The sequence below is a fragment of the Pantoea sp. Lu_F5_004 genome (assembly GCF_051136245.1).
In the GTDB taxonomy this organism is placed as follows: Bacteria; Pseudomonadota; Gammaproteobacteria; order Enterobacterales; family Enterobacteriaceae; genus Pantoea; species Pantoea agglomerans.
In genome coordinates this window covers 400,829-511,039 of record NZ_CP194946.1, presented here as the reverse complement: position 1 = coordinate 511,039, position 110,211 = coordinate 400,829, and the positions used below count along the sequence as shown (strand labels likewise).

The following is a 110,211-nucleotide window of genomic DNA, read 5'->3' as shown; positions in this document are numbered from 1 at the left end:
TCGAACTGGGGACCTCACCCTTACCAAGGGTGCGCTCTACCAACTGAGCCATATCAGCACACTAAATTTGATGCCTGGCAGTTCCCTACTCTCGCATGGGGAGACCCCACACTACCATCGGCGCTACGGCGTTTCACTTCTGAGTTCGGCATGGGGTCAGGTGGGACCACCGCGCTAAAGCCGCCAGGCAAATTCTGTCTCCGCGCCGCCCGTAAGGCCGCGCAGATATATCCGGTACAGGCTGAAAATCGTGTCTCTCAAAAACGCCTCTGGCGTTGTAAGGTTAAGCCTCACGGGTCATTAGTACCGGTTAGCTCAACGCATCGCTGCGCTTACACACCCGGCCTATCAACGTCGTAGTCTTCAACGTCCCTTCAGGACTCTCAAGGAGTCAGGGAGAACTCATCTCGGGGCAAGTTTCGTGCTTAGATGCTTTCAGCACTTATCTTTTCCGCACTTAGCTACCGGGCAATGCCATTGGCATGACAACCCGAACACCAGTGGTGCGTTCACTCCGGTCCTCTCGTACTAGGAGCAACCCCCCTCAATTCTCCAGCGCCCACGGCAGATAGGGACCGAACTGTCTCACGACGTTCTAAACCCAGCTCGCGTACCACTTTAAACGGCGAACAGCCGTACCCTTGGGACCTACTTCAGCCCCAGGATGTGATGAGCCGACATCGAGGTGCCAAACACCGCCGTCGATATGAACTCTTGGGCGGTATCAGCCTGTTATCCCCGGAGTACCTTTTATCCGTTGAGCGATGGCCCTTCCATTCAGAACCACCGGATCACTATGACCTGCTTTCGCACCTGCTCGAGCCGTCACTCTCGCAGTCAAGCCAGCTTATGCCATTGCACTAACCTCACGATGTCCGACCGTGATTAGCTGACCTTCGTGCTCCTCCGTTACTCTTTAGGAGGAGACCGCCCCAGTCAAACTACCCACCAGACACTGTCCGCAGCCCGGGTAACGGGCCTACGTTAGAACATCAAACATTAAAGGGTGGTATTTCAAGGTTGGCTCCACGCGAACTGGCGTCCGCGCTTCAAAGCCTCCCACCTATCCTACACATCAAGGCTCAATGTTCAGTGTCAAGCTGTAGTAAAGGTTCACGGGGTCTTTCCGTCTTGCCGCGGGTACACTGCATCTTCACAGCGAGTTCAATTTCACTGAGTCTCGGGTGGAGACAGCCTGGCCATCATTACGCCATTCGTGCAGGTCGGAACTTACCCGACAAGGAATTTCGCTACCTTAGGACCGTTATAGTTACGGCCGCCGTTTACCGGGGCTTCGATCAAGAGCTTCTCCTTGCGGATAACCCCATCAATTAACCTTCCGGCACCGGGCAGGCGTCACACCGTATACGTCCACTTTCGTGTTTGCACAGTGCTGTGTTTTTAATAAACAGTTGCAGCCAGCTGGTATCTTCGACTGGCTTCGGCTCGGGGAGCAAGTCCCTCCACCTACGCGCCAGCGTGCCTTCTCCCGAAGTTACGGCACCATTTTGCCTAGTTCCTTCACCCGAGTTCTCTCAAGCGCCTTGGTATTCTCTACCTGACCACCTGTGTCGGTTTGGGGTACGATTCTGTGTTACCTGATGCTTAGAGGCTTTTCCTGGAAGCTGGGCATTTATCACTTCAGCACCGTAGTGCCTCGTCGTCACGCCTCAGCGTTAACAAGCGTCCGGATTTACCTGGACGCTCCGCCTACACGCTTAAACCGGGACAACCGTCGCCCGGCTGATATAGCCTTCTCCGTCCCCCCTTCGCAGTAACACCGAGTACAGGAATATTAACCTGTTTCCCATCGACTACGCCTTTCGGCCTCGCCTTAGGGGTCGACTCACCCTGCTCCGATTAACGTTGAACAGGAACCCTTGGTCTTCCGGCGAGCGGGCTTTTCACCCGCTTTATCGTTACTTATGTCAGCATTCGCACTTCTGATACCTCCAGCATGCCTCACAGCACACCTTCGACGGCTTACAGAACGCTCCCCTACCCAACAACACATAGTGTCGCTGCCGCAGCTTCGGTGCATGGTTTAGCCCCGTTACATCTTCCGCGCAGGCCGACTCGACCAGTGAGCTATTACGCTTTCTTTAAATGGTGGCTGCTTCTAAGCCAACATCCTGGCTGTCTGTGCCTTCCCACATCGTTTCCCACTTAACCATGACTTTGGGACCTTAGCTGGCGGTCTGGGTTGTTTCCCTCTTCACGACGGACGTTAGCACCCGCCGTGTGTCTCCCGTGATAACATTCTTCGGTATTCGCAGTTTGCATCGGGTTGGTAAGCCGGGATGGCCCCCTAGCCGAAACAGTGCTCTACCCCCGAAGATGAGTTCACGAGGCGCTACCTAAATAGCTTTCGGGGAGAACCAGCTATCTCCCGGTTTGATTGGCCTTTCACCCCCAGCCACAGGTCATCCGCTAATTTTTCAACATTAGTCGGTTCGGTCCTCCAGTTAGTGTTACCCAACCTTCAACCTGCCCATGGCTAGATCACCGGGTTTCGGGTCTATACCCTGCAACTTAACGCCCAGTTAAGACTCGGTTTCCCTGCGGCTCCCCTATACGGTTAACCTTGCTACAGAATATAAGTCGCTGACCCATTATACAAAAGGTACGCAGTCACCCCCATAAAGAGGGCTCCCACTGCTTGTACGTACACGGTTTCAGGTTCTGTTTCACTCCCCTCGCCGGGGTTCTTTTCGCCTTTCCCTCACGGTACTGGTTCACTATCGGTCAGTCAGGAGTATTTAGCCTTGGAGGATGGTCCCCCCATATTCAGACAGGATACCACGTGTCCCGCCTTACTCATCGAGCTCACAGCATGTGTGTTTTTGTGTACGGGAGTATCACCCTGTACCCTGCGACTTTCCAGACGCTTCCACTAACACACAAGCTGATTCAGGCTCTGGGCTGCTCCCCGTTCGCTCGCCGCTACTGGGGGAATCTCGGTTGATTTCTTTTCCTCGGGGTACTTAGATGTTTCAGTTCCCCCGGTTCGCCTTGCAGCACTATGTATTCATGCTGCAATGATGCACAGAGTGCACCGGGTTTCCCCATTCGGACATCGACGGCTGTAGCGGTTCATATCACCTTACCGTCGCTTTACGCAGATTAGCACGTCCTTCATCGCCTCTGACTGCCTGGGCATCCACCGTGTACGCTTAGTCGCTTAACCTCACAACCCACAGGCGTTTTACAACGCTGCGAATTGCAAGCATTTGAGAGACTCGAACGCATCGCTGAGTCATTCCTTATTACGGAGGAATGACGCGCTGCGTCGTTTCAATTTTCAGCTTGTTCCGGATTGTTAAAGAGCAAATATCTCAAACGCGGCCCGGCTGCTTACGCAACCAAATCGGTTTTGAGATACTGTATGGAGACACCTTTCACCTGTCACCAAGCAGGTGGCGTCCCCTAGGGGATTCGAACCCCTGTTGCCGCCGTGAAAGGGCGGAGTCCTAACCGCTAGACGAAGGGGACACAAATGTGTCACGACTTCGCAGCCGTCCTGCTCATTACTTTTTTATCAGACAATCTGTGTGGACACTGCGCGGGAAGGTATCTTCAGGTAAGGAGGTGATCCAACCGCAGGTTCCCCTACGGTTACCTTGTTACGACTTCACCCCAGTCATGAATCACAAAGTGGTAAGCGCCCTCCCGAAGGTTAAGCTACCTACTTCTTTTGCAACCCACTCCCATGGTGTGACGGGCGGTGTGTACAAGGCCCGGGAACGTATTCACCGTGGCATTCTGATCCACGATTACTAGCGATTCCGACTTCACGGAGTCGAGTTGCAGACTCCGATCCGGACTACGACGCACTTTGTGAGGTCCGCTTGCTCTCGCGAGGTCGCTTCTCTTTGTATGCGCCATTGTAGCACGTGTGTAGCCCTACTCGTAAGGGCCATGATGACTTGACGTCATCCCCACCTTCCTCCGGTTTATCACCGGCAGTCTCCTTTGAGTTCCCGACCGAATCGCTGGCAACAAAGGATAAGGGTTGCGCTCGTTGCGGGACTTAACCCAACATTTCACAACACGAGCTGACGACAGCCATGCAGCACCTGTCTCACGGTTCCCGAAGGCACTAAGGCATCTCTGCCAAATTCCGTGGATGTCAAGAGTAGGTAAGGTTCTTCGCGTTGCATCGAATTAAACCACATGCTCCACCGCTTGTGCGGGCCCCCGTCAATTCATTTGAGTTTTAACCTTGCGGCCGTACTCCCCAGGCGGTCGACTTAACGCGTTAGCTCCGGAAGCCACTCCTCAAGGGAACAACCTCCAAGTCGACATCGTTTACGGCGTGGACTACCAGGGTATCTAATCCTGTTTGCTCCCCACGCTTTCGCACCTGAGCGTCAGTCTTTGTCCAGGGGGCCGCCTTCGCCACCGGTATTCCTCCAGATCTCTACGCATTTCACCGCTACACCTGGAATTCTACCCCCCTCTACAAGACTCAAGCCTGCCAGTTTCAAATGCAGTTCCCAGGTTAAGCCCGGGGATTTCACATCTGACTTAACAGACCGCCTGCGTGCGCTTTACGCCCAGTAATTCCGATTAACGCTTGCACCCTCCGTATTACCGCGGCTGCTGGCACGGAGTTAGCCGGTGCTTCTTCTGCGGGTAACGTCAATCGACAGGGTTATTAACCCCGTCGCCTTCCTCCCCGCTGAAAGTACTTTACAACCCGAAGGCCTTCTTCATACACGCGGCATGGCTGCATCAGGCTTGCGCCCATTGTGCAATATTCCCCACTGCTGCCTCCCGTAGGAGTCTGGACCGTGTCTCAGTTCCAGTGTGGCTGGTCATCCTCTCAGACCAGCTAGGGATCGTCGCCTAGGTGGGCCATTACCCCGCCTACTAGCTAATCCCATCTGGGTTCATCCGATAGTGAGAGGCCCGAAGGTCCCCCTCTTTGGTCTTGCGACGTTATGCGGTATTAGCCACCGTTTCCAGTGGTTATCCCCCTCTATCGGGCAGATCCCCAGACATTACTCACCCGTCCGCCACTCGTCACCCAAGGAGCAAGCTCCTCTGTGCTACCGTCCGACTTGCATGTGTTAGGCCTGCCGCCAGCGTTCAATCTGAGCCATGATCAAACTCTTCAATTTAAGTTTGATTTGCTTAAACAAGTTAAGCGGTGCTCATCTGTAAAACGTCATAATGAATTTCATTATGTGTTCACTCGTGAGGCTTGATATTTTTTACGTCCGGAGACGCTGATATCAATCCTGCGAGTGCCCACACAGATTGTCTGATAAATTGTTAAAGAGCAGTGCGAACAGTGCGTTAGCGTCCTGTCGCGAGGTGGCGTATATTACGCTTTCCTCCTGCAGAGTCAACTTCTTTCTCAGAAGTTTTTCTCCGGCGGCGCAGTCTCCTGTGCCTCTCAACCCGTTTCCCGTTGCCGGTGTTCCGTGTCGATGGAGGCGCATTATAGGGATCCCGTTTCAGAGCACAACCCTTTTTTTGGATCTTTTATCTGAACGGTTATAAATGATCCAGATTGATGAGATCGCCAGCGATCCAGGCCAGAATTGGCTTGTCAGCTGCCTGAAATCGCATCAGGCTGCATTGAAAACAGAACAAAGGAGAACATGATGACTTCTGCCCTACGTCCATATAAAGACCTTTTCCCGCAAACTGGCCAGCGCGTTATGGTCGATCCAAGCAGTGTTGTGGTCGGTAATGTCATAATGGAGGATGACGTGAGCATCTGGCCGCTGGTTGCGATCAGGGGTGATGTGAATCAGGTTCGCATTGGTGCCCGTACTAATGTACAGGACGGCAGTGTTCTGCACGTTACGCATAAATCAGCGTCTAACCCGCAAGGCTTCCCTCTTATTATTGGCGAGGATGTCACGGTCGGGCATAAAGCGATGTTGCACGGCTGTACCATTGGCGATCGCGTGCTGGTCGGAATGGGATCGATTCTGCTTGATGGCGTAATAGTAGAAGAAGAGGTGATGATTGGTGCCGGAAGTCTGGTGCCGCCAGGTAAAAGACTGGAGAGCGGCTATCTCTATCTGGGTAGTCCGGTCAGGCAGATCAGGCCGCTGAATGACAATGAGAAGGAAGGTTTACGCTATTCCGCTAATAATTATGTCGCCTGGAAAGATGATTACCTGGCGGGAGATAACCAGATCCAGCCCTGAGTATCAATATTATCCTGACGGATAGCCGCTTCGGCCTCATCTTCCAGATCCCAGCGATGGTGCTGAAACAGCGCCATCGCCTCTCCTTCACCAAAACGTGAAGCCAGCGACTTCCCGCTGATTGCACAGGTCAGCCGCATGCCGTTGACCAGCACCGGGAAAAGACCGCGTTCAGTTCAGCATCATAGGTTTCATCATCAGGAAACTGTATCGCCTGATTCATGGCTGCATGGCCTGTTTAAGCTGAGTAATCACCGGCGCGATTTCCGGCATCACACCGTGCCACAGATAAAAGGCATGAGCAGCCTGCCCCACCAGCATGCCCAAACCATCTGCCAGATGAACCGTGCCCTGCGCCTGACACCAGCGCAGGAAAGGCGTCAGCCCGCTTTGATAAAACATGTCATAACAGCGCACATCAGCATGGATGACTGCTTCAGGTAAAGGAGGAATTTCGCCATTCACACCGCTTGAGGTCGCATTAATGATCAGATCAAAGTGCTGATCTGCCAGTTGCTCAAAACCACATGCGCGGATAGTGCCGCTCTCTGCAAACAGGCTAGCCAGCTCTTCCGCCCGCGCGGCGGTACGGTTAACAACAGTGAGTGTCACGTCTGCTGAGAGAAGCGGCAGAATGACCCCACGTGCGGCACCGCCCGCCCCCACCAGCAATACCTTGTCGCCAGCGTTGATCATCTTCAGCCGTTCAAGATCGCTTAACAGCCCGATACCATCCGTGTTGTCACCCAGGATCTGCCCATCTCTGAGCTTTTTCACCGTGTTTACCGCGCCGGACAGCGCTGCACGTTCGCTGAGCTGATCGGCAAATTCCCATGCCTGCTGTTTAAAAGGTAACGTCACATTGGCGCCACGGCCTCCCTGTTCGAAAAAGGCAGAGAGCGCATGAGGAAAACCATCAATCGGGGCACAAATCCGACCATAGCGATGTTCAACGCCCGTCTGTTCAGCGAAAGCCTGATGGATCAGCGGAGATTTACTGTGGTTGATCGGATTACCGAAAACGGCGAATTGATCCATGATTTAGCCCTGACGTATAAGTTCGCCGCTGATGACATCGCGGATTTCAGAGGGATTGAGCCGCCCACCTGTTTTTCCCGACAGAACCGGGAACTGCTCACCAAACTGCTGCTTCACTTCTTCAGCCGTGCGGCAGGGAGGCAGGCCTGACAGATTTGCGCTGGTTGAGACCAGCGGTTTACCAAATGCGCGGCAAAGAGCCTGCACATCAGGATGGTCACTGACGCGAATGGCCAGTGAATCAAACTGTCCGGTAAGCCAGCGAGGCGTTTGTGGCGGAACGGGTACGACAAAGGTCACCGGGCCGGGCCAGCATGCAAACATCCGCTCACGCTGGATCACAGACAGTTCCCGAGCGGAGATGTAAGGTTCCAGCTGGGTGTAATCAGCCGCAATCAGGATAAGCCCCTTTTCTAGCGGACGCTGTTTCAGCGCCAGTAAAGCCATGACGGCAGATTCACTGTCAGGGTCACAGCCCAGACCAAATACGGCTTCAGTGGGATAGGCGATGACCGCCTGTCGATTCAGCTGCTCTAAGCAGGTTTCAAGTGAATCGGCGAGGTGTTGATTTTCCATGGTCTATGCATTCTCTTCAGCAATGGCTTTGCCACAACTTTTACTGGCGCAAAAGCGTTTGATCCCTTGTGCCGTCTTTTTTTCAACTAACAGCGGAAACTGGCAATAAGGACAGATTCCGGCAACGGGTGTCAGATTCACGACAAACTGGCAGGCTGGATAGCGATCGCAGGAGTGAAACGTTTTGCCGTAACGTGAGCGCCGCTGAACTAACCGGCCTTCATGGCACTGTGGACAGGCCAGCGAGGTTTCATCCGGTTTGTCGATGGTTTCGGTGTATCCGCATTCCGGATAGAGACTACAGCCAATGAACATGCCAAATCGTCCCTGCCGCAACACTTTATCCGCGCCACATTCGGGACAGGCGTGGCCTTCCAGCACTTTAACCACATGGCCATCGGCCTGACCTTTTAGGGGTCGAATGTAGTCGCATGCCGGGTAGTTCGCGCAGCCCAGAAAAGGACCGTGTTTACCGGAGCGGATAACCAGTTCTGCCCCGCAAGCGGGGCAGGGATCCTGTTTACGCACGGTGAAGAGTGCAGCTTTACTCATAGCGATCAATGCATGAAAGGAAATTTAATGCAGCATACCTTCATTGGCGTCGAATAGCAGTTCTTCCATCTGCTGATAGGCATTTTCACATCCGGGAATGTTGAACAACACCATCAGTACCACCCATTTGAGATCCTCCAGGTCAAACTCAGAGGTATCCAGCGCCATAATGCGTTCGATGACCATTTCACGCGTTTCCAGGTTCAGCACCTGAATCTGCTCCAGGAATAGCAGGAAACCACGGCTGTCAGCATCTAAACGTTTGCTCTCTTCGTCGGTATAAATACGCATGGAGAGCGGATCATTTGTCAGTAAAATTGGCGCAACCAGTCCTTCCTGATAGTCAGCCAATCTTTCTAACCAGTTCAGCGCACTGTAAATATCTTCACGATGGAACCCGGCATCCGTCAGGTCGTCTGTCAATCTGTCCTGATCAACACCCATTTCTGCTTCGTTGTGGATATATGTCTCAAACAAATACATCAGTACGTCGAACATGGCATGCCCTCCTCAATCGGACATAGCCGCCGGGTACAGCTGCGATCCATCCTGCTAACTCCAGTTCCAGCAACTGAGCTGAGATAACTGGCACAGATTGGCCGGCACGTTCAGCGACAACGTCAACAGGTGTAACATCATCACCTACGTTAGCCAACACATCAGCAAATGGCAATGGAGCATCGTCACTCACCTCAGAATAAATTTCATCGGCCTGTGTCTCTGGCAGCCAGTTAAGTGCACTTGCCAGATCTTCCACGATGTTATTGGGATGGGCCACCAGCAGCGCCCCCTGCTGAATCAGCCAGTTTACACCTTCGCTTAACGGGTTACCGAGCGCGCCAGGTAAAGCATAGACATTACGATTTTGCTCCAGCCCATACCGCGCCGTTACCAGGGAACCACTCTTCAGCGAGGCTTCTACCACCAGCACCCCATGACTCAGGCCGCTGATAATACGATTACGGCGCGGAAAATTAAGCGGATGCGGCAGGGTCGTCAGCGGAAACTCAGAAACCACCGCCCCACCCTGTTCAACGATCTCTGCGGCAAGATGGGCATGATTGCTGGGATAGAGCCGCTGCAAACCACTACCTAACACGGCCACCGTTTTACCGCCCACGTTGAGTGCTGCCTGATGCGCAACACCATCAATACCCCTTGCCAGTCCGCTGGTAATGGTCAGACCGCTGAGGCTTAAGTGCTGGGTAAACCAGTCGCACCAGTAACGGCCATAGTGTGAACAGTTCCGGCTGCCCACCACCGCTAACTGTGGTGTGCTGATAAGCGCAGGATCGCCATCAATATAGAGCAGCGGTGGAAAGCGGTTTGTTTCTTTAAGACGGGCAGGATAGGCCGCGTCCAGAGCAGTCACCAGATGATGAGCCGGACTCTGAGCCAGCCAGGAATAGACTTCTGTAAGGTTTTTTTCATTAAAATCATAATATTGCTGGCACTGGCTCTCATCTAAGCCAAGCCGGATAAGCTGCTCCCTGTCTGCCTGTCCGGCACCTATTTGCTGCGCCACATCAACCCAGCGTTTTCCTGTCATGCCAGTGACGGCGGCCAGCCGTACAGACTGCGCTATTTTGTCCATCTTCAGCTCCCTGATCGCCCTTGCTTCCTGCCGCAGAATGCTGTCAATCAGGCCTCGAAAAGTCTACAATATAAGGTAGTAATCTTTTCTTAACCGAATACAGATCTGGATATTTATGTCAGTTTTGCAGGTATTACATTTCCCTGACGAGCGTCTTCGCAAAGTCGCCGCGCCCGTTAAAGAAGTTAACGCAGACATTCAGCGTATCGTTGATGATATGTTCGAGACGATGTATGCCGAAGAAGGTATCGGTCTTGCGGCTACGCAGGTCGATATTCATCAGCGCATTATCGTGATTGACGTCTCTGAAAGTCGTGAAGAGCGTTTAGTGCTGATTAACCCTGAGCTGCTGGAAAAAAGTGGTGAAACCGGCATTGAAGAGGGCTGCCTCTCTATTCCGGACCAGCGCGCATTTGTTCCGCGTGCCGAGCGGGTAAAGGTCCGTGCACTCGATCGTGAGGGTAAAAGTTTCGAGCTGGAAGCCAGCGAGTTACTGGCCATCTGTATCCAGCATGAGATCGATCATCTGGAAGGCAAACTGTTTATCGATTATCTGTCGCCTTTAAAACGGCAACGGATCAAAAATAAATTAGAGAAACTGGCGCGTCAGAACGCGCAGGCTTCCTGAGATCTTACTAAGGGATAAACGTGTCTGCCCCGCTAAAAATCATCTTTGCCGGCACACCTGACTTTGCAGCGCGTCATCTTGACGCGCTGCTTGCTTCTGAACATCAGGTTATCGGCGTATTCACCCAACCCGACCGTCCTGCTGGTCGCGGTAACAAATTAACGCCAGGCCCGGTCAAAACGCTGGCGATGGCACATGACATTCCGGTTTATCAGCCTAAGTCACTGCGACCTGAAGAAAATCAGCAACTGATTGCTGACCTCAAGGCCGATGTGATGGTGGTTGTGGCCTACGGATTAATTCTGCCCAAGGCGGTGCTTGATATGCCACGTCTGGGATGCATCAATGTCCATGGCTCACTGCTGCCACGCTGGCGCGGAGCCGCGCCTATTCAACGTGCACTCTGGGCTGGCGACAGCGAAACCGGCGTGACCATCATGCAGATGGACGTGGGACTGGATACCGGCGATATGCTGCATAAGCTGGCTTGTCCGATTACGGCCCAGGATACCAGTGCCACGCTGTATGACAAGCTGGCACAGCTTGGGCCACAGGGGCTGCTGGATACGCTGACCTTACTGACTACTCAGCAGGCTTCACCTGAAAAACAGGATGAAACGCTGGCCAACTATGCTGAGAAACTCAGTAAAGAGGAAGCACGTCTTGACTGGACACTCTCTGCAGAACAGCTTGAGCGTTGTATTCGCGCCTTTAACCCGTGGCCGATGAGCTTTTTCACCATTGAAGATCAGCCGGTTAAAGTCTGGCAGGCAAGTGTTCTGCCCCACAGCGATCGTGCGCCTGGTGAAATTATCCATGCTGACAAGCATGGCATCCAGGTGGCGACGGCTCAGGGTGTACTGAACCTGCTGCAGTTGCAGCCCGCCGGTAAAAAACCGATGTCGGCTCAGGATCTTCTCAACTCGCGCCGGGAATGGTTTGAACCTGGAACCCTTCTGGACTGACTCTCAGGCCCGGTCCCTCACCGGGCCTTTTGTTTGATGACAAAACCCTATGACTAAATCTATCAACCTGCGTAGCCTCTCGGCTCAACTTATTGAGCGTGTGGTCGACAAGGGCGAATCCCTGAATACGGCACTGCCAGCCGCACAGAAAAAGCTCTCTGACAAAGATAGCGCGTTAGTGCAGGAGATCTGTTTTGGCGTATTACGCACATTACCGCAACTGGAAGCGCTCATTGGCAAACTGATGGAGCGTCCACTTACCGGCAAACAGCGGGTTCTGCACTATCTGATCATGGTCGGGCTTTATCAGCTGGAATATACCCGAGTGCCTGCCCATGCCGCACTGGCAGAAACCGTCGCGGGCGCCGAAGTACTGAAGCGCACCAGTATGAAAGGCTTAATAAATGGCGTATTACGCCAGTTTCAGCGTCAGCGGGAAGAGCTGCTCGCCACTGTTCAGGATGGCCCGCAACGCTATCTGCACCCGGGATGGCTGCTAAAGCGGTTGCAGCATGCCTGGCCGGAACAATGGCAACAGATTGTCGAAGCAAATAATCTGCGTCCGCCGATGTGGCTGCGGGTTAATCGCCAGCACCACGATCGGGATACGTGGCTGGCAATGCTGACCGAAAGCGGCAGGAATGCACAGCCTGCTGTCGATGTGCCAGATGCACTGCGGCTTGACGCTCCTGCCCCGGTCAGCCAGCTACCAGGCTTTGATCAGGGTTGGGTCACCGTGCAGGATTTATCTGCCCAGCGCTGTGCCTTGCTGCTTGAGCCCCAAAACGGCGAACAGATTCTGGATTTATGCGCTGCGCCCGGCGGTAAAACGACCCATATCCTTGAAATCGCGCCTCAGGCCGAAGTCATGGCCGTCGACGTGGATGCGCAGCGTCTTAAACGCGTAAATGAGAATCTGCAACGACTGGATATGAAAGCAGACGTGAAACAGGGTGATGGACGAACGCCGCAACAGTGGTGCGGCGATCGTCAGTTTGACCGTATTCTGCTGGATGCGCCCTGCTCTGCTACCGGTGTTATCCGCCGCCATCCCGATATTAAGTGGCTGCGTCGCGATCGGGATATCGCCGAGCTGACAAAGCTTCAGGGGGAAATTCTTGATGCTATCTGGCCGCACCTGAAACCTGGCGGTACACTGATTTATGCCACCTGTTCCATCCTGCCTGAAGAGAATCATCAGCAGATAGATGCTTTCCTGCAGCGTCAGCACGATGCGCAGGCAGAGCCCCTCAGAGATGCGCCCACGAACGGCTTACAGGTATTCCCGGAAGCCGAAGGCGGAGATGGTTTCTTCTACGCTAAGCTGATAAAAAAATCGGGTACAAACTGAGATGAGTATTGATAATCGATGAAAATAATCATTCTGGGCGCAGGACAGGTTGGCGGAACCCTGGCAGAAAATCTGGTGGGTGAAAACAACGATATTACGGTGGTTGATACCGACTCTTCACGCCTGCGTCACCTGCAGGATAAGTTCGATCTTCGCGTCGTGCAGGGTCATGGTTCTCATCCACGCATTTTACGTGAGGCGGGTGCGGAAGATGCCGACATGCTGGTTGCCGTAACCAACTCCGATGAAACCAACATGATTGCCTGTCAGATTGCTTATTCGCTTTTCAATACGCCGAATCGTATCGCCCGTATTCGCGCGGCCGACTATCTGCGTGATGCGGACAAATTATTTATTCCTGAAGCGGTGCCTATCGATCACCTGATCTCGCCTGAACAGCTGGTGATCGACAATATCTATCGTTTAATCCAGTACCCTGGCGCATTGCAGGTCGTCAACTTTGCTGAAGGCAAAGTCAGCCTCGCCGTGGTGAAAGCTTATTATGGCGGGCCACTGGTAGGAAATCCGCTGTCGATCATGCGTGAGCATATGCCACACATTGATACCCGCGTAGCCGCTATATTTCGTCAGGATCGCCCCATTCGCCCGCAGGGTTCAACCATCGTAGAAGCGGGTGATGAAGTCTTTTTCATTGCAGCCAGTCAGAACATCCGTGCGGTAATGAGTGAAATGCAGCGGCTGGAGAAACCTTATAAACGGATTATGCTGGTAGGCGGCGGTAACATTGGTTTCGGTCTGGCACAAAAACTTGAAAAAAATTACAGCGTGAAGCTGATTGAACGTAACCCCCAGCGCGCAGCAGAACTGGCAGAGCACCTTCACGACACCGTGGTCTTTTATGGCGATGCGTCAGATCAGGAGCTTCTCGCTGAAGAACATGTTGAGCAGGTTGATCTCTTTATCGCCGTCACCAACGATGATGAAGCCAATATTATGTCAGCCATGCTGGCAAAAAAGATGGGGGCGAAGAAGGTTATGGTGCTGATTCAGCGCCGCGCCTACGTCGATCTGGTACAAGGCAGCGTTATCGATATCGCTATTTCACCTCAGCAGGCCACGATTTCTGCCCTGCTGGGTCATGTGCGCAAAGCGGATATCGTGGGCGTTTCATCGCTACGACGCGGTATTGCAGAAGCGATCGAAGCGATAGCGCACGGAGACGAATCAACTTCACGCGTGGTCGGCCGCTCCATTGATGATATCAAACTACCGCCAGGCACCATTATTGGCGCAGTGGTTCGTGGAGACGATGTGATGATTGCCAATGATAACCTGCGAATTGAACAAGGTGATCATGTCATCATGTTCCTGACCGACAAGAAGTTTGTATCAGATGTGGAACGTCTCTTCCAGCCGAGTCCATTTTTCCTGTAAATGCCGCGTTTATAGGCGAACAGAACACAAGGAACGCAAAACTGCCGCTTAATTCGCTGTGTTGATGGCAAAACCAGTAGGGTTTGTTAGACTTTATGGCATTGGCTTGGGCAAGGAGATAAGTATGAGTTTAATCAAAGAGTTTCGCGATTTCGCAATGCGCGGCAATGTGATGGATTTAGCCGTCGGCGTCATCATCGGTGCTGCATTCGGTAAAATTGTTTCATCGTTAGTCGCCAACATCATTATGCCGCCTTTAGGCTTACTGATTGGTGGTGTCGATTTTAAATCATTCGCCTGGGTACTTAAGCCTGCAGTTGGTGATGCTCCAGCCGTTGTAATGCAGTACGGTATCTTCCTTCAGACCATCTTCGATTTCGTCATCATCGCTTTCGCAATCTTTATGGCGATCAAGTTAATGAATCGTCTGTACAAGAAAAAAGAAGTAGAGAAGCCAGTGGCTAAACCGTCAAACGAAGAAGTTCTGTTGACTGAAATCCGCGATCTGCTGAAACAGCAGAATACCCGGGTCTAGTTAATAAGCCGCCGCACAGGCGGTTTTTTTAACCGTAAAAGCAGAAAGGCAGTGATAAGACGCTTTCTTATCACTGCCCTCCCATCCAATCCCCTTGCCATGTTTCTCTTTCCGCTTAAAACTACCTTTACCCTTTTGCTTCTGCTCGATGCGTTGCCGAAATAGCGGGTCGTGTAACAGAGCCTGAATCGCGTTATCGCGGATTTGCCCTTTGGTGTGCTGATATTTACTCATGACGCCTCCTGTTAAGATGGTCTGATACTCTATTCCTTTGCAGCAAAATAACAATATGCTTATTTGCTCGAAGCTTCTCCCCGCTCCAGCGCCTCAAGAATTGAGCACGAAATGCTACTGTGACTGTCACCACAACAGGCATCGGAAAGGTGTCGCAGGGAACGCTGCATCGTTTCTAACTCTGCGATCATCTGAGCAACTTCACTCAGCCGTTTTTCAACGATCGCTTTTGATTCCTGACAGGTGTGATGCGCAGGATCAACCCGGATCGAAAGTAGCTCTCTGATCGCTTCCAGACTGAAACCCAGTTTACGACCATAACGAATAAATTTCAGACGCTGAAGATCGCCCTCGCTGTAAAGGCGAAAACCGCCTTCCGTACGACCATCATGATCCATCATCTGCTGCTTTTCATAAAAACGGATAGTGTCTGGCGTCACCTCCGCAAGCTTAGCTAACTGACCGATGCGAAACATTTACTCCTCCTCGCGGAAACGATGCTGAATAGCAGTGGAATAACTGCCATGGAGAAAATCGGTACTGATACCCGCCTGGCGTAATCTTAGCTCCAGCACCTGAAGCCGATGGCAATGATCCTGATAATTTTGATCCGCAGGATCGAGGTTGCGAATAAGATCGTTAACTTCCATGGCTTCCCGTCTTAGTTCAAGCTCTGGCGGCAGAAAGCCCGAATTTTTCAGTAACCGGTACCCCGCTCTTAACTCAGGCGGAACATGACTGTCATCATCCAGCTGTAGCGGCTTACCGGAGCCGGGAAGATTACTCAGCTCGCCTTTTTCCAGCGCCGCCTTGATATGCTGTTCAGCAAGTTCATCAACCAGCCACATAGTTGGCTCCTTTGAACATGAAAGGTAATAAGTTCTAAGGTAGTAAATTTCAGGCAATAAAAAACCCGCCGAAGCGGGTTTTTTACGTTGCTACAGATTACTCTGCGGCTGCTTCTGCTTGAGCTTCTGGACGATCAACCAGCTCGATGTAAGCCATCGGAGCGTTGTCACCAGCACGGAAGCCACACTTCAGAATACGAGTGTAACCACCGGCACGGCTCGCGAAACGCGGGCCCAGCTCATTAAACAGTTTTGCCACGATCTCGTTATCACGAGTACGGGCGAATGCCAGACGACGATTAGCTACGCTGTCGGTCTTGGCAAGAGTAATCAGCGGCTCAACTACGCGACGCAGTTCTTTGGCTTTCGGCAGAGTCGTTTTGATGATCTCATGACGAACCAGAGAACCGGCCATGTTGCGGAACATAGCCTGACGATGGCTGCTGTTGCGGTTCAGTTGACGACCACTCTTACGATGGCGCATGACCTTATCCTTCTCAGTGAAACCTTAACCTGTGATCTGATTATTCATCAGCAATGCTTGCTGGCGGCCAGTTCTCGAGGCGCATGCCCAGAGAAAGACCACGCGAAGCCAGCACATCTTTAATCTCGGTAAGAGATTTTTTACCAAGGTTAGGCGTTTTAAGCAGCTCAACCTCGGTACGCTGTACCAGATCACCGATGTAGTGGATAGCTTCTGCCTTAAGGCAGTTAGCAGAGCGGACAGTCAATTCCAGATCGTCAACAGGGCGCAGCAGGATCGGATCGAATTCTGGTTTCTCTTCTTTAACTTCCGGCTGACGTACATCACGTAAGTCAACGAAAGCTTCAAGTTGTTCTGCCAGAATGGTTGCCGCACGACGAATCGCCTCTTCAGGATCGATTGTGCCGTTGGTTTCCATTTCGATGACCAGCTTGTCCAGGTCGGTGCGCTGCTCTACACGCGCTGCTTCAACATTGTAGGCGATACGGTCTACAGGGCTGTAGCAAGCGTCAACTAACAGGCGGCCGATTGGGCGCTCATCTTCTTCCGAATGAATTCGGGCAGAAGCCGGCACATAGCCACGACCACGCTGAACTTTGATACGCATGCTGATAGCAGCGTTCTCATCGGTCAGATGGCAAATGACATGCTGAGGCTTGACGATTTCGACATCACCATCATGGGTAATGTCGGCTGCAGTCACAGGGCCAATGCCAGATTTATTCAAGGTCAGAATAACTTCATCTTTCCCCTGAACTCTTACCGCCAGCCCTTTCAGGTTGAGCAGGATTTCCAGGATATCTTCCTGTACTCCCTCTTTGGTGCTGTACTCATGAAGTACACCATCAATTTCAACCTCGGTCACCGCGCAACCCGGCATGGATGAAAGCAGAATACGGCGCAGTGCGTTACCAAGAGTATGGCCAAAGCCACGCTCTAAAGGCTCAAGGGTCACCTTGGCGTGCGTCGAACTCACTTGCTCGATATCTACCAGGCGCGGTTTTAGAAACTCTGTCACAGAACCCTGCATTGTGTCCTCTCTTTGGTACTAAGCCTTACTTGGAGTAAAGCTCGACGATCAGGTGTTCGTTAATGTCCGCAGACAGATCAGTACGTTCAGGAATACGCTTGAACACACCTTCCATCTTAGTCGCATCAACTTCCAGCCAGGTTGGCTTTTCACGCTGCTCAGCCAGCTCCAGAGCGGCCTTCACGCGAGATTGCTTTTTGGCTTTCTCACGGATGCTAACGACATCATTCGGAGATACCTGATAAGAAGCGATGTTAACAACGCGGCCATTTACCAGAACAGACTTATGGCTAACCAGCTGACGTGCTTCTGCACGAGTGGCACCAAAGCCCATACGATAAACTACGTTGTCCAGACGACCTTCCAGCAGAGCCAACAGGTTTTCACCGGTGTTGCCTTTCAGACGAGCTGCTTCTTTATAATAGTTACGGAACTGACGCTCCAGCACGCCGTAGATACGACGAACTTTTTGCTTTTCACGTAACTGACCGCCGTAATCAGACAGACGCGGTTTACGCGCACCATGCTGACCAGGGGCTTGTTCAATCTTACACTTGGAATCAATCGCGCGAACGCCAGACTTAAGGAATAAGTCAGTGCCCTCACGACGGCTCAGCTTGAGCTTAGGACCCAAATATCTTGCCATTTTCTTTCTCCAACTATCCTAAAAAAACGGGCGTTATACGCGACGTTTTTTCGGCGGACGACAACCGTTATGAGGGATCGGAGTCACATCAGTAATATTAGTGATGCGGAAACCAGCGGCGTTCAAAGCACGAATCGTAGATTCGCGACCTGGACCCGGACCCTTTACCATAACTTCCAGGTTCTTAATTCCGTAATCTTTTACCGCTTCTGCACAGCGCTCTGCAGCGACCTGAGCAGCAAACGGAGTGGATTTACGTGAACCGCGGAAACCGGAACCACCGGCGGTTGCCCAACCCAGTGCGTTACCCTGACGATCAGTAATGGTAACGATGGTGTTGTTAAAAGAAGCATGGACATGAGCCACGCCATCTGAGACTTGTTTTCTTACACGCTTACGTGCACGAACTGGTGCCTTTGCCATTATTTACTCACCCCGATTATTTCTTGATCGGTTTACGCGGACCCTTACGGGTACGTGCGTTGGTCTTAGTACGCTGACCGCGAACCGGAAGACCACGACGATGGCGCAAACCACGGTAGCAACCAAGGTCCATAAGACGCTTGATGCTCAGGGTGATTTCACGGCGCAGATCACCTTCTACAACGAATTTCGCAACTGCATCACGCAGCTGATCAATTTGTTCTTCAGACAGCTCACTGATCTTAACATTTTCAGCAATACCCGTTGAAGCGCAGATGGCTTTAGAACGAGTTTTACCGATACCGAAGATCGAAGTTAATGCGATAACGGTATGTTTTTGATCAGGAATGTTAATGCCTGCTATACGGGCCACTATGCACTCCTATAATTAAACAAGCACGTCCCATGCTGAAAAGCCCGTTTTCAGGATACTCAAATGGAAACGCACTGACATACAAAAGATTGGCTGGCTAATCTAGCCAGCTCAACCCGACTTTGCAAGAAAAATATGTGACAAAATCAGCCTTGGCGCTGTTTATGCTTTGGCTCGGCGCTGCAGATCACACGGACGACACCGTCGCGACGAATGATTTTGCAGTTACGACATAATCTCTTGACGGAAGCACGAACTTTCATTTTTACTCTCCGTAACTTCTCAACCAACTGAATTAACGGCCGTAGCCTTTCAGGTTAGCTTTCTTCAGTGCCGACTCGTACTGACTTGACATCATCAGAGTTTGCACTTGAGCCATAAAGTCCATGATGACGACAACTACGATAAGCAGTGAAGTACCGCCAAAGTAGAAGGGAACCTTCATCGCATCACGCATGAACTCCGGGATAAGGCAGATAAACGTAATGTAGAGAGCGCCGATTAAGGTCAATCGCGTCATTACTTTATCAATATACTTCGCCGTTTGCTCTCCCGGACGAATTCCCGGTACGAATGCACCAGACTTCTTCAGGTTATCTGCTGTTTCACGTGGGTTGAAAACCAACGCCGTATAGAAGAAACAGAAGAAGATGATTGCAGTCGCATAGAGTAGCACATAAAGCGGCTGTCCTGGCTGCAAATACAGCGAAATTGTTGTCAGCCAGTTCCAACCGGTACCGCCCCCAAACCACGATGCAATCGTTGCCGGGAACAGAATAATGCTGGAAGCAAAGATGGCTGGAATGACGCCTGCCATGTTCACTTTCAACGGTAAATGTGTGCTCTGTGCAGCGTAAACGCGACGACCTTGCTGACGTTTTGCGTAGTTCACCACAATGCGGCGTTGACCACGTTCAACAAAGATAACAAAGAAGGTCACTGCGAATACGAGTACTGCAACCAACAGCAACAGAAGGAAGTGCAGGTCGCCTTGCCGCGCTTGCTCGATGGTATGGCCAATGGCCGGCGGGAGACCCGCAACGATACCTGCGAAGATAATGATCGAAATACCGTTACCGATACCACGTTCAGTAATCTGTTCGCCCAGCCACATCAGGAACATCGTTCCTGAGACCAGACTCACAACAGCGGTAAAGTAGAAAGCAAAGCCTGGATTCATTACCAGGCCTTGCATCCCTGGCATATTCGGCAGACCGGTAGCAATACCGATCGACTGAAATATGGCCAATACCAACGTACCGTATCGGGTGTACTGGCTAATCTTACGACGGCCAGCCTCCCCTTCTTTCTTAATTTCCGCTAACGCTGGATGAACCACCGTTAATAACTGGATGATAATCGATGCCGAAATATACGGCATGATGCCCAGTGCGAAAATAGAAGCACGGCTCAGAGCACCACCAGAGAACATGTTAAACATTTCAATGATGGTGCCACGCTGTTGCTCAAGCAGTTTGGCAAGTACAGTGGCATCAATACCAGGGATTGGAATAAAAGAGCCAATACGGAAGACAATGAGTGCGCCGATTACAAACAGCAGTCTGCGTTTCAGCTCACCAAAGCCACCCTTGGCACTTTGAAAATCTAATCCCGGTTGTTTAGCCATCTGCTACTTATTCCTCGATTTTACCGCCAGCAGCTTCGATTGCAGCACGTGCACCTTTGGTGACACGCAGACCGCGAACCGTTACCGGTGTAGAAACTTCACCAGACAGAATTACTTTAACGAATTCAATCTGAACACCGACAATGTTGGCTGCTTTCAGCGCGTTCAGGTCGACGATACCGCCTTCAACTTTCGCCAGATCAGACAGACGAATCTCTGTGGTGATCATTGCTTTGCGAGAGGTGAAACCGAACTTCGGCAGACGACGGTACAGAGGCATCTGACCACCTTCGAAACCGCGACGTACGCCACCGCCAGAACGTGAGTTCTGACCTTTGTGACCACGACCGCCGGTTTTTCCGAGGCCAGAACCGATACCACGACCCAGACGCTTGGTAGCGTGCTTAGACCCTTCGGCCGGAGACAGAGTATTTAAACGCATCTCTTACTCCTCCACTTTAACCATATAGGAAACCGCGTTAACCATACCGCGTACTGCAGGCGTGTCTTCACGCTCAACGGTGTGGCCAATACGACGCAGACCCAGGCCAACCAGAGTGGCTTTATGCTTAGGCAAGCGGCCGATTGAACTACGGGTTTGAGTGATTTTAATAGTCTTAGCCATCGTGATTACCCCAGAATTTCTTCAACGGATTTACCACGCTTAGCAGCGACCATTTCCGGAGATTTCATATTGCCCAGGCCGTCGATAGTTGCACGAACCACGTTAATCGGGTTAGTAGAACCATAGGCTTTTGCCAGTACGTTATGAACTCCAGCGACTTCCAGAACGGCGCGCATTGCACCACCGGCAATAATACCGGTACCTTCTGAAGCCGGCTGCATGAACACGCGGGAACCCGTGTGTGCACCTTTAACTGGGTGCTGCAGGGTGCCGTTGGTCAGCGCGACGTTAACCATGTTGCGACGGGCTTTCTCCATCGCTTTCTGGATCGCTGCTGGAACTTCACGCGCTTTACCGTAACCAAAACCTACGCGACCATTACCATCGCCTACCACAGTCAGTGCTGTGAAGGAGAAGATACGACCACCTTTAACAGTTTTAGAAACACGGTTTACCGCGATCAGTTTTTCCTGCAGTTCGCCAGCTTGTTTCTCGATGTGTGCCATCTTAGACCTCTACCTTAGAACTGAAGGCCAGCTTCACGGGCAGCATCTGCCAGTGCCTGGACGCGACCATGATATTGGAAACCGGAACGGTCGAAAGAAACACCAGTGATGCCTTTTTCGATTGCGCGTTCTGCGATAGCTTTACCTACTGCAGCTGCGGCTTCTTTATTACCGGTATACTTCAGTTGTTCAGTGATAGCTTTTTCTACAGTAGAAGCAGCGACCAGAACTTCGGAACCGTTCGGGGCGATTACCTGTGCGTAAATATGACGCGGGGTACGATGTACCACCAGGCGAGTAGCACCCAGCTCTTTGAGCTTGCGACGTGCACGGGTCGCACGACGGATACGAGCAGATTTCTTATCCATAGTGTTACCTTACTTCTTCTTAGCCTCTTTGGTACGCACGACTTCGTCGGCGTAACGGACACCCTTGCCTTTATAAGGCTCAGGACGACGGTAGGCGCGCAAGTCCGCTGCAACCTGACCAATCAGCTGTTTATCAGCGCCTTTCAGCACGATCTCAGTCTGAGTTGGACATTCTGCAGTGATACCCGCGGGCAGCTGGTGATCGACTGGATGAGAAAAGCCCAGAGACAGGTTAACCACGTCGCCTTTAACGGCTGCACGATAACCTACACCAACCAGCTGCAGCTTCTTAGTGAAGCCTTCGGTAACACCGATTACCATTGCGTTCAGCAGCGCGCGAGAAGTACCCGCCTGCGCCCAGCCGTCAACGAAACCTTCGCGCGGTGCGAAAGTCAGAGCGTTGTCAGCATGCTTAACTTCAACAGCATCATTGATAGTACGAGTCAGCTCGCCGTTTTTACCTTTAATCGAAATTACCTGACCGTTGAGTTTTACCTCTACGCCGGCAGGAACAACGACAGGTGCTTTAGCAACACGAGACATATGTATCCTCCGATTACGCTACGTAGCAGATAATTTCGCCACCAAGACCTGCCTGGCGCGCTGCACGATCAGTCATGACACCTTTAGATGTAGAAACTACAGCGATGCCCATACCAGCCATTACCTTTGGCAGCTCATCTTTTTTCTTATAGATGCGCAGACCAGGACGGCTTACTCGCTGAATGCTTTCTACAACAGCTTTGCCCTGGAAATACTTGAGAGTAAGTTCCAGTTCCAGCTTGATGTCGCCTTCGATTTTGAAATCTTCAATATATCCTTCTTCCTTCAGAACGTTGGCAATTGCCAATTTCAGCTTGGAGGAAGGCATGGTGACCGCAACTTTGTTTGCGGCCTGACCGTTACGGATACGGGTCAGCATATCCGCGATCGGATCTTGCATGCTCATCTGTGTTACTCCCGTGATTCAATTGGTGACAATTACCAGCTAGCCTTTTTCAGGCCCGGGATTTCACCGCGCATGGCGGCTTCGCGGACCTTGATACGGCTCAACCCAAACTTCCGCAGGAAACCGTGCGGACGACCTGTTTGACGGCAGCGGTTACGCTGACGCGAAGGGCTGGAATCACGCGGCAGACTCTGCAGCTTCAGAACAGCATCCCAACGATCTTCGTCGGAAGCGTTCACATCAGAGATGATCGCTTTCAGTTCAGCGCGTTTAGCGAAGAATTTGTCTGCTAATTTTGCACGCTTAACTTCGCGTGCTTTCATAGATTGCTTAGCCATTAAGTAACCCTACCTTACTTACGGAACGGGAAGTCAAAGGCAGCCAGCAGAGCACGGCCTTCATCATCAGATTTCGCAGTAGTGGTAATGGTGATATCCAAACCACGAACGCGATCGACTTTGTCGTAGTCGATTTCTGGGAAGATGATCTGCTCACGTACACCCATGCTGTAGTTGCCACGACCATCGAATGACTTAGCGGACAAGCCACGGAAGTCACGGATACGTGGAACAGCAATGGTGACCAGACGCTCAAAGAACTCCCACATGCGCTCGCCACGCAGAGTTACTTTACAGCCGATCGGATAGCCCTGACGGATTTTGAAGCCTGCAACTGATTTGCGTGCTTTGGTGACCAGCGGTTTTTGACCGGAGATTGCTGCCAGGTCAGCTGCTGCGTTATCCAGCAGTTTCTTGTCAGCGATCGCTTCACCAACACCCATGTTCAGGGTGATCTTCTCGACCCGAGGGACTTGCATGACAGAATTGTAGCCAAACTCTGTCATGAGTTTCTGGACTACTTCGTCTTTGTAGTAATCATGCAGTTTCGCCATCGTACTACTCCAAATTACTTGATAGTTTCGCTGTTAGACTTGAAGAAACGGACTTTTTTGCCGTCTTCGAATCTAAAGCCTACACGGTCAGCCTTACCAGTTGCCGCGTTGAACAGTGCAACGTTAGAAACCTGAATAGCAGCTTCTTTTTCAACGATGCCACCTGGTTGGTTCAGAGCCGGAACCGGCTTCTGATGTTTCTTCACCAGGTTGATACCTTCAACGATGACCTTACCAGAAGACAGGACATTCTTAACTTTACCGCGCTTACCTTTATCTTTACCGGTTAACACGATAACTTCGTCGTTACGACGGATTTTAGCTGCCATTGTTCGCTCCTTAGAGTACTTCTGGTGCCAGAGAGATAATTTTCATGAACTTTTCAGTACGAAGTTCACGAGTTACCGGCCCAAAAATACGCGTACCGATAGGCTGCTCACTGTTATTGTTCAGAATAACGCATGCATTACCATCGAAGCGAATGACAGAACCGTCCGGGCGACGAACACCCTTCCTGGTGCGCACCACTACCGCCTTCAGGACATCACCTTTTTTGACTTTACCACGAGGAATTGCTTCCTTGATGGTAACTTTGATGATGTCACCGACGCCTGCGTAGCGACGGTGCGAGCCACCCAGAACCTTGATACACATTACGCGACGTGCACCGGAGTTGTCGGCGACGTTCAGCATAGTCTGTTCTTGGATCATTTTAGTGCTCCGCTAATGTCAACTACTACTTCGGGACCTAAACCTCAGGTCGTTAGAAAGCCCCATAATTGAGGGCGCGGCATTGTAACACCGGTTCTCACAGATGGGTAGAAAAAATAAACGGCTCTCAATCGAGCCGCTGATTTCCCCTGATGACAGGGAGGGCGTATTCTAGGGAATAGTGCGAACAGTAGCAAATGTAATCTGCCTTATTTTTCGTCGCCTCCCAAATAAAGTGCCCTTCTGACTCAACCAGCCAGTTTCCTGGCCAGTTGGTTATGCTGACGCAGCACGGCTGGCAGTTCAATTCCGGCCACTTGTCCGTCCCGTACCCGGACTTTTCCGTTAATGATGCTATAGGCAACCTGTCCCGGATTACAGAACACCAGGGCGGCGACAGGATCGTGCCCTGCCCCGGCAAGTCCAATTCGGTTCAGGTCAAAAATGGCCAGATCGGCCATCATGCCCGGCGCAATGGTGCCCACATCATCGCGGTTAAGCACCTTTGCTCCACCCAGCGTCGCCAGTTCCAGTGCCTGACGTGCCGTCATCGCATCCGGGCCGAAGCCTACGCGTTGCAGCAGCATCGCCTGACGAACCTCGGCCATCATGTCTGAGCTGTCATTGGAGGCTGAGCCATCCACACCCATACCCACGTGTACGCCGGCATCACACATATGGCGTATCGGCGCAATACCGGAACCGAGGCGCATGTTCGAGCAGGGACAGTGCGCGACGCCGGTACCGGTACGTGCAAAGAGTTCTATACCATGCTGATCCAGTTTGACGCAGTGTGCATGCCAGACATCCGGTCCTACCCAGCCGAGGTCTTCAACATACTGGGCTGGCGTCATATTGAATTTTTCACGGCTATAACGAATATCGCTGTCGTTCTCTGCCAGATGGGTGTGCATTGATACATTGAAGCTGCGTGCCATCGCTGCGGATTGCTTCATCAGCTCACGGCTGACTGAAAACGGCGAACATGGCGCAACCACGATGCGTAACATCGAACCGTGGCTGCCATCATGGTAGCGCTCAATCACACGCTGCGTATCTTTAAGAATGGCGGCTTCATCCTCTACCAGTGCATCGGGTGGTAAGCCCCCCAGGGACTTACCGACGCTCATGCTGCCCCGGCTCGCATGGAAACGCATGCCCATCAGGGCTGCAGCCTCAATACTGTCGTCAAGCTTACAGCCATTGGGATAGACGTAGAGATGGTCACTGGTGGTGGTGCAGCCGGAGAGCATTAACTCGGCCATGGAGATCTGTGTTGAGATATGAATCATCTCAGGCGTCAGATTCTGCCACAGTGGATAGAGGTGGGTTAGCCAGTTAAAAAGCTCGCCGTTTTGCACTGCAGGAATAGCGCGGGTCAGGCTCTGATACATGTGGTGATGCGTATTGATCAGGCCAGGGATGACAATGTGTCCTCGCAGATCGATGATCTCATCCGCGCTATCGGGTAACGAGCGTGCTTCCCCGACTGCAACGATTTTATTTCCTTTTATCAGAACAGAAGCATTACGTATTTCCCGACGGTCGGCATCCATGCAGACCACACATTCAGCATTCTTCAGTAACAGAGTTCGTTCCATGCTATTGCCTGTGGGTAGTGGTTGTGTGTTACCCGATAATAGCGGCAAGCTTTTGGCAGAGCTAATCGCAGGTAACGCAGCTAACAGTGGCAATTTTAACAGTGACCGGCGTAAGCGGTCATGACTCTCCATTTTCACGGCACATTTCCTTGTACAGTTATGATAACCCCGGCTTTTATAGCCTGGCGCTTTCAGGCCGCGTCGCCTGAAGAGAGGCAGCTTAATCCCTGCAAACACCTGAATTTGTGAGCGCCATCAAATCCGCATTGCCACAGGCACAAATGGATCAAGCCCGAATTGCAGGCAAAAAAAACCCCCTGCCGAAGCAGAGGGTTTCCTCAGAAAAAACGATTCTTATTACAGAACAGCTTTCTCGATTACGCGAACCAGGGTCCAGGATTTAGTCTTGGACAGTGGACGGCATTCGCGGATTTCTACCACGTCACCAATTCCACATTCATTGTTCTCGTCATGGATGTGCAGCTTGGTCGTACGTTTAATGAATTTGCCGTAGATCGGGTGTTTCACGAAACGTTCGATAGCAACAACTGCAGATTTCTGCATTTTGTCACTTACTACACGACCCTGCAGAGTACGGATTTTATCGGTCATTACGAACCCGCCTTCTCAGTCAGTAAAGTCTTAACGCGTGCAACATCACGGCGAACCTGTTTCAGCAGATGAGTCTGCTGCAGTTGGCCAGATGCTGCCTGCATGCGCAGGTTAAATTGCTCACGCAGCAGATTAAGCAGCTCAGTGTTCAGCTCTTCAACGCTTTTTTCACGCAGCTCAGTTGCTTTCATTACATCACCGTCTTAGTTACAAAGGTGGTTTTGATAGGCAGTTTTGCTGCTGCCAGCTTGAATGCTTCACGGGCCAGCTCTTCTGGTACGCCGTCCATTTCATACAGGACTTTACCAGGCTGGATCAGGGCAACCCAATACTCTACGTTACCCTTACCTTTACCCATACGCACTTCCAGCGGCTTCTCGGTGATCGGTTTGTCCGGGAATACTCGGATCCAGATCTTACCTTGACGCTTAACTGCACGGGTCATAGCACGACGTGCTGCTTCGATCTGACGAGCAGTCAGACGACCACGGCCAACAGCTTTCAGACCGAAAGTACCGAAGCTGACATCCGTACCCGCAGCCAGACCGCGGTTACGGCCTTTGTGCACTTTACGGAATTTCGTACGCTTTGGTTGTAACATCAGCGACTCTCCTTACTTACGGCCTTTACGCTGCTGCTTTTTAGGTTGAGCAGCCGGTTCCGGTTGTTCAACAGCAGCCATACCACCCAGGATCTCACCTTTGAAGATCCATACCTTAACGCCGATTACACCATAAGTGGTGTGCGCTTCAGAGGTGTTGTAGTCAATGTCAGCACGCAGTGTGTGCAATGGCACGCGACCTTCACGATACCATTCGGTACGTGCGATCTCGGCGCCACCCAGACGGCCGCTAACTTCGACTTTAATACCCTTCGCGCCAAGACGCATGGCGTTCTGAACTGCACGCTTCATAGCACGACGGAACATCACACGACGCTCCAGCTGTGAAGTGATGCTGTCAGCTACCAGTTTCGCGTCCAGTTCCGGCTTGCGGACTTCGGCGATATTAATCTGTGCAGGAACGCCAGCGATATTCGCGACGACCGTGCGCAGTTTTTCTACATCTTCGCCTTTCTTACCGATAACGATGCCCGGACGAGCGGTGTGAATAGTCACACGGATGCTCTTCGCTGGACGCTCGATAACGATACGAGAGACAGATGCTTTAGCCAGTTCTTTAGTCAAAAACTGACGTACTTTAAAATCGCTGTCCAGGTTGTCAGCGAATTCTTTGGTGTTCGCAAACCAGGTAGAGTTCCATGGTTTTACAATACCCAGGCGAATACCATTAGGATGTACTTTCTGACCCATTGCTAGTCTCCAGAGTCTCAGCGATCGGACACAACCACAGTAATGTGGCTGGTGCGCTTCAGGATGCGATCTGCACGACCTTTGGCACGCGGCATAATGCGTTTCATGGTCGGACCTTCATCAACGAAAATTTTCGTGATTTTCAGATCGTCGATATCAGCGCCATCGTTGTGTTCGGCGTTAGCAATGGCAGATTCCAGAACTTTTTTGACCAGTACAGCCGCTTTCTTATTGGTGTAGGTCAAAATGTCCAGTGCCTGCGACACTTTCTTACCGCGAATCAGGTCAGCAACAAGGCGAACCTTCTGAGCAGAAGAACGAGCGTGGCGATGTTGAGCTAAAGTTTCCATCTCTTCCTCCTACTTATTTCTTCTTGGCTTTTTTATCAGCCGCGTGACCGCGATAAGTACGTGTCGGCGCGAATTCACCCAGTTTGTGACCAACCATTTCGTCGGAAACAAAGACAGGAACGTGCTGACGACCATTATGGACAGCGATGGTCAAACCGATCATGTTAGGAAAGATCGTTGAACGACGGGACCAAGTGCGCAAAGGCTTCTTGTCACCGCTTTCCACCGCTTTCTCTACCTTCTTCAGCAAGTGCAGGTCAATAAAAGGACCTTTCTTGAGAGAACGTGGCATGGCTTATCCTCTAATATTATTTGCTACGGCGACGTACGATAAACTTATCGGTACGCTTGTTGCTACGGGTCTTCTTACCTTTGGTCTGAACGCCCCACGGAGTTACCGGGTGCTTACCAAAGTTACGACCTTCACCACCACCGTGCGGGTGATCAACTGGGTTCATCGCGGTACCACGAACGGTAGGACGAACACCACGCCAACGGGCTGCACCAGCTTTACCCAGAACGCGCAGCATATGCTCAGCGTTGCCGACTTCGCCCAGTGTTGCGCGGCAGTCAGACTCGACTTTACGCATTTCACCTGAACGCAGACGCAGGGTAACGTAAGAACCTTCACGCGCAACGATCTGCACGTAAGCACCGGCTGAGCGAGCAATCTGACCGCCTTTGCCTGGTTTCATTTCTACGTTATGCACGGTTGAACCCACCGGGATGTTACGCATCGGCAGAGTGTTACCTGCTTTAATCGCAGCATCAACGCCAGATTGGATCTGGTCGCCGGCTTTCAGGCCTTTAGGGGCCAGGATGTAACGGCGCTCGCCGTCTTTGTACAGAACCAGTGCGATGTTCGCAGAGCGGTTCGGATCGTACTCAAGACGTTCAACAACTGCCGGGATACCGTCTTTGTTGCGTTTGAAGTCAACAATACGATAAGCCTGCTTGTGACCACCACCGATATGACGGGTAGTGATACGACCATTGTTGTTACGGCCACCGGATTTGCTGTTTTTTTCTACCAGCGGGGCAAATGGTTTGCCCTTGTGCAGCTCCGCGTTTACCACTTTAACTACATGGCGACGACCCGGAGATGTCGGTTTACATTTAACAACTGCCATTGTCTTTCTCCTCCGACTTACTCAGCGCCGCCAGCGAAGTCCAGATTCTGGCCTTCTTTCAGGGTGACGTAAGCTTTTTTCCAGTCGCTACGACGACCGATACGCTGTCCTTGACGCTTAACTTTGCCCTTAACTACCAGGGTGTTTACGTCTTTAACTTCTACTTCGAACAGTTTCTCAACAGCAGCAACGATCTCTGCTTTGGTCGCGTCATTAGCAACTTTGAGAACGATGGTATTGGTTTTTTCCATCGCGCTAGATGCTTTTTCAGATACGTGCGGCGCGCGCAGTACTTTCAGCAGACGTTCTTCACGGATCATGCCAGCATCTCCTCAACTTGCTTAACTGCATCAGCAGTCATAACGACTTTGTCGAAGGCGATCAGGCTAACTGGGTCGATACCGGATGCATCACGTACGTCAACCTTGTACAGGTTGCGCGCAGCCAGGAACAGATTCTCATCCAGTTCACCGGTGATGATCAGCACGTCTTCCAGAGCCATGTCTTTCAGTTTCTGTACCAGCAGCTTGGTTTTCGGTGCTTCTACAGCAAATGATTCGACAACGATCAGACGATCTTGACGTACCAGTTCGGACAGGATGCTTTTCAGCGCGCCGCGGTACATCTTTTTGTTAACTTTTTGACTGTGGTCCTGCGGCTTCGCAGCAAAGGTCACACCACCTGAACGCCAGATTGGGCTCTTTACAGAACCTGCACGCGCACGGCCGGTGCCTTTTTGACGCCATGGCTTTTTGCCTGAACCGGTTACTTCGGCGCGAGTTTTCTGCGCACGAGTACCCTGGCGGGCGCCAGATGCGTAAGCAACAACAACCTGGTGAACCAGCGCTTCGTTGAAATCACGACCGAAGGTAGTTTCGGAAACAGTCAGCGCGCTCTGCGCGTCTTTCAATACTAATTCCATTGCTATCCCCTTACGCCTTCACAGCTGGTTTAACGATCAGGTCGCTACCGGTAGCACCGGGAACTGCACCTTTAACCAGCAGCAGGTTGCGCTCAGCGTCAACACGTACTACGTCCAGACTCTGAACGGTTACGCGCTCATTACCCAGCTGACCTGCCATTTTCTTGCCTTTGAACACTTTGCCCGGAGTCTGGTTCTGACCGATAGAACCCGGAACGCGGTGAGACAAGGAGTTACCGTGAGTAGCGTCCTGGGTACGGAAGTTCCAGCGCTTAACGGTACCGGCGAAACCTTTACCTTTAGAGGTACCGGTTACGTCAACTTTCTTAACTTCAGCGAAAATCTCAACGCTGATGCTCTGACCTACAGAGTATTCTTCACCTTCAGCGGTGCGGAATTCCCACAGGCCACGGCCAGCTTCAACGCCAGCTTTAGCAAAATGACCAGCTTCAGGTTTGGTCACACGGTTTGCTTTTTTAGCACCGGTGGTAACCTGAATTGCCTGGTAACCATCGTTTTCCAGGCCTTTGACCTGAGTAACGCGGTTCGCTTCAACTTCGATTACGGTGACGGGGATAGAAACGCCATCTTCAGTGAAGATGCGGGTCATGCCCACTTTTTTACCGACTAAACCAATCATTGTTTCAACCTCTCAATCGCTCGATGACCTGATTAACCCAGGCTGATCTGCACGTCAACACCGGCAGCCAGATCCAGACGCATCAGAGCATCAACGGTTTTTTCAGTTGGCTCAACGATGTCTACCAGACGCTTGTGAGTGCGGATTTCGTACTGATCACGCGCATCTTTGTTAACGTGCGGAGAGATCAGAACAGTAAAACGCTCTTTGCGGGTTGGCAGCGGGATTGGACCACGAACCTGCGCACCAGTGCGCTTGGCGGTCTCAACGATTTCCGCGGTTGATTGATCGATCAGACGATGATCAAACGCTTTAAGACGGATACGGATTCTTTGGTTCTGCATGAGACCAGAGCTCCAAACTTTTTATAGACGAAAAAAATCACTACTCGAGCCCATTACGATTGATGGGAGAGTGTAATCGTTCAGCATATAACTCCACAATTGGGAGTATTGTCAGGCGGCCTAAATTTCAGCCGTCTGCGATTCTGCTCGAATCGCGCCTGCAATATCTGCAGGCCCGCGCATTATACGTAAATCTGTTCAGGAAGCAACCCGTGTTGAGGTTTTACCCATTAAATTGTGGCCGGTTCATGAGGCGTGCGTCGCATTGCACTGCCGTATCGCTGATAAATCAGTTATGCAGTTGTGAGTCTGTTTCCGCTGTTCTTAATCCACAGATGACACAGAACCCATTGCCGACGAGAGTGCATCTAACCTTTCGTCCGGAGCATAAACATGTTGCCCACTCTGATAACTCACATTGCTACACTCGCAGGCGGCGGTGCATTGGGAAGCTTTCTTTCGCTGACCTGCCAGCGCTTCACCCCCGCCCTCTCACCCGCTCAATGGTTTGCCCTACTCTGCTTTCCGGGTTCGCACTGTAATCATTGCCAGCAACGCCTGCTGTGGCGCGATGCGCTGCCGTTAATAAGCTGGCCAGGTTTAAAAGGGCGGTGTCGCTTCTGTCATCACGCGTTCGGCGCAGAAAGTTTTGTCATTGAATGGCTGTTCGCCCTTCTGTGCCTGCTGGTGTTGCAGAGCTTTGACCACTCTGCGGAGGCTATTTTTATTATTACTGCCTCCGGCCTCTTGCTGCTCGTGGCAGCCATCGATCGCCGCCACTTCTGTATACCTGACCCGCTCAATTATCTGCTGCTCTGGTCCGGATTACTCCATGCCACGCTGTCCGGAACCGAAACAACGGCGATATGGGGTGCTCTGGCGGGCTACTGTGCGTTGTGGCTGCTCGCCTGGAGCCATCGGCAGATGCGGGGGTACGAAGGGTTAGGCTATGGCGATATCAAGCTCTTCGCAGCGTTAGGTGCCTGCTGTGGCTGGCAGACATTACCCTGGATTGCGCTGGGTGCCACCGTTATGGCGCTGACGTCGATCGTGATGCTGCAACTGCGGGGTTTTATTCAGGGGGACAGCCCGCTGCCGTTTGGCCCTTTCCTGGCCATTGCGGGCTGGGTAACGATAATGCTGCAGACCCGATTCACTCTTGTTTGATTTGAGCCTGCAGATAGTTCTGGATGCCCATCTTCTGGATTAACTCAAGTTCCGTCTCGATCCAGTCAATGTGATGTTCCTCATCAGCCAGGATTTCAATCATCATGTCACGGCTGACATAGTCATGCACTTTGTCAGCATAGGAGATGGCTTCACGAAGGTCTTTCGCACCCTCCAGCTCCAGATTCAGGTCTGAACTCAGCATCTCCTCAACATCTTCACCGATACGGAGCCGTCCCAGATCCTGAAGGTTTGGGATCCCTTCCAGGAAAAGAATACGCTCAATATACTTATCGGCATGTTTCATCTCATCGATTGATTCATGGTATTCCACATCATTGAGGCGCGTCAGACCCCAGTTTTTGAACATGCGCGCATGCAGAAAGTACTGATTGATAGCAACCAGTTCATTTCCAAGCAGTTTATTGAGATGACTGATAACTTTGATATCGCCCTTCATTGTTAACCCTCCGCGTCTGGTTTATTAGAGCGTAGATGCGGTTAAAAAGAAGTCAAAAAAACGCGACAGATATTGTGGGTATTCACGCACCGCTCGTCGGTCAGGCTATCTCTTTGTAGAGTGGTGCATGCTGCATCTCTTCATCCATAATTTCACGCGCAGCACGAATGCATTTGCCGCATTGCTTGCCGACCGGCACAAGCTGGCGCAGTTGCTGAATAGATTTGGGCTGATAGCGACGCACGACTTCACGAAGGGTTTTATCACTGATGGCATTACACAGGCAGACGTACATTGATTCATCACTCGGGTACATTTTCTGTACACAGTGTAAATGCGAATCGTTTTTATTTCAAACCCACCCTTTGCAGGGTTATGCCGTTTTCAGAGCAAAAAAAAGAGCACCGAAGTGCTCTTTTTACTGTGTTGCAGTGGCCATTTACACGGCCACAGCAGATATCACAATTAAGCGATAACTTTAGCAACAACACCCGCGCCAACGGTACGGCCACCTTCGCGGATTGCAAAGCGCAGACCTTCGTCCATTGCGATTGGGTGGATCAGGGTAACAACCATTTTGATGTTGTCGCCTGGCATTACCATTTCAACGCCTTCTGGCAGCTCTACTGAGCCGGTTACGTCAGTTGTACGGAAGTAGAACTGTGGACGATAGCCTTTGAAGAACGGAGTATGGCGACCACCTTCGTCTTTAGACAGAACGTAAACTTCTGACTCGAACTGGGTGTGCGGCTTGATTGAGCCTGGCTTAGCCAGAACCTGGCCACGCTGGATGTCTTCACGCTTGATACCGCGCAGCAGAACACCACAGTTTTCGCCTGCCTGACCCTGGTCCAGCAGCTTACGGAACATCTCAACACCGGTACAGGTTGATTTCACAGTATCTTTGATACCCACGATTTCAACTTCGTCGCCGACTTTAACGATGCCGCGCTCAACACGACCGGTAACAACGGTACCACGGCCAGAGATTGAGAATACGTCTTCGATTGGCAGCAGGAACGGCATGTCGATCGCACGCTGTGGCTCTGGGATGTAGTTGTCCAGATGCTCAGCCAGTTCGATGATTTTCGCTTCCCACTCTGGGTTGCCTTCCAGCGCTTTCAGAGCAGAACCACGAACGATTGGAGTGTCGTCGCCTGGGAAGTCATATGCTGACAGCAGGTCACGAACTTCCATCTCTACCAGTTCCAGCAGCTCTTCATCATCAACCATGTCACACTTGTTCAGGAACACGATGATGTAAGGAACGCCAACCTGACGACCCAGCAGGATGTGCTCACGGGTCTGTGGCATTGGGCCATCAGTCGCAGCAACAACCAGGATCGCGCCGTCCATCTGCGCAGCACCGGTGATCATGTTTTTCACATAGTCGGCGTGGCCTGGGCAGTCAACGTGCGCATAGTGGCGAGTCGGGGTTTCATACTCAACGTGTGAAGTGTTGATGGTGATACCACGTGCTTTCTCTTCTGGTGCGTTATCGATCTGATCGAATGCACGAGCCTGGCCGCCGTAAGTTTTAGACAGTACGGTGGTGATAGCTGCAGTCAGGGTGGTTTTACCGTGGTCGACGTGACCGATGGTGCCCACGTTTACGTGCAGTTTGTTACGCTGAAATTGCTCTTTCGCCATGGCGATAATTCCTTACGTTGTGCCTTCACCATCTGGGTGAAGGCATCAGTTCAAATTTAAACCGTAGCTTATTTGCTACGAGCTTCAATAACGGCCTGCGCTACGTTGTTTGGCGCATCGTCATACTTCAGGAACTCCATGGAGTAAGAAGCACGACCTTTGGTCAGAGAACGCAGCTGAGTTGCGTATCCGAACATCTCAGACAACGGAACTTCAGCGTGAATCTGAACGCCAGTAGCGTTAGATTCCTGCCCTTTGAGCATACCACGACGACGGCTAAGGTCACCGATGACATCACCCGTGTTCTCTTCTGGCGTTTCAACTTCAACCTTCATGATAGGTTCAAGCAGAACAGGTGTCGCTTGTTTAAAGCCTTGTTTGAAGGCAAGAGACGCGGCCAGTTTAAACGCCAGCTCTGAGGAGTCGACATCGTGGTAAGAACCGAAGTGCAGACGCACGCCCAGATCCACAACCGGGTAACCAGCCAGAGGGCCTGATTTCAGCTGCTCCTGGATACCTTTGTCAACCGCAGGGATGTATTCACCAGGAATCACACCACCTTTGATGTCGTTGACAAATTCGTAGCCTTTCGGGTTCGAACCTGGCTCCAGTGGGTACATGTCGATAACAACATGACCATACTGACCACGACCACCAGACTGCTTGGCGTGTTTACCTTCAACATCGGTAACTTTGTTGCGAATCGCTTCACGGTAAGCAACCTGTGGTTTACCCACGTTTGCTTCAACGTTGAACTCACGCTTCATACGGTCAACGATGATGTCGAGGTGCAATTCACCCATACCGGCGATGATGGTCTGGTTAGATTCTTCATCAGTCCATACGCGGAATGATGGGTCTTCTTTTGCCAGACGGCCCAGAGCCAGACCCATTTTTTCCTGGTCAGCTTTGGTTTTTGGCTCAACGGCGATAGAGATTACCGGCTCCGGGAACTCCATGCGCTCAAGGATGATGACGTTATCTGGGTCACACAGGGTGTCACCAGTGGTCACATCTTTCAGGCCGATCGCAGCTGCGATATCACCCGCACGAACTTCTTTAATCTCTTCACGCTTGTTAGCGTGCATCTGAACGATACGGCCCAGACGCTCACGGTTTGACTTAACCGGGTTGAACACGGTGTCACCCGTGTTAACAACACCAGAGTAAACGCGGAAGAAGGTTAAGTTACCCACGAACGGGTCGGTAGCGATTTTGAACGCCAGTGCAGCAAACGGCTCGTTGTCATCAGAGTGACGAACAGCCGGCGTGTCTTTACCGTCGTCCAGCATACCGTTGATCGCGGTAACGTCAGTCGGTGCTGGCAGATATTCAACAACTGCATCCAGCATCGCCTGAACACCTTTGTTCTTAAATGCAGAACCACAGGTTACCAGGATAATTTCGTTGTTCAGAACACGCTTACGCAGAGATGTTTTGATCTCTTCTTCAGTCAGTTCTTCACCACCGAAGAATTTCTCCATCAGCTCATCAGAGCCTTCAGCAGCGGCTTCAACCAGCTTCGCATGCCATTCTTCAGCCAGTTCCTGCATATCAGCTGGAATATCTTCGTAGTCGAAGGTTACACCCTGGTCTGCGTCGTTCCAGTTGATTGCTTTCATTTTCACCAGGTCAACAACACCGGTGAATTTCTCTTCTGCGCCGATAGCCAGCTGCAGAGGAACTGGAGTTGCGCCCAGACGAACTTCCATCTGCTTAACAACTTTCAGGAAGTTAGCACCCATGCGGTCCATTTTGTTAACGAACGCAATGCGTGGAACTTTATATTTGTTAGCCTGACGCCATACGGTCTCAGACTGTGGCTGAACGCCACCAACTGCACAGTAAACCATTACCGCGCCATCAAGCACACGCATAGAACGTTCAACTTCGATGGTGAAGTCAACGTGTCCTGGGGTGTCGATGATGTTGATGTGGTGTGGTTCAAACTGCTTGGCCATACCAGACCAGTAACAGGTGGTCGCAGCGGAAGTGATGGTAATACCACGTTCCTGTTCCTGCTCCATCCAGTCCATGGTTGCTGCGCCGTCATGTACTTCACCGATTTTGTGGTTTACACCGGTGTAGAACAGAACGCGTTCGGTAGTGGTAGTCTTACCGGCGTCGATGTGCGCACTGATACCGATATTACGGTAGCGAGCAATGGGTGTTTTACGAGCCATTTGATTCCTCTGATTCTCGGACGTTCAAGGTAAGTCGACCCCAGCGGGTTGGCTGATTGAGCGCCCGCTGGTTTAACAACTACGTGGTGATTACCAACGGTAGTGTGCGAACGCCTTGTTGGCTTCTGCCATGCGGTGAACGTCTTCACGTTTCTTAACTGCTGTACCTTTGTTCTCTGCAGCATCAGAAAGTTCGTTCGCCAGGCGAAGAGCCATTGATTTATCACCGCGTTTACGAGCAGCATCTACGATCCAGCGCATTGCCAGAGCATTACGACGAACCGGACGGACTTCTACTGGTACCTGATAAGTAGAACCACCAACGCGACGTGACTTAACTTCGACAGTCGGACGCACGTTTTCCAGGGCTACTTCAAAAGATTCCAGCGCGTTTTTACCTGAACGCTGAGCCAGGGTCTCAAGCGCGGTATAAACGATTGATTCTGCAGTAGATTTTTTACCATCTACCATCAGGATATTTACAAATTTGGCCAGCAGCTCTGATCCGAACTTAGGATCTGGCAGAATTTTACGCTGACCAATGACGCGACGACGTGGCATGGAAATACTCCGTTGTTAATTCAGGATTGTCCAAAACTCTATGAGTTTATTTTGACATTTAATTTAAAACGTTTGGCCTTACTTAACGGAGAACCATTAAGCCTTTGGCTTCTTCACGCCGTACTTGGAGCGAGCCTGCTTACGGTCTTTAACACCTGAGCAGTCAAGCGCGCCACGAACGGTGTGGTAACGCACACCTGGCAGGTCTTTTACACGACCGCCACGGATCAGGATCACGGAGTGTTCCTGCAGGTTATGACCTTCACCACCGATGTAGGAGGTAACTTCAAAACCGTTGGTCAAACGCACACGGCAGACTTTACGCAGTGCGGAGTTTGGTTTCTTAGGAGTGGTGGTGTACACACGAGTACAAACGCCACGTTTTTGCGGGCAAGCTTCCAGCGCCGGCACGTTGCTCTTTGCAACTTTGCGGACGCGTGGTTTGCGAACCAGCTGGTTAACTGTTGCCATTAAATAGCTCCTGAATTTGCTTTTGCTTCGTAAACACGTAATAAATCGCCTCGTAGAATTACGAGGAGGCAGAATTTTAGGGCTGAGTCAAAGGGGTGTCAAGAAATAACCAGGTTTTAGCCGATTACCAGACCATTTGTTGCTGATGCCTGATCGTTAGCGTGACAAACCCAGTATAGTCTACTGACTGCACACGGGTCGAAATTTGTCCAGCGAGACCGCGAGCCTGAACATCTTCGTCCAGCACCCAGAGCGTCGCTTCGCTCTCTGACAGTCGCATCAATGCGTGGCTGCCAGCTAAAGCGGCCAGCACGCCATCCTGCAGCAGCAGCAGGTCATCACCCGCCCCCGCCATTAAAAGCAGGCTCTCAAGGTCACAGTGTGCCGGTGAGTGCAGTAACGTATGCAGCATTAACGTCTCTTAAAAAGTAAGAATGCGATCGTAGCTGGCCAGCGTCTGTCGCAGCGCCGGCGCGTCCAGTAGCGTAACATCCAGCAACCGGTCAGCGTCAACCTCTAATCCACGCGCTATCAGCGATGTCCGGCAGAGATAGCACTGTTCAATCTCATACAGCGCCAGCACGCCAAAGGTCGCGGCATAGTGACGGCTTTTAATCGCCTCAGGTTGCTGGTGCAGATTAAGCTGCAGCACGCCATCACCAATAAAAAACAGGCCGATATCCTCACTGAGCGCGCCCGTGGCCAGCGCGGCATCCAGCCCCTCACGTCCTGCGCTGCTGCCGTGCGGCGCCCGGGTAAAGACAAACGCGACCCGATTCATCAGAACTGCACCATGCGTTCACAGCTTAGTGCCGCTTCCGCCAGCGCGCCCAGCCCGCTCAGGGTAAAGCCCGGCTGCAGGTTACTGCCCGCCAGCTGGAGTCGTGACGCTTCCTGCTGGTCGCTGACGCCACGACGCAGCGCGGCCGCCACACAAATATTCAGTGCCACACCCTGCTCCTGATGCAATGTCTGCCACGCGCGCACCAGATCAAATTCATCACTGGCGGGCGACGTCAGTTGGTTAGCGTTCAGCACCCCTTCGCGATAGAAGAAAACGCTGTCAAGCTGATGGCCTGCCGTCAGCAGTGCGCGGGCAAACAGCCAGGCACTGGTCGCCTGTTGCGTACCGTAAGCCGGACCGGTGACCAGCAGGGTGTAACGCATTACCGCTCCTGCCCCTGGAAGTCGCCGTTTTTAAACTGGCGGATGTAGAGATAGACGGTGTGTTTGGAAATATTCAGCCGATCGGCCACCTGGTTGATGGCATCCTTGATGTCGAAGATCCCCTTCTCATACAGGTTCAGCACAATCTGACGATTCTTGGCGTTGTTCGATACATTACGGTCAGCACTCACCTCTTCAATGGTGAACTCCAGCGTCTGCATCACCAGATCGTCTACCGAACTGGCGAAGTTGACGTTGGAGTCAACCTGCTGCATCTCGGGCGGCATAAAGGTCGACATGATCTGTGAGAACGGCACATCAAGGTTCATGTTGATGCAGAGCAAGCCAATGACCCGTTGCTGACGGTTACGAATCGCAATCGTGACCGATTTCATCAGCACGCCGCTTTTGGCACGTGTGAAGTAGGCACGGGAGACATTACTGTCCGCGCCATGCATATCATGCAGCATACGCAGGGCTAAATCGGTAATAGGCGAACCGACTTTACGTCCGGTGTGTTCACCATTAGCGATACGCACTGCCGAACACTTAAGATCTTCAAGCGAATGCAGGACAATTTCACAATGCGAACCGATCAACATCGCCAGGCCATCCACGACAGCCTCGTACGATTTCAGAATATCGTAATCACTTTGTTCGAACGGGCGCTGCTCCAGAAGATCGAAGTCGCTCAGTTCACCCGGATTGAATGGATTAGACATTGAAGAGTATCACCCTGAATGGCTGGAGCCTGTCACAGCGGCTTATGGGCAGACTCAATATTGGGATAATTAGGCAGGCATTAGTCTGGCAAATGTCGTCGGCTTATGCCAGAGGTTTGTCGTGAAGCAGAAATGAAACCGCCGCCCGGAGGCGGCGGTCAGCAGATTACTGCGCTTTTTCTGCAGCAGCAGGCGCAGGAGCCTGTGCTTTTTCATCTGCCTTTGGCGCTGGTTTGATATCAAGCAGCTCGACATCAAACACCAGGGTGGAGTTAGCCGGGATGCCCGGAACGCCATTTTTGCCGTAAGCCAGATTTGGTGGGATCACCAGCTTGATCTTGCCGCCTTTCTTCACGTGCTTCAGACCTTCAGTCCAGCCCGGGATGACACCATCCAGACGGAATGAGAGTGGCTCGCCACGGGTATAAGAGTTGTCGAATTCAGTACCGTCAATCAGCGTACCTTTGTAGTTTACCACTACAGTATCGCTGTCTTTAGGTGCGTTGCCGGTACCCTCTTTCTCAACTTTATACAACAGGCCGCTTTCGGTTTTCTTCACGCCGCTCTCTTTAGCAAATTTGGTTGCGTAAGCTTCGCCCTTTTCAGAGTTCTCTTTCGCATCTTTTTCCATTTTCGCTGAGGCTGCGCCTTTCACGCGGCCTTCAAAGGATTGCAGCGTCTGCTCAATCTCTTCATCAGAGAGTTTGCTCTTGCCACCAAATGCATCCTGAACACCAGCAATCAGCTGCTGCTTATCCAGTTTGATGCCCAGTTTTTCCTGCTCCTTCAGGGAGTTGTCCATGTAGCGACCCAGCGAAGCACCCAGCGCGTAGGCAGACTGCTGGTCTTCATCTTTGAAGGCAGCATTTTTCGGTGCCTGAGGCGCAGACTGTGGCGCGGCGGCTGGTGCAGCCTGTGGCGCCGCAGCGGTATCTGCCGCCATTGCCAGCGGAGCATTCAGCGCAACAGCCATGGTGGTAGCTAACAATGTGACTTTAAACAGTGATTTCATCCATTCTCCAAAACCGAAGCGTCTAACCTCGGGAAACATTGCGGACTTCAGGGTCCACACTATAACTTTACGTGGCAGTGTCGAACACTCCCACAATGTAATTACCCGGTTTACCTCCGACCTTTATAACATCGGGAAGTTTCATCAGAGATGATGCCGCGCTGCCTTTTTTCAAGCGCAACGCCTCCGGGCGTGAAAAAAACAGGTGATTCCTGGCATTCAGATCGTAGAATCACGCCCCGAGTCGCACCTTAACAGAGGAACAGGTCATGCAACAATCTGAGTGGGAACAGCGTCTGGAGACGCTGGAGAGCAAACTGGCCTTTCAGGAGATGACTATCGATCAGCTGAACAGCGCGGTCGTTCAGCACGAGCTGGAGATGAATAAGATGCGTGAGCAGATGCGCATTTTAACCGACAAGCTCAAAGCGAATGCGCCATCGATCGTCGCCTCACAATCTGAAGAGACGCCACCACCGCACTACTGATCGCGGGCTATCTGGCCCCGGTTCATCCGGGCAGAACCCGAGTGCGCGCCAAAAGAAAGGCCACCCGAGGGTGGCCTTGAAAGGTCTGTTGAGACTTAGTGGCTGCAGCCGCAACCGCCAGTGCCACAACCGCCTTTACCCTGATCATGGTCGTGGTCGTGATCATGGCCGTGATCGTGGTCATGATGATGGCCATCTGCACCGTGAACATGGCCATGAGCCAGTTCTTCCGGCGTGGCTTCACGGATAGCAACCACTTCAACGTTGAAGTTCAGATTCTGACCCGCCAGCATGTGGTTACCATCAACCACGACGTGATCATCTTCCACTTCGGTGATTTCTACCGGAACCGGACCCTGATCGGTTTCTGCCAGGAAGCGCATGCCAACCTGCAGTTCGTCAACGCCCATGAAGACGTCTTTAGGAACGCGCTGCACCAGGTTATCGTCATACTGACCGTAGGCATCGTTTGCCGGGATATGCACGTCAAACTTGTCGCCGGCAATGTGGTTTTCCAGCGCATTTTCCAGACCAGAAATCAGGGAACCATGACCGTGCAGGTAGTCTAACGGTGCACTCACCGGTGACTCGTCAACTAACACGCCGTCTTCTGTACGTACCTGATAGGCCAGGCTTACCACCAGGTCTTTTGCTACTTTCATGATATCTCCTAACCGTTGAGAGCTGAGATCCCGTCTCATTGGTCTATTCTTTCGTGCAATAACACCAACCAGAAAGGTTCGGGGCTGAGTACAAGAGCGTTTTCACTTTCTCTTGCGACTACAGCGTTAATGGCGACAATTGTAACGGAATTCAATCCCGCTGTAAGTCCAGGCGTAAAAAAAGCTGCGCCATTCCGCTACTCAGGATGAAAAATACCGATAACCTGCTCATTAGTGCGAACCTGATCGCGCGCCTGCTTATCGGCCTCACGCATCTGGTGACCACACTTCACGCACTCCACCACATCGACATTATTTTCACGCCACATTGCCAGCGTGTCCTTCTCCTGACAGTGCGGGCATGTTGCACCAGCAATAAAACGTTTACGCATTAGCTTCTGCCTGTTTAAAGAGGTTATTCATCATCGTCCCAGCCGTCGATCTGCCGCTTTTCGCGCTGCATTTCACGCTGGAAGATATCTTCCAGTTCACGACGCGCTTCACGGACGCGCGAAGCCTGCGCGCTTTCAGAGAGATTGGGCATCAGCTCGCGCAGCATCCGCATATCAAGATGGCGGAAATACTGCTGGGCGCGGTGCGCCTGATGCGGATGCATCCCCAGCGTCATCAGCGTCTTACGCCCCAGTTCCAGCGCACTGGAGAAGGTCTCACGCGAGAACTGCGTGACGCCCGCCTGAAGCAGTTCATGCGCTTCTACACGGCCCCGGGCGCGCGCCTGAATCTGCAACTGCGGAAAATGCTGCTGGCACAGATGTACAATCGTCATCACATCTTCGGGCTCGTTACAGGTGATGACAATCGCCTGAGCGCTGGCCGCACCGGCTGCCCGCAGCAACTCCAGTTCGGTGGCGTCGCCGTAATAGACCTTATAGCCATATTTCCGCATCAGACTGACTGCACTGATGTCGCGCTCAAGCACGGTGATGCGTTTGTTATTCGCCATCAGCAAACGCCCCACCACCTGCCCGAAGCGACCAAAGCCCACCACAATCACCTGCGGCTGATCGTCTTCGACAAAGTGTTTCTCTGCCTCATCATCCGGCTCATTGAAGCGGCGTGCCAGCAGACGATCAATTCCCTTCATCAGCAGGGGCGTGGTCATCATCGACAGGGTCACCGTCACCAGCAGCATCGGCAGTTGATCGCCAGAGAACAGCTTTGCCGAGGAGGCCGCTGAAAAGAGCACAAAGGCGAACTCGCCCCCCTGACTCAGCACGCCAGCGAACTGCTGCCGCTCGGAGCTGCGTAAGCCATAAATGCGCGCCAGCAGATAGAGCACCAGCGTTTTCACCGCCACCAGCGTCACGACGCCCAGCAGGATGGTCACAATATGGGTATAGAGCACACCGAGGTTGAGCGCCATGCCAACCGAAATAAAGAACAGGCCCAGCAGTAAACCTTTAAACGGGTCGATGGCGACTTCCAGCTCATGCCGGTACTCGCTCTCCGCCAGCAGGATCCCGGCAATAAAGGTACCCAGCGCCATCGACAGACCCAGCGCATCCATAAACAGCGCCGAGCCCAGCACCAGCAGCAGCGAAGCGGCGGTAAAGACTTCGCGCACGCCCGACGCAGCGATGTAACGGAAGATAGGCCGCAGCAGATAGCGTCCGCCCACCAGCATGCCGGCAAACGCCAGTACTTTCATGCCGACCTTCATCCAGTCGATATGACCGCTGTCGGTTCCGGCCAGCAGCGGGATCAGCGCCAGGGCTGGGATCACCGCGATATCCTGAAACAGCAACACCGAAAAGCCCAGTTGCCCCGCTTCGCTGCGGTTCATGCCTTTATCCATCATCAGCTGCAGGGCCATGGCGGTCGAGGACATCGCCAGACCAATCCCGCCAATGATCGCCGCCTGCCAGCTAAAGTTGGTCAGCCACAATAAGCCGCCCAGAATCGCCGCTGAGAAGATCACCTGCGCCGCGCCGACGCCAAAAATGGAGCGGCGCAGCGCCCAAAGCTTTGCCGGGTTCAGCTCCAGCCCGATGATAAACATCAGGAACACCACGCCGAGCTCAGAGAAGTGCAGAATCTCGTCGACGTCGCTGATAAAACCTAATCCCCACGGGCCGATAGCGATACCCGCCACCAGATAGCCCAGAACTGCACCAATACCGAGGCGAGCCGCCACCGGTACAATCAATACCGCCGCGACCAGATAAATCACCCCGGCGGTCAGCAGCGTTTGCCCTTCCATCTATACCCCTCCATTCGGCAGCGGTGCCGCCAGCCAGTCGCCATAGGCACGAGCGTAATTTTTCATTAATTCAGGACTCTGACGACGCGCCCAGTAGACGATCATCGGCGGCATCCAGTGCATACGGCACATCTGCGCGGTCAGCTCAAAAGGACGCATAATGTCATTGAGCGAATAGCGGTTCAGACCCTGATGTCTGAAGGCACTTTCCGGTTCTCCGGTGGTGACGACGCTGCGCCAGTACTTTCCTTCCAGCGCATTGCCATCCACGCCATTGGCGAAACCGCGCGACAGAACCCTGTCCAGCCACTCTTTCAGCAGCGCCGGACAGCTATAGGTATAGAGCGGATGCTGAAAAATGATGACATCATGTTCACGCAGCAGCTGTTGTTCATGGTGAATATCGATAAAAAAATCCGGATAGGTTGCGTACAGATCGTGCACGGTAACGTGTTCCAGTGCCTGAGCCGGCTGCAGCAGAATCCGATTGGCGATCGAATCCTGTGATTCCGGATGGGCATAAAGCAGCAAAACCCTGGGTGGCTGCGACATCCTTTCCCTCCAAAGCGTCGTCATTGGTGCGGTTTTCCGCTACCATGCACGACGCAGCAAAATCTCATTATGTTGCCAGTAAATTAACATATTCTGACGATACGGCGCTTACATGATTGTCTTCTCAGCCTTACAAATTCGCCGCGGCATCCGCGTCCTGCTCGACAACGCCACCGCCACCATCAATCCCGGCCAGAAGGTCGGGCTGGTGGGTAAAAACGGCTGTGGAAAATCCACACTGCTGTCGCTGTTAAAAGGTGAAATCACCAGCGATGCCGGTACCGTCACTTTCCCCACTCACTGGGCGCTGGCCTGGGTGAATCAGGAAACCCCTGCGCTGGATAAAGCCGCGCTGGAGTACGTGATTGATGGCGATCGCCAGTTTCGCCAGCTTGAAGCAGAACTGGCGGACGCCAATCTGCGTGACGATGGCAATGCCATCGCGCTGCTGCATGGCAAGCTGGACGCGGTGCAGGCGTGGAGTATCCATGCGCGCGCCTCAAGCCTGCTGCATGGTCTGGGCTTCAGTCAGGAACAGCTGCAACGCCCGGTCAGCGACTTCTCGGGTGGCTGGCGCATGCGCCTTAATCTGGCACAGGCGCTGATTTGCCGTTCCGATCTGCTGCTGCTGGATGAACCGACCAACCACCTCGATCTCGATGCGGTGATCTGGCTGGAGCGCTGGCTGAAGAGTTATGAAGGCACGCTGATCCTGATCTCGCACGATCGTGACTTCCTCGATCCCGTCATCGACAAAATTATTCATATCGAACAGGAGTCGATGTTCGAATATACCGGCAACTACAGCTCCTTTGAGCGGCAGCGCGTCGCCAAACTGGCTCAGCAGCAGGCGCTGTATGAGAGCCAGCAGGAGAAAGTGGCGCACCTGCACAGCTACATTGATCGCTTCCGCGCTCAGGCCACCAAGGCGAAGCAGGCACAGAGCCGCATCAAGATGCTGGAGCGCATGGAGATGATTGCGCCCGCCCATGTCGATAACCCGTTCAGCTTCACTTTCCGCAAGCCGGAGAACCTGCCTAATCCGCTGATGAAGATGGAGAAGGTCACCGCGGGTTATGGCGATCGTATTATTCTCGACGCCATCAAGCTCAACCTGGTCCCCGGCTCGCGCATCGGCCTGCTGGGACGTAACGGTGCCGGTAAATCGACTCTGATTAAGCTGCTGGCGGGTGAGCTGGAGGCGATGGACGGCAAGATGGGTCTGGCGAAAGGGATCAAGCTCGGTTATTTCGCCCAGCATCAGCTGGAGTACCTGCGAGCCGATGAGTCACCGCTGCAGCATCTGTCGCGTATTGCGCCTGACGTGCTGGAACAGCAGCTGCGCGACTATCTGGGTGGCTTCGATTTCCGCGGCGATAAAGTCACTGAAATCACTAAGCGCTTCTCCGGCGGAGAGAAAGCGCGACTGGTGCTGGCGCTGATTGTCTGGCAGCGCCCTAACCTGCTGCTGCTGGATGAACCCACCAACCACCTCGATCTCGATATGCGCCAGGCGCTGACCGAAGCGTTGATCGATTTCGAAGGTGCGCTGGTCGTTGTATCGCACGACCGTCATCTGCTGCGCGCGACCACCGACGATCTCTATCTGGTGCATGATGGCAAAGTGGATGTGTTTGAAGGCGATCTCGAAGATTATCAGCAGTGGCTGAGCGATCTGCAGAAGCAGCAGGCGCAACAGGATGCCGCGCCGAAGCAGGATAACGGCAACAGTGCCCAGGCGCGTAAAGACCAGAAGCGTCGTGATGCCGAACTGCGCACCCAGACGCAGCCGCTGCGCAAAGAGATAGAGAAGCTGGAAAAGCAGATGAGCAAATGGCAGAGCCAGCTGGCCGAAGCCGAAGCTCAGCTCTCAGACAGCGCTATCTATGAACAGAGCCGTAAAGCGGACCTGACCACCGCGCTGCAGCGTCAGGCGGAGAGCAAATCTGCGCTGGAAGAGGTAGAGATGGCGTGGCTGGAAGCGCAGGAACAGCTCGAACAGATTATGGCCTCATAAAAAAATCTCCCCGCTCGCGGGGAGATTCTCTTTTAACGGGGTTTATCGCCCAGCACCGTTGCCCGCTGCATGATGCGCCGGGCAGGATAGTAGTCGGCGTTGGCATAATGCTGCGTGACCCGATTATCCCAGATAGCCACATCGTCTGGCTGCCAGCGCCAGCGCACCTGAAACTCTGGTTTGGTGGCGTGCGCAAACAGAAAGCCCAGCACCGCATCACTCTCTTTCTCGCTTAAATCGACGATCCGCGTGGTAAAGCCCTCATTCACAAACAGCGCTTTTTTGCCGCTGACCGGATGGGTGCGGATGACCGGATGCTGCACCGGCGGATGTTTTGCTACCGCCTGCTGCCAGCGCTGATGCTCTTCCTCGGTTTTGCGGTACTTATACTCCTGGAATGACTTTTTGAAATCATGCTCGGCACGGAGACCTGCCAGCAGCTGCTTAAAGGGTTCAGAGAGCGCTTCGTAAGCCGCAATGCCGCTGGTCCAGAGTGTGTCCCCCCCGACTCCGGTAACACCTTCGAGGCCAGCAAGGCGATCGCTGGCGGCGTATCAATAAAGGTGACATCGGTATGCCAGTTGTCATTATCCGGCGGATTATCCTGATGGGTATCCAGCACGATAATCTCCTCGACGCCTTCCGCATGCGGATAGACCGGATGGATATGCAGATCGCCAAAGCGGATTGCCAGCGCGCGGTGCTGTTCCGGCGTTATTTTCTGGTCACGCAGAAACAGCACCTGATGACGCAGCAGGCCATGATAAAGCTGCTCAAACTGAGCATCACTCAATGGGCGAGACACATCCAGGTTTGAGACCTGCGCGCCAATGTACGGGCCAAGCGGGGTAAAACTGAGACGTTCGTTCATGATTGTTCTCCACTCCAGGGCGTAAGACGGCGCTGCAACGCGCGGAGCCCGAGTTCTAAGCTAAAAGCGATAAAGGCGATTACCGCGATACCCGCCAGCACCACATCGGTGGCGAGGAATTCTCCTGCTGACTGCACCATAAAACCCAGACCCCGCGTGGCGGCAATCAGCTCAGCGGCCACCAGCGTTGACCAGCCAACCCCCAGACCGATGCGCAGACCGGTGAGGATCTCCGGCAACGCGCCTGGCAGAATCACCCAGCGCAGCAGTTGCCAGCGGTTAGCCCCCAGCGAGCGAGCCGCACGCAGTCGGACCTGCTGCGTGTTACGCACACCGGCCAGGGTGGAGAGCGTCACCGGCGCGAAAATCGCCAGATAGATCAGCAGGATTTTCGAGGTCTCTCCAATGCCGAACCAGATCACCATTAATGGCAGATAGGCGAGTGGCGGTATCGGTCGATAGAGTTCAATCAGGGGATCGAGCAACCCGCGAGCAACCGGGCTGAGGCCCATCAGGATCCCTACCGGAATACCGATGGCGGCAGCGGCAGTCAGCGCAATCAGCATCCGTGTCAGGCTGGCGGCCAGATGCTGCCACAGCGTGGCATCCATAAAGCCCTGCGCGCTGGCAATCAGCAGCAGCTTGCTTAACACCTGCTGTGGCGACGGCAGGAACAGCGGTGCTATCAGGCCCAGCGCGGTCACACCCCACCAGAGCAGCAACAGCAGAGAGAAACTCAGCATGCTCAGCGTAAAGGCGGTTGAAAACGGCCAGCGCAAACGACGGCGCACCGGCAGAGACTTGTCATTGATGAGTGCACTCATGCAAACGCCTCCCGCTGATCAAATACCCGGCTCAGCACATACTCGCGCTGGGCGATAAACTGCGGATCGGATTTGATACTGCGGCACGACTCCCCTGCGGCAAAGCGCTGACCAAACCCAGGACGCAGCCGCTCAACGATGCGGCCCGGTCCTGGCGACAGCAGAATCAGTTCACTGGCCAGGAAAATCGCCTCTTCTATGTCGTGCGTAATCAGCAGAATCTGTTTACCGCTGTCGCGCCACAGCGTCAGCAGCAGGGTTTGCATCTGCTCGCGGGTAAAGGCATCCAGTGCGCCGAAAGGCTCATCCAGCAACAGCAGTTGTGGATCGGTGGCCAGCGCGCGCGCAATGCCCACCCGCTGACGCTGACCGCCTGACAACTGCCAGATGGCGCGTTTCTCCGCACCTTCCAGCCCCACCTGCCTGATTAACCGGCGGGCAATCGTGTCGCGATCCGTGCGCGACATCCCCGCCAGCTGCAGGCCAAAGGCGACGTTATCCAGCACGTTGCGCCACGGCAGTAATCCTTCATGCTGAAACACCACGCCGCGCTCCGCACCAGGCCCGGTCACCGGCTGGTTATCCAGCGTGATGCTGCCCGACTCCACCGGCAGGAAACCGGCAACCAGATTGAGCAGTGTAGTTTTGCCGCAGCCGGAGGGGCCGAGCACCACCAGCAGCTCATGGCTATCAAGTTGCAGATTGATATCCTGCAACACCGGCTGTCCGGCATAACGGGCATTAAGGTGAGCGATGCGCAGCATAGTGCCTCCTTAAGGTTTAACTAATGGCTCGACGAAACGGGAGGTCACATAGCTGCTGTAGTCATTATCCGCCTGCGGCACCCGGCCCTGCGCTTTCAGAAACTGCGCGGTATCGACGATCGCTTTATTGACCGGTTTGCCCAGTTGCTCAACCTGCTGCTGCGCCGTGAGGTAGGTATTGCCCTTCACCAGACCGGGCACCTGTGCTTCCGGCACACCGCTGAGGCGAGAGAGTTTGCTGAGGTTATCGGACTGTTTCAGCCAGCTGTCGGGGCTGTTCAGGTAGGCCTGCTGCGCGTCAAGCGCGCTGCGGGCAAAAGCAGTCACGATCTCCGGATGCTGCTGAGCAAAATCTTTGCGTACCACCCAGACATCCAGCGTCGGCGATCCCCAGCTTCCCACTTCCGCAGAGTCGGTTAACACCTTGCCCTCTTTTTCCAGCTCATTAACCGCCGGTGCCCAGACGTAAGCGCCATCAATGTCGCCACGCTGCCAGGCCGCGATAATCGCTGGCGGCTGCAGATTGACCAGCTGTACCTGTGACGGTTTGATGCCCCAGTGTTTCAGCGCCGCCAGCAGGCTGTAGTGGGTGGTAGAGATGAACGGCACCGCGATGCGCTTGCCAATTAAATCTTTGGGCGTGGTGATGCTCTTCTTCACCACCAGCGCTTCAGAGTTGCCCAGCTGAGAGGCGAGTAAAAAGGCTTCAATCGGCAGCTTCTGCGCCGCCGCGACCGCTAACGGGCTGGAACCGATATTGCCAATCTGGACGTCACCGGACGCCATCGCACGTAATACCCCGGCGCCGCTGTCAAACTTGCGCCAGTCAACGCTGGCCCCGCTCTCTTTCGCAAAGCTGTTGTCAGCCTGCGCCACTTTCGCCGGTTCAGCCGAGGTCTGGTAAGCCACGGTGACATTGACCGCATCAGCCCGAAACGCCAGCAGCGCCAGCGCTGCGGCTAAAAAAGTTAAACGTGTTGCTGCCATGATCACTACCCCACCGTTTTTATAGTGGAGGCAGTGTCTCTGCGCGCTATAGTTTCATAAAGGAATTAAAAATTATCCCTAATAGAAATAAGTTCTTAGATCACTATCTGCAAAACTAAGTCAAAAATCGCAAATGCTGAAAATAGCTAAAGTAAGCAAAAATGTCAGGCGCTCACATTGTCCCTGTGCTATTCATATGCGTTCCCAATTATTGCCTGTTAAGGTTTCTGAATCCGATGTCGATCGAGAAAGTCGCTCAGCTGGCTGGCGTCTCCAAAGCCACGGTATCGCGGGTTCTCAACGCGCATCCCGGCGTGAAGCCCGATACGCGTGAGAAAGTTCTGGCGGCAATCTCTGCCTGCGACTATCAGCCCAACTTACTGGCGCGTCAGCTGCGTACGTCGCAAAGCAACATGCTGCTGGTGCTGATCTCGGATATCACCAATCCCTTCTGTTCACGCGTGGTTCAGGGCATCGAGGCCGAAGCCGAACTGCACGGCTATCACATCCTGCTCTGTAACTCCGCCTCGCAGCTCCAGCGTGAAGCCGCCTATCTCTCCCTGCTGACCGGAAAAGTGGTGGATGGCGTAATTACTATGGATGCGGCCTCCGGTTTACAGGATTTGCAGGCGCTCATCGCCGGGGCGCCCTGGGTGCAGTGCTGCGAATTTGATCCGGATATTCCCGCCTCCTCGGTCAGCATTGATCACCTTGAAGCCGCGCGCGACACCGTCCACTACCTTGCCGGTAAAGGGCGTAAACGCATCGGGCTGATCAATGGCGACATGCGTTACCTTTACTCGCATCATCGTGAAAAGGGCTACCGGCAGGCGATTGAGGAGCTGGGGTATGCGTGGTCCGGCGTCTCCTACACTTACGAAATCTCCTGTGAGGCGGGCAGTCAGGGGCTAAGAGAGTTGATGGCGCTGCCGGAACCGCCGGATGCGGTGTTTGCGGTTTCAGATGTGCTGGCGGTAGGCGTGGTACATGCGGCGCTGGAAGCGGGTTTGCGCGTGCCGGAAGATCTGGCGGTGGTCGGGTTTGATGGCGTGTCGTTTACCCGCAGCCTGAATCCGCCGCTGACGACCATCGAGCAGCCGATGAACCAGCTGGGCGCGCGTAGCGTGCAATTGCTGCTACAGAAGATCCGCAACGCTAATGCGCCAGTGATCCGCGAGGTGCTGCCCTGGACGCGCGTTGAACGCGCATCCAGCTAACTTAGTGCCAGATTAACAGCACGCAGGCAGCGGTCAGCAGCCCCATGGCGAGGTTAAAGATTTTCCAGGCGCGACGGCTGCGCAGAATGCGGCCGATCACCGCACCAAATCCCATCCAGATAACACCCGATACCAGATTAACCAGAAACATGCCGATGCTTATCGCCATCACTGAATGGCGATACGCGTCACCGGCCAGGCTGAAGCTGGCGACCGCGCCCAGCGCCATCAGCCAGGCTTTGGGATTGATCAACTGCAACAAGCCGCCCTGCCAGAAGGGCATCGGCGCATCCGGCGCCTGATCGGTTTCCAGCTTTTCATAACTGGACGTCGCTATCTTCCACGCCAGCCAGAGCAGATAGAGGCTACCGGCGATTTTCAGCACCAGGTGAAGCGAAGGATAGAGCAGGATCAGCCCGCCGACGCCAAAGGCCACCATCAGCAGCATCACCTGCATCCCGATCATGATGCCAATCATCAGCGGAATGGTGCGCATAAAGCCAAAATTAGCGCCCGAGGCGGTGAGTAACATATTATTAGGCCCGGGCGTAATGGCCGCGACCCAAAGAAATCCCAACATTGATAAGAAAAGACTCAGTTCCATGGCAATCGGGTACTCCTTACCCTGCAAGAAAAAACTTATCGAAGCTAACAGTGTGATATGGAACAGACAAGCTTTTACCACATGAAATTTACCGGACCAGAAAACGAGCACTTCACGCCACCTGAGAGTCTGCGTAACGCGCACCTGCAGACCCTGCTGCCGCGCCTGCTACGTCGTCGTATCGCGGGCGATCCCCACTGGCAGCGTCTCGACCTGCCGGATGGCGACTTCGTCGATCTCGCCTGGAGTGAAGACCCGCAGTTCGCGCAGCATAAACCGCGCGTGGTGCTGTTTCATGGGCTGGAGGGCAGTTTTCACAGCCCCTATATTCATGGCCTGATGGCGATCTGCCGTGCGCGCGGCTGGCTGGCGGTGGTGATGCATTTTCGCGGCTGCAGCGGCGAACCGAATCGGCTCAACCGTATCTATCACTCCGGCGAAACCGAAGATGCCCGCTTTTTTCTGCACTGGCTGCGCACCCGCTGGGGCCGCGTGCCCACCGCCGCGGTCGGTTTCTCGCTGGGCGGTAACATGCTGGGCTGCCTGCTGGGCCAGCAGGGCGCAGCCGCTGAGGTAGACGCGGGGGTCATTGTCTCCGCTCCGCTGCTGCTGGAGCCCTGTAGCCTAAAACTGGAACGCGGCTTCTCACGCGTCTATCAATACTATTTGCTGGCGCAGCTCAAGAAAAATGCCCGCCGCAAACTGCACGCCTGGCCGGATACGCTGCCGGTCAATCTGGCACAGCTTAAAGCGCTACGGCGACTACGCGATTTTGATGATGCCATTACCGCCCGCGCCCACGGTTTTCTGGATGCGGCCGATTACTATCATCGTGCCAGCGCCATGCCCTGGCTGAAGCACGCAGAGAAACCGCTGCTGATCATCCACGCCAAAGATGATCCTTTTATGAGTGATGAGGTGATCCCGCACAGCAGCCAATTATCTGCCACTATTACTTATCAACTGACACCACACGGCGGCCATGTAGGTTTTGTTGGTGGGACATTACGCCAGCCTGAAATGTGGCTGGAACAGCGTATCCCCCAGTGGATCGCCCCTTTTCTGGATAACTGATCTCGTGATTATTCCCTGGCAACAGGTCTCACCTGAGACCCTTGAAAATCTGATTGAAACCTTTGTGCTGCGCGAAGGCACGGACTACGGAGAGCAGGAACGCAGCTTGATTGACAAAGTGGCTGATGTGCGACGTCAGCTGGAAACGGGTGAAGTGGTACTGGTGTGGTCGGAACTGCACGAATCGGTCAATATCATGCCGCGCAAAGAATTTCGTGGCTGATGCACCCAACGGCATTTCGTGTTAACAATGCCTATTGCCCGACCTCACAGGGAGCTTTTCTATGTCTGCACGTCATCCCATTATCGCGGTGACTGGTTCCAGCGGCGCAGGGACCACCACCACCAGCGTGGCGTTTCGCAAAATCTTTCAGCAGCTCGATCTTCATGCGGCGGAGCTGGAAGGTGACAGTTTTCACCGTTTTACCCGCCCTGAAATGGATATGGCGATTCGTAAGGCGCGCGATTTAGGACGTCATGTCAGCTACTTCGGCCCGGAAGCCAATGACTTTGGCCTGCTGGAGCAGAGCTTTAAAGAGTATGGTCAGAGCGGACAGGGGCAGTCGCGTAAATATCTGCACACCTACGATGAAGCGGTGCCGTGGAATCAGGTGCCCGGCACCTTTACGCCGTGGCAACCGCTGCCGCAGAACACCGATATTCTCTTCTACGAAGGGCTGCACGGCGGCGTGGTAACGGCGCAGCACAACGTAGCAGAACAGGTTGATCTGCTGGTTGGCGTGGTGCCGATTGTGAACCTGGAGTGGATTCAGAAGCTGGTGCGCGACACCGGCGAGCGCGGCCATTCACGTGAAGCGGTCATGGATTCGGTAGTGCGCTCGATGGAAGATTACATCAACTTCATCACACCACAGTTCTCACGCACCCATATCAACTTCCAGCGCGTCCCGACGGTCGATACCTCAAACCCGTTCGCTGCCCGCGCTATTCCGTCACTGGATGAGAGCTTTGTGGTGATCCACTTCCAGGCGCTGGAAGATATCGACCTCCCCTACCTGCTGGCGATGCTGCAGGGCTCGTTTATCTCGCACATCAATACGCTGGTGGTGCCTGGCGGCAAAATGGGTCTGGCGATGGAGTTGATTATGGGCCCGCTGGTGAAGCGGCTGATGGAAGGTAAGCGAATAGAGTAAGAGGTCAGCAAAAACCGCTCTGAGAGCAGATGTCTTTCACAAAGATGGTAAAACTGGTTTTCCTGCGGCTAAAGACTTACCGCTGAGCAGGCTTCAGGGAGCATACACCTTTCGCAAAGACGCAAAACCGCCATCCCTGGCCCGCGATGCTTTGCTACAGGTATATGCTCCCTTCGCTTCACGTCCGGCAACCGCATCCGGTTTCAGGAAGGTCGCTACAGACAACGCCTGGGCAGAAAGAATCTGGCAGCAATAGATAAGTTCAACACGCCGGGAACCGGGTCAGAAGAGGAAAGCGTCCCGCCGCCCGGATAAAAACGCCGGGAGCGTTTTTGAACAACGCAACGCGTTGGCCCGGCTACGGGCGCGCCTCAGGGATGAGGTGCGTAATCGCGCGGGCCGAGCGGCCAGAGATTGGCTTAAGCGACTTTCCGATCTGACCCGGTTCCCAGCGCAGGCACAGTATCAAAGCGGATTCCCGATGCAGGCACAGTCTTAAAGCAACCTGAATCAGATACTGGAAGTGAAGTTAGCAGGTCTGCAATGACCCCTGCGGCTACTACAGCTCAATCACTTCATAGCTATGCGTAATGTTGACGCCTTTACCCAGCATGATGGCCACAGAGCAATATTTTTCAGCAGAAAGATCCACGGCGCGTGATACCGCTTTATCCTGGAGCGCTTTACCACTCACGATAAAATGCAGGTTGATGTGCGTAAAGATTCGCGGCGCCTCTTCACGACGTTCTGAGGTCAGTTTTACTTCACAATCAGCCACATCGTTTCGGCCTTTTTGCAGAATTGATACCACGTCAATCGCACTGCATCCGCCCGCCGCCATCAGCACCATCTCCATTGGGCTGGGCGCTTTATCACCCGAATTTCCATCCATCAGTATCTGATGGCCGGATGAGGATTCTCCGAGGAATGTCAGCCCTTCTACCCATTTCACTCTTGCCTGCATGATTTTTGCTCCGGAATACGCTGTTTTGTCGCCAGAGTACGCTTTCGCCTGGTAAACAGCAATCCAGAGAAATCCGCCCGTAGCTGAAGCGAGACAACAGAAGACAGTCGGCAAAAGCTGTGCTACAAACAGTGCTGAAAATATTTTTCGTCACCCGATGACGAAGGCGGGAAGGATGATGCGCACTGCGCCTGATGCGGCCCGAATAATTTCCTGAAATGGAAACGCTTGAAGCTTTCACCGCCTGACAGGGAAAACTGCCCCCTGTATTTTGGGCACGATTACAACAGAGGATAATAGCGAATGGTTCTCGGCAAACCGCAAACAGACCCTACACTCGAATGGTTCCTGTCCCATTGCCATATTCACAAGTATCCATCCAAAAGTACGCTGATTCACCAAGGTGAAAAAGCAGAAACGCTTTACTACATCGTGAAAGGTTCCGTCGCGGTTCTGATTAAAGATGAAGAAGGCAAAGAGATGATTCTTTCCTACCTGAATCAGGGCGATTTTATTGGTGAACTTGGCCTGTTCGAAGAAGGCCAGGAACGCAGCGCCTGGGTACGTGCGAAAAGCGCGTGCGAAGTGGCGGAGATTTCTTACAAGAAATTCCGTCAGCTGATTCAGGTTAACCCTGACATCCTGATGCGACTCTCATCGCAGATGGCGCGTCGCCTGCAGGTGACGTCTGAAAAAGTGGGTAACCTCGCTTTCCTCGACGTAACCGGACGCATTGCACAGACCCTGCTCAACCTGGCGAAGCAGCCAGATGCCATGACGCATCCCGACGGCATGCAAATTAAAATCACTCGTCAGGAAATTGGCCAGATTGTTGGTTGTTCACGTGAAACCGTGGGCCGTATTTTGAAGATGCTGGAAGATCAGAACCTGATCTCCGCACACGGCAAAACCATCGTCGTTTACGGCACCCGCTAATTCCTGTCACCCACGGCGTGATGGCAACATCACGCCGTTATTGTTTGTGTTGGGCCGATGTGGCGTCGAATTATTTACCATCCTGAAGTTAACTACGCCTTGCGGCAAACGCTGGTGCTCTGTCTGCCAGTGGCGCTGGGCTGGCTGGCTGGCGACCTGCAAAAAGGTCTGCTGTTCTCATTAGTGCCCGCCTGCTGCAACATTGCCGGTCTGGATACCCCGCATAAACGCTTCTTCAAACGCCTGATTGTTGGCGGCAGCCTGTTTGCCCTCGGCAGCTTTCTGATGCAGTGGCTCACCCTGCATGCTATTCCGCTGCCGCTCATCCTGTTTGCCATGCCCTTATTGCTCGGCGTTACCGGGGAGATCAGCCCGCTGCATGGTCGTCTGCTGCCCGGCACCCTGATTGCCGCCATCTTTACCCTGAGCCTGATTGGCCGCATGCCAATCTATGTCCCCCCGCTGCTCTATATCGGTGGCACGCTGTGGTACGGGCTGTTTAACTGGTTCTGGTTCTGGCTGTGGAAAGAGCAGCCGATGCGCGAAAGCCTGAGCCTGATCTACCGCGAGCTGGCTAACTACTGCGACGCAAAATATACCCTGCTGACGCAGCTGACCGATCCGGAAAAGGCGCTGCCGCCGCTACTGGCCCGTCAGCAGAAAGTGGTCGATCTGATTAACACCTGTTATCAGCAGATGCATATGCTGTCGGCAAGCCGCGATCACAGCCATAAACGGCTGACGCGCGCCTTTCAGGTGGCGCTGGATCTGCAGGAACATATCTCGGTCAGCCTGCATCGGCCGGAAGAGGTACAGAAACTGGTCGAACAGAGCCACGCCGAAGCGGTGATCCGCTGGAATGCCAAAACCATCTCGGCCCGGTTGCGGGTGCTGGCGGATAACATTCTCTATCACCAGCTACCCGATCGCTTTGCGATGGATAAACAGCTCGGCGCGCTGGAGAAAATCGCCCATCAGCATCCCGACAATCCGGTGGGTAACTTCTGCCTTTACCACTTCAACCGCATCGCGCGGGTTCTGCGCACCCAGAAACCCCTTTATCAGCGTGATCTGATGGCTGATCGCCAGCGCCGTCTGCCGCTGTTACCGGCGCTGCGCAGTTATCTCTCGTTCCGCTCATCGGCCCTGCGCACTGCCGGCCGGTTTGCGGTGATGCTGATGCTGGGCAGCGCGCTGGCGCTGTTCTTCAACATCCCCAAACCCTACTGGATCCTGATGACCATCATGTTCGTCAGCCAGAACGGCTACAGCGCTACCCGTGTCCGCATTCAGCACCGGGCGCTGGGCACTTTTGCCGGTCTGGTGATCGCGGCTGCCACGCTGCGCATGGCGGTGCCAGAGTCGCTGGTACTGCTGATCATGCTGGCGATTACCTTTATCAGCTATCGCTTTACCCGCCAGTTCTATGGCTGGTCGATGATTGGTTTTACGGTCACGGCGGTTTACTCGCTGCAATTGCTGTCGCTGAATGGCGCGCAGTTTCTGCTGCCGCGACTCATGGATACGCTGATGGGTTGTCTGATCGCTTTTGGCGGGATGCTCTGGCTGTGGCCGCAGTGGCAGAGCGGCCTGCTGCGGCAGAACGCCCATGACGCACTGGAAACCTATCAGGATGCGCTACGGCTGTTGCTGGGTGACGAACAGTCACCAGAGAAACTGGCTTATCAGCGCGTGAAGGTCAATCAGGCACACAATGCGCTGTTTAACTCACTGAATCAGGCGATGCAGGAACCCGCGTTCAACTCCCGCTATCTGAGTGATATGCGGCTCTGGGTCACGCACAGTCAGTTTATCGTCGAACATATCAACGCTATGACGATTCTGGCGCGGGAGCACACCATGCTCACTGCCTCGCTGGCTGAGCGTTACCTGCAATCCTGTGAAATCGCGCTGCAGCGGTGTCAGCAGCGGCTGGAATATGATGGTGAAAGCTCACAGGTTAACCTGCTGGATGACCTGGAAAATATCAGTGAGGGACCGATCACGGTGGTGGAGCAGCATGTACGGCGCATTCTCGATCATCTGAGCGTGATGTACACCATTTCATCGCTGGCGTGGAACCAGCGGCCGCAACATGGCCGCTGGCTGATCAGACGCTTACGTAAAAACTAAGCTAGCCGTTGAGCACGTTGCCGACGGCCGTGGCGAAGCGGCTCATGCCCTCTTCGATGTCGGCAGGCTCAATGATCAGTGACGGGGCAAAACGCATCACGTCGGTTCCGGCAACCAGCACCATCACGCCTTCTGCGGCCGCGGCATTCAGGATGTCGCGTGCTTTACCGGCATGCTGCGGTTTCAGCGCCGCGCCAATCAGCAGACCCTTGCCGCGAATATCGCTGAAGAGATCATACTTCGCATCGATGGCCTGCAGCGCCGTGACAAAGTGCTGACGACGTGTCTCAACGCCTGCCAGCACGTCCGGCGTATTGATAATATCAAGCGCGGTTTCGGCGATGGCGCAGGCGAGTGGATTGCCGCCATAGGTGGTGCCATGCACGCCCGGCGCCATGGTCGAGGCGATATCGTTAGTGGTCAGCATGGCGCTGACCGGGAAACCGCCGCCCAGCGCTTTGGCTGAGGTCAGAATATCGGGCTGGACGCCATAATGCTCATAGGCGAACAGCTTGCCGCTGCGCCCCATGCCGCTCTGCACTTCATCCAGCACCAGCAGCGCCTGATGCTGATCGCAAAGCTCACGCAGTCCCTGCATAAATTCCTGCGTTGCGGGCACGACGCCGCCCTCACCCTGAATCGGTTCAACCACAATGGCGCAGGTGTGATCGTCAATCACCGCTTTCACTGCGTTCAGGTCATTGAATGGCACATGGACGATATCCGCCGGTTTAGGCCCGAACCCGTCAGAATATTTTGGCTGTCCGCCGACCGTGACGGTAAACAGCGTCCGGCCATGAAAGGCGTTATGAAAGGCGATGATCTTACTTTTGAACGGGCTGTGACGTTTGCATGCGTAGTAGCGCGCCAGCTTAAAAGCGGCTTCGTTGGCTTCGGCCCCGGAGTTAGCGAAGAAGACCCGCTCAGCGAAGGTCGCCTGAATTAACTTACTGGCAAGACGCAGCGCCGGTTCGTTGGTGAAGACGTTGCTGGTATGCCACAGCGTCTCGCCCTGACTTTTCAGCGTCTCCACCAGCGCAGGATGGCAGTGTCCTAGTGCGGTGACGGCGATACCACCTGAGAAATCGATATACTCTTTGCCCTGCTGATCCCATACACGACTGCCCTTGCCTTTTACCGGCACGAACTGCGCAGGTGCATAAACAGGCAAAATAACGTTATCGAACGTCTCCCGCGTGACCGCAATTTTTTCCGCTGCCATTGATGACCCCATTTAGATGATTGATGTGCAACTTTGAAATAATAATCACAAAATATGCATAAAAAATCACTCAAAGGCAACTTATTGCTCAAGGAAATTACGCAGCAGCTGATGTCCCTGCTCGCTGAGAATGCTTTCGGGATGGAACTGCACGCCTTCCAGCGCCAGGGTTTTATGGCGGAATCCCATAATTTCGTCAGGCTCGCCGTCACGCACCGTCCAGGCAGTCACCTCGAATGCATCAGACAGGGAGTCGCGCTGTACAATCAGCGAATGGTAGCGGGTTACAGTAAGCGGATTATTCAGATTGCGGAACACGCCCTGGCCGGTGTGCTGAATCGCAGAGGTTTTGCCGTGCATCACCTGACGCGCACGCACGACCTGCGCGCCATACGCCTGCGCAATTGCCTGATGGCCCAGGCAGACGCCCAGCACCGGCAGCTGACCGGCGAAATGCCGGATCGCCGCCAGTGAAATACCTGACTCCGACGGCGTGCAGGGACCAGGCGAGATCACCAGATGAGTCAGCGGTAATGCCGCCATCTGCTCCAGCGTGATGGCATCATTGCGCACCACCTGAACCTGCGCGCCCAGCTCGCAGAAATATTGATAAAGATTCCAGGTAAAGGAGTCGTAATTGTCGATAAGCAGCAGCATGGCCAGTCCAGAATAGTTACCCGCGCCGCTATTCTACGCGGTTAAGCCGCCTCGCTCACCACTTTCGCAAATACCTGCTCCAGCAGAGTCAGGTCTCCGGCCACACCGGCCTGATTCGCCGCTTTCCAGCTCTCAGCGTCCGTCTCTTCCCAGGAGAGCAGATAACCGGCATGCAGCGCCAGCTGTTCAAAGAAAATCCGCTGCGCCCGACCATTGCCGTGGCGGAAAGGATGCAACATATTGATTTCGCAATAGTAGTGGGCAACACGCTCAATAAACGCGTCACGCGGCAGGTCAGCGAGTCCCTTCTCCTCCTCCAGCGCGGCCATCAGGGCGTTACCTTCCTTTTCGATATATTCGAAATGACAGAACGGCGTCTCATCGCGCCAGATATCGATGGTGCGCAGTTCACCAGCCCAGCTGTAGACGTCCTGAAACAGCGTACGGTGGATCTGGCGCAGGTAAGGCAGTCCAGGATTACGGGGGCCAAGCTCCAGCGTGGCGGCACGCGCCGCACTGAAGCTCAGCTCCGCCTTACGCAGCTGCGCGGCATCGTGAATATCGGGCAGGTTTTTTAGCACATTGTCATGCTGCCACAGATAGGGATCCTGGCTGACGGCGGTATTAGAGTCCATATTGCCTCCTCAGTGACGCCAGACGTGCGGCCGCATCATCGCTGTTTACGCTGGTTTCATTTGGCGTAAAGCCTTCCAGCCGACAGCTGGCCTGATAGCTGGCGCTACGCCGCTGTCGCCACAGGGTGACCTTCTGTTTTTCGGTGAGTTTGTTCGCCATGCCGCCTCCTGCTCAGGTTTTTGCCCTAAGTATAAGAGCAAATTCTGGCTTTGCCGGATGCGGCAGGCGGTCGCCATCCGCAGATGGCGACGAACGGACTTAAGGCAGGACTTTGGCGGAGAGGATAACTACCGGTTTGGACGGAACATTCTGGTAAGGACCCACATCTTTGGTCGGTACCTGAGAAATTTTTTCAACCACATCCTGACCTTTCACAATCTTACCAAATACGGCATAGCCAAAATCGCGCTGTCCGTGGTCGAGGAATGCATTATCCGCGACGTTGAGGAAGAACTGGCTGGTCGCACTGTCTTTATCGGCGGTACGTGCCATGGAGATCGTGCCGCGCAGGTTACGCAGGCCGTTATCCGCTTCATTCTTGATCGGCGCGTTGGTCTGCTTCTGCTGCATGTCCGTAGTGAAGCCCCCACCCTGCACCATAAAGCCCGGGATCACGCGGTGAAAAATGGTGTTGTTGTAAAAACCGTTGTTGACGTAATCAACGAAGTTTTTCACAGAAACCGGCGCTTTCTGGTTATTCAGTTCGAGTTCGATATTGCCGGCGGAGGTGGTGAGCAGAACGTGGGTGTCACCTTTTGCAGCCAGCGCCTGGGCGGAAACGGAAGAGAGCGCTAACAGGGTGATGGCCGCTGTTAAAGTACGTTTAAACATGAAAGATTCCTTACCTGGGAGAGCGGGCACAAAAACGTGATTGATTGTAAAGAGACTCTATTCCAGGAGCCAGCGTTTTACCTATATTTACGCTGTGACAGCAAATGGGGGGAGCAAACGTTAAACCCCGGCAATTACGTGATTAAAATCACACAACACATGAAATATGGATCTCTGGTTTCACTGGTTGTTTATTAAGATCACGGTTCCGTTTACACTTTCTGACACTTTTTGGCACCCGGTTCTCAACAGGTTCAGAACATGACAAACCGTAATCGTATTGGCCTCACCTGGATAAGCTTCTTCTCCTACGCGCTTACCGGCGCGCTGGTGATCGTTACCGGCATGGTAATGGGCGATATCGCAAAAGATTTCCAGATCCCCATCTCCAGCATGAGTAATACCTTCACCTTCCTCAACAGCGGCATCCTGGCTGCGGTTTTCCTGAACGCCTGGCTGATGGTGATTGTGCCACTGAAGCGTCAGCTGATTTTCGGCTTCGTCCTAATGGTACTGGCGATAATCGGGTTGATGACCAGCCGCGATCTGACCGTCTTCTCGCTCTGTATGTTTGTGCTGGGCGTGGTCAGCGGCATTACCATGTCGATCGGCACCTTCCTGATCACCCATATGTATGAAGGCCGTCAGCGTGGTTCACGCCTGCTGTTTACCGACTCCTTCTTCAGCATGGCGGGCACGCTGTTTCCGGTGCTGGCAGGGATTCTGCTGGCGCGTCAGCTGCCGTGGTACTGGGTCTACGTCTGCATCGGCTTTATCTACGTCGCGATCTTCATCATGACGCTGTTTGTTGAATTCCCGGTGCTGCGTAAGCCTGAAAACAGCCCGACAGTTGAGAAAGAAAAATGGGGTGTGGGCGTGCTGCTGCTGGCAGTGGCGGCGCTCTGCTACATTCTGGGCCAGCTTGGCTTTATCTCCTGGGTGCCGGAATATGCCACCAAAGTCATGGGCATGAATATTAATGATGCCGGACAACTGGTGGGCAGCTTCTGGACCGCTTATATGGTGGGTATGTGGGCCTTCAGCTTCCTGCTGCGCTTCTTCGATCTGCAACGCATTCTGATGGTGCTGGCGGGACTGGCTACCGTGCTGATGTACTGGTTCGTCAGCAGCCAGGATGCCAGCATGCTGAAGTGGATCATTATGGTGTTGGGCTTCAGCTCCAGCGCGATTTACACCACCATCATCACGCTCGGCTCGCTGCAGACCAAAGTGGCGTCACCGAAGCTAGTGAACTTCATTCTGACCTGCGGTACCGTCGGCACCATGCTGACCTTCGTGGTGACCGCGCCGATTGTCGAGAAGAGCGGCGTGCACACGGCACTGGCCACCGCCAATGGCCTCTACGCGGTGGTGTTTGTGATGTGTGTCCTGCTGGGGCTGGTCACTAAACATCGCTCGCACGGTCACGTTACGCATTAATCATTCAGGGCGGCGATTGATCGCCGCCCTGCTGTTTAACGCCGGAAGTCTATACGCTCCCGCTCCCGCCAGTAAATCTCGCTTTCTGCAGGCTTCGTCTCTGCCACCACGATGCCGCGACGCAGTGAATAGCGCACCGGAACCTGCCTTCTTACCGCATCAAAACCACTCTCTGCCGGCAGAATAATCAGACTGGCATCGTTACCGGTCTGAATGCCATAGCCTGACAGCTGCAGCGACTTCGCGCTGTTATGCGTAATCAGATCCAGACCCGCATCAATCTGCTCATAGCCCATCAACTGACAGACGTGTAAGCCCATATGCAGCACCTGCAGCATGCTGGCGGTGCCCAGCGGATACCAGGGATCGAACACATCGTCGTGGCCGAAACAGACGTTAATCTCCGCCTCCAGCATCTCTTTCACCCGCGTAATGCCGCGCCGCTTAGGGTAGGTATCAAAGCGGCCCTGCAGGTGAATATTGACCAGCGGATTCGCGACAAAATTAATGCCCGACAGCTTAAGCAGTCGAAACAGTCGTGAGGTATACGCGCCATTGTAAGAGTGCATCGCGGTGGTATGACTGGCCGTCACGCGCGCGCCGTTGCCATCGCGATGCGCCAGCGCCGCCACGGTTTCCACAAAGCGCGACTGTTCATCATCGATCTCATCGCAGTGAACATCGATCAACCGATCATAGCGGTTAGCCAGCGCAAAGGTTTTATGCAGCGACTCAACGCCATATTCACGGGTGAATTCGTAATGCGGAATCGCGCCGACCACATCCGCGCCCAGCCGCAATGCCTCCTCCAGCAACGCTTCACCGTTGGGATAAGAGAGAATGCCCTCCTGGGGAAAAGCAACAATCTGGATAGTGATCCACGGCGCCATCTCTGCCTTTAGCTCCAGCATCGCTTTAAGCGCCGTCAGTGACGGGTCAGAAACGTCAACATGGGTACGGACAAACTGAATGCCGTTGGCAATCTGCCACTTCAGCGTCTGCATCGCCCGCCGCTTAACATCTTCATGACTGAGCATGGCTTTGCGTTCAGCCCAGCGCTCAATGCCTTCAAACAGCGTCCCGGACTGGTTCCACGCGGGTTCGCCAGCGGTCTGGGTCGTATCCAGATGAATATGCGGCTCAATAAAAGGCGCGCAGGCTAAGCCACCCTCGCCGTCCAGCGATTCATCCGCCGGTGAAGCGTGCTGCGGCTGGGCTGAGAGCCGGGCAATTTTGCCATCGGCGATGGCGATCTGCCATAACCCATCCCGCCAGGGTAAACGCACGTTATTGATCCACTTAGGTGACATCATTGCCGACTCCTTTTCCGGTTTTGTGTTTTAAAACTAACACGATTCAGGTGACCCGCCGCAAGCCCGAATAATCAGCGGGTTATCCGAACCAGAAAAAATTATTTCAAATCAACCATATACCTCTTAATAGGTATATGGCGTCGTGGTTGATGTATATCAATAAGTGCCGGAAACGGCGCGCTATTGTAGCCGCAGATATCGCAAATTTGAGGCAAAAATGAGCAAGCACAATGTCGTCGTTATCGGTAACGGCATGGTCGGCCACCGCTTCATAGAAGAATTACTAGAGAAAGCGGAACCTGACCAGTTTTCGCTGACCGTCTTTTGTGAAGAACCCCGTGTCGCCTATGATCGTGTCCACCTGTCCGCCTACTTTTCCCATCACACCGCTGAAGAATTGTCGCTGGTTCGTGAAGGCTATTACGACAAACATCAGGTCAATCTGCTGCTGGGTGAACGCGCCATCACGATCAACCGTGATGAGAAGCTCATTCACTCCAGTACCGGTCGCGCGGTGCATTACGATACGCTGATTTTTGCCACCGGCTCTTATCCGTGGATCCCGCCAATCAACGGTGCTGAAGGCAGCGACTGCTTTGTCTATCGCACCATCGAGGATCTCAACGCCATCGAAGCCTGTTCGCGCCGCAGCAAACGCGGTGCGGTGATTGGCGGCGGCCTGCTGGGGCTGGAAGCGGCGGGCGCACTGAAAAATCTGGGCATTGAAACCCACGTTATTGAATTTGCGCCGGTGCTGATGGCGGAGCAGTTAGATCAGCAAGGCGGTGAGCAGTTACGCCGCAAGATTGAGCAGATGGGTGTGCGGGTCCATACCGGTAAAAATACCCGACAGATTGTGCATCACGAGCACGGCGGCAAAACGCTGCAGTTTGCTGATGGCAGCGCGCTGGAGGTCGATTTTATTGTCTTCTCGACCGGTATCCGGCCGCAGGACAAGCTGGCGAAGCAGTGTGGATTAGCACTGGGTCCGCGCGGCGGCATTGCCATTGATGACCAGTGCCGGACCAGCGATCCCACCATTTACGCCATCGGTGAGTGCGCTGCCTGGCAGAATCGTGTCTATGGCCTGGTGGCGCCGGGATACAAAATGGCCCAGGTCGCCAGCGACCATCTGCTGGGCCGCGACAATGCGTTTACCGGCGCGGACATGAGCGCCAAACTGAAGCTGCTGGGTGTCGATGTCGGCGGCATTGGCGATGCGCGCGGCACTACGCCAGGCGCTCGCAGCGTGGTCTGGCTGGATGAGAGCAAATCGATCTACAAACGCCTGATTATCAGTGAAGATCAGAAAACCCTGCTGGGTGCCGTACTGGTGGGCGACACCAGCGACTATGGCAACCTGCTGCAGCTGGTGCTGAATGGTATTCCGCTGCCTGCTAATCCGGAAGCGCTGATTCTGCCAGCCGGCAGCGGTGATAAACCGGCCATCGGCGTCGATTCTCTGCCTGATACCGCACAAATCTGCTCCTGTTTTGACGTCAGTAAAGGCGACATCATTAAGGCGGTTCAGGGTGGCTGTCATACCGTGGCAGCACTGAAAAGCAGCACCCGTGCCGGCACCGGTTGCGGTGGCTGTATCCCACTGATCACCCAGGTTCTCAACAGTGAACTCAGCCGTCAGGGCATTGAGGTCAATAATCATCTTTGCGCCCACTTCGCCTGGTCACGCCAGGAGCTTTATCACCTGATTCAGGTAGAGGAGATTAAAACCTTTGACGAACTGCTGGCCCGCTATGGTCAGGGTTACGGCTGTGAAGTGTGCAAGCCGGTGGTTGGCTCACTGCTCGCCTCCTGCTGGAATGAGTATGTGCTCAAGCCCCAGCACGCGCCGTTACAGGACAGCAACGACCTCTATCTTGGCAACATCCAGAAAGATGGCACCTACTCGGTGATCCCGCGCTCGCCCGGCGGTGAAATCACGCCTCAGGGACTGAAAGTGATTGGCGAGATCGCCGAGCGCTATCAGCTCTACACCAAAATTACCGGCTCTCAGCGCATCGGTCTGTTTGGCGCGCAGAAAGACGATCTGCCCGCCATCTGGTCACAGCTGATCGACGCCGGATTTGAAACCGGCCAGGCCTACGCCAAGGCGTTACGGATGGCGAAAACCTGTGTTGGCAGCGCCTGGTGCCGTTATGGCGTGGGTGACAGCCTCGGCTTCGGCGTGATGCTGGAGAACCGCTACAAAGGCATCCGTACGCCGCATAAGATGAAGTTTGGCGTCTCTGGCTGCACCCGCGAATGTGCGGAAGCACAGGGCAAGGATGTCGGCATTATCGCGACGGAAAAAGGGTGGAACCTCTACGTCTGCGGCAACGGCGGCATGAAACCGCGCCATGGCGATCTGCTGGCGGCCGATCTCGATCAGCAGACGCTGGTCACCTATCTCGACCGTTTCATGATGTTCTATATCCGCACCGCCGACAAACTGCAGCGCACCTCGCTGTGGCTGGAGAGTCTGGAAGGCGGCATCGACTATCTGCGTAAGGTGATCGTGGATGACAAACTTGGCCTCAACAGCCAGATGGAGCAGCAGCTGGCCGCCCTGCGTACCAGCGTCAGCTGCGAATGGAAAGCGACGCTGGAAGATAAGGATCACCTGACGCGCTTTGCCCACTTTATCAACTCGCCGCAGCGCGATCCTGGCGTGCAGCGGGTGGCGGAGCGCGACCAGCACCGCCCGGCACGCGCCGATGAACGCATTGCCGTGACCCTGATTGAGGAGACCGAATCATGAGCCAGTGGAATCCGGTGTGTCCGCTGACGCAGATCCTGCCCGCTACGGGCGTCTGCGCGCTGGTCAGAGGCCAGCAGGTTGCTATCTTCCGTCCCCGCAACGATGAGCAGCTCTATGCCATCAGCAATATCGATCCTTTTGCCGGTGCCAGCGTGCTGTCACGCGGCATTATTGCTGAACATCAGGATGCGCTCTGGGTTGCCAGCCCGCTGAAAAAGCAGCGTTTCCGTCTTAGCGATGGCTACTGCATGGAGGATGAAACGCGCTCCGTGGCGGCCTGGCCGGTGCGGGTCAATGCCGGACAGGTCGAAGTCTGCCTGTAACTCCCGTCAACAGCCCGCCTCCGCGGGCTTTTTTAAGGACGTCTGATGGACTACTTCCCCTTGTTCTGCCGCCTGCAGGGCCGACGCTGCCTGCTGGTCGGCGCAGGTGACGTGGCTGAGCGGAAAGCCCGCCTGCTGCTGGAGGCCGGCGCCGAACTGCTGGTCGGTGCCCTTGATTTCTCCCCCGCCTTCCGGCAATGGGCGCAGCAGGAAACCGTCACGCTGCTGCCAGGGGCGTTTGATCCGCACTGGCTCACCGGCTGCTGGCTGGTGGTCGCCGCGACCAGCGACGATGCGGTTAATCAGCAGGTAGCTGAAGCCGCCGAAAAACAGCAGATCTTCTGCAACCTGGTGGATGCGCCGCAGCAGGCCAGCGCCATTATGCCGTCGATCATCGATCGTTCCCCGCTGATGGTCGCCGTCTCTTCCGGTGGACGCGCGCCGGTACTGGCGCGCCTGTTGCGGGAGAAGCTGGAGGCTATGCTGCCGCAACACCTTGGCCAGCTGGCGCAGCTGGCAGGCACCCTGCGCACGCGGGTTAAACAACAGTTCAGCTCTGTCAGTGCCCGCCGCCACTTCTGGGAGCGCTTCTTTAACAGCGAGCGGCTGGCCCAGACGCTGGCCAACGGCGACAGTGAACGCGCGGAGCAGATTACCGGCCAGCTCTTTAAGTCTGACCTTCGCCAACAGGGTGAAGTGGCGCTGGTCGGTGCCGGTCCGGGTGATGCCGGATTACTGACCCTGAAAGGCTTACAGCTAATCCAGCAGGCAGACGTCATCGTCTATGACCGGCTGGTCTCTGATGAGATCCTGAATCTGGTGCGCCGCGATGCCGAGCGCATTTTTGTCGGGAAACGCGCCGGACATCACTGCGTGCCGCAGGATGAGATCAACCAGCTGCTCTGCGAACAGGCGCAGCGGGGAAAACGCGTAGTGCGGCTGAAAGGCGGCGATCCCTTTATCTTTGGTCGCGGCGGTGAAGAGCTGGAAGCGCTGGCGCAGCTGCAGATTCCGTTCAGCGTGGTGCCGGGGATCACCGCCGCATCGGGCTGTGCAGCTTACAGCGGTATTCCCCTGACCCACCGCGATCATGCGCAGAGTGTCAGACTGGTTACCGGACATCTGCAGAAAGAGGGCACGCTCGCCTGGCAGACGCTGGCGGCGGAACAGCAGACGCTGGTCTTTTATATGGGGCTCACGCAGGCCGGCGAGATTCAGCAGCAGCTGATAAAGCACGGTATGCGCAGCGATATGCCGGTGGCGCTGGTGGAAAACGGCACCACTACGCGTCAACGCGTGGTCACCGGGACACTGAGCGAGCTGGAAGCGTTAGCCGGTCAGGTAACCAGTCCCAGCCTGATGATCATCGGCAGCGTGGTGAGTCTGCGTGGCAGCCTGCGCTGGTTCTGAGTCCTGCAAATAAAAACGGCGGGCACAATGCCCGCCGTCCTGGTTGTCTGCTCAGCCATTACGGCATCGCGACAAAGCCTACCGCCTGATAGACCTTCTTTAGCGTTTCCTGTGCCTGTGCGCGTGCTTTGGCCGCGCCATCACGCATCACCTGCTCCAGCAGTGCCTCATCGTTGCGGAAGCTGTGATAACGCTCCTGCAGCTCAGAGAGCATACCCGACACGGCATCGGCTACTGCGCCTTTCAGGTGGCCATACATCTTGCCTTCGAACTCCAGCTCCAGCTCGGCGATGGTTTTACCGGTCACGCCCGACAGAATATCCAGCAGGTTAGAGACGCCTGCTTTCTCTTTGATGTCGTAGCGCACCACTGGCGGCTCTTCAGAATCGGTGACGGCGCGTTTAATCTTCTTCACGACCGCTTTCGGATCTTCCAGCAGGCCGATCACGTTATTGCGGTTATCGTCAGACTTGGACATCTTCTTCGTCGGTTCCAGCAGCGACATCACGCGTGCGCCAGACTTCGGAATGAACGGCTCTGGCACCCGGAAGATATCGCCATAAATCGCATTGAAGCGATGCGCGATATCGCGGCTCAGCTCCAGATGCTGCTTCTGATCTTCACCCACCGGCACCTGGTTGGTCTGATAGAGCAGAATGTCAGCCGCCATCAGCACCGGATAGTCGAACAGACCGGCGTTGATGTTCTCTTCGTAACGCGCTGATTTATCCTTGAACTGCGTCATGCGGCTCAGTTCACCGAAGTAGGCGTAGCAGTTCAGGATCCAGCTCAGCTGCGTGTGCTCTGGCACATGCGACTGAACAAAGATGGTGCTTTTTTGCGGGTCGATACCACAGGCCAGATAGAGCGCCAGCGTGTCCAGCGTCGCTTTACGCAGTGCAACAGGATCCTGACGCACGGTGATCGCGTGCAGATCAACGATGCAATAAATGCAGTGGAAATCATCCTGCATCTGCACCCACTGACGCAGCGCTCCCATATAGTTGCCAATGGTCAGTTCGCCGGACGGCTGTGCGCCGCTGAAAACGATGGGTTTCATACTTAAGTCCTGATATTTACAGCCCCAGAGCGGGCAAAAGTTCGTCGAAAGAGTCGAGGGTTAAATCGGGCTGGCTGGTGGCAATCGGCTCGCCATAGTTATAGCCAAAGGTCATGCCGATATTGGGTACGCCCGCCGCCTGTGCCGCCTGGATATCATTGCGTGAGTCGCCGACAAACAGCAACTCATTCGGCAACACACCAAAGGTACCCAGCACCATAAAGATTGCCGCAGGATGCGGTTTTTTAACCGGCACATCGTCGCCACCGATAATCAGCGAAAACGCATCAGCAATGCCAAGCGAATCCAGTAGCGGTGCCACAAACGGCGTCGGCTTGTTGGTGACTATCGCCATCGGCAGCCCGGCAGCCTTTAATGCGGCCAGCGTCTGCTTTACCTGTGGAAACAGCGTACTGCCTGCATCCACGGTATCGGCATAATGCCGGTCAAACAGCGCCCGCGCATCACGCTGCTCTTCCGGCTGCGGCTCACGGCCCAGCGCGAAGGTCAGCGCACGGGCCATCATGATATCCGCTCCGTTGCCAATCCAGGTTGAGACACGCTCAAGGCCCGCCTGCGGCAGACGGAGATCGTTCAGCGTGCGATCAATCGCATCGGCCAGGCCGGGTGCGCTATCCACCAGTGTCCCATCAAGATCAAACGCCAGCGCACGAATATCAGTGAAATGAGCCATTGGCCTTCTCCAGTTCGTTGCGCATATCGTCGATCACTTTTTTATAGTCAGGGTGACCGAAGATCGCGGAACCGGCGACAAACATGTCGGCACCAGCGGCGGCAATCTGGCCAATATTGTCGATCTTCACGCCGCCATCCACTTCAAGACGAATGCTGTAACCGCTCTGATCGATACGCCTGCGCGCTTCACGCAGTTTATCCAGTGTGCCAGGAATAAATGACTGACCGCCAAAGCCGGGGTTCACTGACATCAGCAGAATGATATCCAGCTTATCCATGACGTAATCGAGGTAGCTCAGCGGGGTCGCCGGGTTAAACACCAGACCCGCTTTGCAGCCATGCTCTTTAATGATTTGCAGGGTGCGGTCAACGTGTTCGCTGGCTTCGGGATGAAAGGTGATGTAGGTGGCACCCGCTTTGGCGAAATCAGGGATCAGCGCATCTACCGGCTTCACCATCAGATGCACATCGATGGGGGCAGTGATGCCATAGTCGCGCAGTGCTTTCAGCACCATCGGACCCATGGTCAGATTAGGCACGTAGTGGTTGTCCATCACGTCGAAGTGAACCACGTCACCTCCGGCCGCCAGCGCTTTGGCTGTGTCTTCGCCCAGGCGAGCAAAGTCCGCCGAAAGGATTGAAGGGGCCAGCAAATATTGTTTCATCCGATTCTCCCACTGTTGTGCGCCAGCACGCAGGCTGGCGTAATGCGTTGGTCGCGGACGAAACAGACTAGCTATAAAGTGCCAGCAGTTCGTCGACCTTGGTGCGACCCGTTATGCTTCGGCTGATAGAACGCCGGGCTTTGACCACATGTAACTCTGCATCCTGATACCATAAACGCGTCAGTGCAGTGTCGTGGTTAGAAATCAGTACCGGAATCCGGTTCTCCGACGAAGCCAGCTTTGCCGCTAACGCCGCCAGGTTCTCCTGCTCACGCAGGCTGAAGCTGTTGGTGTGATAAGCCGTGAAATTGGCCGTTGCCGACAGCGGCGCATAAGGCGGATCGCAATAGACTACCGAGCCTTTACCGGCATTGGTCAGGGTAACATCGTACGATTCACAGACAAACGTCGCTTTTTGCGCACGCTCGGCAAACCATAACAGTTCTGCTTCCGGAAAGTAGGGTTTACGATAGCGGCCAAACGGCACGTTGAACTCGCCACGCAGGTTATAGCGACAGAGGCCGTTGTAACAGTGACGGTTCAGATAGAGGAACAACAGCGCGCGCAGGTAGGCGTCGGTGCTGGTGTTAAATTCGGTGCGACGCTGGTAATAACAGATCTCGTTGTTACTTTCCGGCGTAAACAGCAGCTGCGCGTCACGGATGAAATCCGCCGTGCGCGTTTTAACAATGTTATAGAGATTAATCAGGTCACTGTTGATATCGGCCAGATGGTAGCGATCAAATTCAGTGTTCAGAAACACTGAACCCGCGCCAACAAAGGGTTCTACCAGACAGTCGCCTTGCGGCAGATGGCGATGGATCTCTTCTACTAAGGGAAATTTTCCCCCTGCCCATTTCAGGAAAGCGCGATTTTTTTTCATGCTGTCGTGGTTATTACATCTTATTGTGAGGCTGTGGCTGGACCGACAGCAGATCTGCGCTTAAAACGGGGCCAGAAACTGGCCCCACATCCGCTATTGGCTGGCTTCTTTCTTCACCTGGCTTACTGGTTTAACCCACGGGTTCTTCGCACGCACTTCGGCAGGCAGTGAGGCTACCGCGCGTTTGGCATCAGCCGGTGTGGCATAGGAACCACTCACCAGCACGTACCACGGCTGACCGTTACGGGTGGTTTTGTAGACGTGATACCCACTCAGATTCTGCTGCTTAGCCCAGGCATTCAGGCTTTCCGCCTTCGATGCACCGCTCAGCTGCAGGGTATAGCTGCCGCCGGGCAATGATTTGCTGGCTGAACTGCTGCCTGCCGCCGCAGTGGCCGGAGCAGAAGGGGCTGGCGTACGTGCTGGCGTGGTATGCGTTTTGCTGTCACGGGTTGCAGGCTTCGAGGCAGTTTTATGCGATGAATCGTGCGCCGGACGGGCAGAACCGTTTGATTTGTTTGGCGTCTGACGGCCTGCAGGGGCCGTAACCGGATTCGCAGCCGTTCCGGCATTGCCGCTGACCGTGGCAGGCGCCGTTGGCAGTGAACTGCCACCCTGCGTGCCCACCGCGGCACTGTCGACCTGCTGCTGCTGATTACTCAGCGCGCTGTTGAGATCGCCCGGCAGCGTGACACGCTGCTGATTCGCTGGCGTCTCAACAGGGGCTGCCTGCGTAGGTGTTGAAGCCACAGGCGGCATTGAGACGTCGCGCTGCGGGTCAGATGCAGCATTACCGCTGGTCGCCGCGTTATTTTCGCTGGTAGCTGGCGTGGTCTGCTCGCCTGTCGGCGTCGTCTGTCCACCTGACATGGAAGAGGAGCCGGCCAGGTCGATGTTCTTCTCGCTGCCGGAACCACCGCCAGCGGCAGGCGTATTGCCCGCAGTAGCTGGTTTTTTCTCATCCGGGCCATTCAGCGCTGAACCAATACCCAGTACCAGTAACAGCAGAACCAGGATCCCGACACCCATCATGATGCGCTGGCGCGAAACCGGTATTTTGGCTGCGGGAGACGACTTACGAGGGCGCGAGGGACGGCGATCGCTGGCGTCAGGTTTTAACTCATCTTCCGGTTTAAACTCATCCATTTTGCCTCCTCCGTAAAGCGGCATTCCGCACTGCGCACCCTGCGCGCCGCGTCACCACTCAACTGCTTAATCTCAGGATTGCTGACAATCATTAATTGCAGCCAGCACCATATCATGTGCCACGCCACCACGCACTTCAGAGCGGCCAATCGACAGCGGGAGTACCAGCCGCAATTCGCCCGCCAGAACTTTCTTATCGCGCATCATGTGCGGCAGATACATCTCCGCACTCATCGCCTCCGGCCCATGCACCGGCAAACCGGCACGCAGGAACAGGGCAATAATGCGGTCCGTCTCCTGCGCCTGGAACTGCCCCAGGCGTTCAGCCGTGCATGCCGCCATCACCATGCCCGCTGCAATCGCTTCACCGTGCAGCCAGTTGCCATAGCCCATATGTGCTTCAATCGCATGACCAAAAGTATGGCCCAGATTCAGCAACGCCCGCTGACCGTTTTCACGCTCATCGGCGGCCACGACTTCGGCTTTCAGTTCACAGCAGCGACGAATGCAGTACGCCAGCGCCTGTTCATCCAGCGCCAGCAGGGCATCAAGATTCTGCTCCAGCCACTGGAAAAACGCACCGTCGAGGATGATGCCGTACTTAATCACTTCCGCCAGACCCGACGCCAGTTCGCGCGCGGGCAGCGTCTGCAGACAGGCAGTATCAATCACCACCGACGCGGGTTGATAAAACGCGCCGATCATGTTTTTGCCCAGCGGATGGTTAACGGCCGTTTTGCCGCCAACCGAAGAGTCGACCTGCGACAGTAAGGTGGTTGGTACCTGAATAAAGCGTACGCCACGCTGATAACTGGCCGCAGCAAAACCGGTAAGATCGCCAATAACGCCGCCGCCTAAGGCGATAAGCGTCGTATCACGACCGTGCGGCTTTTGCAGGAGCGCGGTAAAAACCTGATCCATCACGGCCAGCGTCTTATATTGCTCGCCGTCGGGTAAGATCACCTGATCCACTTTTACACCTGCCGCCGTCAGCAGCGCCGTCAGCTGGTCAAGATAAAGCGGAGCCAGCGTCTGGTTTGTCACCACCATGGCGTTTTCGCCCGCGGTTAGCGGCCAAAAAGAAGCCGGATCGTTAAACAGTCCGGCAGCGATAGTGATGGGGTAACTGCGTTCCCCCAGTGAGACGGTGATCTTCTCCATGATGCCCGATACCTGTTAAGGAGCCTTCGAACGTTGGATCAACTTTTTCCAACATGTGGATAATCTGATTCGCCACCACTTTCGCACTCTGATCATCTGTGCGAATGGTTACATCGGCGATCTCTTCGTAGAGCGGGTTACGTTCGCCAGCCAGCGCTTCGAGCACTTCACGCGGCGGTGAATCCACCTGCAGCAACGGACGTTTTTTGTCACGTTGGGTGCGCGCCAGTTGCTTCTCGATGGTGGTTTCAAGATAAACCACAACACCGCGGGCGGAGAGACGATTACGCGTTTCCCGGGATTTGACGGAACCACCGCCTGTCGCCAGGACGATGCCTTGCTTCTCGGTCAGTTCGTTAATGATTTTTTCTTCGCGATCGCGAAAGCCAGCTTCGCCTTCGACATCAAAAACCCAGCCCACATCCGCTCCGGTGCGTCGCTCAATTTCCTGATCGGAATCGAAGAACTCCATGTTGAGTTGCTGAGCCAACTGACGGCCAATAGTGCTTTTGCCGGCACCCATCGGCCCAACCAGAAAGATATTGCGTTTCTCTGCCATTTTGTCGGTATTACTAAGAATTCGTTAATGATACCCCGCGTTCAGCATTTGCTGGCGGGACAGGAACTGAGACCTCATGAGCGTTAGCAAGAGTCAGATGAAAAATTATCTCAACACTCAAGGCTGTTTGGCAACCGATTATATTGCCTTCAGCACATCCATTTCTGAATTGGCCTGTGTTCGCGAAACTGTAACGCGCCAGCGCTGCGTCTTTACAACGCTGCGTACAGAGGAGTTTTCTGATCTGTTTGCCGGGATTTACCCAGCATAGACGGTTACACCGTATTGAAAATCGCTAAACCTTGTAAGCTAATTCCTCTCCTGCGTCAACGCAGATGGCCTTAAGGGACGCATTTTCCGTTTTATCCAGCCGTAAGCGCTGCTTCCCTGACCAATCGCGGCGTAATGAAGATCACCAGCTCTCTTTTTTTGCGCTGATCAGATTGCTGGCGAAACAACCCGCCAATCAACGGTACATTACCCAGTAGCGGCACCTGATTCTGTCCGCGGGTGCGCTGCTGTTGAAAGATACCGCCTAACGCCAGTGTTTGCCCGTCACTGACCGTGACCTGAGTCTCAATTTCCTGTTTATCAATGGATAATATGTCGCTATCGCCGGCTCTGATGCTGCGACCCGGCATATTCTGACTGATATGAATCTTCAGCTGGATGCGGCCATTGCCGGAAATCGTCGGTGTCACCTCCATACCCAGCACCGCTTCTTTAAACTCAATACTGGTGGCACCGCTGTTTCCTGCCGACACCTCATAAGGAATTTCTGTGCCCTGTTTAATCGAAGCGGTCTGCTGATGTGAGGTAAAGAGACGCGGACTGGCGATGATTTCAATCTGGTTCTCCTGCTCCAGCGCACTTAACTCCAGATCCAGAAGCTGCCCCCCGATGCGCGCCAGCGCCATACCCACGCTGATGCCGGGTGAACTCACCGCCAGCGGAACATCCAGCCGGGGATGATGCAGAATATCAGTTACGGCGGCGTCCCCCGCCTGCAATCCCCACTTCACCCCCAGCTCCTGCAGATGCTCCTCGCTGATAGTGACGATGTGGGCTGACAGTTCAATCTGTTCCAGTGGCAGATCCAGCGCCCGTATCCAGCGCTCCGTCTCTTTCAAAGCCGCCGCAGTATCGCGCAGTAACAATGCGTTGGTGCGTTTGTCGACCGTCACGCTACCGCGCGGCGTCATCAGCGACTGACGCTCACTCAGCAGGCTGGCATACACCTCGCTGGCGCTGGCATAACGCAATATCACAGCGCGCTGTTGCAAAGGAACCTGCTGCAACTGTAGCTGCTGCTCAGCCTCACGTGCCTGCTGCTGAGCCTGCTGCCAGCTTTCCGGATAGACCAGCAGGACATTATCCTGTTCAACCAGCGTCAGCTTTGCCATGCGCGCCACCAGGTCGAGCGCCTGATGCCAGGGCAGATTATCCAGCCGCAGCGATAACGAACCTTCAACCTCTGGCGCAATCATCAGATTGATCTGCTGATAGTCAGCCAGCGCCTGCAAAATACGCTCTACCGGTGCGTTATCAAAAGTCAGACTGAGAGGCTCCTCATCAGCGGCGTAAACCGGCAGCAGGCAGCTTAGTAGTAGCAGCAGAGTGGTTATCCTTATCATGCGAACGTCCTTTTAAATAAAATACGGCCTGTTGTGCGTTGCAGCTATTCGGCACCGCTAAGGTGAGGCTGCGGCGAGTCATATCCGCCAGTTGCCAGGGTGCGAATGGAAATGGCTTGCCGGTGCGGGCCGTAACGCTCTCTCCCTGCGGGGTCAGCAGCCAGGCATGGAAATGCGCCTCCCGGCCAATGATCCCCTGCAGACGCCAGTCGGTGAGCGGTTCCACTGATGCCTCACAGACGGAACCGGCAACAGGCCGGAACGGATCGCGCGCCAGTACGCCGCTACAGCACAACAGTAAAATCAGCAGACTATGGCGCATCGTCAGGTTCCAGCCAGAGTTGAGCCTCCAGGTACTGCGGCTGCGCCAGCAGCTGGAAATGCACCGGAAACGGTGCGGAGGCCTGGGCAAGCTCGGCAAAAAGCGACTGGAACGCCGGCCACTGCAGATGCAGCGTCAGCATGCGTGAGGGGGCGTCCGGCTGCCACTCTTCCAGCTGGTTACGGCGTGCCGCCAGGATCTCTTCCACTGCACGGCCCGATGCAGATGCTGATCTCGCCATCTGCATCGACTGCAGCTGCAACTGCAACTGCAACTGCGCATTATCAGGGTTCTGACGCCACTGGTGCTGACGCAGCTGCAGAGTGCGGGTCAACTGCAACAGCCTCTGCTGTTCAGCAATTAGCGCCTGCTGCTGTGGCCGTAACCACAGGATCCAGGAGAGCAGCAGCAGACCGGATAAGAGCGCGGTGAGCGAGCCATAGCGCGCAATAGCGGCCATCTGCCACCAGCGATCCCACCATTCACTCACTGTTCACCTCCTGCATCTCTGCCCGCAGTGAAAACCGATAATGGCCATCAGCCTGACGCTTAACCCCGCCCTGCGTCACCTGACCAAACAGGGCCACGGTGGTTAACTGCTGGCGGAACTGTCGGACTGCCGCGATATCCTGCGCCCGCCCCTCCAGTGTCAGACGGTTGTCGCGCTTCTCCAGCCGGGTCAGCCAGGCGGTGTCGGGCAGTAACGCGGGTAAATCGAGCCAGAACTGCTGCCAGGCGGCCAGTTGTGCAGCCTGCTGGCGATGCCTGGCCTGCTGTTTTTGCACGACCGCGAGCTGCTCCAGTAACTGCTTCTGTTGCGCTAACTGCTGCCCCAGGCTTTCCAGCGCCTGCTGCTGCGCCCTGCTCGCCTGCGCCACCTGCTGACGCATCTGATGGATCCGCCAGGTTTGCTGCATCACCACCAGTAACAGGGTGCCCATCGCCAGTGACAGCATGATCAGGCTCTGTCGCCGCTGCTGTTGCCGACGGCGCTGCCGCCAGGGCAGCAGATTAACCGCGACCATCACTCATCTCCGTCGCGCAGCGCCAGCCCGGCCGCCAGCGCAAAAGCGCCCGGATTCTCCGGCAAAGGTGGCTGCTTATAACGAAACAGATCAAAAGGGGAAAACGCGCTAACGTCTGCGGGCAACGGCGTCTGCTCTGCGGTACACCAGGCGACAGAGCGAGTCCCGGGAAAGGCCTGCTGTTGCAGTGCCTCCAGCGTGGCGGCTTCGCCTGTGTCAGCAGCGGTGTGCGCATCGCTCCAGAGCCAGCGGTTATCCTGCTGCAGAACCAGCACCGCATCGTCCTGCAGCGCTGCCTGGCGGGCTAACCGCTTCAGCGCCTCGGTGGTCAGTTCGAACACCTGCGGCTTTAAACCCGCCTGCAACAGGGGGGCCGCCCACTGGTCGATAATCTCCAGCCGCGCTGCCGTGACGCAGAGCTGACCGCTCTGCGCATCCGGCCGGTAATCCAGCGCCAGCGCAGTAGGCTCCAGCGGAAAGAGACGGCGTGCGGCCGCCTGCACGTAGTGCCCCAGCGCGGGCTCATTCAGCGACTGCGCGGGAAGGGGAAGCTGGCGCTGCAGCACCAGCTGGGCTGGCAGTCCGACCCGCAGCGAATAACGGCGTGGCAATCGCTGACGCCAGGTCGTTAAGGCCGCCAGTAATTCAGGCGAAGATTGCAGCACGCCGTTTCTTAACGTATCTTGCGGCAGCCGCTGCTGCCACCAGTGGCGTAGCTGCCAGCCATCACGACGCGGCTGGAGGGCCAGGGCGCAAATCTGCCTATTCTGAATATCCAGCCCAATTTGCCAGGTATGAAAAGCCATACGCGCGATCTCCTTATCGTCCGGGAAAATGGACATATCAAAGCGTCTGGCTTGCCTTTATACTACCGCGCGGTTGTTTATAAACTGCTCAAACGACAACAGATGGGAAATTCCAGGTGAAGTTCGTAAAGTATTTATTGATCCTTGCAGTGTGTTGCATCCTGTTGGGAGCTGGCTCGATTTATGGTTTATACAAATACATAGAGCCACAGCTGCCCGACGTAAACACGCTGAAAGATGTGCGTCTGCAAACCCCTATGCAGGTTTACAGCGCCGATGGCGATCTGATCGCCCAGTATGGCGAAATGCGCCGTATTCCTTTGACTCTGCAGCAAGTGCCACCTGTGATGGTGAAAGCGTTTATTGCGACCGAAGATAGCCGTTTTTATGAGCACCATGGTGTTGATCCGGTGGGTATTTTCCGTGCGGCCAGCGTTGCGCTGGTCTCCGGTCACGCCTCGCAGGGTGCCAGTACTATCACTCAGCAGCTGGCCCGTAACTTCTTCCTGAGCCCGGAACGCACCCTGATGCGTAAAATAAAGGAAGCGTTCCTGGCGATCCGCATTGAGCAGTTGCTGAACAAAGATGAAATCCTTGAGCTCTACCTGAATAAGATCTACCTCGGCTACCGTGCTTATGGCGTCGGCGCAGCCTCACAGGTCTATTTTGGTAAGCCGGTTGACCAGCTGTCGCTGAGTGAGATGGCGATGATTGCCGGTCTGCCGAAAGCCCCTTCCACCTTTAACCCGCTTTACTCACCGAGTCGTGCCCTGTCGCGTCGCAACGTGGTGCTGGCGCGTATGCTGGATCAGCATTACATCACGCAGCAGCAGTATGATGAGGCGCGTAATACGCCGCTGGTAGCGAAGTATCACGGCCCGGAAATCGCTTTCTCTGCCCCCTATCTCAGCGAGATGGTGCGTCAGGAGATGGTGAAACGCTACGGTGAGAATGCCTACACCGACGGTTACAAGGTCTACACCACCGTAACCCGTCGCCTGCAGGAAGCCGCGCAGACCTCCGTTCGCAATAACGTCATGGCCTACGATATGCGTCATGGCTATCGCGGCCCGACCAGCGTGCTGTGGAAAGTGGGTGAACCGGCCTGGGATCAGACGAAGATTGAAAAAGCGCTGAAGACGCTGCCGGTCTACGGTCCGCTCAATCCGGCAGTCGTAACGGAAGCGCGCAGCGATGAAGCGACCGTGATGCTGAAAGATGGCAGCAATGTGTCGCTGGCATTAGCCGGTGTGCGCTGGGCGCGTCCTTATAAGTCTGACACCGTGCAGGGCCCGACGCCGAAAAGCGTGACGCAGGTATTGCAGGCCGGCCAGCAGATCTGGGTGCGCAAAGTGGGTGATGAGTGGTGGCTGGGCCAGGTGCCGGATGTGAACTCGGCGCTGGTCTCGCTGGATCCGAATGATGGTGCGGTGCGCGCGCTGGTAGGCGGCTTTGCCTTTAACCAGAGCATGTTTAACCGTGCGACCCAGGCGCTGCGTCAGGTCGGCTCTAACATCAAGCCTTTCCTCTATACCGCCGCAATGGATCGCGGGCTGACGCTCGCCTCAATCCTTAACGATGTGCCGATTTCACGCTGGGATGCGGGTGCGGGTGCTGACTGGCGTCCCAAGAACTCCCCGCCAACTTACGATGGTCCGATTCGCCTGCGTCAGGGTTTAGGCCAGTCGAAAAACGTGGTGATGGTGCGTGCGATGCGTGCGATGGGCGTGGATTACGCCGCGGAGTATCTGCAGCGCTTTGGTTTCCCGGCGCAGAACATTGTTCATACTGAATCGCTGGCATTAGGTGCGGCCTCGTTTACCCCGTTACAGGTGGTGCGCGGCTACTCCGTGATGGCGAATGGCGGCTTCCTGGTCGATCCTTACTTCATCACCCGGATTGAGAACGAACAGGGCGGCCTCGTGTTTGAAGAGAAACCGAAGATCGCCTGCCCGCAGTGCAATCTGCCGGTGATTTACGGCGAGACCAAAAAAGCGCTGGCTCTGAATGAAGAGAGCGTCGAGAACGTTGCTGCCTCAAATAACAACCAGAATCAGGCCGTTCCTCAGCCTGAACTGGAGCAGGTTCCCGCTCAGGCACAACAGGGTGAGCAGCAATATGCACCCCACGTGATCAACACCCCGCTCACCTTCCTGATCAAGAGCGCGCTGAACAGTAACATCTTTGGCGAACCGGGCTGGATGGGAACCGGCTGGCGTGCCGGGCGTGACCTCAAGCGTAATGATATCGGCGGTAAAACCGGTACCACTAACAGCTCGAAAGATGCCTGGTTCTCGGGTTACGGCCCTGGCGTGGTCACCTCAGTCTGGATCGGCTTTGATGATGCGCGCCGCAATCTGGGCCGCAGCACGCTCTCCGGCGCCATTCCCGATCAGATTTCGGGCTATGAAGGGGGTGCCAAGAGCGCGCAACCGGCATGGGATGAGTACATGAAGAGTGCGCTGGATGGTGTACCGGTGCAGCCGTTAACGCCGCCGGATGGCGTGGTCACCGTCACTATCGATCGCAGCACTGGCAAGCTGGCAAATGGTGGGGGTAACACCCGTCAGGAGTACTTCATCAATGGCACCCAGCCAACCGAATATTCGGTTCATGATGTGGGTACCACCATTATGGATAACGGTGAGAGTCACGAGCTGTTCTGATGTGATATCTGCAATGTGAAATATCTGAGGCTGGTCACCTGAAGTGATCAGCCTTTTTTATCGGCCCGCTTATCCTGATGAAACACGCGATACTTTTCGTGCCTGAGCGACTTAGTCAACTGGGATGGGGAAAAAGAAAGGTAAAAGCCGGAGAGAGATCATCATTTGTTGCTGAGGAAAATGCCGATCATCCTGAGCGATCGGCATTAAATCAGTCAGATAATATAAAGCAATGTGTATGAAGCGATTCAGAAAGTGAACCTAAAAAAGAATATAGTTATTATATCACTATGATTAGCTTAGTCTTCCCTGGTGTCAGCAAACATAGTTATTGGCATATCAGCTGAACAACGATAACCAGCTTAATATTAATTGCGCTCAATAACAGGAGGGATATTAACTCTTGCGCATCGCTTATCATCATGATAGGAATAGAAAGCCCGATAACCTCTATTTTGATTTAATCACCTATGGATACTTTTATATATGGAAATTAAAGTGGGCCATACACAAGACCCCAAAACTGAAGAGTATATTATTCAGCGACTCTGGCAGCATAATGGACGCTTTGCTGACATCAATATGAAAACGCTGAATGTTATCCTGTATGACGATCAGAAAAATATCCAGGGTGGCCTGTTAGCCCACACCTGGTGTGGCACGCTGGATATTCATTATTTATGGATAGAGGATACCTGGCGCCTGCATGGCACAGGACGTCAGCTGATGCAGGCAGCGGAAGAAGAAGCGCGCAATCGAGGCTGCCATATGTCCGTCGTTGACACGTTAAGTTTCCAGGCTCGTGGTTTTTACGAAAAACTGGGTTATCGCGTCTATGGCGAACAGGATGGATATGCGCAGCGCTACGCACGTTATTATCTGGCAAAAAGATTATAATCGGAATGCTTTCAGCGAGGCGCCATGGACAGCCCATACCGTAGTATTGATGATTTCATTTCTGCATTCGCCACCACCATGGATTTATTACCGACACCCTGGGGTTTCAAGAATGCCGCATCGCAGCATCTTTATATGAATGAAGCTGCAAAAATGTATACTGCTACGCCTAAAAGTTATTTATTTGAGGGAAAAAGAGACAGTGAGTTCCCCACGCGCTGGAGTGATTGCGCCGATGAATTCTGCGAGCATGATCAACAGGTAAAATTGAATAACAGTAGCGTGGCCGTGATTGAAACCCACTACTGGTATGGCAACAATTATCTCACCCCTTTCATCAGCGAGAAATACCCTGTTTTCGACAACCGAAATCAGTGGCTGGGCTGCATCTGGAATGCACGTCCGGTGGATAACCTTACGGCAATGAGTTTTATCGATCCCAAAAAATCCTCTGTACTGACGACGCGCCTGGAACATTCCCTGTTCACCCCCGCCGAACTGGATGTCATTTTCCTGTTGCTACGGCGATTCAGCGCGAAAGAGATCGCCCGCATCTACAACCTCAGCGTAAAAACTATCGGTAACCGCATCACCACGCTTTATCAAAAAGCGGGTGTGCATTCGCTACAACAATTTGAGAGCTACTGTCGTGCGGAGTCACTGGAGAATTATCTGCCAGAGAGGTTTCTCAGCACAGGCGTTATTTATATATAAACCGGTAAGGAAACCATGTTGTGAGTAAATTTGATGATTATCCACTGAGCCCTGTACCTGCAAATAAAAGGCTCTCACTGCTTAGCGTCGCTATTGTGCATATGGGCATGCTGACTGCGCTGGATCAGTTTATGCTTGGCGCGGTTCTGGGCAACAGTATGACGCCGGGCGAGGCGTTTACCGCAATCACTCTGGCCAGCCTGCTATTTGGCGTACTGACCTTCGCGCTCGGCTATGCAGGGATGCGCGAGGGATTGCCGGGCAGTCTGCTGGCTCGCTGGTGTGGTTTTGGTCGCCACGGCTCAGTGTTCATTGGTCTGCTGGTCGCGGTCAGCCTGCTGGGCTGGTTCGGCATTCAGAATGCCGTTTTCGCCCGATCGCTGAGCTATGCCCTTAACGGCAAAATCAGCTTTGCAGAGTCGGCAGCGCTTTCAGGAACCGTGTTGACTTTACTGGTTACCTTTGGCTTTAAGGCGCTGCGCTTTACCGCACGCATTGCGGTTCCGCTCTTCATCGTGCTGGTCGGCTGGATTTTCTGGCACGCTTTCCACGGCCAGTCTGGCCAGATGACGCCGCCGGTTATTGCGAGCGAAACCATTACCGTGAGCGCCGCCATTACCATGGTAATTGGCGGTGCAATCCTGGCCAGTCTGATGACTCCCGACCTGACGCGTTTCTCACGTAACGGTAAAGATGTCTTCGCCATTACGCTGCTGACCATTCTGGCGGGAGAATATGGGATTAATGGGCTGGCGATTCTGATTGCCAGAGAATTGCAGACCTCAGACATCATCGCGATTATTACTCAAACTACCAGCTCACTGGGTTTGCTGGTTGTGGTCTTTTCTACCCTGCGCATTAACGACCTGAATCTCTATTCGTCAACGCTGGGCATCGCCAATGCGATTGAAGGCTTAACCGGCTATAAGCCGCGTTATCCTGTGATTACGCTGCTGCTCGGCATGCTTGGCACACTCTGTTCAATTCTTGGGATTCTTGATCGTTTTGTCGATTTTCTGGAACTTCTGGGGGTCATCTTCCCGCCAGTACTGGGCGTGATGATCATTGATTACTATGTGCTTAAAACTGACCGCCAGACGCTGGCGCTGAGCCGCAACAGCAATTCCTTACCGGCAACGTCTCAGCTTATCGGCTGGCCCGCACTGATTGCCAGCGCAGCGGGCGCAGCCATCGGGCTGTTGGTTGAGCGCGGCGTACCGGTGCTTAATTCGATTCTCGTGGCATGCGTGGTTTATCTGTTGACCGCCCCGCTGTTGAAGCCCGCATCAGCCATACAGGAAAATGCAAGAGCAGAATAAAATCGAAACGCGCCTGCTGACAGGCGCGTTTCCTTAGCGATGCGCTCGCTCAGTAACTCAGCCGCCCCTGCTTCACCAGCCATTCGCGCGCCATAAACAGCGCACTGACATTACGTGCCTCGCGGAAATCGGGCTCATCCAGCAGCGACATCATATCGCTCAGCGGCCAGCGGTGGACAATCAGCGGCTCCGGCTCATCGCCTTCCAGCTTTTCGGCGTAGAGACCTTCCGCCACCACAATATTCATTTTGCTGGAAAAGTAGGAGGGCGCCATGGTGAGTTTGCCCAGCGTTGTCAGCTCATCAGCACCAAAACCGACCTCTTCTTTCAGTTCGCGAACTGCCGCTTCATTCACGGTTTCACCTGAATCGATCAGCCCCTTGGGGAAACCAAGCTCATAGGTTTCCAGTCCGACGGCATACTCCTGAATCAGGATCAGATGGTCATCAATAATCGGCACAATCATCACCGCTTCACGCTCTGAGGGCTTCATCCGCTCATAAACGCGATGCGCACCATTGCTGAAAGTCAGATCGACCGATTCAATGGTGAATAACCGTGAACGTGCCACGGCGGTGATATTGAGGATGTCAGGTTTTTTTGGAATTTTCATATCAGCCTCAAATTATTTTGCGCCGGCTATCTGGAGCGAATTAGCATACCTAACCACAGGCAATTGTGCGACAGTCAGACAATCACGTTATCGTTACACAGATTACATCGATTGAATAACAGCCTTTGGTTATCAGTTAAGACTAAATTTGCATTAGTCAATATGCTGCGATAAGTTTCAGATAATACCGATATTTAATCCAGTCTGAGCCGGTTACCATTCGGACAAGGCAGGGTTTAACAAATGCTAATCAGATATACGCTGGCACTATTTCATCGGGTGTCTGACTCCTCAGGGTTATATAATCTTCCGGAATGCCTCTTTTATAGCGAGCATAACCGAAAGCGAAAGTTTAAAGTGAAGGCAGCATTTTGGCTGAATTGAGCAGAGCATGAGCACAATCTTGATGATCCTGGCCATAGTGCTGACCTGTTCAATACTGGCAGGCATTGGGTTCTGGTACGCTATGCGGCATCGTCCGCCGTTGGCGAAACCTCTGCCATTTATCAGTCCGCCCTGCCGTAAACTCTCTGCTCAGGAGCGTGAGGCGGTTGATAAGTATGTCGCCGCGCTGGAAAAGCAGCCCCGTACTACGGTGACGACCGATAAGCGCAGCGCGTCCGAACGTCTGACGCTGACGGCACAGAGCAACAATGTCTATCCCGTTACCCGTGCGATTACCCGCTACGGACTCTCTACGGACGATCCCCATAAATGGCGCTACTACCTTGATGAAGTTGAAGTTCATCTGCCGCCGCTGTGGGAACAGTACATCGCCGACGAAAACTACGTTGAGTTAATCCGCACCCAATCTATTCCGCTGGTGATCTCGCTGAACGGCCACTCGCTGGTGGATTACGCCGTGGATCAGCAATCGCTGCCGACGCTGATGCGTCCGGTGTCGACCAACGCCTCTATCCGCAAAGCGGAAACGGAAAACGTCGAACTGCTGCAGGTGCGCAAAGAGACGCCGGAAGAGTATCGTCTGTCGCGGCCAGATGGCACGCGTGAAGCGGTGATCATCTCTCTTGCCTTCTTACTCTTCTTCTTCAGCCTGTTAGTACCCGCAACGCTGATGATCTGGCTGGTGCTGACGGGAGCAGTCATGATTGCTGCCAGCCTGTGGCTGCTCTACCGCATTCCAGGTGAGCGCGGCCTGCGTGACATACACTGCCTGCGCGGCGCGCCAAAGCGCTGGGGCCTGTTCAGCGAATCGAACCAGGAGCAGAGCAATATCACACTGGGGATTATTGACCTCGCCTATCCACCGCACTGGCAGCCTTATGTGGCGCACGATCTCGGACAGGTGACGGATGTGGAGATCTACCTCAACCGTCAGGTTGTGCGTCAGGGCCGCTTCCTGTCGCTGCAGGATGAAGTCAAAAACTTCCCTATTCAGCGCTGGCGGAAAAACGTAGTGCTGGCCTGTGGTTCACTGATGGTGCTGACCATGCTGGTCACCTGGATCCCGCTCGGCATGCCGATCAAGCTCAGTCTGGCCTGGGCCAGGGGCACCGACAGCCTGGAGGTCAGCAGCGTCGATAAACTCAGCAGCGTGCCCCTGAATATTGGCGACAACCTCAAAGTAAGCGGTACCGGCATGTGTTCGGTGCCGGACAACTATCAGAGCAACCGAAGTTACGCCTTCATGCCGTTCGACTGCTCGGCGGTCTACTGGAATAACGCCACGCCGTTGCCGCAGCCGCAATCGGACATTATTGATAAAGCCGCTGCTCTGCAGGAGACCACCACAAAGCAGCTGCATCCGGAAACCAATACCGATCCTAAACTGAATCCGCAGCTGGCCTCCGCGATTCAGAAGTCCGGCATGATTCTGCTGGATGACTTCTCCGATCTGGTGATGAAAACGCAGGATCTCTGTAATCAGCCACAGGATTGTATGCGCCTGAAAAATGCGCTGGTGAACCTGGGCAATGCCAAAGACTGGGAAGCGCTGATGCGTCGCGCAGATTCCGGCCAGCTAAACGGCATGAATGTGCTGCTGCGGCCGGTCAGTGCCGAAGCCCTGGAAAACCTGGTTAATACCGCCACCTCGACCTTCTTTTTCCGCGAAACCCGTCGTGCGGCAGAAAATCTTAACAGCCCGCCGCCAGGGGGGTTCCTGATCGTCAGCGACGAGGGTCGCCAGCTGGTGAATCAGCCTCAGCCAACCGTGTCGCTGTTTGATCTCGATCCGCCCTCTCAGTGGCGCGAACTGCAACGTATCTCCGCCATGCTGCTGCATACGCCTTTCAGCGCCAGCGGCATCATCACCAGCATTTCAACGGATGCCAACGGCACGCGTCATATCGTGTTGCACAATGAACCGGATGCCATGGCGCAGTGGCGCTATCTCGGCACCGTATTGCTGCTGCTGGTGCTGCTGACCTGCGGTGTGATCAATGGGTTACTGGCGCTGCGCCGTATGCACCTTAATCGCCAGCGCATGATCGATATCCAGCACTACTACGACAAGTGCTTCAATCATAACCTCGGCACTTTGCAGAGCGTGCGCCCGATATTCTGAGCCCTGCCCTTCTGTGCTACCCTGTCGCCCGGTTTTTTTACAGGGTGAAACATCCGCATGCTCAACTGGTCTGAGATTGATACCGTGCTGCTCGACATGGATGGCACGCTGCTGGATTTGGCGTTTGATCGTCACTTCTGGCTGGATCATGTGCCTGAACAACTCAGTCAGCAACGCGGCATTACCCGGGCGGAAGCCGAAGCGATCATCGCGGAAAAGTATCAGGCCGTCGCCCATACGCTAAACTGGTATTGTCTGGATTACTGGGCAGAAGCGCTGGCGCTGGACATTCGTGCCATGACATGGGCGATGCGCAGCCGCATTGCGCTGCGTGACGATACTCTGCCTTTTTTGCAGGCTCTGCGTCGCGCGGGCAAGTCCACTATCCTGCTGACCAACGCGCATCCTTACAATCTGGACGTCAAACTGGCGCAGACGGGTTTAGCGCCGCACCTTGATTTATTACTTTCCACCCATACCTTTGGGTATCCGAAAGAAGACCAACGTTTATGGCAGGCGGTACAACAGCACACCGGCTTTTCTGCGCCGCGCACGCTGTTTATCGATGATAGCGAAGTGATTCTGGATGCTGCGACGACATGGGGCATCGGCGAGTGCTTAGGCGTAAAGAACCCCGATTCGGGTCGCCCTGAGCAAATCTTTCAGCGTCATCGCGCCACCGGCGATTACCGGACGCTGATCTGAGTCAGGAGCAGCAATGAAGAAAGAGAAAAGCAGCGAAGAGGTACGCCTCGACAAGTGGCTGTGGGCCGCGCGCTTTTACAAAACCCGGGCAATTGCGCGGGAGATGATTGAAGGCGGCAAAGTGCATTACAACGGCCAGCGCAGCAAACCTGGCAAAGTGGTGGAGCTGAATGCGGAACTGACACTGCGTCAGGGCAACGATGAACGCACCGTGGTGGTGGCGGACATCAGCGCTCAGCGCCGTCCCGCCAGCGAGGCCCAGCAGCTCTATCGCGAAACCGATGCCAGCATTGAAAAACGCGAAAAAATGGCGCAGGCGCGCAAAATGAATGCGCTGACTATGCCCCATCCCGATCGGCGACCTGACAAAAAAGAGCGTCGCGATTTGATGAAGTTTAAATTATCGGGCGATGAGTAACACCGTCTTAGCTGACGCGCCATCGCCCCGTACCAGTGAGAGAAAAAATATGTCAGTCCAGGATCAACTGCACCGTTATCTGTTTGAAAATGCCGCCGTGCGCGGCGAGCTGGTGAACGTCTCTGAAACCTGGCGTGAAACCGTAAAGAACCATGACTATCCGGCACCGGTTAAAACGCTGCTGGGTGAGATGCTGGTCGCCACCAGCCTGCTGACTGCCACGCTGAAGTTTGATGGCGAAATCACCGTGCAATTGCAGGGTGACGGTCCGCTGTCGCTGGCGGTGATCAACGGTAACAACAACCAGGAACTGCGCGGCGTAGCGCGTATCAAAGGCGACATCCCGGACGACAGTACCCTGAAAAGCATGGTGGGCAATGGCTATCTGGTAATCACCATTTCCCCTGAAAAGGGCGAACGTTATCAGGGTGTGGTGGGACTGGAAGGTGAAACTCTGGCGGAGTGCCTGGAAGATTACTTCATGCGCTCAGAACAGCTGCCAACGCGGCTGTTTATCCGCACCAGCGACAAAGGCGCCGCGGGTATTCTGCTGCAGGTGATGCCGGCGCAGGATACGGAGAAAGAGGTTTTCGACCACCTGGCAACGCTGACCGAAACCATTAAAACGGAAGAGCTGATCGATCTGCCTGCGAATGAAGCGCTGTGGCGTCTCTACCATCAGGAAGAGGTTACCCTCTACGATCCGCAGCCGGTGACCTACAAATGCACCTGCTCGCGTGAGCGCTGTGGCGAAGTTCTGAACACGCTGCCCCAGGAAGAGGTGGATGAGATCATCGCGGAAGATGGCAAAATCGACATGCACTGCGACTATTGCGGCTCAAACTACGTGTTTGACGCCGTCGATATCGCCGCTATCCGCAGCCACTCCCTTGAGAATAATAACCAGCTTCACTGATTTATTGGGCGGCTTCTGCCGCCCCTTCCCCGCCGCCCATCTCTATCCCCATAATTTTTCAGACAAATTATCTTTTTTTACTTTCATAACATCTTTTAAACGTTCGAAACATAGCCTTAACGCGCCCTGAGTCGCATTTTTAGATCACTGCCCTTTTTCCCTTAACGCAGAAGAGTAAACTGCGCGCGATCGTGCAAACGCCCGGAAGTCAGAGGCAGATGCCCTGAATAGCCCGGTGATCTTTGCAGGCTGTCGTGACGAAGCGCAGTCGACTGTCAGTGATTCGCCACAGCCGATACAACAGCCGGTGGCACGATCCCAACCTATCTCTGCTTTGCAGAACAGACACCGATTTAAGGAGCAGTAAAATGCGCGTTAACGGCCTGACCTCGCAAGACCTTGCCGCTTTGGGCATCGTGGATACCACGGAAGTGGTTTACAACCCTGATTACGACACGCTATTTCAGGAAGAGACGCGCCCGGACCTCGAAGGTTTTGCTCGTGGCACCCTGACGCAGAGCGGCGCGATTGCAGTAGACACCGGGATTTTCACCGGGCGATCGCCAAAGGATAAGTACATTGTGCGTGACGACACCACGCGCGATACCCTGTGGTGGAACGACCAGGGCACCGGCAAAAACGACAATCAGCCCTTGTCGCAGGAGACCTGGAACGCGCTGAAAAGCTGCGTCACCCGCCAGCTTTCCGGCAAGCGCCTGTTTGTGGTGGATGCGTTCTGTGGTGCCAATGCCGATTCCCGTCTGAGCGTACGTTTTGTCACCGAAGTGGCCTGGCAGGCACACTTCGTGAAGAACATGTTCATCCAGCCTGACGACGCTGAACTGGCCGAATTTACCCCCGACTTTGTGGTGATGAACGGCGCCAAATGCACCAATCCAGACTGGCAGGCGCAGGGTCTTCACTCTGAAAACTTTGTCGCCTTCAATCTGACTGAACGCATGCAGTTGATTGGCGGAACCTGGTACGGCGGCGAAATGAAGAAAGGTCTGTTCGCCATCATGAACTACCTGCTGCCGCTGAAAGGCATCGCCTCGATGCACTGCTCAGCAAACGTGGGTAAAGCGGGCGATGTGGCGGTCTTCTTTGGCCTCTCAGGCACCGGCAAAACCACGCTCTCTACCGATCCTGACCGCCAGCTGATCGGCGATGATGAGCACGGCTGGGATGATGATGGCGTGTTTAACTTCGAGGGCGGTTGTTACGCCAAAACCATCAACCTTTCTGAGCAGGCTGAGCCGGAGATCTACCGCGCCATTCGCCGCAATGCGCTGCTGGAAAATGTGGTGGTCCGCGAAGATGGCAGCGTCGATTATGACGACGGCAGCAAAACCGAAAACACCCGCGTCTCCTATCCGATCAATCACATCGACAATATCGTGCAGCCGATCTCAAAAGCGGGCCACGCGAAGAAAGTGATTTTCCTGACCGCGGATGCGTTTGGCGTGCTGCCACCGGTTTCACGTCTGACGCCGGAGCAGACGCAGTATCATTTCCTGTCAGGTTTCACCGCCAAACTGGCGGGTACCGAGCGTGGCGTCACTGAGCCGACCCCCACCTTCTCCGCCTGTTTCGGCGCGGCATTCCTGATGCTGCATCCGACGCAGTATGCAGAAGTGCTGGTGAAACGGATGGAGGCGTCCGGTGCGCAGGCTTATCTGGTCAATACCGGCTGGAACGGCAGCGGCAAACGCATCTCACTGAAGAATACCCGCGCCATTATCAATGCCATTCTGGCGGGTGAGCTGGATGATGCGCCGATGGAAACGCTGCCGATCTTTAATCTGCAGATGCCGGTTACGCTGGGCGAACTGGATAGTGATACGCTCGATCCGCGTCGTAGCTGGGAGAGTGAGGAGAAGTGGACCGCCGCCGCCGAAGGTCTGGCGCAGCGTTTTATTGATAACTTCAACAAGTACACGGATAACGCCGCAGGTGCTGCGCTGGTGAAAGCTGGCCCGCAACGCTAAAAGAAGCGGCGCGGCAATGAAACTGCCGCGCCGTTTTTATCATCCCGACACGCTGTTGCTGCCGTTGTTGTGGCTCAGCGCCATGCTTTCCACTAACGGTAACCAGGCACGAATGCGTAAACCGCCGCGTTCGCTCTCGCCAATCTCCAGCGAGCCCTGATGGGCATCAATAATACGCTGCACGATCGCCAGGCCCAGACCGGTACCGCTGGTGCTGCGGGCGCTGTCGCCGCGCACAAAGGGCTGGAACAGATGCGCCAGCTGATCCGGCTTGATGCCAGGTCCATCATCTTCCACCTGGAACCAGGCACGATGCAGTTCCCGTCCGCTGCTGACCCTGATCCAGCCATTACCGTATCGTGCGGCGTTGACCACCAGGTTAGCCAGTGCCCGTTTAATCGATAGCGGGTTGATATCCAGCATTAACTCTTCCGGCATCACCGCATTTTCGATCTCACGTTCATAGCCGCTTTCAGCGGCCACCACTTCGCCCAGCACACTGTTAAGGTCGGCGCGCTCAGTCTGCATCTCCTGACCGGTACGCAGGTAGTCAATGAACTGTTCGATAATGGCGTTGCACTCTTCGATATCTTTATTAATCGATTCGGCCAGGTAGCCATCCTGCTCGCTCATCATCTCGGTGGCGAGACGAATACGGGTCAGCGGCGTTCGCAAATCATGGCTGACTCCCGCCATTAACAGCGTGCGGTCGTCCGCCAGCTGCTTCACCCCGGCCGCCATCTGGTTAAAGGCGCGGGTCACCGATCGCACTTCTGACGCGCCATACTCGCGCAGCGGCGGCGGAATAATCCCGCGCCCGACCTGCAGGGCGGCGTGCTCCAGATCCACCAGCGGTCGGTTCTGGATGCGGATAAACAGCCAGGCACCGCCAATCGCCAGCAGCATAATCGCCAGGGTGTAGCGGAACAGCGGCGAGAAGTCGCCCTGATGAATCTCAGTCAACGGCACCCGCACCCAGATATCGGGCGACAGCCAGGTTTTCAGCCAGACGACGGGCGAGTTTTTGTTAACCTCAACCCGCACATCGGTGGGACCGCCAAGCTGCTGGCCCATCTGCTCGCTCAGGAATTCATAGTGCTGCGCCCATCGCAATCCGCTCTCCTCTGCTGCTGCATTGGTGTAGAGCGAGATCCCCAGTTCGCGGTAGATTTCCCGGCGAAACGCCGGTGGCACTTCCAGCTGCGTGCCATCTTCCAGCTGCAACCGGTCGGTCATCAGCATACGAACTTCGTAAGCGAGCACCTTATTGAACTGTTGCAGGCTGGGAAGAATGGCGAAGTTCAGCACCACCAGATAGGTCGTTACCAGGCTGACAAACAGCAGGGTAACGATCAGCAGCAGGGTGCGGGCAAACGAACTGCGAGGCGAGAAGCGCAGTCGCTTCATGCTTTACTGCCGTCCGGCACAAAGACGTAGCCCAGACCCCAGACGGTCTGGATATAACGCGGATGCGCAGGATCCTCTTCCACCATGCGACGCAGGCGAGAGATCTGGACGTCAATCGAACGTTCCATGGCGCTGTATTCACGGCCACGCGCCAGGTTCATCAGCTTATCGCGAGACAGCGGCTCACGCGGATGGCTGACCAGTGCTTTCAGCACCGCAAACTCGCCGCTGGTCAGCGGCATCGGCTCATCTTCACGGAACATCTCGCGGGTGCCGAGGTTAAGTTTGAACTTACCAAACGCGATGATCGCCTCTTCCTGCGAAGGCGCGCCTGGCAGTTCATTGGCCTGACGGCGCAGCACCGCTCGGATACGCGCCAGCAGCTCACGCGGGTTAAAGGGTTTAGGAATATAGTCGTCAGCGCCGATCTCCAGCCCCACGATACGATCCACCTCTTCGCCCTTGGCGGTCACCATAATAATCGGCATCGGGTTGCTCTGACTGCGCAGACGACGGCAGATAGAGAGACCATCCTCGCCCGGCAACATCAGATCGAGCACCATCAGATGGAAGGATTCACGGGTTAACAGACGATCCATCTGCTCGGCATTAGCGACACTGCGCACCTGAAAGCCCTGCTCGGTGAGATAGCGTTCAAGCAGTGCACGCAGACGCATATCATCATCGACGACCAGAATTTTGTAGTTCTCTTGCATTTTCAACTCCCAAAGGCGCTATTGCCTGAGCCAACATTGTTAAAAAAAGATGCCTTATAGTGACAGTCATTAATGGTTTATATTCTAGCCAAAATTGTTACAAAGCATATTAAACAGGAGCTTATATTTGATTTAAGGCGATTCCGGGCCAGTTTTAACGCGTCTGGCGCTGCCCGGCCCCGGTTACGGCAAATCTGAAAAAATGGCTCTGTTTCTCTGAATCGCTGGCGTCAGAAGCGGTCCGGTTTTTATTCGATGAACGAATTCAGCAAGTTAGCAGACAATTTGACTTAATGATCAGCCATCATTGTGGATAAGCTCCAGATAATCTACCTCAACAGCGGCCAGGCAGCATAATATTCCAGCAAACCTGCGTAACGCCCCACTCTCCTCTCGGATTAGTTTCAGCGGTGCCACCAGCAAGGCCAGTTGAAATTAAAGCCCGTTAAATCAATCAGTAAAGCCAACTTTTCGCCTTCTCCGTTTTCAACCAGACTGCTCAGGCAACATTCGATGTCTCAACGGGGATTACACACAATGAAAAAAACAATTTTACTGCTGAGCGCGCTGGCATTAAGCAGCGTCACTCCAGCTTATGCTGCCACAGCCACCGGTGAAGCAGCTGGCGCAGCGGCAACCACCACAGCACAAGGTAATTCTAACGCCATCGGTGTTGGCGCAGTCGCAGCCCTGCTGGGCGTTGCACTGGCCACCATGGGCGGCGGCGGCGGTGACGGTCACAGCACCGGTACATCGACCACCACGGCGACTCACGCCGGTAAATAAGTATCACGATTTCTTTTACAGCTTCAGATTACTGGCTTCAGATTGTTGTTCAGCACCAACCCTTTCGCCGCCGGGGAAGTCAACGTGGGTTTTTAGCCTTTAAAAACCCTTTCCCCGCCCTTTTTTGCCGCGCCCCCTTTGTCTTACACTGTTCTTCTTTGGATCTCTCTGGCCGGTATAGCATGAAAACCCGACTCATTACCCGCGAAGGCTTCGATAAGCTGAAAGCAGAACTCGACTATCTCTGGCGTGAAGAGCGACCGGAAGTGACAAAAAAAGTCACCTGGGCTGCCAGTCTTGGCGATCGCAGTGAAAATGCCGATTATCAGTACAACAAAAAACGGCTGCGTGAAATCGACCGTCGCGTTCGCTATCTGACCAAAAGTCTTGAACAGCTGCGTATCGTTGACTATTCCCCTCAGCAGGATGGCAAAGTCTTCTTTGGCGCCTGGGTGGAAATTGAAAACGATGAGGGCGACCTCAAACGCTTCCGCATTGTGGGCTACGATGAGATTTTTGGCCGCAAAGATTACATCTCCATCGACTCGCCCATGGCGCGGGCGCTGCTGAAAAAAGAGGTCGGCGATGCCGCCACCGTCGAGACGCCAGTGGGGCCGGCGCTGTGGTATATCAACGCGATTGACTACCCGCAATAACCCTTCAGATTATCGCTGAAAGCCGCCCGCGTCTCTGGCAATTTTAACCATCAATCCGTATAACTGTCGGCTATTTCTCAACCCGGAAAGCAAGACAATCCTGATGATGAAAGTTCTGAGCCAGATAATTGCCAGTGAGCTCCAGGCGCGTCCAGAGCAAGTTGACGCCGCCGTTCGCCTGCTGGATGAAGGGAATACCGTGCCGTTTATCGCACGCTATCGTAAAGAGGTCACCGGCGGGCTGGATGATACCCAGTTGCGCCAGCTGGAAACCCGCCTCAGCTATCTGCGTGAACTTGAAGAGCGACGCCAGTCGATTCTGAAGTCGATTGACGATCAGGGGAAACTCACTGACGACCTCGCCCGCGCGATCAACACCACCCTCAGCAAAACCGAGCTTGAAGACCTCTACCTGCCCTACAAACAGAAACGCCGGACGCGTGGACAGATCGCTATCGAAGCGGGTCTGGAGCCGCTGGCGGAGACGCTGTGGCAGGATCCGTCTCACATCCCTGAGCAGCTTGCCGAACAGTATGTCGATGCCGATAAAGGCGTCGCCGACGTCCGTGCCGCGCTGGATGGTGCCCGCTACATTCTGATGGAGCGTTTCGCTGAAGATGCCGCGCTGCTGGCGAAGGTGCGTAATTACCTGTGGAAAAATGCCCATCTGGTGTCACGCGTGGTGGAAGGCAAAGAGGAAGCGGGCGCGAAGTTCCGCGACTACTTTGATCACCATGAAGCGCTGAGCGGCGTGCCGTCGCACCGTGCGCTGGCGATGCTGCGTGGCCGCAACGAAGGCGTGCTGCAACTGTCGCTGAATGCCGATCCGCAGTTTGATGAAGCACCGCGTGAAAGCCATGGTGAAACGCTGATTGCTGAGCACCTGAACCTGCGCCTGAATAACGCTCCTGCCGACAGCTGGCGTAAAGCGGTGGTGAGCTGGACGTGGCGCATCAAGGTGATGCTGCATCTGGAAACGGAGCTGATGGGCACGGTGCGCGAACGCGCAGAAGATGAAGCGATTAACGTCTTTGCCCGCAACCTGCACGATCTGCTGATGGCCGCTCCCGCCGGTATGCGCGCCACCATGGGGCTGGATCCGGGCCTGCGCACCGGCGTCAAAGTGGCGGTGGTCGATGCCACCGGCAAGGTCGTCGCGACCGATACCGTCTATCCGCATACCGGCCAGACCGCGAAAGCCGCGGCCGCCGTAGCGGCACTCTGCATTAAGCATCAGGTTGAGCTGGTGGCGATTGGCAACGGCACTGCTTCACGTGAAACTGAGCGCTTCTTCCTGGATCTGCAGCAGCAGTTCCCGCAGGTCACGGCGCAGAAAGTGATTGTCAGTGAAGCTGGCGCATCTGTCTATTCGGCCTCTGAACTGGCGGCGCTGGAGTTCCCGGATCTCGATGTTTCACTGCGCGGCGCGGTGTCGATTGCCCGACGTTTGCAGGATCCGCTGGCTGAGCTGGTGAAAATCGACCCGAAATCGATCGGGGTGGGTCAGTATCAGCATGACGTCAGTCAGAGCCAGCTGGCGAAGAAACTCGACGCGGTAGTAGAAGATTGCGTGAACGCCGTCGGCGTTGACCTCAACACCGCCTCGGTGCCGCTGCTGACCCGCGTAGCGGGCCTGACGCGCATGATGGCGCAGAATATTGTCGGCTGGCGTGATGAGCATGGCCGCTTCCAGAACCGTCAGCAGTTGCTGAAAGTGAGCCGCCTTGGGCCAAAAGCCTTTGAGCAGTGTGCGGGCTTCCTGCGCATCAACCATGGCGATAACCCGCTGGACGCCTCAACTGTGCATCCGGAAGCCTACCCGGTGGTGGAGCGCATCCTGGCCGCCACCGAGCAGGCACTGAGCGATCTGATGGGCAACGCAGGCAGCCTGCGTAATCTCAGCGCCCGCGATTTCATTGATGAACGTTTTGGTCTGCCGACCGTCACCGACATCATGAAAGAGCTGGAGAAACCGGGCCGCGATCCGCGTCCTGAGTTTAAAACTGCACAGTTCGCTGAAGGCGTAGAGACGCTGAACGATCTGACGCCGGGCATGATCCTCGAAGGTGCCGTCACTAACGTGACCAACTTCGGTGCATTTGTGGATATCGGCGTGCATCAGGATGGCCTGGTGCATATCTCTTCGCTCTCCGATCGCTTCGTGGAAGATCCACATCAGGTGGTGAAAGCGGGCGATATCGTTAAAGTGAAAGTGATGGAGGTCGATCTCCAGCGCAAGCGTATTGCCCTGACCATGCGTCTTGATGAGCAGCCTGGCGAAGGCAATGCCCGTGGTGGCGCGAAGAACGCTGCTCCGCGCGAAGAGAAACGTCAGAACAACGCAAAAGGTCGTCCGCGTCCGGTCAGCTCGTCAGCAGGTAACAGTGCGATGGGTGATGCGCTGGCTGCTGCTTTCGGTAAAAAACGCTAAGCTTTTCAGGGGGCCACTGCCTGGCCCCCTCTTCACACCCCTCTCCCCGGTTGAAAATCCCCGCCATCGCGCTACGCTAAAAAGACGCCTGTCATAAAAACAACACCTGCTGTGGCACCCAATTCACGATGGAAACGATCACCGATCTGATTGATAAGATTTATGCTGGCACATTTCCGGAGGCGACCTTTGCGCGCCTGCTGGCTGACATCGCCACAGCCCGCGAGGCCATTAAGCTGCCGCGCAAGGCACACTGGGATGAGCAGGATGTGGTGCTGATCACCTATGCCGATCAGTTTCGCGAAGCCGATAAACCCACGCTCAGCACCTTTTCCCGGTTCTATCAGCAGCACCTCCAATCCACGTTTCCGCTGGTTCACCTGCTGCCCTTTTTCCCCTGGTCGTCCGATGACGGCTTTTCGGTGATTGATTACCATCAGGTCGATCCGCTGTGCGGCGACTGGCAGGATATCGCGCGGCTGCATCAGGAAACCCGGCTGATGTTCGACTTTGTCTGCAACCATATGTCGGCACACAGCGCCTGGTTCAGCCACTTCCTGGCGCAGGATCCCGGCTGGGACGATTTCTTTATCAGTATGCCGCCCGCCACCGATCTCAGCGCCGTGACGCGTCCGCGCACCTCGCCGCTGCTGACGCCGTTTAAAATGGCGGATGGCGATACCCGCTTTATCTGGACCACTTTCAGCGCCGACCAGATCGACCTCAACTTTGCCAATCCCGAGGTGCTGCTGCGCATGGTCAATGTGCTGCTCGACTACCTGAAACGCGGCGCTGACTATGTGCGTCTCGATGCGGTCGGCTACATGTGGAAAACGCCCGGCACGCGCTGTATTCATCTGGAAAAGACCCATCAGCTGGTGAAGCTGTTTCGCGCTATTGCCGACCAGGTTGCGCCAGGCACGGTGATTATCACCGAGACCAACGTGCCGCATCAGGACAACATCAGCTATCTGGGCAACGGGCACGATGAGGCGCAGATGGTCTATCAGTTTTCGCTGCCGCCGCTGGTGCTGCATGCGATTCACACCGGCTCGGCGCGCGCCCTGCGGCAGTGGGCGAGCGCTCTGGATCTCAGCAGCAACGACACCACCTTTTTCAACTTCCTGGCGTCACACGACGGCATCGGCCTTAATCCGGCACGCGGCATTTTGTCTGAAGTGGAGATTGTCGCGCTGGTGCGCGATCTGGCGCTGGAAGGCGCGCTGGTCTCCTATAAAAACAACCCTGACGGCACCACCAGCCCCTATGAAATCAACGTCACCTATCTGGATGCGCTCAACCGTGAAGACGACGATGACGCCACGCGGCTGAAACGTTTTTTGCTGGCCCATGCGATTCTGCTGGTCTTTCCCGGCGTGCCTGCCATCTATATCCAGAGCATTCTGGGTGGTCGTAACCATTACGATGGCGTGCGCGCCGCCGGACACAACCGGGCGATTAATCGGCAGAAGTATGATTTACAGCAGATAGAAGCGGATCTGGCGGGCGGTAACTGGCTGCGCCAGCAGGTCTATACCCGGCTCGGCCAGCTGATTCAGCTGCGTCGTCGCCAGCCTGCGTTTCACCCGGATAATCCGATGACGCTTTATGAGAGCGAAAACGCCGTGCTGGTGCTCAGACGTCATCAGCCAGAAAGCGGTGACGGGCTGCTGTGCGTGTTTAATCTCAGTGGACGGTCAGTGGAGACGCAATTGCCGGTGGCGCATACGTTGCAGGATGTGGTGAGCGGAGAGAAAATTGATGGCACCCAGCCGGTTAAGCTGGATGCCTGGCAGTTCATGTGGCTACGTTAATTACTTGTACACTTCAGCCGTTGCGCTGAATTTGCCGTGTTCGCGACCCGCGATCACCAGGTAATATTTACCGCCTTTTTCGTCAGCGAGCTGCGACAGCACTTTTTTAGCATCCATTGGCGAGGTGGTTTCCGCCGTGGTGTTAACGGTGCCAATCTTCTGCAGGTTCATTGTCTTAACTTCTTCTTTGGTGACTTCCTTCGCTGCCATCGCAGAAAATGAAATCGTGCCCATCATCATTGAAGCCACAACCCATTTAAAAACCTTCATTATGTTTACCCTCATTCATGATCCATTGTGAGATGTAAGCAGCCGCTAAACGCGTAAGGCAGTATGGAACGGCATAGTCATTTCCATGACTAATCACATAAAATTGCAACGGCCTCGCTCACAGAGAGAAGTATTGCTGCTGTCGGCGATTTTGCCAGTTCAAAGCGTCATTATCCCGGCAGATTACTGATAAAATTAACAATATGCTGGCAAAAGCTCTCAGGATGGGAAATAAAAGGCGCATGTGCGGCTTTTTCGATAACCACTGAGGGCGATGCTGGCAACATTTCATCTATCTCCGCCGCAATCCGGCGCGGCACTAGTCCATCTAACGCGCCATAGAGTCGCAGGAACGGCAGCGTAATTTGCGGTAACGCGTCGCGCAGATCGACCTGGCGCAGAATCTCCAGCCCGCCATCCAGCACCGCCACCTCCGGCATCGGCTGCGACAGCACCACCTCTTTCAGCTGCCGCGCATCGGCGCGAGCCGTTTCGGTACCCAGCGTCTGCAGCGCCAGAAAGCGCTCCACCGTGCGCTGGAAATCGTTGCTGAGCATCTGCTGAAAGTTCTGCAGCGTCTCCGGTTTAATGCCGGGCCAGCTCTCTGTGGCGGTGAAACAGGGCGACGACGCAACGGTGATCAGTGCAGCCATTTTTTCTGGCGCACTCAGCGCCAGCTGCGTCGCCACCAGTCCGCCCAGCGACCAGCCGACCACAATCGCCTGCGGTGGCAGCGCAGGCAGCAACTGCGCTGCCATCTGCTCAAGCGTCAGCGCACCGAAATGCTGGCTGCGGCCATAGCCGGGCAGATCGACCAGATGCAGGCGATAGTGCGCGCTGAGTCGCGGAATTATGCTTTGCCAGACTTCGGCATTCAGTCCCCATCCGTGCAGCAGCACAAGATCGCGTTTTCCTTCTCCGCAGGTGTGCCAGTAGAGCGACGTCATCAGTTACTATCCCGAAAATGATAAGGAGGTCGCTATGCTAGCAATGCCCGCCCTGTGTTGGCTATGCCGGATGCCGTTGCGGATAGCCCGGCACGGCATCTGCAGCTTATGTCTGAGCGCATTACCGCCGTTACCGCTGCTCTGTCCGCGCTGCGGATTGCCGGCAGGTTCAGCAAAGGTCGCCTGTGGCCGCTGCCAGCTTAAACCGCCCGCCTGGCAGGCGCTGGTCTGCGTCAATGACTATTGTCCGCCGTTCAGCCAGTGGGTTAACCAGCTTAAATTTTCTCACATAACCGCACTCAGAGTGATGCTGGCGCGGCTGCTTTTGCTAAGCTGGCTTAATGTTTACCGGCGTGGCAGTGTGCCGCGTCCCGATCTGCTGCTGCCGGTTCCGCTGCATCGGCGACGACGCTGGCAGCGTGGCTTTAATCAGACGGTATTACTGGCCGCACCGCTGGCGCACTGGCTGGGATGTGAATGGCGCGAAGGTCTTTCCCGCAAGCGCGGGGGCGCATTACAGCATCAGCTCAGCGCCCGCCAGCGCCGCACCAACTTACGGGGTGCTTTCCGCCTTGAAATGGCGGTGCAGGGACGCCATATCGCTCTGCTGGATGACGTCATTACCACCGGCAGTACGGTAGATGAAATCAGCCGCCTGTTAATGGCCCAGGGTGCCGCCAGCGTGCAGGTCTGGTGCCTGTGCCGTACCTTGTAGAGCGTCTTTGATGGGCGTATTATAACCAACTAAGTTAGTCAACTATTGAGCAATCGACATGATCCGAATTACTGACTCTGCCCAGGAACATTTTTCTAAACTGCTATCCAAACAAGAAGATGGCACCCAGATTCGCGTATTCGTGATTAACCCGGGTACGCCAACAGCCGAGTGTGGCGTCTCTTACTGTCCGCCCGATGCCGTTGAAGCTACTGACACCGAACTGAAGTTCGAAAAGCTCTCTGCTTACGTTGATGAACTGAGCAAGCCGTATCTGGAAGATGCTGAAATTGACTTCGTTACCGACAATCTTGGTTCACAGCTGACGCTGAAAGCGCCGAATGCCAAAATGCGTAAAGTCTCTGATGATGCGCCAATGGTTGAGCGCGTTGAGTATCTGCTTCAGGCGCAGATCAACCCACAGCTGGCCGGCCATGGTGGTCGCGTGTCGCTGATGGAGATCACCGATGAGGGCTACGCCATTCTGCAGTTTGGCGGCGGCTGTAACGGCTGTTCGATGATCGACGTGACCCTGAAAGATGGTATTGAGAAAGAGCTGCTGGCCGCCTTCCCGGAACTCAAAGGCGTGCGGGATATTACTGAGCATCAGCGCGGTGAACACTCGTTCTACTGATGTTAAGCGCGGCAGCCTGGCTGCCGCGCTTCTGTTATTGCCCTTTCTGTCCTGACTGACGCTGCTGGCTGACCACCTTCAGCAGTGCATTCACTTCCTTGTCCGCAAAGATCTCCTCCAGCGTTTTGCTCAGCTTGCGTCGCCAGTTAGGGTACTGATCCACCGTGCCCGGGACGTTGACCGGCGTGGTCATACCGAGCCAGTCCTCAGGCTGCAGGCCAAGCAGCGCACTGTCGGTATCCGCCAGGAAGCGATGTATTGCCCGATTCAGCGCAGGCGTCATGGTGAGCTTCTCTGCCTTCTTCTGGCTGCGTGCCGGTAAGGCACCCGCCTGATGCAGCGCATCCAGCAGCGCCTGCTTCTGCGCGGCGCGCTGCTGATGTAACGCTTTCACCGCATCGCCCGGATAGAGGCCAATCTTCTCCCCCAGCGCCAGGTCGCCCTGCTCCCAGAAGCCGGTCAGCGTAGGCAGATCGTGCGTACTGGCGCTGGCGATCGACTGGCGCGGATAGTCCTGCGGCGCGCGATAGCGCTCATCCTTCTCCTGCTCAAACCAGAGCACCTTCCATGAAAAGACGCCACTTTTACGCAGCAGGCTGACAATCTCCTGGGGTACGGTGCCCAGGTCTTCGCCAATCACCATGCAGCGCAGCCGGTGGCTCTCCAGCGCCAGGATGCCCAGCAGATCGTTGACCGGATAGGCCACATAGGCGCCTTTATCCGCCGTCTCCCCGGCAGGCACCCACCACAGACGCAGCAGTGACATAACATGGTCGATGCGCAACGCGCCGCAGTCGCGCATGTTGGCGCGCAGCATGTCAATAAATGGCTGGTAGCCGCGCGCCTTCATTACGTGCGGATCCATCGGCGGTAAGCCCCAGTTTTGTCCCAGCGGACCGAGACGGTCGGGCGGCGCACCTACCGAGGCCTTGAGGCGGTAAAGCTCCGGGTCGTGCCAGGTTTCCGCGCTGCCTTCCGCCACGCCCACCGCAAGGTCACGATAGAGTCCGACGCTCATGCCTAGCGCCTGACTGTGCGTCCAGCAGCCAGAGAACTGCTGCTGCGCCAGCCATTGCAGCCACTGCCAGAAAGCGATCTCCTCTTCATGCTGTGCACACCACTGCTGCACCTCCGGCAACTGGCTGTTGCGCCACGCTTCCGGCCACGCAGGCCAGCCGCCCTGCTGCGCCTTGTCTGCCTGCCGCTCCAGCTGTATGCCGTCGTAGGCGGCCTGATAACGCAGGCTGTCACCGCCTTCACGCACAAAGGCCGCCCAGGATTGATGCTCTTCGCTCTGGCTGTCTCGCGCCTGAAAGTGTGCCCAGGCGTGCCGCAGCGCAGCGAGCTTAAGCGCCATTACGGCCTCGTAGTCAACCAGCTCCGCTTCACGCGCTTTGGTCAGCGCCTTCCGGGTTCTGGCGCTTTTCCACCACTTCTGTGCCGCCGCGCTTTGCTGAAAATCGGCGACCTGACTGACGTCGATATAGATTACGTTCAGCCAGCGGCGCGACGACGGGCTGTACGGACTGGCGAAACCGGCGCTGGCGGGATAGAGCGCATGCAGCGGATTCAGCCCGACGAAATCGCCACCGCGCTCAGCCAGCTGCACCAGCAGCTGATCGAGATCGCCGAAGTCGCCAATGCCCCAGTTCTGTTCAGAGCGCACGGTGTAGAGCTGCACCAGCGCACCCCAGCGTTTTTCCCCCGCCTCCAGCGCCGGAGGCAGATAGCAGCGGCGCGGCGCGACGATAATCCGCGTCTGCCAGCTTTTTTTGCCCTTACTGAGTGTGAGCTGGTGGTACCCCTGCGCCAGCGGGCCAGGCAGCGTAAAAGGCTCACCGGCGGTTAACTCGCCGCTGTGCTGTTTGCCGTTTTCAGTCTGCAACTGCCAGCGGTAAACGCCGCTGCCCTGTGGCGTCAGCTGTCGCTTGCCACTGCCGCTGAATACCGCGACCGGCGGCAGCGGCGATTTTTTTGCGTCCTGCGGATCGTCCATCACCGCCAGCAGCGCCTGCAGGGTCTCATCGCTGATCGCCTCTTTCTCGCCATTGACGTTGATGTAGTCCAGTGAAATTCCCGCGGCACGAGCGGCCTGACCGAGTGAATGTTGCTTCATTGCTGCTCCTTAGCGCGGTGCCTGCCAGATACGTTGCTGATAGTCACGAATTGACCGGTCCGAACTGAACATGCCGGTTCGTGCCGTATTGAGGATGGCGGCGCGGGTCCAGCCTTCCGGGTCGTGCCACAGGGCTTCCACCCGTTGCTGCGCCTCGATATAGGCCTGGAAATCGGCCAGCACCAGCCAGGGATCGCCATGTTTCGTCAGGCTCTCCAGCATCAGGTCAAACGCATGTTTATCCCCGTTGCTGAATTTGCCCTTCTCCAGCGATTTCAGTAAATCGTCCAGCGGCTTGTTCTGCTTACGCACCTTTTTCGGGTTATAGCCTTTCGCCTTGAGCGCTTTGACCTCATCCACGGTGTGACCAAAGATAAAGATATTCTCCTCACCCACCTGTTCGGCAATCTCGACATTGGCGCCATCCAGCGTGCCAATCGTCAGCGCACCGTTCAGCGCCAGCTTCATGTTGCCGGTGCCGGAGGCTTCATATCCGGCGGTGGAGATCTGCTCTGAGAGATCGGCCGCCGGGATCATCAGTTCGGCCACGGTGATGCGGTAGTCGGGGATGAACACCACTTTAAGTCGGTCGCCGACCCGTGGATCGTTGTTCACCACCTCCGCCACCTTGTTAATGGCGTAGATGATATTTTTGGCGAGGTAATAACCCGGCGCGGCTTTGGCCCCGAACAGGAACACGCGTGGCGTAAAGGTGACATCCTCCGGGTTATGACAGAGCTTCTGATAGCAGTAGAGGATATGCAGCAGGCTGAGGTGCTGGCGCTTGTACTCATGCAGCCGTTTGATCTGCACATCGAACAGCGCGGCCGGGTTCACGTTAATCCCCGTGTGGCGGGCGATATACTCCGTAAGCTGCGCTTTGTTCTGCTGTTTGATGCTGCGATAGCGCTGACGAAACGCCTGATCGTCGGCATACGCCTCCAGACCGCTTAACGCCTCAAGGTTATTGGCCCACTCGGTTTTCAGCGTCTCATCAATCAGCCCGGCCAGCGCCGGATTACACTGCTTCAGCCAGCGACGCGGCGTGATGCCGTTGGTGACGTTGTGGAACTTCTGCGGCCAGAGCTGGTGATATTCCGGGAAAAGATCGCTGACCACCAGGCTTGAGTGCAGCGCCGCCACACCGTTGACCGCAAACCCGCTGACGACGCAGAGATTCGCCATCCGCACCTGACCTTCAGCGACCACCGCCAGCTTGTGCCACATCGCTTTGTCATCCGGCCAGCGCTGCTTCACCTGCTTTTTCAGCCGCTGGTTAATCTCTTTGATGATCAGCATATGGCGCGGCAGCAGACTGCGCATCAGCTTCTCATCCCAGCGCTCCAGCGCCTCCGGCATCAGCGTGTGATTGGTGTAAGCAAACAACCGGCTGGTGATCTGCCACGCCTCATCCCAGCTCAGCTGATGCTCATCCAGCAGCACGCGCAGCATCTCCGGGATGGCGATGGTGGGATGTGTATCGTTGAGCTGAATCACTTCGAAGTCAGGCAGGCTGTGAATGCTGCGTCCCGCCAGATGGTGACGACGCAGGATATCCGCCACCGCACAGGCGCACTGGAAATATTGCTGCATCAGGCGCAGCCGCTTGCCGGCCTGATGGTTATCATTGGGATAGAGCACTTTGGTCAGTTTTGCCGCCTCGATGCCCGGCTGCTCCGCCTGCAGAAAATTGCCGTCGTTAAACGCCGTGAGATCAAACGGATGTGCACTCACTGCCTGCCACAGACGCAGCGGCAGCGTCACGCCGTTGCGGTAGCCGGTCACCGGCAAATCCCAGGCCTCACCGCGCAGCGTAAGATCGGGCAGCCAGCGTACGCCGCCGTTTTCCTGCTTTTCTACCCGGCCACCCATCGCGACTTCCACATCCAGCGCCGCGTTGTGGCGGAACCAGGGATAGCGCTCACGCTGCCAGTCATCGGGCGCTTCAATCTGCTGACCATCATCGAAAGACTGGCGGAACAGGCCGTACTGGTAGTTCAGTCCGTGGCCGGTGGCGGACTGCCCCACCGTTGCCATCGAATCCATGTAGCAGGCGGCCAGTCGCCCCAGCCCGCCGTTGCCCAGCGCCGGATCGACCTCCTGCTCCAGCAGTTCCGTTAAATCGAACTCGTGCTCAGCCAGCGCCGCTTTGACGTCGTTATACCAGCCGAGATTGAGCAGGTTGTTGCCGGTCAGACGGCCAATCAGAAACTCCATCGAGAGGTAATTAACGTGGCGCTGCTGCACAGCCGGACGCGGTGCCGGTTGTGCGTCCAGTAGCTCCGCCAGCGCCGCGCTGACCGCCTGCCACGCCTGGTGCGGGGTCATCTGCTGGGCGGAACGGAGACTTAACTGTTGCCACTGGCGGGTAAAGGTGGCATTAAAACGGGCTTTATTAAATTTTTGCTGCGGCATATCACTCCCTTCTGTTACGCAATGAGGTGAAGCAAAAATAGAAAGCGCACGGGCTGGCAAACGGGTGCCAGCAACCGTTAAGTAAAGACGGGAGTGAGGAAAAAAGCGACAGCAATCAAAGAAAAACGCCAGCCGGGGGGCTGGCGTGGCAGGAATCAGCAGAGTTCGAGGTGAACCTCATGCTGCTCAATCACCTTCATTACGCTGGCAGGCGGCGTTTTGTCGGTGTAGAGGTAGTCAAGCAGACTCATGTTGCCGAGGTTGACCATGGCGTTACGGCCAAACTTCGAGTGATCCACCACCAGCATCACGCAGCGTGAATTTTCAATGATGGCGCGCTTGGTGCGGACTTCGTGATAGTCAAACTCCAGCAGCGAACCATCCATATCGATGCCGCTGATCCCCAGAATGCCGTAGTCGAGCCGGAACTGAGAAATAAAGTCGAGCGTCGCTTCACCCATTACCGCGCCATCGCGGGTCCGCACTTCACCACCCGCGATAATGACCCGGAAATCGGGTTTATCCATCAGCAGCATGGCGACGTTAAGGTTATTGGTGACCACGCGCAAATCGCTGTGGTTGAGCAGCGCATGCGCCACCGCCTCCGGCGTGGTGCCGATATCGATAAACAGCGTGGCACCATCCGGGATCTGGCTGGCCACGCGCTGGGCAATCCGCGCTTTTTCCGCTGACCACATCATTTTACGGTCGTGCCAGGCGGTATTCTCAGAGCTGGAGGGAAGCGCCGCGCCGCCGTGGTGACGCTGAATTTTGTTCTGATCGGCCAGATCGTTGAGATCGCGACGAATGGTTTGCGGGCTGACCTCAAAATGATCCACCAGCTCCTCAGTACTGACATATCCCTGACGACGGACTAAATCGATAATCGCGTCATGACGTTGCGTCTGCTTCACGTTCCTCTCCTGTTAACCCGCATAATCCTGTCTAACGACGCGTGACTTTACGCGTATCCACCAGCGCCATCGCCAGTCCGACCACCAGACCGGCGACGTGCGCCGCGTTGGCAATAGCCAGACCAAAGACGCCAAACCAGCCAATCACCAGCCAGACCAGCGCAAAACCGATCAATCCCCGTTCAAGATAGACGCCGCTGTCGGGATCGCGCTCCCCGCGCAGCCAGCAGTAACCCATCAGGGCATAGACCACGCCTGACAGGCCGCCAAACCAGATGCCGCTGAACTTCGCCTGCAGCCAGCCGCTGAGCAGAGCCGAAATCAGCAGGATGACAAAGAGTTTGCCGCTGCCAAGTCGCTTCTCAACCGCGCCGCCCAGATACCACCACCACATCAGATTAAACAGAATGTGCAGCAGTGAAAAGTGCAGCAGCGCATGGCTGAACCAGCGCCAGACCTGAAGATGCTGATCGGCATCCGGCCAGGAGAGCCACGCCATCACGGTGCGATCGCCCATGACCTGCATCAGAATAAATATCGCGATGCAGAGCACCATCAGCGTCATGGTCAGCGGACCGGCACGCTCACGGATATTCGCCCAGATATTGCTGCGCTCATAGCGCAGGCCACTGTCGGTTTTTCCGCTGTGCCAGCTGGCGGCCTGATAACGCGGATGGTTAGGGTCGTGCAAAAACTGCTGAAGTTCGTTTTCGACCACTGAAATCTTGCTCTCATCATCCAGCATGATGACGTAGTGATTTTCATGCTCAATACGCAGCGTGATGCCCCGCGTCGCCATGTAGTCAACAAAGGCCTGCGCCATGCGGGGCTGATTAAATTGGGTAATGCGCATCAGTAACTCTCCATGTGACGAGCGGCAATCTATTCACTGCCGAGGGCAACCTGCTGAGGAAAGGCAGCACGCCAGGCATCAAAGCCGCCATCAATGCTGTACGCCGCGCTGAAGCCCTGTCCCAGCAGATATTGTGCCGCGCTTTTGCTGCTGTTGCCGTGATAGCACATCACCAGCACCGGCAGGCTGTGATCGGCACCACTGACAAAATCGCTGAGGTTGCTGTTGGTCAGATGCAACGCGCCCGCCGCATGACCCAGGGCATAACTTTGCGGATCGCGGATATCTACCAGCAGCGCACCCTGCGCCAGACGCGCCTGCGCCTGCTGCACATCAATACATTCGAACGTTTCCATGGGATCTCTCATAACAGCGTCACAATAGCGCGTAGTGTAACCCGAGAATCCACGCCGATAACCTGACAATCGTTACGGCTACCGGATTTTTTGGTGGGCAGAATGTTAGCTATATCACGCAAAAATGTTTTTACCTGGTTAAAAGCTGGCGTCAATGTTGGTTTGCGATTATGATTATGCTCGAAAACGAACATTAGTGAACTATTCCGAACATCGGAGGAGATGACGTGGAAACCAAAGACCTGATCGTGATCGGCGGCGGCATCAACGGTGCCGGCATTGCAGCAGACGCTGCAGGACGCGGACTGTCGGTGTTAATGCTGGAGGCGCGGGATCTGGCTTGCGCGACCTCCTCTGCCAGTTCAAAACTGATTCACGGCGGCTTGCGCTACCTTGAACATTACGAATTCCGTCTGGTCAGTGAAGCACTGGCCGAGCGTGAAGTGCTGCTGAAAATGGCTCCGCATCTGGCGTTCCCGATGCGCTTCCGTCTGCCGCACCGTCCGCATCTGCGTCCGGCGTGGATGATCCGCACCGGCCTGTTTATGTATGACCATCTTGGCAAGCGTACCAGTCTGCCAGGCAGCAAAAGTTTGCGATTTGGCGCGGATTCGGCCCTGAAGCCGGAAATTACGCGCGGATTCGAATATTCTGACTGCTGGGTCGATGATGCACGCATGGTGGTACTGAACGCACAGGAAGTCGTGAAGCGTGGTGGCGAAGTACGTACCCGCACCCGCGTGACCCGCGCCTGGCGTGAAGGCGGCCTGTGGAAGGTCGAAGCGGAAGATGTCGACAGCGGTAAAACCTTTACCTGGCAGGCGAAAGGCCTGGTCAATGCTGCCGGCCCGTGGGTCAAACAGCTATTCGACGACAGCCTGAAGCTGAAATCGCCTTACGGTATTCGCCTGATCAAGGGCAGTCACATCGTGGTGCCACGCGTTCATACCGAAAAGCAGGCTTACATCCTGCAGAACGAAGATAACCGCATCGTGTTTGTCATCCCGTGGATGGATGAGTTCTCCATCATCGGTACCACCGACGTGGAGTACAAAGGCGATCCGAAAAACGTCAATATTGATGACAGCGAGACCGACTATCTGCTGAAAGTGTTCAACGGACACTTTAAAAAGCAGCTGACCGCTGACGATATCGTCTGGTCCTATTCCGGTGTCCGTCCGCTGTGTGATGACGAATCCGATTCGCCGCAGGCGATCACGCGTGATTACACCCTGGATGTGCGCGACGATAATGGTCAGGCTCCGCTGCTGTCGGTGTTTGGCGGCAAGCTGACCACCTACCGTAAGCTGGCAGAACATGCGCTGGAGAAACTGGCGAAGTACTACCCGAACGCGGGGCCGGCATGGACGAAGAACTGCGTGTTGCCAGGCGGAAATATCTCCGGCACCCGTGAAGATTACGCGGCCAGCCTGCGTCGTCGCTATCCGTTCATCAGTGAAAATATGGCGCGCCACTTCTCGCGCACCTACGGCAGCAGTACTGAAACCCTGCTGGCTGGCGCGAAAAGCCTGGACGATCTGGGTGAGAACTTCGGTCACGAGTTTTACGAAGCAGAGTTACG

General features: G+C 54.8%; 120 protein-coding genes, 2 tRNA genes, 3 rRNA genes and 3 pseudogenes (2 of these 128 only partly in view). 36 read left to right on the top strand and 92 right to left on the bottom strand.

Going from position 1 to position 110,211, the window contains the following annotated elements:
- The 5 genes from ACR8BN_RS02480 to ACR8BN_RS02460 all read right to left on the bottom strand — a co-directional run.
- Positions 1 to 58 (bottom strand) — tRNA-Thr (locus ACR8BN_RS02480) (it extends 18 nt beyond the left edge of the window).
- 14 nt (positions 59 to 72) lie between these two features.
- Positions 73 to 188: ribosomal RNA gene (gene rrf / locus ACR8BN_RS02475) — 5S ribosomal RNA — on the bottom strand.
- 91 nt (positions 189 to 279) lie between these two features.
- A 23S ribosomal RNA gene (locus ACR8BN_RS02470) occupies positions 280 to 3,187 on the bottom strand.
- A 230-nt stretch (positions 3,188 to 3,417) separates the two neighbouring features.
- Positions 3,418 to 3,492, bottom strand: a tRNA-Glu gene (locus ACR8BN_RS02465).
- An 89-nt stretch (positions 3,493 to 3,581) separates the two neighbouring features.
- Positions 3,582 to 5,123, bottom strand: a 16S ribosomal RNA gene (locus ACR8BN_RS02460).
- Together the 16S, 23S and 5S rRNA genes with 2 tRNA genes alongside form the textbook arrangement of a ribosomal RNA operon.
- A gap of 489 nt (positions 5,124 to 5,612) precedes the next feature.
- On the opposite strand from ACR8BN_RS02460, the gene ACR8BN_RS02455 reads away from it, so the two are divergent.
- The gene (locus ACR8BN_RS02455; protein ID WP_039392201.1) at positions 5,613 to 6,167 is read left to right on the top strand and encodes a gamma carbonic anhydrase family protein; all 555 of its coding nucleotides are present in this window, start codon (positions 5,613 to 5,615) and stop codon (positions 6,165 to 6,167) included.
- Here the strand turns inward: ACR8BN_RS02455 and ACR8BN_RS02450 are convergent.
- The 6 genes and pseudogenes from ACR8BN_RS02450 to dprA all read right to left on the bottom strand — a co-directional run bounded on the left by ACR8BN_RS02450 (position 6,134) and on the right by dprA (position 9,927).
- Positions 6,134 to 6,390, bottom strand: a pseudogene (locus ACR8BN_RS02450) (DUF1488 domain-containing protein). The gene ACR8BN_RS02455 and the pseudogene ACR8BN_RS02450 overlap by 34 nt on opposite strands.
- Positions 6,387 to 7,205 (bottom strand): shikimate dehydrogenase, encoded by an 819-nt coding sequence (aroE, locus tag ACR8BN_RS02445; protein WP_039392205.1) that lies wholly within the window; start codon positions 7,203 to 7,205, stop codon positions 6,387 to 6,389. Before aroE ends, ACR8BN_RS02450 begins: the two are co-directional and overlap by 4 nt.
- A 3-nt stretch (positions 7,206 to 7,208) precedes the next feature.
- A complete protein-coding gene (tsaC, locus tag ACR8BN_RS02440) occupies positions 7,209 to 7,781 on the bottom strand; it encodes an L-threonylcarbamoyladenylate synthase type 1 TsaC (protein WP_039392207.1) in 573 nt (190 codons plus the stop codon).
- Between the two features lie 3 nt (positions 7,782 to 7,784).
- Positions 7,785 to 8,333 (bottom strand): DNA topoisomerase family protein, encoded by a 549-nt coding sequence (locus ACR8BN_RS02435; RefSeq protein ID WP_031593735.1) that lies wholly within the window; start codon positions 8,331 to 8,333, stop codon positions 7,785 to 7,787.
- A gap of 24 nt (positions 8,334 to 8,357) precedes the next feature.
- Positions 8,358 to 8,831: a DUF494 family protein Smg gene (gene smg, locus ACR8BN_RS02430; RefSeq protein ID WP_010252741.1), complete on the bottom strand. Its 474-nt coding sequence runs from the start codon at positions 8,829 to 8,831 to the stop codon at positions 8,358 to 8,360.
- Positions 8,803 to 9,927, bottom strand: a complete 1,125-nt coding sequence (dprA, locus tag ACR8BN_RS02425; RefSeq protein WP_143790655.1) for a DNA-protecting protein DprA — start codon at positions 9,925 to 9,927, stop codon at positions 8,803 to 8,805. Before dprA ends, smg begins: the two co-directional genes overlap by 29 nt.
- A gap of 115 nt (positions 9,928 to 10,042) precedes the next feature.
- Between dprA and def the strand changes: the two genes are divergently transcribed.
- The 5 genes from def (at position 10,043) to mscL (ending at position 14,801) form a co-directional block, all read left to right on the top strand.
- Positions 10,043 to 10,555, top strand: coding sequence for a peptide deformylase (def, locus tag ACR8BN_RS02420; protein WP_064703835.1), 513 nt, complete (start codon positions 10,043 to 10,045; stop codon positions 10,553 to 10,555).
- A gap of 20 nt (positions 10,556 to 10,575) precedes the next feature.
- On the top strand, positions 10,576 to 11,520 hold the full coding sequence (gene fmt / locus ACR8BN_RS02415) for a methionyl-tRNA formyltransferase (RefSeq protein WP_039392213.1): 945 nt from the start codon (positions 10,576 to 10,578) through the stop codon (positions 11,518 to 11,520).
- Between the two features lie 49 nt (positions 11,521 to 11,569).
- The gene (rsmB, locus tag ACR8BN_RS02410; protein ID WP_434747297.1) at positions 11,570 to 12,871 is read left to right on the top strand and encodes a 16S rRNA (cytosine(967)-C(5))-methyltransferase RsmB; all 1,302 of its coding nucleotides are present in this window, start codon (positions 11,570 to 11,572) and stop codon (positions 12,869 to 12,871) included.
- A gap of 18 nt (positions 12,872 to 12,889) precedes the next feature.
- A complete protein-coding gene (gene trkA / locus ACR8BN_RS02405; RefSeq protein WP_069025443.1) occupies positions 12,890 to 14,266 on the top strand; it encodes a Trk system potassium transporter TrkA in 1,377 nt (458 codons plus the stop codon).
- Positions 14,267 to 14,390: 124 nt separating this feature from the next.
- The gene (mscL, locus tag ACR8BN_RS02400) at positions 14,391 to 14,801 is read left to right on the top strand and encodes a large-conductance mechanosensitive channel protein MscL (RefSeq protein ID WP_022625142.1); all 411 of its coding nucleotides are present in this window, start codon (positions 14,391 to 14,393) and stop codon (positions 14,799 to 14,801) included.
- Here the strand turns inward: mscL and ACR8BN_RS02395 are convergent, their stop codons facing one another.
- From ACR8BN_RS02395 to rpsJ, 32 genes are all read right to left on the bottom strand, one after another.
- Positions 14,802 to 15,035, bottom strand: coding sequence for an alternative ribosome-rescue factor A (locus tag ACR8BN_RS02395; protein WP_434747296.1), 234 nt, complete (start codon positions 15,033 to 15,035; stop codon positions 14,802 to 14,804).
- A 59-nt stretch (positions 15,036 to 15,094) separates the two neighbouring features.
- On the bottom strand, positions 15,095 to 15,511 hold the full coding sequence (gene zntR, locus ACR8BN_RS02390; RefSeq protein ID WP_010252765.1) for a Zn(2+)-responsive transcriptional regulator: 417 nt from the start codon (positions 15,509 to 15,511) through the stop codon (positions 15,095 to 15,097).
- The gene (locus ACR8BN_RS02385) at positions 15,512 to 15,883 is read right to left on the bottom strand and encodes a DUF1992 domain-containing protein (RefSeq protein WP_052272166.1); all 372 of its coding nucleotides are present in this window, start codon (positions 15,881 to 15,883) and stop codon (positions 15,512 to 15,514) included.
- A gap of 97 nt (positions 15,884 to 15,980) precedes the next feature.
- On the bottom strand, positions 15,981 to 16,367 hold the full coding sequence (gene rplQ, locus ACR8BN_RS02380) for a 50S ribosomal protein L17 (protein ID WP_003850180.1): 387 nt from the start codon (positions 16,365 to 16,367) through the stop codon (positions 15,981 to 15,983).
- Between the two features lie 40 nt (positions 16,368 to 16,407).
- On the bottom strand, positions 16,408 to 17,397 hold the full coding sequence (locus ACR8BN_RS02375) for a DNA-directed RNA polymerase subunit alpha (protein ID WP_003850179.1): 990 nt from the start codon (positions 17,395 to 17,397) through the stop codon (positions 16,408 to 16,410).
- Positions 17,398 to 17,422: 25 nt separating this feature from the next.
- Complete coding sequence (gene rpsD / locus ACR8BN_RS02370; protein ID WP_008927131.1) at positions 17,423 to 18,043, bottom strand: 30S ribosomal protein S4; 621 nt, start codon at positions 18,041 to 18,043, stop codon at positions 17,423 to 17,425.
- Positions 18,044 to 18,076: 33 nt separating this feature from the next.
- Positions 18,077 to 18,466 (bottom strand): 30S ribosomal protein S11, encoded by a 390-nt coding sequence (rpsK, locus tag ACR8BN_RS02365; RefSeq protein WP_004160563.1) that lies wholly within the window; start codon positions 18,464 to 18,466, stop codon positions 18,077 to 18,079.
- Positions 18,467 to 18,482: 16 nt separating this feature from the next.
- Positions 18,483 to 18,839 (bottom strand): 30S ribosomal protein S13, encoded by a 357-nt coding sequence (rpsM, locus tag ACR8BN_RS02360; RefSeq protein ID WP_003850176.1) that lies wholly within the window; start codon positions 18,837 to 18,839, stop codon positions 18,483 to 18,485.
- Between the two features lie 146 nt (positions 18,840 to 18,985).
- Positions 18,986 to 19,102 (bottom strand): 50S ribosomal protein L36, encoded by a 117-nt coding sequence (gene rpmJ, locus ACR8BN_RS02355; protein WP_010252805.1) that lies wholly within the window; start codon positions 19,100 to 19,102, stop codon positions 18,986 to 18,988.
- A gap of 32 nt (positions 19,103 to 19,134) precedes the next feature.
- Entirely contained in the window at positions 19,135 to 20,466 is a 1,332-nt protein-coding gene (gene secY, locus ACR8BN_RS02350) for a preprotein translocase subunit SecY (RefSeq protein WP_003850175.1), read from the bottom strand.
- A gap of 7 nt (positions 20,467 to 20,473) precedes the next feature.
- Positions 20,474 to 20,908 carry a 50S ribosomal protein L15 gene (gene rplO, locus ACR8BN_RS02345; protein WP_003850168.1) on the bottom strand — a complete coding sequence of 145 codons (435 nt, stop codon included), beginning with the start codon at positions 20,906 to 20,908 and terminating at the stop codon, positions 20,474 to 20,476.
- Positions 20,909 to 20,911: 3 nt separating this feature from the next.
- Positions 20,912 to 21,091: a 50S ribosomal protein L30 gene (rpmD, locus tag ACR8BN_RS02340; RefSeq protein WP_003850166.1), complete on the bottom strand. Its 180-nt coding sequence runs from the start codon at positions 21,089 to 21,091 to the stop codon at positions 20,912 to 20,914.
- 5 nt (positions 21,092 to 21,096) lie between these two features.
- The gene (gene rpsE, locus ACR8BN_RS02335) at positions 21,097 to 21,597 is read right to left on the bottom strand and encodes a 30S ribosomal protein S5 (RefSeq protein ID WP_003850164.1); all 501 of its coding nucleotides are present in this window, start codon (positions 21,595 to 21,597) and stop codon (positions 21,097 to 21,099) included.
- Positions 21,598 to 21,611: 14 nt separating this feature from the next.
- Positions 21,612 to 21,965 (bottom strand): 50S ribosomal protein L18, encoded by a 354-nt coding sequence (rplR, locus tag ACR8BN_RS02330; protein WP_003850163.1) that lies wholly within the window; start codon positions 21,963 to 21,965, stop codon positions 21,612 to 21,614.
- Positions 21,966 to 21,974: 9 nt separating this feature from the next.
- Complete coding sequence (gene rplF, locus ACR8BN_RS02325; RefSeq protein WP_003850161.1) at positions 21,975 to 22,508, bottom strand: 50S ribosomal protein L6; 534 nt, start codon at positions 22,506 to 22,508, stop codon at positions 21,975 to 21,977.
- A gap of 13 nt (positions 22,509 to 22,521) precedes the next feature.
- Positions 22,522 to 22,914, bottom strand: a complete 393-nt coding sequence (rpsH, locus tag ACR8BN_RS02320; protein ID WP_003850158.1) for a 30S ribosomal protein S8 — start codon at positions 22,912 to 22,914, stop codon at positions 22,522 to 22,524.
- Between the two features lie 32 nt (positions 22,915 to 22,946).
- On the bottom strand, positions 22,947 to 23,252 hold the full coding sequence (gene rpsN, locus ACR8BN_RS02315; RefSeq protein WP_008927132.1) for a 30S ribosomal protein S14: 306 nt from the start codon (positions 23,250 to 23,252) through the stop codon (positions 22,947 to 22,949).
- A 14-nt stretch (positions 23,253 to 23,266) separates the two neighbouring features.
- The gene (gene rplE, locus ACR8BN_RS02310; protein WP_003850155.1) at positions 23,267 to 23,806 is read right to left on the bottom strand and encodes a 50S ribosomal protein L5; all 540 of its coding nucleotides are present in this window, start codon (positions 23,804 to 23,806) and stop codon (positions 23,267 to 23,269) included.
- A 14-nt stretch (positions 23,807 to 23,820) separates the two neighbouring features.
- A complete protein-coding gene (gene rplX / locus ACR8BN_RS02305) occupies positions 23,821 to 24,135 on the bottom strand; it encodes a 50S ribosomal protein L24 (protein ID WP_003850150.1) in 315 nt (104 codons plus the stop codon).
- Between the two features lie 10 nt (positions 24,136 to 24,145).
- On the bottom strand, positions 24,146 to 24,517 hold the full coding sequence (rplN, locus tag ACR8BN_RS02300; RefSeq protein WP_006120590.1) for a 50S ribosomal protein L14: 372 nt from the start codon (positions 24,515 to 24,517) through the stop codon (positions 24,146 to 24,148).
- A 248-nt stretch (positions 24,518 to 24,765) separates the two neighbouring features.
- Complete coding sequence (locus ACR8BN_RS02295) at positions 24,766 to 26,118, bottom strand: 8-oxoguanine deaminase (protein WP_143790661.1); 1,353 nt, start codon at positions 26,116 to 26,118, stop codon at positions 24,766 to 24,768.
- A gap of 357 nt (positions 26,119 to 26,475) precedes the next feature.
- Entirely contained in the window at positions 26,476 to 26,730 is a 255-nt protein-coding gene (rpsQ, locus tag ACR8BN_RS02290) for a 30S ribosomal protein S17 (RefSeq protein ID WP_003850147.1), read from the bottom strand.
- Positions 26,730 to 26,921 carry a 50S ribosomal protein L29 gene (gene rpmC, locus ACR8BN_RS02285; protein ID WP_003850146.1) on the bottom strand — a complete coding sequence of 64 codons (192 nt, stop codon included), beginning with the start codon at positions 26,919 to 26,921 and terminating at the stop codon, positions 26,730 to 26,732. Before rpmC ends, rpsQ begins: the two co-directional genes overlap by 1 nt.
- Positions 26,921 to 27,331, bottom strand: coding sequence for a 50S ribosomal protein L16 (gene rplP, locus ACR8BN_RS02280; protein WP_008927134.1), 411 nt, complete (start codon positions 27,329 to 27,331; stop codon positions 26,921 to 26,923). The genes rpmC and rplP overlap by 1 nt, the downstream gene beginning before the upstream one ends.
- A 12-nt stretch (positions 27,332 to 27,343) precedes the next feature.
- Positions 27,344 to 28,042 carry a 30S ribosomal protein S3 gene (rpsC, locus tag ACR8BN_RS02275; protein WP_009087585.1) on the bottom strand — a complete coding sequence of 233 codons (699 nt, stop codon included), beginning with the start codon at positions 28,040 to 28,042 and terminating at the stop codon, positions 27,344 to 27,346.
- 17 nt (positions 28,043 to 28,059) lie between these two features.
- Complete coding sequence (rplV, locus tag ACR8BN_RS02270) at positions 28,060 to 28,392, bottom strand: 50S ribosomal protein L22 (protein ID WP_008927136.1); 333 nt, start codon at positions 28,390 to 28,392, stop codon at positions 28,060 to 28,062.
- Positions 28,393 to 28,405: 13 nt separating this feature from the next.
- Positions 28,406 to 28,684 (bottom strand): 30S ribosomal protein S19, encoded by a 279-nt coding sequence (gene rpsS, locus ACR8BN_RS02265; protein ID WP_001138115.1) that lies wholly within the window; start codon positions 28,682 to 28,684, stop codon positions 28,406 to 28,408.
- 16 nt (positions 28,685 to 28,700) lie between these two features.
- The gene (rplB, locus tag ACR8BN_RS02260; RefSeq protein ID WP_008927137.1) at positions 28,701 to 29,522 is read right to left on the bottom strand and encodes a 50S ribosomal protein L2; all 822 of its coding nucleotides are present in this window, start codon (positions 29,520 to 29,522) and stop codon (positions 28,701 to 28,703) included.
- 17 nt (positions 29,523 to 29,539) lie between these two features.
- Positions 29,540 to 29,842, bottom strand: a complete 303-nt coding sequence (rplW, locus tag ACR8BN_RS02255; RefSeq protein ID WP_003850708.1) for a 50S ribosomal protein L23 — start codon at positions 29,840 to 29,842, stop codon at positions 29,540 to 29,542.
- On the bottom strand, positions 29,839 to 30,444 hold the full coding sequence (gene rplD / locus ACR8BN_RS02250) for a 50S ribosomal protein L4 (RefSeq protein WP_003850711.1): 606 nt from the start codon (positions 30,442 to 30,444) through the stop codon (positions 29,839 to 29,841). Before rplD ends, rplW begins: the two co-directional genes overlap by 4 nt.
- A 10-nt stretch (positions 30,445 to 30,454) precedes the next feature.
- The gene (gene rplC / locus ACR8BN_RS02245; protein ID WP_003850712.1) at positions 30,455 to 31,084 is read right to left on the bottom strand and encodes a 50S ribosomal protein L3; all 630 of its coding nucleotides are present in this window, start codon (positions 31,082 to 31,084) and stop codon (positions 30,455 to 30,457) included.
- Between the two features lie 32 nt (positions 31,085 to 31,116).
- Positions 31,117 to 31,428 carry a 30S ribosomal protein S10 gene (rpsJ, locus tag ACR8BN_RS02240; RefSeq protein WP_001181005.1) on the bottom strand — a complete coding sequence of 104 codons (312 nt, stop codon included), beginning with the start codon at positions 31,426 to 31,428 and terminating at the stop codon, positions 31,117 to 31,119.
- A gap of 393 nt (positions 31,429 to 31,821) precedes the next feature.
- Here rpsJ and ACR8BN_RS02235 point away from each other — a divergent pair, with 393 nt between their 5' ends.
- Positions 31,822 to 32,595, top strand: a complete 774-nt coding sequence (locus ACR8BN_RS02235; RefSeq protein WP_137231075.1) for a prepilin peptidase — start codon at positions 31,822 to 31,824, stop codon at positions 32,593 to 32,595.
- Here the strand turns inward: ACR8BN_RS02235 and bfr are convergent.
- From bfr to fkpA, 11 genes are all read right to left on the bottom strand, one after another.
- On the bottom strand, positions 32,582 to 33,055 hold the full coding sequence (bfr, locus tag ACR8BN_RS02230) for a bacterioferritin (RefSeq protein WP_010253012.1): 474 nt from the start codon (positions 33,053 to 33,055) through the stop codon (positions 32,582 to 32,584). The genes ACR8BN_RS02235 and bfr overlap by 14 nt on opposite strands.
- Before the next feature lie 100 nt (positions 33,056 to 33,155).
- Positions 33,156 to 33,350: a bacterioferritin-associated ferredoxin gene (gene bfd, locus ACR8BN_RS02225; RefSeq protein ID WP_010671585.1), complete on the bottom strand. Its 195-nt coding sequence runs from the start codon at positions 33,348 to 33,350 to the stop codon at positions 33,156 to 33,158.
- 170 nt (positions 33,351 to 33,520) lie between these two features.
- Positions 33,521 to 34,705, bottom strand: a complete 1,185-nt coding sequence (tuf, locus tag ACR8BN_RS02220; RefSeq protein WP_010253018.1) for an elongation factor Tu — start codon at positions 34,703 to 34,705, stop codon at positions 33,521 to 33,523.
- 68 nt (positions 34,706 to 34,773) lie between these two features.
- Positions 34,774 to 36,888: an elongation factor G gene (fusA, locus tag ACR8BN_RS02215; RefSeq protein WP_039388931.1), complete on the bottom strand. Its 2,115-nt coding sequence runs from the start codon at positions 36,886 to 36,888 to the stop codon at positions 34,774 to 34,776.
- 90 nt (positions 36,889 to 36,978) lie between these two features.
- A complete protein-coding gene (rpsG, locus tag ACR8BN_RS02210; protein ID WP_003852909.1) occupies positions 36,979 to 37,449 on the bottom strand; it encodes a 30S ribosomal protein S7 in 471 nt (156 codons plus the stop codon).
- Between the two features lie 96 nt (positions 37,450 to 37,545).
- A complete protein-coding gene (gene rpsL / locus ACR8BN_RS02205; RefSeq protein ID WP_003852912.1) occupies positions 37,546 to 37,920 on the bottom strand; it encodes a 30S ribosomal protein S12 in 375 nt (124 codons plus the stop codon).
- Positions 37,921 to 38,044: 124 nt separating this feature from the next.
- On the bottom strand, positions 38,045 to 38,332 hold the full coding sequence (gene tusB, locus ACR8BN_RS02200; protein WP_010253026.1) for a sulfurtransferase complex subunit TusB: 288 nt from the start codon (positions 38,330 to 38,332) through the stop codon (positions 38,045 to 38,047).
- Between the two features lie 9 nt (positions 38,333 to 38,341).
- Entirely contained in the window at positions 38,342 to 38,701 is a 360-nt protein-coding gene (tusC, locus tag ACR8BN_RS02195; protein ID WP_039388928.1) for a sulfurtransferase complex subunit TusC, read from the bottom strand.
- Positions 38,701 to 39,087 (bottom strand): sulfurtransferase complex subunit TusD, encoded by a 387-nt coding sequence (gene tusD, locus ACR8BN_RS02190; RefSeq protein ID WP_039388926.1) that lies wholly within the window; start codon positions 39,085 to 39,087, stop codon positions 38,701 to 38,703. Before tusD ends, tusC begins: the two co-directional genes overlap by 1 nt.
- Positions 39,087 to 39,809, bottom strand: a complete 723-nt coding sequence (locus tag ACR8BN_RS02185; RefSeq protein WP_010253029.1) for a helix-turn-helix transcriptional regulator — start codon at positions 39,807 to 39,809, stop codon at positions 39,087 to 39,089. The genes tusD and ACR8BN_RS02185 overlap by 1 nt, the downstream gene beginning before the upstream one ends.
- A 166-nt stretch (positions 39,810 to 39,975) precedes the next feature.
- On the bottom strand, positions 39,976 to 40,821 hold the full coding sequence (fkpA, locus tag ACR8BN_RS02180; protein ID WP_031593723.1) for an FKBP-type peptidyl-prolyl cis-trans isomerase: 846 nt from the start codon (positions 40,819 to 40,821) through the stop codon (positions 39,976 to 39,978).
- A 269-nt stretch (positions 40,822 to 41,090) separates the two neighbouring features.
- Here fkpA and ACR8BN_RS02175 point away from each other — a divergent pair, with 269 nt between their 5' ends.
- Positions 41,091 to 41,309, top strand: coding sequence for a SlyX family protein (locus ACR8BN_RS02175; RefSeq protein ID WP_010253031.1), 219 nt, complete (start codon positions 41,091 to 41,093; stop codon positions 41,307 to 41,309).
- 95 nt (positions 41,310 to 41,404) lie between these two features.
- Here ACR8BN_RS02175 and slyD read toward each other — a convergent pair whose 3' ends face one another.
- From slyD to kefG, 4 genes are all read right to left on the bottom strand, one after another.
- Positions 41,405 to 41,971 (bottom strand): peptidylprolyl isomerase, encoded by a 567-nt coding sequence (gene slyD / locus ACR8BN_RS02170; protein ID WP_010671583.1) that lies wholly within the window; start codon positions 41,969 to 41,971, stop codon positions 41,405 to 41,407.
- 197 nt (positions 41,972 to 42,168) lie between these two features.
- A complete protein-coding gene (locus ACR8BN_RS02165; protein ID WP_010253033.1) occupies positions 42,169 to 42,363 on the bottom strand; it encodes a YheV family putative zinc ribbon protein in 195 nt (64 codons plus the stop codon).
- A 23-nt stretch (positions 42,364 to 42,386) separates the two neighbouring features.
- Positions 42,387 to 44,192, bottom strand: a complete 1,806-nt coding sequence (gene kefB, locus ACR8BN_RS02160) for a glutathione-regulated potassium-efflux system protein KefB (protein WP_010253035.1) — start codon at positions 44,190 to 44,192, stop codon at positions 42,387 to 42,389.
- Complete coding sequence (gene kefG / locus ACR8BN_RS02155; protein WP_010253037.1) at positions 44,193 to 44,744, bottom strand: glutathione-regulated potassium-efflux system ancillary protein KefG; 552 nt, start codon at positions 44,742 to 44,744, stop codon at positions 44,193 to 44,195.
- 112 nt (positions 44,745 to 44,856) lie between these two features.
- On the opposite strand from kefG, the gene ACR8BN_RS02150 reads away from it, so the two are divergent.
- Positions 44,857 to 46,761: an ABC transporter ATP-binding protein gene (locus ACR8BN_RS02150; RefSeq protein WP_031593721.1), complete on the top strand. Its 1,905-nt coding sequence runs from the start codon at positions 44,857 to 44,859 to the stop codon at positions 46,759 to 46,761.
- Positions 46,762 to 46,793: 32 nt separating this feature from the next.
- Here ACR8BN_RS02150 and tauD read toward each other — a convergent pair.
- The 4 genes and pseudogenes from tauD to tauA form a co-directional block, all read right to left on the bottom strand.
- Positions 46,794 to 47,632: pseudogene (gene tauD / locus ACR8BN_RS02145) on the bottom strand (taurine dioxygenase).
- The gene (gene tauC / locus ACR8BN_RS02140) at positions 47,629 to 48,456 is read right to left on the bottom strand and encodes a taurine ABC transporter permease TauC (protein WP_143789922.1); all 828 of its coding nucleotides are present in this window, start codon (positions 48,454 to 48,456) and stop codon (positions 47,629 to 47,631) included. The pseudogene tauD and the gene tauC overlap by 4 nt, the downstream one beginning before the upstream one ends.
- Positions 48,453 to 49,220, bottom strand: a complete 768-nt coding sequence (gene tauB, locus ACR8BN_RS02135) for a taurine ABC transporter ATP-binding subunit (RefSeq protein ID WP_039388921.1) — start codon at positions 49,218 to 49,220, stop codon at positions 48,453 to 48,455. The genes tauC and tauB overlap by 4 nt, the downstream gene beginning before the upstream one ends.
- A 9-nt stretch (positions 49,221 to 49,229) precedes the next feature.
- Complete coding sequence (gene tauA, locus ACR8BN_RS02130) at positions 49,230 to 50,207, bottom strand: taurine ABC transporter substrate-binding protein (RefSeq protein WP_080694248.1); 978 nt, start codon at positions 50,205 to 50,207, stop codon at positions 49,230 to 49,232.
- 236 nt (positions 50,208 to 50,443) lie between these two features.
- Between tauA and ACR8BN_RS02125 the strand changes: the two genes are divergently transcribed.
- Positions 50,444 to 51,424 (top strand): LacI family DNA-binding transcriptional regulator, encoded by a 981-nt coding sequence (locus ACR8BN_RS02125; protein ID WP_031593718.1) that lies wholly within the window; start codon positions 50,444 to 50,446, stop codon positions 51,422 to 51,424.
- A 1-nt stretch (position 51,425) separates the two neighbouring features.
- Here the strand turns inward: ACR8BN_RS02125 and ACR8BN_RS02120 are convergent, their stop codons facing one another.
- Positions 51,426 to 52,028, bottom strand: a complete 603-nt coding sequence (locus ACR8BN_RS02120) for a LysE family translocator (protein WP_039388920.1) — start codon at positions 52,026 to 52,028, stop codon at positions 51,426 to 51,428.
- A gap of 57 nt (positions 52,029 to 52,085) precedes the next feature.
- Here ACR8BN_RS02120 and ACR8BN_RS02115 point away from each other — a divergent pair, with 57 nt between their 5' ends.
- The 3 genes from ACR8BN_RS02115 (at position 52,086) to ACR8BN_RS02105 (ending at position 54,256) form a co-directional block, all read left to right on the top strand.
- Positions 52,086 to 53,102, top strand: coding sequence for a hydrolase (locus tag ACR8BN_RS02115; RefSeq protein WP_033785675.1), 1,017 nt, complete (start codon positions 52,086 to 52,088; stop codon positions 53,100 to 53,102).
- Between the two features lie 4 nt (positions 53,103 to 53,106).
- Positions 53,107 to 53,325, top strand: coding sequence for a YheU family protein (locus ACR8BN_RS02110; RefSeq protein WP_010253066.1), 219 nt, complete (start codon positions 53,107 to 53,109; stop codon positions 53,323 to 53,325).
- A gap of 61 nt (positions 53,326 to 53,386) precedes the next feature.
- Positions 53,387 to 54,256: a phosphoribulokinase gene (locus tag ACR8BN_RS02105; protein WP_039388919.1), complete on the top strand. Its 870-nt coding sequence runs from the start codon at positions 53,387 to 53,389 to the stop codon at positions 54,254 to 54,256.
- A 559-nt stretch (positions 54,257 to 54,815) separates the two neighbouring features.
- Here ACR8BN_RS02105 and ACR8BN_RS02100 read toward each other — a convergent pair.
- Positions 54,816 to 55,220: an OsmC family protein gene (locus tag ACR8BN_RS02100; protein ID WP_010253071.1), complete on the bottom strand. Its 405-nt coding sequence runs from the start codon at positions 55,218 to 55,220 to the stop codon at positions 54,816 to 54,818.
- A gap of 303 nt (positions 55,221 to 55,523) precedes the next feature.
- Here ACR8BN_RS02100 and crp point away from each other — a divergent pair, with 303 nt between their 5' ends.
- Together crp and ACR8BN_RS02090 are read left to right on the top strand one after the other, a co-directional pair.
- Entirely contained in the window at positions 55,524 to 56,156 is a 633-nt protein-coding gene (gene crp / locus ACR8BN_RS02095; protein ID WP_003852956.1) for a cAMP-activated global transcriptional regulator CRP, read from the top strand.
- Positions 56,157 to 56,213: 57 nt separating this feature from the next.
- Positions 56,214 to 58,289 carry a YccS/YhfK family putative transporter gene (locus ACR8BN_RS02090; RefSeq protein ID WP_083070469.1) on the top strand — a complete coding sequence of 692 codons (2,076 nt, stop codon included), beginning with the start codon at positions 56,214 to 56,216 and terminating at the stop codon, positions 58,287 to 58,289.
- Position 58,290: 1 nt separating this feature from the next.
- On the opposite strand, the gene argD is transcribed toward ACR8BN_RS02090, so the two are convergent.
- The 5 genes from argD to ppiA all read right to left on the bottom strand — a co-directional run bounded on the left by argD (position 58,291) and on the right by ppiA (position 61,635).
- On the bottom strand, positions 58,291 to 59,511 hold the full coding sequence (gene argD, locus ACR8BN_RS02085; RefSeq protein WP_115387118.1) for a bifunctional acetylornithine/succinyldiaminopimelate transaminase: 1,221 nt from the start codon (positions 59,509 to 59,511) through the stop codon (positions 58,291 to 58,293).
- A gap of 81 nt (positions 59,512 to 59,592) precedes the next feature.
- Positions 59,593 to 60,168 (bottom strand): aminodeoxychorismate/anthranilate synthase component II, encoded by a 576-nt coding sequence (locus ACR8BN_RS02080; RefSeq protein ID WP_424999604.1) that lies wholly within the window; start codon positions 60,166 to 60,168, stop codon positions 59,593 to 59,595.
- Between the two features lie 41 nt (positions 60,169 to 60,209).
- Positions 60,210 to 60,803, bottom strand: coding sequence for a putative adenosine monophosphate-protein transferase Fic (locus ACR8BN_RS02075; protein WP_022624052.1), 594 nt, complete (start codon positions 60,801 to 60,803; stop codon positions 60,210 to 60,212).
- Positions 60,793 to 60,963 (bottom strand): YhfG family protein, encoded by a 171-nt coding sequence (locus tag ACR8BN_RS02070; protein WP_071941047.1) that lies wholly within the window; start codon positions 60,961 to 60,963, stop codon positions 60,793 to 60,795. Before ACR8BN_RS02070 ends, ACR8BN_RS02075 begins: the two co-directional genes overlap by 11 nt.
- 99 nt (positions 60,964 to 61,062) lie before the next feature.
- Positions 61,063 to 61,635 (bottom strand): peptidylprolyl isomerase A, encoded by a 573-nt coding sequence (ppiA, locus tag ACR8BN_RS02065; protein WP_003852970.1) that lies wholly within the window; start codon positions 61,633 to 61,635, stop codon positions 61,063 to 61,065.
- A 261-nt stretch (positions 61,636 to 61,896) separates the two neighbouring features.
- Between ppiA and tsgA the strand changes: the two genes are divergently transcribed.
- Positions 61,897 to 63,075, top strand: coding sequence for an MFS transporter TsgA (tsgA, locus tag ACR8BN_RS02060; RefSeq protein WP_031593897.1), 1,179 nt, complete (start codon positions 61,897 to 61,899; stop codon positions 63,073 to 63,075).
- A 35-nt stretch (positions 63,076 to 63,110) separates the two neighbouring features.
- Here the strand turns inward: tsgA and ACR8BN_RS02055 are convergent, their stop codons facing one another.
- Positions 63,111 to 64,388, bottom strand: a complete 1,278-nt coding sequence (locus ACR8BN_RS02055; RefSeq protein WP_424998997.1) for a cytosine deaminase — start codon at positions 64,386 to 64,388, stop codon at positions 63,111 to 63,113.
- A 217-nt stretch (positions 64,389 to 64,605) separates the two neighbouring features.
- Between ACR8BN_RS02055 and nirB the strand changes: the two genes are divergently transcribed.
- Genes nirB through cysG form a run of 3 tightly spaced genes read left to right on the top strand, consistent with a single transcriptional unit; the run spans position 64,606 to position 68,879 of the window.
- Positions 64,606 to 67,146 carry a nitrite reductase large subunit NirB gene (gene nirB / locus ACR8BN_RS02050; RefSeq protein WP_434747295.1) on the top strand — a complete coding sequence of 847 codons (2,541 nt, stop codon included), beginning with the start codon at positions 64,606 to 64,608 and terminating at the stop codon, positions 67,144 to 67,146.
- A complete protein-coding gene (gene nirD / locus ACR8BN_RS02045) occupies positions 67,143 to 67,469 on the top strand; it encodes a nitrite reductase small subunit NirD (protein WP_064704155.1) in 327 nt (108 codons plus the stop codon). The genes nirB and nirD overlap by 4 nt, the downstream gene beginning before the upstream one ends.
- Positions 67,470 to 67,514: 45 nt before the next feature.
- On the top strand, positions 67,515 to 68,879 hold the full coding sequence (gene cysG / locus ACR8BN_RS02040; RefSeq protein ID WP_235764614.1) for a siroheme synthase CysG: 1,365 nt from the start codon (positions 67,515 to 67,517) through the stop codon (positions 68,877 to 68,879).
- A 58-nt stretch (positions 68,880 to 68,937) separates the two neighbouring features.
- Here cysG and trpS read toward each other — a convergent pair whose 3' ends face one another.
- The 7 genes and pseudogenes from trpS to aroK all read right to left on the bottom strand — a co-directional run.
- The gene (trpS, locus tag ACR8BN_RS02035; protein ID WP_143789917.1) at positions 68,938 to 69,939 is read right to left on the bottom strand and encodes a tryptophan--tRNA ligase; all 1,002 of its coding nucleotides are present in this window, start codon (positions 69,937 to 69,939) and stop codon (positions 68,938 to 68,940) included.
- Between the two features lie 16 nt (positions 69,940 to 69,955).
- Positions 69,956 to 70,633 (bottom strand): phosphoglycolate phosphatase, encoded by a 678-nt coding sequence (locus ACR8BN_RS02030; RefSeq protein WP_031593903.1) that lies wholly within the window; start codon positions 70,631 to 70,633, stop codon positions 69,956 to 69,958.
- Entirely contained in the window at positions 70,617 to 71,300 is a 684-nt protein-coding gene (gene rpe / locus ACR8BN_RS02025) for a ribulose-phosphate 3-epimerase (RefSeq protein ID WP_010253116.1), read from the bottom strand. The genes ACR8BN_RS02030 and rpe overlap by 17 nt, the downstream gene beginning before the upstream one ends.
- A gap of 67 nt (positions 71,301 to 71,367) precedes the next feature.
- Positions 71,368 to 72,183, bottom strand: coding sequence for an adenine-specific DNA-methyltransferase (gene dam, locus ACR8BN_RS02020; protein ID WP_022624047.1), 816 nt, complete (start codon positions 72,181 to 72,183; stop codon positions 71,368 to 71,370).
- Between the two features lie 93 nt (positions 72,184 to 72,276).
- Complete coding sequence (locus tag ACR8BN_RS02015) at positions 72,277 to 73,329, bottom strand: SPOR domain-containing protein (RefSeq protein ID WP_434747294.1); 1,053 nt, start codon at positions 73,327 to 73,329, stop codon at positions 72,277 to 72,279.
- Between the two features lie 72 nt (positions 73,330 to 73,401).
- Positions 73,402 to 74,490, bottom strand: a complete 1,089-nt coding sequence (gene aroB, locus ACR8BN_RS02010; RefSeq protein ID WP_434747293.1) for a 3-dehydroquinate synthase — start codon at positions 74,488 to 74,490, stop codon at positions 73,402 to 73,404.
- 46 nt (positions 74,491 to 74,536) lie between these two features.
- A pseudogene (aroK, locus tag ACR8BN_RS02005) lies at positions 74,537 to 75,049 on the bottom strand (shikimate kinase AroK); the annotation flags it as partial.
- Positions 75,050 to 75,146: 97 nt separating this feature from the next.
- On the opposite strand from aroK, the gene ACR8BN_RS02000 reads away from it, so the two are divergent.
- A complete protein-coding gene (locus ACR8BN_RS02000) occupies positions 75,147 to 75,320 on the top strand; it encodes a hypothetical protein (RefSeq protein ID WP_223265993.1) in 174 nt (57 codons plus the stop codon).
- Between the two features lie 91 nt (positions 75,321 to 75,411).
- Here ACR8BN_RS02000 and hofQ read toward each other — a convergent pair whose 3' ends face one another.
- Genes hofQ through pilM form a run of 5 tightly spaced genes read right to left on the bottom strand, consistent with a single transcriptional unit; the run spans position 75,412 to position 78,836 of the window.
- Positions 75,412 to 76,683, bottom strand: a complete 1,272-nt coding sequence (hofQ, locus tag ACR8BN_RS01995; protein WP_115387115.1) for a DNA uptake porin HofQ — start codon at positions 76,681 to 76,683, stop codon at positions 75,412 to 75,414.
- Complete coding sequence (locus tag ACR8BN_RS01990) at positions 76,622 to 77,005, bottom strand: HofP DNA utilization family protein (RefSeq protein ID WP_069025451.1); 384 nt, start codon at positions 77,003 to 77,005, stop codon at positions 76,622 to 76,624. The genes hofQ and ACR8BN_RS01990 overlap by 62 nt, the downstream gene beginning before the upstream one ends.
- The gene (locus tag ACR8BN_RS01985; RefSeq protein ID WP_193585295.1) at positions 76,995 to 77,495 is read right to left on the bottom strand and encodes a hypothetical protein; all 501 of its coding nucleotides are present in this window, start codon (positions 77,493 to 77,495) and stop codon (positions 76,995 to 76,997) included. Before ACR8BN_RS01985 ends, ACR8BN_RS01990 begins: the two co-directional genes overlap by 11 nt.
- Positions 77,488 to 78,030 carry a PilN domain-containing protein gene (locus ACR8BN_RS01980; protein WP_083070478.1) on the bottom strand — a complete coding sequence of 181 codons (543 nt, stop codon included), beginning with the start codon at positions 78,028 to 78,030 and terminating at the stop codon, positions 77,488 to 77,490. Before ACR8BN_RS01980 ends, ACR8BN_RS01985 begins: the two co-directional genes overlap by 8 nt.
- Positions 78,030 to 78,836, bottom strand: a complete 807-nt coding sequence (gene pilM / locus ACR8BN_RS01975; RefSeq protein ID WP_039388934.1) for a type IV pilus biogenesis protein PilM — start codon at positions 78,834 to 78,836, stop codon at positions 78,030 to 78,032. The genes ACR8BN_RS01980 and pilM overlap by 1 nt, the downstream gene beginning before the upstream one ends.
- Positions 78,837 to 78,952: 116 nt before the next feature.
- On the opposite strand from pilM, the gene mrcA reads away from it, so the two are divergent.
- The 4 genes from mrcA to ACR8BN_RS01955 all read left to right on the top strand — a co-directional run bounded on the left by mrcA (position 78,953) and on the right by ACR8BN_RS01955 (position 84,432).
- Entirely contained in the window at positions 78,953 to 81,502 is a 2,550-nt protein-coding gene (gene mrcA / locus ACR8BN_RS01970; protein ID WP_022624040.1) for a peptidoglycan glycosyltransferase/peptidoglycan DD-transpeptidase MrcA, read from the top strand.
- A gap of 486 nt (positions 81,503 to 81,988) precedes the next feature.
- Positions 81,989 to 82,399, top strand: a complete 411-nt coding sequence (locus ACR8BN_RS01965) for a GNAT family N-acetyltransferase (protein ID WP_022624039.1) — start codon at positions 81,989 to 81,991, stop codon at positions 82,397 to 82,399.
- Between the two features lie 24 nt (positions 82,400 to 82,423).
- Positions 82,424 to 83,113: a helix-turn-helix transcriptional regulator gene (locus tag ACR8BN_RS01960; protein WP_039388899.1), complete on the top strand. Its 690-nt coding sequence runs from the start codon at positions 82,424 to 82,426 to the stop codon at positions 83,111 to 83,113.
- Between the two features lie 20 nt (positions 83,114 to 83,133).
- The gene (locus ACR8BN_RS01955; protein WP_115387113.1) at positions 83,134 to 84,432 is read left to right on the top strand and encodes a cytosine permease; all 1,299 of its coding nucleotides are present in this window, start codon (positions 83,134 to 83,136) and stop codon (positions 84,430 to 84,432) included.
- Between the two features lie 49 nt (positions 84,433 to 84,481).
- Here the strand turns inward: ACR8BN_RS01955 and nudE are convergent, their stop codons facing one another.
- Positions 84,482 to 85,045 carry an ADP compounds hydrolase NudE gene (gene nudE, locus ACR8BN_RS01950; protein ID WP_039388895.1) on the bottom strand — a complete coding sequence of 188 codons (564 nt, stop codon included), beginning with the start codon at positions 85,043 to 85,045 and terminating at the stop codon, positions 84,482 to 84,484.
- 391 nt (positions 85,046 to 85,436) lie between these two features.
- Here nudE and ACR8BN_RS01945 point away from each other — a divergent pair, with 391 nt between their 5' ends.
- The 5 genes from ACR8BN_RS01945 to pckA all read left to right on the top strand — a co-directional run bounded on the left by ACR8BN_RS01945 (position 85,437) and on the right by pckA (position 91,599).
- On the top strand, positions 85,437 to 87,572 hold the full coding sequence (locus ACR8BN_RS01945) for an intracellular growth attenuator family protein (RefSeq protein ID WP_039388893.1): 2,136 nt from the start codon (positions 85,437 to 85,439) through the stop codon (positions 87,570 to 87,572).
- A gap of 57 nt (positions 87,573 to 87,629) precedes the next feature.
- Complete coding sequence (gene yrfG, locus ACR8BN_RS01940) at positions 87,630 to 88,277, top strand: GMP/IMP nucleotidase (protein ID WP_039388892.1); 648 nt, start codon at positions 87,630 to 87,632, stop codon at positions 88,275 to 88,277.
- Between the two features lie 13 nt (positions 88,278 to 88,290).
- A complete protein-coding gene (hslR, locus tag ACR8BN_RS01935) occupies positions 88,291 to 88,695 on the top strand; it encodes a ribosome-associated heat shock protein Hsp15 (protein ID WP_010253159.1) in 405 nt (134 codons plus the stop codon).
- 49 nt (positions 88,696 to 88,744) lie between these two features.
- Positions 88,745 to 89,611, top strand: a complete 867-nt coding sequence (gene hslO / locus ACR8BN_RS01930; protein ID WP_275102691.1) for an Hsp33 family molecular chaperone HslO — start codon at positions 88,745 to 88,747, stop codon at positions 89,609 to 89,611.
- A gap of 368 nt (positions 89,612 to 89,979) precedes the next feature.
- A complete protein-coding gene (pckA, locus tag ACR8BN_RS01925) occupies positions 89,980 to 91,599 on the top strand; it encodes a phosphoenolpyruvate carboxykinase (ATP) (protein ID WP_039388890.1) in 1,620 nt (539 codons plus the stop codon).
- A 39-nt stretch (positions 91,600 to 91,638) separates the two neighbouring features.
- Here the strand turns inward: pckA and envZ are convergent, their stop codons facing one another.
- Positions 91,639 to 93,006 carry a two-component system sensor histidine kinase EnvZ gene (gene envZ, locus ACR8BN_RS01920; protein ID WP_010253168.1) on the bottom strand — a complete coding sequence of 456 codons (1,368 nt, stop codon included), beginning with the start codon at positions 93,004 to 93,006 and terminating at the stop codon, positions 91,639 to 91,641.
- The gene (gene ompR, locus ACR8BN_RS01915; protein ID WP_003853014.1) at positions 93,003 to 93,722 is read right to left on the bottom strand and encodes an osmolarity response regulator transcription factor OmpR; all 720 of its coding nucleotides are present in this window, start codon (positions 93,720 to 93,722) and stop codon (positions 93,003 to 93,005) included. Before ompR ends, envZ begins: the two co-directional genes overlap by 4 nt.
- 537 nt (positions 93,723 to 94,259) lie before the next feature.
- On the opposite strand from ompR, the gene yjbE reads away from it, so the two are divergent.
- From yjbE to ACR8BN_RS01895, 4 genes are all read left to right on the top strand, one after another.
- Positions 94,260 to 94,508, top strand: a complete 249-nt coding sequence (gene yjbE / locus ACR8BN_RS01910) for an exopolysaccharide production protein YjbE (protein WP_010253177.1) — start codon at positions 94,260 to 94,262, stop codon at positions 94,506 to 94,508.
- A gap of 182 nt (positions 94,509 to 94,690) precedes the next feature.
- Entirely contained in the window at positions 94,691 to 95,164 is a 474-nt protein-coding gene (greB, locus tag ACR8BN_RS01905) for a transcription elongation factor GreB (protein WP_010253180.1), read from the top strand.
- 103 nt (positions 95,165 to 95,267) lie between these two features.
- The gene (locus ACR8BN_RS01900; RefSeq protein ID WP_069025454.1) at positions 95,268 to 97,595 is read left to right on the top strand and encodes a Tex family protein; all 2,328 of its coding nucleotides are present in this window, start codon (positions 95,268 to 95,270) and stop codon (positions 97,593 to 97,595) included.
- 128 nt (positions 97,596 to 97,723) lie between these two features.
- Positions 97,724 to 99,409, top strand: a complete 1,686-nt coding sequence (locus ACR8BN_RS01895) for an alpha-amylase family glycosyl hydrolase (protein ID WP_039387924.1) — start codon at positions 97,724 to 97,726, stop codon at positions 99,407 to 99,409.
- On the opposite strand, the gene ACR8BN_RS01890 is transcribed toward ACR8BN_RS01895, so the two are convergent.
- Together ACR8BN_RS01890 and bioH are read right to left on the bottom strand one after the other, a co-directional pair.
- Positions 99,410 to 99,679: a YdgH/BhsA/McbA-like domain containing protein gene (locus ACR8BN_RS01890; protein ID WP_434747292.1), complete on the bottom strand. Its 270-nt coding sequence runs from the start codon at positions 99,677 to 99,679 to the stop codon at positions 99,410 to 99,412.
- Between the two features lie 170 nt (positions 99,680 to 99,849).
- Positions 99,850 to 100,626, bottom strand: a complete 777-nt coding sequence (gene bioH, locus ACR8BN_RS01885; protein ID WP_083070484.1) for a pimeloyl-ACP methyl ester esterase BioH — start codon at positions 100,624 to 100,626, stop codon at positions 99,850 to 99,852.
- Positions 100,627 to 100,660: 34 nt separating this feature from the next.
- On the opposite strand from bioH, the gene gntX reads away from it, so the two are divergent.
- Entirely contained in the window at positions 100,661 to 101,341 is a 681-nt protein-coding gene (gntX, locus tag ACR8BN_RS01880) for a DNA utilization protein GntX (protein WP_434747291.1), read from the top strand.
- A gap of 58 nt (positions 101,342 to 101,399) precedes the next feature.
- Positions 101,400 to 101,975 carry a Fe-S biogenesis protein NfuA gene (gene nfuA / locus ACR8BN_RS01875; protein ID WP_010253194.1) on the top strand — a complete coding sequence of 192 codons (576 nt, stop codon included), beginning with the start codon at positions 101,400 to 101,402 and terminating at the stop codon, positions 101,973 to 101,975.
- 34 nt (positions 101,976 to 102,009) lie between these two features.
- Here nfuA and malQ read toward each other — a convergent pair whose 3' ends face one another.
- From malQ to glpE, 5 genes are all read right to left on the bottom strand, one after another.
- Complete coding sequence (malQ, locus tag ACR8BN_RS01870; protein WP_069025456.1) at positions 102,010 to 104,091, bottom strand: 4-alpha-glucanotransferase; 2,082 nt, start codon at positions 104,089 to 104,091, stop codon at positions 102,010 to 102,012.
- A gap of 9 nt (positions 104,092 to 104,100) precedes the next feature.
- Positions 104,101 to 106,506, bottom strand: a complete 2,406-nt coding sequence (gene malP / locus ACR8BN_RS01865) for a maltodextrin phosphorylase (protein ID WP_434747290.1) — start codon at positions 106,504 to 106,506, stop codon at positions 104,101 to 104,103.
- A gap of 155 nt (positions 106,507 to 106,661) precedes the next feature.
- A complete protein-coding gene (locus ACR8BN_RS01860) occupies positions 106,662 to 107,420 on the bottom strand; it encodes a DeoR/GlpR family transcriptional regulator (protein ID WP_010253201.1) in 759 nt (252 codons plus the stop codon).
- A gap of 31 nt (positions 107,421 to 107,451) precedes the next feature.
- Positions 107,452 to 108,273: a rhomboid family intramembrane serine protease GlpG gene (gene glpG / locus ACR8BN_RS01855; RefSeq protein WP_064704138.1), complete on the bottom strand. Its 822-nt coding sequence runs from the start codon at positions 108,271 to 108,273 to the stop codon at positions 107,452 to 107,454.
- Between the two features lie 29 nt (positions 108,274 to 108,302).
- Entirely contained in the window at positions 108,303 to 108,629 is a 327-nt protein-coding gene (gene glpE / locus ACR8BN_RS01850) for a thiosulfate sulfurtransferase GlpE (RefSeq protein ID WP_010253207.1), read from the bottom strand.
- 227 nt (positions 108,630 to 108,856) lie between these two features.
- Between glpE and glpD the strand changes: the two genes are divergently transcribed.
- Positions 108,857 to 110,211: the 5' portion of a glycerol-3-phosphate dehydrogenase gene (gene glpD, locus ACR8BN_RS01845; RefSeq protein WP_010671548.1), read on the top strand. Its footprint extends 151 nt past the window's final position; the window shows 1,355 of its 1,506 coding nt (coding positions 1–1,355); it begins with the start codon at positions 108,857 to 108,859; the stop codon falls past the right edge of the window.

Excerpts from the sequence above, each read along its gene's own strand:
- ACR8BN_RS02455 (WP_039392201.1), top strand. The coding sequence starts at position 5,613 with ATGACTTCTGCCCTACGTCCATATAAAGACCTTTTCCCGCAAACTGGC.
- aroE (WP_039392205.1), bottom strand. The coding sequence starts at position 7,205 with ATGGATCAATTCGCCGTTTTCGGTAATCCGATCAACCACAGTAAATCT.
- tsaC (WP_039392207.1), bottom strand. The coding sequence starts at position 7,781 with ATGGAAAATCAACACCTCGCCGATTCACTTGAAACCTGCTTAGAGCAG.
- ACR8BN_RS02435 (WP_031593735.1), bottom strand. The coding sequence starts at position 8,333 with ATGAGTAAAGCTGCACTCTTCACCGTGCGTAAACAGGATCCCTGCCCC.
- smg (WP_010252741.1), bottom strand. The coding sequence starts at position 8,831 with ATGTTCGACGTACTGATGTATTTGTTTGAGACATATATCCACAACGAA.
- dprA (WP_143790655.1), bottom strand. The coding sequence starts at position 9,927 with ATGGACAAAATAGCGCAGTCTGTACGGCTGGCCGCCGTCACTGGCATG.
- def (WP_064703835.1), top strand. The coding sequence starts at position 10,043 with ATGTCAGTTTTGCAGGTATTACATTTCCCTGACGAGCGTCTTCGCAAA.
- rsmB (WP_434747297.1), top strand. The coding sequence starts at position 11,570 with ATGACTAAATCTATCAACCTGCGTAGCCTCTCGGCTCAACTTATTGAG.
- trkA (WP_069025443.1), top strand. The coding sequence starts at position 12,890 with ATGAAAATAATCATTCTGGGCGCAGGACAGGTTGGCGGAACCCTGGCA.
- mscL (WP_022625142.1), top strand. The coding sequence starts at position 14,391 with ATGAGTTTAATCAAAGAGTTTCGCGATTTCGCAATGCGCGGCAATGTG.
- ACR8BN_RS02395 (WP_434747296.1), bottom strand. The coding sequence starts at position 15,035 with ATGAGTAAATATCAGCACACCAAAGGGCAAATCCGCGATAACGCGATT.
- zntR (WP_010252765.1), bottom strand. The coding sequence starts at position 15,511 with ATGTTTCGCATCGGTCAGTTAGCTAAGCTTGCGGAGGTGACGCCAGAC.
- ACR8BN_RS02385 (WP_052272166.1), bottom strand. The coding sequence starts at position 15,883 with ATGTGGCTGGTTGATGAACTTGCTGAACAGCATATCAAGGCGGCGCTG.
- rplQ (WP_003850180.1), bottom strand. The coding sequence starts at position 16,367 with ATGCGCCATCGTAAGAGTGGTCGTCAACTGAACCGCAACAGCAGCCAT.
- ACR8BN_RS02375 (WP_003850179.1), bottom strand. The coding sequence starts at position 17,397 with ATGCAGGGTTCTGTGACAGAGTTTCTAAAACCGCGCCTGGTAGATATC.
- rpsD (WP_008927131.1), bottom strand. The coding sequence starts at position 18,043 with ATGGCAAGATATTTGGGTCCTAAGCTCAAGCTGAGCCGTCGTGAGGGC.
- rpsK (WP_004160563.1), bottom strand. The coding sequence starts at position 18,466 with ATGGCAAAGGCACCAGTTCGTGCACGTAAGCGTGTAAGAAAACAAGTC.
- rpmJ (WP_010252805.1), bottom strand. The coding sequence starts at position 19,102 with ATGAAAGTTCGTGCTTCCGTCAAGAGATTATGTCGTAACTGCAAAATC.
- secY (WP_003850175.1), bottom strand. The coding sequence starts at position 20,466 with ATGGCTAAACAACCGGGATTAGATTTTCAAAGTGCCAAGGGTGGCTTT.
- rplO (WP_003850168.1), bottom strand. The coding sequence starts at position 20,908 with ATGCGTTTAAATACTCTGTCTCCGGCCGAAGGGTCTAAGCACGCTACC.
- rpmD (WP_003850166.1), bottom strand. The coding sequence starts at position 21,091 with ATGGCTAAGACTATTAAAATCACTCAAACCCGTAGTTCAATCGGCCGC.
- rpsE (WP_003850164.1), bottom strand. The coding sequence starts at position 21,597 with ATGGCACACATCGAGAAACAAGCTGGCGAACTGCAGGAAAAACTGATC.
- rplR (WP_003850163.1), bottom strand. The coding sequence starts at position 21,965 with ATGGATAAGAAATCTGCTCGTATCCGTCGTGCGACCCGTGCACGTCGC.
- rplF (WP_003850161.1), bottom strand. The coding sequence starts at position 22,508 with ATGTCTCGTGTTGCTAAAGCACCTGTCGTTGTTCCTGCCGGCGTAGAG.
- rpsH (WP_003850158.1), bottom strand. The coding sequence starts at position 22,914 with ATGAGCATGCAAGATCCGATCGCGGATATGCTGACCCGTATCCGTAAC.
- rpsN (WP_008927132.1), bottom strand. The coding sequence starts at position 23,252 with ATGGCTAAGCAATCTATGAAAGCACGCGAAGTTAAGCGTGCAAAATTA.
- rplE (WP_003850155.1), bottom strand. The coding sequence starts at position 23,806 with ATGGCGAAACTGCATGATTACTACAAAGACGAAGTAGTCCAGAAACTC.
- rplX (WP_003850150.1), bottom strand. The coding sequence starts at position 24,135 with ATGGCAGCTAAAATCCGTCGTAACGACGAAGTTATCGTGTTAACCGGT.
- rplN (WP_006120590.1), bottom strand. The coding sequence starts at position 24,517 with ATGATCCAAGAACAGACTATGCTGAACGTCGCCGACAACTCCGGTGCA.
- ACR8BN_RS02295 (WP_143790661.1), bottom strand. The coding sequence starts at position 26,118 with ATGGAACGAACTCTGTTACTGAAGAATGCTGAATGTGTGGTCTGCATG.
- rpsQ (WP_003850147.1), bottom strand. The coding sequence starts at position 26,730 with ATGACCGATAAAATCCGTACTCTGCAGGGTCGTGTAGTAAGTGACAAA.
- rpmC (WP_003850146.1), bottom strand. The coding sequence starts at position 26,921 with ATGAAAGCAACTGAGCTGCGTGAAAAAAGCGTTGAAGAGCTGAACACT.
- rplP (WP_008927134.1), bottom strand. The coding sequence starts at position 27,331 with ATGTTACAACCAAAGCGTACGAAATTCCGTAAAGTGCACAAAGGCCGT.
- rpsC (WP_009087585.1), bottom strand. The coding sequence starts at position 28,042 with ATGGGTCAGAAAGTACATCCTAATGGTATTCGCCTGGGTATTGTAAAA.
- rplV (WP_008927136.1), bottom strand. The coding sequence starts at position 28,392 with ATGGAAACTTTAGCTCAACATCGCCACGCTCGTTCTTCTGCTCAGAAG.
- rpsS (WP_001138115.1), bottom strand. The coding sequence starts at position 28,684 with ATGCCACGTTCTCTCAAGAAAGGTCCTTTTATTGACCTGCACTTGCTG.
- rplB (WP_008927137.1), bottom strand. The coding sequence starts at position 29,522 with ATGGCAGTTGTTAAATGTAAACCGACATCTCCGGGTCGTCGCCATGTA.
- rplW (WP_003850708.1), bottom strand. The coding sequence starts at position 29,842 with ATGATCCGTGAAGAACGTCTGCTGAAAGTACTGCGCGCGCCGCACGTA.
- rplD (WP_003850711.1), bottom strand. The coding sequence starts at position 30,444 with ATGGAATTAGTATTGAAAGACGCGCAGAGCGCGCTGACTGTTTCCGAA.
- rplC (WP_003850712.1), bottom strand. The coding sequence starts at position 31,084 with ATGATTGGTTTAGTCGGTAAAAAAGTGGGCATGACCCGCATCTTCACT.
- rpsJ (WP_001181005.1), bottom strand. The coding sequence starts at position 31,428 with ATGCAGAACCAAAGAATCCGTATCCGTCTTAAAGCGTTTGATCATCGT.
- ACR8BN_RS02235 (WP_137231075.1), top strand. The coding sequence starts at position 31,822 with ATGTTGCCCACTCTGATAACTCACATTGCTACACTCGCAGGCGGCGGT.
- bfr (WP_010253012.1), bottom strand. The coding sequence starts at position 33,055 with ATGAAGGGCGATATCAAAGTTATCAGTCATCTCAATAAACTGCTTGGA.
- bfd (WP_010671585.1), bottom strand. The coding sequence starts at position 33,350 with ATGTACGTCTGCCTGTGTAATGCCATCAGTGATAAAACCCTTCGTGAA.
- tuf (WP_010253018.1), bottom strand. The coding sequence starts at position 34,705 with ATGGCGAAAGAGCAATTTCAGCGTAACAAACTGCACGTAAACGTGGGC.
- fusA (WP_039388931.1), bottom strand. The coding sequence starts at position 36,888 with ATGGCTCGTAAAACACCCATTGCTCGCTACCGTAATATCGGTATCAGT.
- rpsG (WP_003852909.1), bottom strand. The coding sequence starts at position 37,449 with ATGCCACGTCGTCGCGTCATTGGTCAGCGTAAAATTCTGCCAGATCCT.
- rpsL (WP_003852912.1), bottom strand. The coding sequence starts at position 37,920 with ATGGCAACAGTTAACCAGCTGGTTCGCAAACCACGCGTCCGCAAAGTT.
- tusB (WP_010253026.1), bottom strand. The coding sequence starts at position 38,332 with ATGCTGCATACGTTACTGCACTCACCGGCACACTGTGACCTTGAGAGC.
- tusC (WP_039388928.1), bottom strand. The coding sequence starts at position 38,701 with ATGAATCGGGTCGCGTTTGTCTTTACCCGGGCGCCGCACGGCAGCAGC.
- tusD (WP_039388926.1), bottom strand. The coding sequence starts at position 39,087 with ATGCGTTACACCCTGCTGGTCACCGGTCCGGCTTACGGTACGCAACAG.
- ACR8BN_RS02185 (WP_010253029.1), bottom strand. The coding sequence starts at position 39,809 with ATGTCTAATCCATTCAATCCGGGTGAACTGAGCGACTTCGATCTTCTG.
- fkpA (WP_031593723.1), bottom strand. The coding sequence starts at position 40,821 with ATGAAATCACTGTTTAAAGTCACATTGTTAGCTACCACCATGGCTGTT.
- ACR8BN_RS02175 (WP_010253031.1), top strand. The coding sequence starts at position 41,091 with ATGCAACAATCTGAGTGGGAACAGCGTCTGGAGACGCTGGAGAGCAAA.
- slyD (WP_010671583.1), bottom strand. The coding sequence starts at position 41,971 with ATGAAAGTAGCAAAAGACCTGGTGGTAAGCCTGGCCTATCAGGTACGT.
- ACR8BN_RS02165 (WP_010253033.1), bottom strand. The coding sequence starts at position 42,363 with ATGCGTAAACGTTTTATTGCTGGTGCAACATGCCCGCACTGTCAGGAG.
- kefB (WP_010253035.1), bottom strand. The coding sequence starts at position 44,192 with ATGGAAGGGCAAACGCTGCTGACCGCCGGGGTGATTTATCTGGTCGCG.
- kefG (WP_010253037.1), bottom strand. The coding sequence starts at position 44,744 with ATGTCGCAGCCACCCAGGGTTTTGCTGCTTTATGCCCATCCGGAATCA.
- ACR8BN_RS02150 (WP_031593721.1), top strand. The coding sequence starts at position 44,857 with ATGATTGTCTTCTCAGCCTTACAAATTCGCCGCGGCATCCGCGTCCTG.
- tauC (WP_143789922.1), bottom strand. The coding sequence starts at position 48,456 with ATGAGTGCACTCATCAATGACAAGTCTCTGCCGGTGCGCCGTCGTTTG.
- tauB (WP_039388921.1), bottom strand. The coding sequence starts at position 49,220 with ATGCTGCGCATCGCTCACCTTAATGCCCGTTATGCCGGACAGCCGGTG.
- tauA (WP_080694248.1), bottom strand. The coding sequence starts at position 50,207 with ATGGCAGCAACACGTTTAACTTTTTTAGCCGCAGCGCTGGCGCTGCTG.
- ACR8BN_RS02125 (WP_031593718.1), top strand. The coding sequence starts at position 50,444 with ATGTCGATCGAGAAAGTCGCTCAGCTGGCTGGCGTCTCCAAAGCCACG.
- ACR8BN_RS02120 (WP_039388920.1), bottom strand. The coding sequence starts at position 52,028 with ATGGAACTGAGTCTTTTCTTATCAATGTTGGGATTTCTTTGGGTCGCG.
- ACR8BN_RS02115 (WP_033785675.1), top strand. The coding sequence starts at position 52,086 with ATGGAACAGACAAGCTTTTACCACATGAAATTTACCGGACCAGAAAAC.
- ACR8BN_RS02105 (WP_039388919.1), top strand. The coding sequence starts at position 53,387 with ATGTCTGCACGTCATCCCATTATCGCGGTGACTGGTTCCAGCGGCGCA.
- ACR8BN_RS02100 (WP_010253071.1), bottom strand. The coding sequence starts at position 55,220 with ATGCAGGCAAGAGTGAAATGGGTAGAAGGGCTGACATTCCTCGGAGAA.
- crp (WP_003852956.1), top strand. The coding sequence starts at position 55,524 with ATGGTTCTCGGCAAACCGCAAACAGACCCTACACTCGAATGGTTCCTG.
- ACR8BN_RS02090 (WP_083070469.1), top strand. The coding sequence starts at position 56,214 with ATGTGGCGTCGAATTATTTACCATCCTGAAGTTAACTACGCCTTGCGG.
- argD (WP_115387118.1), bottom strand. The coding sequence starts at position 59,511 with ATGGCAGCGGAAAAAATTGCGGTCACGCGGGAGACGTTCGATAACGTT.
- ACR8BN_RS02080 (WP_424999604.1), bottom strand. The coding sequence starts at position 60,168 with ATGCTGCTGCTTATCGACAATTACGACTCCTTTACCTGGAATCTTTAT.
- ACR8BN_RS02075 (WP_022624052.1), bottom strand. The coding sequence starts at position 60,803 with ATGGACTCTAATACCGCCGTCAGCCAGGATCCCTATCTGTGGCAGCAT.
- ACR8BN_RS02070 (WP_071941047.1), bottom strand. The coding sequence starts at position 60,963 with ATGGCGAACAAACTCACCGAAAAACAGAAGGTCACCCTGTGGCGACAG.
- ppiA (WP_003852970.1), bottom strand. The coding sequence starts at position 61,635 with ATGTTTAAACGTACTTTAACAGCGGCCATCACCCTGTTAGCGCTCTCT.
- tsgA (WP_031593897.1), top strand. The coding sequence starts at position 61,897 with ATGACAAACCGTAATCGTATTGGCCTCACCTGGATAAGCTTCTTCTCC.
- ACR8BN_RS02055 (WP_424998997.1), bottom strand. The coding sequence starts at position 64,388 with ATGATGTCACCTAAGTGGATCAATAACGTGCGTTTACCCTGGCGGGAT.
- nirB (WP_434747295.1), top strand. The coding sequence starts at position 64,606 with ATGAGCAAGCACAATGTCGTCGTTATCGGTAACGGCATGGTCGGCCAC.
- nirD (WP_064704155.1), top strand. The coding sequence starts at position 67,143 with ATGAGCCAGTGGAATCCGGTGTGTCCGCTGACGCAGATCCTGCCCGCT.
- cysG (WP_235764614.1), top strand. The coding sequence starts at position 67,515 with ATGGACTACTTCCCCTTGTTCTGCCGCCTGCAGGGCCGACGCTGCCTG.
- trpS (WP_143789917.1), bottom strand. The coding sequence starts at position 69,939 with ATGAAACCCATCGTTTTCAGCGGCGCACAGCCGTCCGGCGAACTGACC.
- ACR8BN_RS02030 (WP_031593903.1), bottom strand. The coding sequence starts at position 70,633 with ATGGCTCATTTCACTGATATTCGTGCGCTGGCGTTTGATCTTGATGGG.
- rpe (WP_010253116.1), bottom strand. The coding sequence starts at position 71,300 with ATGAAACAATATTTGCTGGCCCCTTCAATCCTTTCGGCGGACTTTGCT.
- dam (WP_022624047.1), bottom strand. The coding sequence starts at position 72,183 with ATGAAAAAAAATCGCGCTTTCCTGAAATGGGCAGGGGGAAAATTTCCC.
- ACR8BN_RS02015 (WP_434747294.1), bottom strand. The coding sequence starts at position 73,329 with ATGGATGAGTTTAAACCGGAAGATGAGTTAAAACCTGACGCCAGCGAT.
- aroB (WP_434747293.1), bottom strand. The coding sequence starts at position 74,490 with ATGGAGAAGATCACCGTCTCACTGGGGGAACGCAGTTACCCCATCACT.
- ACR8BN_RS02000 (WP_223265993.1), top strand. The coding sequence starts at position 75,147 with ATGAAAAATTATCTCAACACTCAAGGCTGTTTGGCAACCGATTATATT.
- hofQ (WP_115387115.1), bottom strand. The coding sequence starts at position 76,683 with ATGATAAGGATAACCACTCTGCTGCTACTACTAAGCTGCCTGCTGCCG.
- ACR8BN_RS01990 (WP_069025451.1), bottom strand. The coding sequence starts at position 77,005 with ATGCGCCATAGTCTGCTGATTTTACTGTTGTGCTGTAGCGGCGTACTG.
- ACR8BN_RS01980 (WP_083070478.1), bottom strand. The coding sequence starts at position 78,030 with ATGGTCGCGGTTAATCTGCTGCCCTGGCGGCAGCGCCGTCGGCAACAG.
- pilM (WP_039388934.1), bottom strand. The coding sequence starts at position 78,836 with ATGGCTTTTCATACCTGGCAAATTGGGCTGGATATTCAGAATAGGCAG.
- ACR8BN_RS01965 (WP_022624039.1), top strand. The coding sequence starts at position 81,989 with ATGGAAATTAAAGTGGGCCATACACAAGACCCCAAAACTGAAGAGTAT.
- ACR8BN_RS01960 (WP_039388899.1), top strand. The coding sequence starts at position 82,424 with ATGGACAGCCCATACCGTAGTATTGATGATTTCATTTCTGCATTCGCC.
- nudE (WP_039388895.1), bottom strand. The coding sequence starts at position 85,045 with ATGAAAATTCCAAAAAAACCTGACATCCTCAATATCACCGCCGTGGCA.
- ACR8BN_RS01945 (WP_039388893.1), top strand. The coding sequence starts at position 85,437 with ATGAGCACAATCTTGATGATCCTGGCCATAGTGCTGACCTGTTCAATA.
- yrfG (WP_039388892.1), top strand. The coding sequence starts at position 87,630 with ATGCTCAACTGGTCTGAGATTGATACCGTGCTGCTCGACATGGATGGC.
- hslR (WP_010253159.1), top strand. The coding sequence starts at position 88,291 with ATGAAGAAAGAGAAAAGCAGCGAAGAGGTACGCCTCGACAAGTGGCTG.
- hslO (WP_275102691.1), top strand. The coding sequence starts at position 88,745 with ATGTCAGTCCAGGATCAACTGCACCGTTATCTGTTTGAAAATGCCGCC.
- pckA (WP_039388890.1), top strand. The coding sequence starts at position 89,980 with ATGCGCGTTAACGGCCTGACCTCGCAAGACCTTGCCGCTTTGGGCATC.
- envZ (WP_010253168.1), bottom strand. The coding sequence starts at position 93,006 with ATGAAGCGACTGCGCTTCTCGCCTCGCAGTTCGTTTGCCCGCACCCTG.
- ompR (WP_003853014.1), bottom strand. The coding sequence starts at position 93,722 with ATGCAAGAGAACTACAAAATTCTGGTCGTCGATGATGATATGCGTCTG.
- yjbE (WP_010253177.1), top strand. The coding sequence starts at position 94,260 with ATGAAAAAAACAATTTTACTGCTGAGCGCGCTGGCATTAAGCAGCGTC.
- greB (WP_010253180.1), top strand. The coding sequence starts at position 94,691 with ATGAAAACCCGACTCATTACCCGCGAAGGCTTCGATAAGCTGAAAGCA.
- ACR8BN_RS01900 (WP_069025454.1), top strand. The coding sequence starts at position 95,268 with ATGATGAAAGTTCTGAGCCAGATAATTGCCAGTGAGCTCCAGGCGCGT.
- ACR8BN_RS01895 (WP_039387924.1), top strand. The coding sequence starts at position 97,724 with ATGGAAACGATCACCGATCTGATTGATAAGATTTATGCTGGCACATTT.
- ACR8BN_RS01890 (WP_434747292.1), bottom strand. The coding sequence starts at position 99,679 with ATGAAGGTTTTTAAATGGGTTGTGGCTTCAATGATGATGGGCACGATT.
- bioH (WP_083070484.1), bottom strand. The coding sequence starts at position 100,626 with ATGACGTCGCTCTACTGGCACACCTGCGGAGAAGGAAAACGCGATCTT.
- gntX (WP_434747291.1), top strand. The coding sequence starts at position 100,661 with ATGCTAGCAATGCCCGCCCTGTGTTGGCTATGCCGGATGCCGTTGCGG.
- nfuA (WP_010253194.1), top strand. The coding sequence starts at position 101,400 with ATGATCCGAATTACTGACTCTGCCCAGGAACATTTTTCTAAACTGCTA.
- malQ (WP_069025456.1), bottom strand. The coding sequence starts at position 104,091 with ATGAAGCAACATTCACTCGGTCAGGCCGCTCGTGCCGCGGGAATTTCA.
- malP (WP_434747290.1), bottom strand. The coding sequence starts at position 106,506 with ATGCCGCAGCAAAAATTTAATAAAGCCCGTTTTAATGCCACCTTTACC.
- glpG (WP_064704138.1), bottom strand. The coding sequence starts at position 108,273 with ATGCGCATTACCCAATTTAATCAGCCCCGCATGGCGCAGGCCTTTGTT.
- glpE (WP_010253207.1), bottom strand. The coding sequence starts at position 108,629 with ATGGAAACGTTCGAATGTATTGATGTGCAGCAGGCGCAGGCGCGTCTG.